Source organism: Chromobacterium sp., from assembly GCF_041912965.1.
Classification (GTDB): domain Bacteria; phylum Pseudomonadota; class Gammaproteobacteria; order Burkholderiales; family Chromobacteriaceae; genus Chromobacterium; species Chromobacterium aquaticum.
Genome location: NZ_JAYSGF010000007.1, coordinates 54488 through 140116 on the forward strand (window position 1 = coordinate 54488; position 85629 = coordinate 140116).

Below are 85629 nucleotides of genomic sequence, written 5' to 3' on the forward strand. Positions count from 1 at the left end.
AGCGCGGAGCTGCGGCCGATGCTGGATGTGTTCAACGGCGAGCATGTGCGCGCCTGGGTGCATGGCCTGGGCATAGAAACCTTCATCGGCAGTTCCGGCAAGGTATTCCCCAAGGAGATGAAGGCGGCGCCGCTGCTGCGCTGCTGGCTGGCGCGACTGCGCGAGGCCGGGGTGAGTTTTCACGTGCGTCACCGCTTCCTGGGCTGGGACGAGCGCGGCCGGCTGCGCTTGTCGGCGCCGGACGGCGAGCGTGTCGCCGAAGCCGACGCGGTGGTGCTGGCCATGGGCGGCGGCAGCTGGCGCAAGCTGGGTTCGGACGGCAGCTGGGCGGCGATGCTGCGCGACCGCGGCGTGGAAGTGACCCGGCTGCAGCCGTCCAACTGCGGTTTCGACGCCGGCTGGAGCGAGCACTTCGCCGACAAGTTCGCCGGCGCGCCGCTGAAGTCGGTGACCTTGCAGTTCCACCCGGCCGCCGGCCATCCGTTCAGCCGTCGTGGCGAATTCGTCATCACCTCGGGCGGGGTGGAGGGCAATCTGATCTATGCCTGCTCCGGCGCCATCCGCGATGAAATCGCGCGCAGCGGCGCGGCGCTGTGCCATTTGGACTTGATGCCGGATTGGAGCGCGCAGCGCATTCTGGGCGAAGTGGCGCGGCCGCGCGGCTCGCGCTCGCTGTCCAGCCATTTGCAAAGCCGGCTGGGCCTAAAGGGCGTGCGCATGGGCCTGCTGCGCGAATGCCTGGACAAGGACGCGTTCAATGATCCGGTCAAGCTGGCCGAGGGCATCAAGGCCTTGCCGCTGCGGCTGCTGGCGCCGCGGCCGCTGGACGAAGCGATCAGCACCGCCGGCGGCGTGACATTCGGCTCGCTGGATGACAATCTGATGCTGCAGGCGATGCCTGGGGTGTTCTGCGCCGGCGAGATGCTGGACTGGGAGGCGCCCACCGGCGGCTATCTGCTGACCGCTTGCTTCTCCACTGGGCGCGCCGCCGCCGGCGGCGTGTTGCGCTGGATGGGGCGGCGCTGAGCGCCGGCGACGGCTATTGGCTTGCGGGCTTGGTTCAAGGCTTGCGCGTTTCGGCGGACCTGTTTGGACAAGGGTATTGAAACCCGCGTCGAAACGCCGATGTCCTTTGTCTATTCCGCTTTCTCCGCCGCAATGCCCCGGCTTGCCCAGGATGATGAGGTCGTGAACGGGCGTTGAGGCGCGAGTGTGCGAAAAAGCCGCAATCGGCGGGTGGAGCGGGGATGTTTTCGCCTGTCCTTGCCTGCATTTTTTTTGCAAGCCTCTATACTGAAAAGGCCGCGCCGGTTAAGGACGCGGAGAGTCGTTATCGAAAAGCCGCCCACTGCATAGACAGTCGTGATGCCAAGGCGAAGGCCTGAGGAGAACAGCGCTATGAAGCTTGACGATTTCAACCAGGTGGCCGATCTGATCGGCCTGAAAAAACGTTCGCGCGAAGCGGTATGGCTGATGGAAGTGGAGGGCATGACCGGCTACTTCGCCGCGCAGCAGATGGATATCAGCGAATCCACGGTGTCGCGCGCGCACAGCCGCTTCCGCCGCGCGCTGCAAAAAATCAACGCGCTGGCAGCTCATCTGCCCTTGTAAGGCCCGCCATCGCGGCAGCGACGAAGCCCGGTCCTTGGCCGGGCTTCGTCGCATTCGAGCCATCCCTTGTGCCGGGGCGCATCGGCGGCGCTGCCGCTAGCGACGACATCTGGATATACTGACGCGCAGTCTTCCTTTCCAAGGAGCGCTTCATGGCTTTGCGTCACGGCATCGATTTCGGCAAGGCACAAGCCTTGCACCAACAGGAACTGGCCTTGTTTTCCGAGCGGCGACCGCGTTCGCGGCAGCTGTCCGCCGCCGGCGGCGAGCATTTGCTTTTTGGCGCGCCGCTGCACTGGATGGCGGACTGGTCCACCCCGTTCAATCTCTACGTGGAAGAAGCCCGGGGCGCGCGGCTGCGCGACGTGGACGGCCATGAATACCTGGACTTTTGCCTGGGCGACACCGGCGCGATGTTCGGTCATTCGCCGGCGCCGGTGGCGCGCGCGATAGCCGAGCAGGCGGCGCGCGGCCTGACCGCCATGCTGCCGTCGCCGGACGCGGTGTGGGTGGCCGAGGAACTGGCGCGGCGCTTCGGCCTGTCGCACTGGCAGTTCGCCATCAGCGCCAGCGACGCCAATCGCTTCGCGCTGCGCTGGCTGCGCGCCGCCAGCGGCCGCGGCCAGATCGTCGTGTTCAACGGCTGTTACCACGGCACGGTGGACGATGTGTTCGTTGATCTGATCGATGGCCAGCCGCGGCGCCGCGCCAGCCTGCTGGGCCAGGTGCATGATCTGGCCGCGCATACCCGGGTGGTGGAGTTCAACGATCTGGAGGCGCTGGAACTCGCCTTGCGCGACGAGCAGGTGGCTTGCGTGCTGGCCGAGCCGGTGATGACCAATATCGGCATGGTGATGCCGGAGCCCGGTTTCTGGCGCGCGGCGCAGGATTTGATCCGTCGCTACGGCAGCTATCTGCTGCTGGATGAAACCCACACCATCAGCAGCGGGCCAGGCGGCTATGGCGCGGCTTACGGCTTGAAGCCGGACGCGCTGGTGCTGGGCAAGCCGCTGGGCGGCGGCCTGCCGTGCGCGGTGTACGGCTTCAGCGCCGAGTTGGCGGAGCGGGCGCAGCGCGCCAAGCGCGCGGCCGCGCCCGGGCATTCCGGCATCGGCACTACCTTGAGCGGCAATATGCTGGCTTCGGCGGCGATGCGCGCCAATCTGGCCGAGGTGATGAGCGACGCCGCGTATCAGCGGATGTTCGCGCTGGCCCAGCATCTGGCGGACGGCTTGCTGGACTGGATAGAGCGCTGGCGGCTGCCGTGGTGCGTGAGCCGCGTCGGCGCGCGCTGCGAGTTCCAGTTTTCCCCGCGCCCGCCGCGCAACGGCGGCGAGGCCGGCGCGATGCAGGATGATGAGTTGGAGCGCATCATCCACCTGTATCTGCTTAACCGTGGCTTCCTGATCACCCCCTTCCACAATATGTTGCTGCTGTGTCCAGAGACCGAGTTCGCCGATGTCGATCGGCTGTTGGCGGCGCTGGACGGCTTCGCCGGCGAGGTGATTTAGCGCTAGCTCACGATCTCGCGGGCTGCTGGCGTATGGCCAGCAAGGCCTGATTGCGCAAGGTCTTCAGCAAGCTGAGCTGTTCCGGCGCGATCGCCAGCGATCCCGCCAGGCGGCGGTCGCCGTAGAGTATGCCCAGTTTGCGCTTGTCCAAGGACAGCGGCAGCAGCACGAAGGTACGGGCGACGCTCATCTGGCGATACCAGGCCGGGATGTGCTGGGCGATGGCCGGCGCGTCGATATCGTCTATCAGCATGTCGGCGTTGCGTTCCAACGCCTTGCGGAACAGGCTGTCGCCGCTGTCGATGTCGGCGCGTAGCGCCGGCAGCAGCAACTCCACTTTTTCGCCGAAACCGAAGCGCGCCTGCAGCGGCAGATCGGCCCCGCTGCGCGCGCAGATCAGCGCGTGGTCGAAGCCCAGGCCGCGGTACATGGTTTCCAGAATGATGCGCAGCAAGTCGTTGAGCTTGTAATCGCCCAATAGGGTGTTGGTGATGTCCTGCACGCCGGCGGACAGCACGGCGATCCGGCCGGCGGAGCCCGCGGTGGCTTGCAGCCGGGTGGGGTCCGGCGCTGGCGGTGGCGGCGCGGCGGGGCTGGGCGGTGGCGCGCTCTTGTTCAGCCTGGCCAGGCGCAAGGCCTGTGAGCGCGGTCCTTGGCCGGCTTCTGGCCCCAGTTCCGTCAGGTAGGCGGCGAGCAGGGTTTGCGCCTGTGCCAGTTCCCGCTCCAACGGCGCCCACTCCAGCGCCAGCGCCCGGCTGTAGCGTTGCAGCAGCTTGCGGCTGGCGTCGGCCTGGTCGATGCCGCTCTGGGTCAGCTGGCAGACCAGTTCGCGGCACAGCGAGCTTAGCGCCTTCATCCGCATCTCGCCGGTTTGCGGCTGGCGCACCGCGCCGGCCGGCATCGGCTCCATGCCGGTCAGAATCCGTTCCGGGAAGCGCCACAGCGCGGCGGTGGCGGCGCCGAGGTCGGCGTAGTAAGTGCCCAGCGTCTGGTGCGCGGCCTGGTCGACACTGGCGCCGGCGGCGATCAGCGCCTGGATCTGCCGGTATTCGTCGCGGAAATAGTTGACGCACAATAGTTCGCCCAGGTTTTGCAGCATGCCGCAGATCAAGGCTTCTTCCGCCTCGCGCACGCCGCAGGCCGGCGCCAGCGAGCGCGCCAGCAGGCCGGTGAACAGGGTCTTGATCGCCACGTCGCGGATCTCGTCGGCGTGGGCGCGGTTGTGCAGGTGCTCGAACAGCAGCAGGCTGAGCGCCAGATTGCGTATGGTGTCGAAGCCGAGGATCACGATGGCGCGCGAGATGGTGCTGACCGCGCCGCCGTACTGGCTGAAATTGGCGGAATTCACCACCTTCAGCAGCTTATTGGTCAGCGACACATCCTTGAGAATGGCGCTGGACAGCGCTTGCAGACGCTCGCTGTCGGCGTTGTTGCTCTTGTTGATGGCGGCTATGGCCTGGGACAGCGCCGGAAAGTCCGGCGCGTGGCGCATGCGTTGCAGCAAGTGGTCCAGCGCGGCGCGGCCGCCTTCCTGGCGGTTGAAGCGCTGATGCCGGGCCAGCCAGTCTTGCAGGCCGGCCAGCGCGCGGCGGCAGGCGCCGGCGTCGGCCGCCGGATCGCGCAGCGCGTCCAGCCATTGTTCCAATTCCGGTTCGCCGTCGCGGTTGGTTGCGCCGGCGCTGATCAGCCAGCGCAGCAGTTGTTCGGTCTGCGACAGCTCTTGGCGCAGTCGCTCCGGGCTCAGCGCCTGGCAGGCGTGTTCTCCCAGCAGCGCGACGCGCTGGTGGATGTCGGCCAACACGGTTTCGGGATAGAGCCGGCCCAGGCATTTGCCGCTGGCGTGCAGATGAACCAGCGCTTCGAGAATGTCGCAGGCCAGGCCTATCCGCTCGGCCAAGGGCAGCGCGGGCAGCGCCTTCAGACGCAAGGGCTGCAGCGTATCCTGCCGGTAGACGGCATAGTGTTTGCCGTCCAGGCGGGCCTGGCCTTGCCAGGCTTGCAGCAGGGGGTGGCGGAAGGCAGGCCGCGGCGGCGTGTCCGGCAGCTCGGACACAGACTCCACCAGCGCCAGCGCCGCGCCGTCGCGGCTGGCCAGCAGCACCGACAGGCCGTCCGGGCAGCGCAGCGTGGCGACGATTTGGTATTCCGGCTCTGCGGCGGGGCTCATCGCTGTCTCCGTGCGGCTTGCGTATTTGTACTAATGTAGACAGTTATTGCGGCATGGGCCGAAGATTCGCGGTGTTCGCTTTGGCGTTCTTATTGCCCTTTGGACTAATTGTTGATTTGCTAAGAGCATATTGATATAACCCATCGGTTTTGATGCGCCGATGGGCTTTCGGTAGATTTGAGCGCATCTACAGGATGGGCAGGAAGCATGGACATCGGTCAAGAGAGGCTGACTCACCTCAAGCAATTGGAAGCGGAGTCTATCCACATCATTCGCGAAGTGGCCGCGGAATTCGAAAACCCGGTGATGCTGTATTCGATAGGCAAGGATTCGGCGGTGATGCTGCACCTGGCCAAGAAGGCGTTCGCGCCGGGCAAGCCACCGTTTCCCTTGATGCACGTGGACACTACCTGGAAGTTCAAGGAAATGATCGCGCTGCGCGACAAGCAGGCGCGCGAGTACGGCTGGGACCTGATCGTTCACGTCAACCAGGAGGGCGTGGACGCCGGCATCAACCCGTTCACCGCCGGCAGCGCCAAGCACACCGACGTGATGAAGACCGAGGGTCTGAAGCAGGCCTTGAACAAATATGGTTTCGACGCCGCCTTTGGCGGCGCGCGCCGCGACGAGGAAAAAAGCCGCGCCAAGGAGCGGGTGTATTCCTTCCGCGACCGCAACCACCGCTGGGACCCGAAGAACCAGCGGCCCGAGCTCTGGAACATCTACAACAGCAAGATAGACAAGGGCGAGAGCATACGGGTGTTTCCGCTGTCCAATTGGACCGAGCTGGACATCTGGCAATACATCTTCCTGGAAAACATCGAGATCGTGCCGCTGTACTTCGCCGCCGAACGGCCGGTGATAGCGCGCGACGGCACGCTGATCATGATAGACGACGAGCGGATACTGGATTATCTGAGCCCGGCGGAGAAGGCGAGCATTGAAACCCGCCGCGTCCGCTTCCGCACCCTGGGCTGTTATCCGCTGACCGGCGCGGTGGAGTCACAGGCAGCCACGCTGCCGGACATCATTCAGGAGATGTTGCTGACCCGCACCTCCGAGCGTCAGGGCCGGGTGATAGATCACGACAGCGCCGGCTCGATGGAAAAGAAAAAGATGGAAGGATATTTCTGATGACCCACCAATCCGATCTGATCGCCGGCGACATCCTGGAATACCTGCGCCAGCACGAAAACAAGGATCTGCTGCGCTTCATCACCTGTGGCAATGTCGACGACGGCAAGTCCACCTTGATCGGCCGGCTGCTGCACGATTCCAAGCTGATCTTCGAGGATCAACTGGCGGCGATAGAGCGTGACTCCAAGAAGTACAACACCACCGATCAGGAGATAGACCTGGCCTTGCTGGTGGACGGCTTGCAGGCCGAGCGCGAGCAGGGCATCACCATCGATGTCGCCTACCGCTATTTCAGCACCGACAAGCGCAAGTTCATCATCGCCGATTGCCCGGGCCATGAGCAGTACACCCGCAATATGGCCACCGGCGCGTCCACCAGCAATCTGGCCATCATCCTGATCGACGCGCGGCGCGGGGTGCAGACCCAGACCCGCCGCCACAGCTTCATCGTCAGCCTGCTGGGCATCCGCCACGTGATCGTGGCGGTGAACAAGATGGACCTGGTGGATTACGACCCGGCGGTGTTCGAGCGCATCCGCGACGAGTACCTGGCCTTCGCCGAGGGCCTAGCGATTCCGGACATCCGCTTCGTGCCGATCTCCGCGTTGCGCGGCGACAATGTGGTCAGCCGCGGCGAGGGCGCGCCCTGGTATCAGGGGCCGACGCTGATGCAGCTGCTGGAAACGGTGGAAGTGCGCAGCGACGCGGCGCTGGAGGCTTTCCGTCTGCCGGTGCAGTACGTGAACCGGCCCAATCTGGACTTCCGCGGCTTTTGCGGCACCATCGCCGCCGGCGAGATCCGCCCCGGCGACGAGGTGCTGGCGCTGCCGTCCGGCCGCCGCAGCAAGGTCAAGGCCGTGGTGGCTTACGAGGGCGAACTGGCCGCGGCCGGCGCCGGCGAGGCGATCACATTGACGCTGGAGGAGGAGATCGACGTGTCGCGCGGCGATATGCTGGTGCGCGCCGACCAGCCGCCGCCGGCGGTGACGTCCAGCCTGGACGCGCACCTGGTGTGGATGCAGGACGCGCCCTTGCGCGCCGGCAAGGAGTACGGCTTCAAGTTGGCCGGCAAATTCGTCACCGGCCGGGTGGAGGCCATCCTGCACCAGGTGGATGTCAACACGCTGGAGCAGAAGCCGGCGGAAGCGCTGCACCTGAACGAGATCGCGCTGTGCCGCATCAGCCTGAACGCGCCGGCGGTGATAGACGCTTACGCCGCCTGTCGCGGCACCGGCAGCTTCATCGTGATAGACCGGCTGAGCAATGCCACCGCCGGCGCCGGCATGATCACGGCGGCCAGGACGGAGCAGGCGGCCGCGCCGCAGGACGAATTGCAGCGCTTGCGCGCCTTCGAACTGGAGTTGAACGCGCTGGTGCGCAAATACTTCCCGCACTGGGAGGCCAAGGACATCGGCCAGCTGTTCCCGCGCTGAGCGGGGGCTGAGCGTTGCCGATGGCCCGTGGTCCTGGTTTTCAGAGCCTGTTCATAGTCTAGCGAGCCAGAGCGGGACAAGGTGCCGCGGCTGAGAGAGCGGAATGTACATAAGGTACATGAGCATTTCGAAGCGGTACTCACCGTGTCACGTTTCACGACGCGCAGCAGATCGTAAACAGGTTCTTACGGCGGGCTGTCTGTTTTTCGACCTGTTGTTGCAGGATTCGGCCACGCCGGTTTACAGCCGGCGGCGGGCTGCCTACAATCCGGCAGCTTCAATTGGCGCGTTGTATCCGCTGCGGTTCGCAGCGGCGTGGTTCTGTTTCGTCCCGTCTGCCTCGGCAGCCGCGGTCCACTCGGTTTCCCCCTCCGTCTTTCGCTTGAAGCGCCGGCAACGCCGTCCGCGGCGCTGTCGCATCGCCTGTAATCCACATAGAAAAGATAAAACATGACGTTTGCGCTGAAACACATCGCAGGCGCAACCGCTGCCATCTTGCTGGCAGGCCCGGTTGCAGCCAAGGATTTCACTGTCGCCGTGATCTACGATCAGGCCGGCAAGTTCGACAAGAGCTTCAATGAAGCGGCATTCAACGGCGCCGAACGTTTCAAGAAAGAATTCCACATCAACTACCGCGAAGGCCAGGTCAGCAACGACGCTCAGAAAGAGCAGATGCTGCGCAATATGGCGCGCAAGGGCGCCGACCTGGTGGTGGCGGTGGGCTTCGCCTACACCCAGTCCATCGAGACCGTGGCCAAGGAATTCCCCAAGGTGAAGTTCACCCTGGTGGATTCGGTGGCCAAGGGTCCGAATGTGCAGAGCATCGCCTTCAAGGAACAGGAAGGCTCCTTCTTGGTGGGCATGGCCGCCGCGCTCAAGTCCAAGAGCGGCAAGGTGGGCTATCTGGGTGGCATGGACGTGCCGCTGATCCGCGCCTTCGGCTGCGGTTACGCCCAGGGCGCCAAGTACGCCAATCCCAAGGCGGTGGTGATGCAGAACATGATAGGCACCACCCACGCCGCCTTCAACGACCCGGCGCGCGGCGGCGAATTGGCCAAGAGCCAGTTCGATCGCGGCGTGGACGTGGTGTTCGCCGCGGCGGCGCTGTCCAATATGGGCGTGATCCAGTCGGCCAAGGGCGCCAAGAAGTTCTACATCGGCGTGGACAGCAATCAGAACTATCTGCAGCCGGGCGTGGTGCTGACCTCCATGGTCAAGCGCGTGGACAACGCGGTGTACGAAACCATGCGCGACGCCAAGAACGGTGCGTGGAAGCCGGACGTCAAGCTGATGGGCCTGAAGGAAAACGGCGTGGATTGGGCGCTGGACCAGTACAACCGTTCGCTGATCACGCCTGAGATGGAGAAGAAGATCCTGCAGGCGCGCAAGGACATCGTCAGCGGCAAGATCAAGGTGGTGGATTACCGCGCCGCCAATCGCTGCCCGGTGAACTGATCCGCCGGAGCCGCGCCGGGCTTGGCGCGGCGATGTGACAACGGGCAAGACCAATGGTCTTGCCCGTTTTTGTTTGCGGATCGTGAATCGGTGCTCAGATCCCCAGCGTCGCGCCGCCGTCCACGTACAGATTATGCAGCGTGATGTGGCGCGCCTGATCCGACAGCAGGAACAGCGCTGCATTGGCCACATCCTGCGGCGCGGCGATGCGTTGCAGCGGGATGCCGGTGCGGTACTGCTCCAGCGAGCCTTGCAGGATGGCCGGCGGGATGGCGTCGTCGCTCCACAGCTGGCGCTGCATCGCGGTATCGGTGGAGCCGGGCGACACGATGTTGCAACGCACGCCGAATTCGGCCAGCTCCAGGCCCAGGCACTTGCTGAACTGGGTGGTGGCGGCCTTGGACGCGGCGTAGGCCGCCATCTGGGTGCGCGGCACTTCGGCGGCGTTGGAGCCGACGGTGACGATGCCGCCCTGGCGGCGCGCCTGCATGCGCCGCGCCACCGCGCGGCTGAGGAAGAACACGCCGTGGGTGTTGACGGCGAAACTCTGCAGCCAGTCCTCGTCGCTGAGCTGTTCCACCGTGCCCAGGCGCAGCACGCCGGCGACATTGGCCAGCATGTCGATGGCGCCGATCTCGTCTTCGATGCGCGCCACCGCTTGCTCCACCGCCGCACCGTCGCGGATGTCCAGCGGCAGCGGGATGATGCGGCCGTCGGCGTGGGCCGGCGTGTGCAGCGCCAGCTGCTGCAGGCCGTCGGCGCGCAGGTCCAGCGCCGCCACGCGGCAGCCCTGGTCCGCCAGCGAGCGCGCCAGCGCCGCGCCTATGCCCTGGGCCGCGCCGCTGACCACGGCCAGCCGGCCGTGGAATTCCGGGTAGCTGGCGCTCATGCGGCGGCTCCGTCCAGCTGGCGCGCCAGCAGCGCCTGCCAGGCGTTGACGGTGGGTTGTTGCGCCAGTTCGATGAAGTCGATTTCCGCGCCCAGCGCGCGCCATTGTTCCAGCAAGCTCATCAGGCGGATGGAGTCCAGGCCCCAGTCCAGCAGATTGTCGTCCAGGCCGATGTCGCTGGCCGGCTGCTGCAGCAGTTCGGCGATGGCGGCGCGCAGCGCTTCCGCGCTGGGCGCGGCGCTGGCGGGGGCGGCCAATTGGCCCAGCAGGCGCTGGCTGTCCAGGGTCACGCCGCAGCGCTGGGCCACGTATTCCAGCGCCATCGCGTGGCGATCGGCGGAGAAGTCGGCCAGGCCGTCGGCGACGAAGAAGGGCTGGATGTCGTACATGAAGGCGTCCAGCGCGGTGCTCATGCAGCCGATGTGGGCGTAGATGCCGCAGATGATCAGCTGGTCGCGGCCTTGCTGGCGCAGCAGGTTGAGGAAGGGCGAGCGCTGGAAGGCGCTGTAGCGCCACTTGGTCAGCACGGTGTCGTCGGCGGCCGGGCTCAGGCTGGCGACGATGGGGTGGCGTTCCGGACGCGCCGGCAGGCCGGGGCCCCACATATCGTTGAGCAGGCCACGGTCGCTGTCGGCCTGTTCCGCCGGCTGGGCGGTGTAGAACACCGGGATGTTCAGCTCGCGGCAGCGCGCGCGGATGGCGGCGATATTGCGCAGCGCGGTGGCCACCGGCTCGGCGTCGCGGTCATAGAAATCCAGGAAGTATTCCTGCATGTCGTGGATTAGCAGCGCGGCGCGCTGCGGCGCCACCGTCCAGTTGACGCGGTTGTCCGGCAGTTGCGACGGGATGGCGTAGGGGGCGATGCGGGGAATGCTCATGCTTGTGACCTTTGGGTGGGCTGCGCGGCCAGTTTCTGTTCCAGCATCTGGCGCAGGGTTTTCTTGCTGACCTTGCCGACGCTGGTTTGCGGCAGGGTGTCGACCAGCTCCAGCCGGTCCGGAATCTTGTAGGCGGCGAGGCCGCGCTCGCGCAGGAAGGCGGCCACCTGGGGCAGGCGGATTGCCTGTTGCTCGCGCGGGATGATGAAGGCGCAGGAGCGTTCGCCCAGATAGGGGTCGCTCATCGCCACGATGGCGACATCGCGCACCAGCGGGTGGGCGAGCAGATGGTTTTCCACTTCCTCGGCCGAGATTTTCTCGCCGCCGCGGTTGATCTGGTCCTTGGCGCGGCCTTCCACCGTCAGATAGCCGTCGGCGTTCATGCTCACCAGATCGCCGGTGCGGTAGAAGCCGTCGGCGGTGAAGGCGCGCTGATTGTGGTCGGCGGCGCGCCAGTAGCCGCGGATGGTGTAAGGGCCGCGCGTCAGCAGATGGCCGACTTCGCCCGGCGCCACCGGCTGGTCCTCGTCGTCGACGATGCGCACTTCGTCGTCGGCGCTGATCGGCCGGCCCTGGGTGTGCAGCACCCGTTCCGGGCCGTCGTCCAGCCGGGTGTAGTTGACCAGGCCTTCGGCCATGCCGAACACCTGCTGCAGCTTGCAGCCGAGCGCGGGTTCGACGCGGGCGGCGAGCTCGGGGCCGAACTTGGCGCCGCCCACTTGCAGCAGGCGCAGGCTGGCCAGCTTGCCCGGCTGCTTGGCGGCGGCGTCCAGCCACAGCGGCACCAGCGGCGGCACCAGCGCGGCGATGGTGACGGCCTCGGCCTCGATCAGGGCAAATGATTCGTCGACGCTGGGGCCGGAGGCCAGCACCACGGTGCCGCCGGCGTGGAACACGCCGAAGCTGCCGGGCGAGCTCATCGGGAAGTTGTGGCCGGCCGGCAGCACGCACAGATAGACGCTGTCGCGGCTCAGGCCGCAGATCTCGGCGCTGGCGGCGAAGCTGTACAGATAGTCGTCATGGGTGCGCGGAATCAGCTTGGGCACGCCGGTGCTGCCGCCGGAGAGCTGGAAGAAGGCCAGGCCGCTGGGGTCCGGCTCCGCCGGCAAGGGCTGGTCCATCAGATAGAGGCTGTTGAGCGGGGTGTGGTCGCCGGCGTCGCCGGCCACGATCACCTGCTGCAGCGAGGGGGCCAGCGGCAGCAGTTCGGCCGCCAGCGTTCGGTAGTCGAAGCCGGCGTGCTGATCGGCGCAGATATAGACCGCGGCATCGGTGTGCTGGCAGAAGTAGGACACTTCGGCGCGGCGGTGCGCCGGCAAAGCGAACACCGGCAGCATGCCGAGGCGGAACAGCGCGAAGGCGACGATGAAGAACTCGGCGCAATTGGGCAGCTGCACCACGGCGCGCTGGCCGGGGCGCAGGCCGCGCGCGTACAGGCCGGCGGCCAGGCGTTCGGCGTAGAGCTTGAGTTCGCGGTAGTTCAGCCGCTGCTTGCCGGCCACCAGCGCCAGTTTTTCCGGCTGCTGCTCGGCCTGGGCCGCCAGCATGGAAAACAGGGTCTGGCCTTGCCAATAGCCGGCCTCGCGGTAGCGGCGGGCGAAGTCTTCAGGCCACGGCGTCCAGTCCAGTCGTTGCTCGCTCATGCCGCCTCCGCCAGGTCGGCCAGGCCCATCGCGCGCAGCATGGTGCGGAATTTGGCTGCGGTTTCGGCCAGCTCGCTTTCCGGCAGCGAGCCGGTGACGATGCCGGCGCCGGCGAACAGGCGCAGCTTGCGTTCGGCGATTTCGGCGCAGCGGATGGTGACCGCCCATTCGCCGTCACCGTTGCCGTCGCACCAGCCCACCATGCCGGTGAAGAAGCCGCGGTCGAAGGGTTCGATCTCGCGGATCAGGCTGCGAGCGGGGTCCGCCGGGAAACCGCACACCGCCGGAGTGGGGTGCAGCGCGCGAGCCAGTTCGAAGGAGCCCACCGCCGGGTCGATCAGTTCGCCGCTGATGCGGGTGGACAGATGCCACATGGTGGCGGTGGACACCAGGGACGGACCGGCCGGCACTTGCAGATTGCGGCAGTACGGCGCCAGCGCCTCGACCACGGCGTCGATCACCAGCTTGTGCTCGAACAAGTCCTTGCCGGATTCCAGCAGCGCGTCGGCGCGGCGGCGGTCTTCCGCCGGGTCCGGGCTGCGCGCGGCGGAGCCGGCCAAGGGATTGGTGATCACTTGCCGGCCGTAGCGCGCCAGCAGTAGTTCCGGGCTGGCGCCCATCAGCGCGCGGCGCGGCGCGCCATCCGCGCTCAGCTGTACGGCGAAGGTGTAGCCGTGCTGGTTCTGGCTGGCCAGATTGAGCAGCAATTGACGCTGGTCTATGGCCTGCTCGGCGGAAAGCTCTAAGGTGCGCGACAGCACCACTTTATCCAGCGCGCCGCTGCCGATGCGGGCCAGCGCGTCGCTGACGCCCTGGCAGTAGGCGGCCGGCGCCGGCTGCGGCGTCAATTGGCAATCGGCTTGCAGCGGCTGGCGCAGCGCGCTGCGCTGTTCCTGACGCAGCGCGTCGGCGCGGCGCACTTGCCGCGGCACGAACAGCCACGGCTGTTGTTCCGGCATGAAGGGGATGGCGCCGACCACCACGGCCTGGGCCGGGTCCGGCTGGGCGGCCAGCGCGGCGGCGATGGCGGCGCTGGGGTCGGTGTCGGTGATCACTTGCTGGATGCCCTCGGCCAGCAGGGTGTGGCATGGCGAGGCGAAGAAGAAGGCGGAATCGGCCTGGTAGGCGGCCAACAGATTGTGTTCGCCGCGATAGGCGGGGTCGAGTGAGGTTTGGTTCATCGCTATTCCTGGGTCCACTGTGTCGGTGGGAGGGGCTCGGTTTGAGCGTCGAGGCCGAATATAAATGATAATCGTTATCTATTGCAATACGGTGATATTGCATTCAGATGATATTGATTCCACATTTTTGGCCTGAAACGACGCGCCGCCCGCTGGCGAGGGGCTGCTTGGCAGTGGCTCAAAGCCGGCAGCGCGTGCGGAGAACCGGCTCAGAATGTTCAGCCGCCGACCTGCTCCGCAGGTGCTGGTTTCGCCTTGGCGCGCGAGGCTGGGGGCGGGCTCATTATGCGGAGCGGTTTGGGTGTTTTCATTAAAATGCAATTGACAATCATTCTCAATAAAAATATCGTAACCGCAAATTGAAGCGCCCGCATGGCGGGTCGGGACGGAGAATGACGATGTATTCGGAAAGCAGCGGCAGTATGGACGATGCACCCAATGGTACGCAGGCGATGGAGCCGGCTGGTTTGCGGCGTTTGCCCTCGCCGCGGGAGTTGATGGCCGACGCGGCGCCGGACCAGGAGGCGCGCGGCGTGGTGGCGCGCGGCCGCCGGCTGGCGCAGACGGCGGTGAACGGAGCGGGCGGGCAGCGCTTGTTGCTGCTGCGCCTGCCTTTGAACGCCTTGCTGGAGCAGGCGCAGCGGTTGGGCGCCTGGTTGGCGCGGGAAAGCGGCTGGGGCGTGCTGGCGCAAGCCTGGGCCGAGCCGGCGCCGGCCTGGGGTCGGCAGGCCTTGCTGGAGCGGCGGCGCGCCTATCTGCACTGCCTGGCGGCGGGCGTGCCGGTGGCGCATGAATTGGTGCAGCCCAATGCGATGGCTTATCTGGGCGATCTGGTCAGCGCCGCGTGCTTGCCGCCGACGGTGATAGAGAGCCAGATCCATCGTGAGCTGGCCTCGGCGCTGCCGTGCCCGGTGCTGTTGGAGTTGGGCGGCGACAAGCGCCAGATCGGGCGCGATGCGCGCCAGGCGGTAGCCGCCAGCCATCGCTTCCCCATGTTGCTCGGCGACGGGCGGGTGGGCTTGGTGGAAAGCGCGGGCAATCCGGATGGCGCCTTGCTGCTGGCGCCGGGCATGGCGGGGGACGAAGCGCCGCATCTGCTGGTGCTGGACGAGACGGCGGGCGGCGCCGACGCTTGGCATCCGGCCTGCGGCGGCCTGGTGCTGACGGCAAGCAGCGTGGCGGCGGCGCAGCAGCGCTTTGAGCGCTGGCGCGAGGCGGAGCGGCTGGACGCGATCGCCTGAGCCGCCTGCCGCTTAAACCGTGCTGCTCAGGCAATCGCGCCCGCTGCCCTTGGCATGATAGAGGGCTTCGTCCGCCCGCGCGTAGCAGGCGGCGATATCGTCGTCCCGGCGCAGCGTGGTGAGACCGATGGAACAGCTGTAGCCCAGCTCCGGCTTGGCGGCCAGCGGCCGATCGGCGCGTACTGCGGCCAGCACTCGGCCGCAGCGCGCCTCGGCGTCGGCCAGCATGGTGTGCGGCAGCAGAATCATGAATTCCTCGCCGCCCAGCCGGCCGAAACCGTCACGCTGGCGCAGCAGGCCGCGCACGGTGTGGACGAAGCTGCGGATGACCTGATCGCCGGCCGGGTGGCCTTCCTGATCGTTGATGCGCTTGAAGTGGTCCAGGTCCAGGATGGCGAGGCAAGCCGGCGCGTGCTGGCCGCGCTGGCGTTGCAGCAGCAGTTCCAGCAATTGCATCAGATGGGTGCGGTTGCTGATGCCCGTCATCGGGTCGGTCTGGGCGGCGCGCAGCGCGACATCACGCTCCTGGCGCAGCGCGCGCCGGTCGGCGCGCAATTCGGTGATCTCGCTGGCCTGGCACAGCATCCAGCCGTTCGCGCTCATGGTTTCACTCATCCACATCCAGCGGCCATCGCGCAAATCGGCTTCGAAAGCGCGATAGGGCAGCTTGCCGCGGCGTGAACAAGCGGAGCGCAGCCAGGTTTCGATATCGTCGGTTTCAATGCGCGCGCCTTGCCCGCGCAGGTGGTTGCGCCGCATCAGTTCGCTCCAGCTCAGGCTTTCCGTCGGTGTAAGGTCGAAGGCATGGCGGAAGGCCGGGTTGGCGTAGCGCAGTACATCATGCTGGTCGAACAGCGCGACCAGGGTCGCGCTGTCGTGCAATAAGGCAAGCATGGAAGGAAAGATGTCGTCCGTCATGGCGCTGGCCGATTCCGCCGAGTTTCTTGTCAGTATCGTATCCGGCGGCCGCGCTTGCCAAGCTCGGCCGCCGTTTTCAACGCCGCGTCGCCGACGCGTGGAGGCTTCTCACAGCAGGGCGAAGGCCGCGATGCCGACCAGCGCGCCGGTGGTGCCGAGTATGGTTTCCATCAATGACCAGGTTTTCAGTGTCTGAGCCTCGTTGGCGCCGGTGAATTTGCCAAACAGCCAGAAGCCGGAATCGTTGACGTGGCTGAGCACGATGGAGCCGCCGGCGATGCAGATGGATAGCGCCGCCAATTGCGCGCCGGACAGGCCCATGGTCTCGATGGCCGGCAGCACCAGGCCCACCGTGGTCAGGCAGGCGACGGTGGCCGAGCCCTGTATCACCCGCACCGCGGCCGCCAGCGCGAAGCAGGCGACGGCGATGGGCAGGCCGGCGCCGATCAGCGCGCCGCCCAGCGCCGGCCCCACGCCGGAATCCACCAGCACCTGCTTGAACACGCCGCCGGCGCCGGTCACCAATAGGATGATGCCGGCCGGCTGCAGGGCTGCGTTGCAAATCTGCATGATCTGGTCCTTGCTCATGCCGCGCGGCAGCGCCAGTCCGTAGATCGCGATCAGGCAGGCGGCGAGGATGGCGCTAAAGGGGTGGCCGATGAATTGCAGCCAGTGCTGGGCGGCGGAGCCGGGCGCGGCCAGGTGGCTGCCCAGGGTCTTGCAGGCGACCATGGCCAGCGGAAACAGCACCAGCGCCAGGCTGAAGCCGAAGGAGGGCATGCGCGCCGGGTCCAGCGTCGGGCGGCTGATTTCCTCCGGCAGGGTCAGCGACACGTGGCGGCTGATGAAGCCGCCGAACAGCGGGCCGGCCAGCAGCATGCCGGGAATCGCCGCCGCCAGCCCTATGAGGATCATCCAGCCGAAATCCGCCTGCATCTGCGAAGCCAGCAGCATAGGGGTGGGTCCAGGCAGCAGGAAGGCCGCCGCCGCCGCCACGCCGGCGAACAAGGGCACGGCCAGCTTGACCACATTGTCGCCGGTGCGGCGCGCCACCGCGAACACCACGCCGATCAGCAGCACGATGGCGACGTCGAAGAACAGCGGCAGCGCGCAGATCAGGCCGGCCACGCCCAGCGCGTAATGCGCGCGCCGTTCGCCGAAGCGGTTCAGCAGCCGGTCGGCGATCTGGTCCAGCGCGCCGGTTTCATGCAGGATCTTGCCGAACATCGCACCCAGCGCCACCACCACGGCGAGAAAGCCCAGCGTGCCGGCCATGCCCTTTTGCATGGTGTCGGCGATTTTCTCCACCGGCATGCCGGAGGCCAGGCCGGCGCCTATCGACACCAGCATCAGCGCGACGAAGGCATGCATGCGCGCCTTCATCACCAGCAACAGCAGTAAGCAGACCGAGCCTAGCGCGGTCAATACCAGCAGCAAGGTCTGCATATCAGTTGTCCTGTCGAGATTGGATCCATTGGACGGCGCTGGCGGCCACCTCGTCCAGCGGCCGGCTGATGTCCAGCGCATGGACATCGCCTTCGTCTGAGCCGGGTTCTTCCAGCGCGGCGAACTGGGACGCCAGCATGTCGGCTTTCTGGAAATGTCCTTGCCGCGTCCGCAGTCTTTGCAGAATCAGTTCGAAATCGCCTTTCAGATACAGAAAGGACAGCTGCGGATTGCCGGCGCGCAGCTGGTCGCGGTACTGCCGCTTCAGCGCGGAGCAGACGATGATGGACAGCGGGTTGCTGCGCTGCATGGCGTAGGCGGCGTCGCTGAGCGCGGCCAGCCAGGGATGGCGGTCGGCGTCATCCAGCGGCACGCCGGCGGCCATCTTGTCGATATTGGCGCGCGGGTGCAGGAAATCGCCGTCCAGCACGGCGCATGGCAGGCAATGCGCCAGCCGCGCGGCCAGCGCGGACTTGCCGCAGCCGGAAACGCCCATCAAAACATAAACACGATGTGGAATGGAACTCATGACGCCGCTCCAGGTTTGTTGCTGTGTTGAGGATTATCTATTTGTTACCGGTAACATCTAGCGTGCTGACAATATGTAGGCTTTCGCTGCGGCGGGCAAGCGTTTTGATGCCCGGCCTTGATCCAGCGCCGGGCTGTCGTTTTAAGTCATTGATGGAGTGGACGGTTTTGGCCGGCGCGGCTGTTGCATTCCGGCCCGCGCCTAGATGCTGCCGCCCTGGCGCAGCGTGTAGCCCAGGTCCACTACCGCATCGGCGTAACGCTGGCCGTGGATGCGGCCGAGCAGGCGCTGCGCGGCCAGCCGGCCTATGGCTTCGCGCGGGGTGACCACGCTGGCGAGCACGGGGTGCAGCGCGTCGCCGATGTCCAGCGCGTTGAAGCCGGCCACCGCCAGCCGTTGCGGCACGGCCAGCTGCATCGCCTGGGCCGCCAGCAGCGCGCCGGCGGCGATGTCGTCATTGGTGCAGAACACGCCATCCAGGTCCGGCGCCTGTTCCAGCGCCTGGCGCAGCATCTCGCCCCCCAACTGGAAGCTGGAATGCTGCTCGGTCTGGATCTCCAGCGGCTCCAGGCCAGCCTGCTCCATCGCCGCGCGATAGCCAGCCGCGCGCAAGCGGGTGCGGCGGTCCAGGCGGGCGGCAAGATAGGCGATGCGTCGCTTGCCGCGCTCTATCATCAGCCGCGTCATGTCCTCCGCCGCGGCCTGGTGGTCCAGGCCCACCGCCAGGTCCACCGGCGTTGCCGGCAATTCCATCACCTCCACCACCGGGATCGCGGCCACTTGCAGCATGCGCAAGGTGCGTTCCGAATGAAGGGTCTCGCACAGGATCAGCCCGTCCACCTGGAAGGACAGCAGTTGCTCCACCTGTCGGGTTTCCTGCTCGATGTCGTAGCAGTAATGGCCGTACAGGGTGTGGTAGTCGGCGTCGCGCGTCACCGCTTCTATGCCGTGGACCAGGCTGGAAAACACCTGGTTGGACATGGATGGCAGCAGCACGCCAATGGCGCGGCTCTTGGCGCGGGCCAGCAGATCGGGCACCCGGTTGGGGATGTAGCCCAATTGCTCCATCGCGTGGGCGATGCGCTGGCCGGTGGCGTCGGAGACTTGATTGGCGTCGCGCAGATAGCGGCTGACCGTCATCTTGGAGGTGCCGACCTTGTCGGCTATGTCCTGCAACGACGGGCGGCGCGGCTTATCGCTCATGGCGCGGGCCGGTGGTTTCCGGGGGCGGGATCAAACGGTTCATGCTGGCATCGGCTCCTGTGGCGGCGTTGCAAGGCAATCCGCGATTGTAGACCGATTTTCGCCGAGACAGCTATGGCCAGAGGATGGGAATAGCGACACAATCCAGTTTTTTGGCATAAAACGGCGAGCGGCCGCGTCGTCGCCCGCCATTCATGCCTGACTTGGCCGCGCTTAATCGGCGGCAAGGCCCAGCAGCCGACGTAGATTGTCCATCACTTGCAGGCGCCTGGCGTGCTCCTGCTGGTAGTCGCGCTCGGCGGCGGCGATATCGGCCGCGCAGTGCGGACAACAGGTCTCGTCCGGGTGGATGTATTGTTGGCACTGTCGGCACAGCGCCAGCTTGGCCGGCGGCCGGCCCTCGCGCGGCGCGGTCTTGCCCTTGTTTTTCCAGGTCAGCGCAATGACCTGGCCGCTGCGGCTGATGCGGCTGACTTCCTGGCCGCTGGCGATGTCCTCGGTGATCAGGTCGAAGCGGCCGACGGCGAAGGAGGCCGGCGCCGCGTCCTGCAGCTTGACGATGCGCTCGCGCAAGCCCTGTTTTTCCAATTCCAGCGCGCGGTAGTGGCAGTAGGGGTTGTTGCCGGGCTTGCCCAGCAGCGAATGCGAGGTCCAGGTGCAGCCGCCGCGGCAGATATCGTTGTAATAGCAGCCGCGGCAATAGCCCCACAAATCGTCCACCGAGCGCAGCCGGCCAAAGTGGATGCCCTCGCTGTGATGCCAGATATCGTCCAGGCTCATGTCGCGTACATTGCCGCCGGCAAAGCCGACGGTGGCCAGCGACGGACAGCCCTTGACGGTGCCGTCGGCCTCCAGCGCCAGCACGGTCTGGCCGGCGGCGCAGCCGCTCCAGTGCACGCGCTCGTCGCCGAAGCCGCGCCACAGCCGCTCGTACGGGCCGTAGTAGCCGATATTATTGCCCACATTCATCAGCAGGCCGCGATCCACGCCTTCGCGGTACAGCCGCGCCAGCAAGGGCATCAGTTCCAGCAATTGGTAGGGCTGCAGCAGCAATTCATCGTGATCCACTGCATTGCCCATCGCCACCGTCAGCTGGATCTGCCAATGGGTGGCGCCCAGCTCGATGATCTGATCCATCAGCGCCGGCAGGTCCGGCATGGTGGCGGCGCCGATCTGGGTGTTGACGCTGACGGCGAGGCCGGCGGCCTTGGCGCGGCGCAAGGCGTCCACCGCCTTGTCGAAGGCGCCCGGCACATTGCGCACCTTGTCGTGCAAGGGCGCTAGCCCGTCCAGCGACACGCCTACGCCGTTGAGGCCGGCGTCTATCGCCTGCTGCAGCCGGGCAGGGTTCAGGTTGCGGCCTCCGGTCTGGATCGCGCAATACATGCCGTGGCCGCGGATGGCGCGGATCAACTGGGTCCAGTCCTTGCGCAGATAGGCTTCACCGCCGATCAGGGTGATCTCGCGGGTGCCCAGCGCCGCCAGCGCGTCTATCACCTGCAGGCATTCGGCGGTGGACAGCTCATTGGGGCGGCGGTGGCCGGCGCGCGAGCCGCAATGCAGGCATTTCAGGTCACAGGCCAGCGTGATTTCCCAAACCACGTGCACCGGGACATAGCGCTTGAAGTCTTCGTCGTCCAGATAGCGGGCCGGGCGGACGGCGGGGCTGTCGTCTAGCATGAGCGGGTCCTTGAGAAAGGGCGAGGAGCGTCCGCTGGACGCCCCTGGACTTAGCGTGCGACGCCGTTCAATGCCGGCCTTCGAGGCGGGCGATTTCGGCATGCAGCTGTTTCAGCGCGGCTTCGATATTGTCGTGCTGCTTCAACTGCTCTTCCGCCTGGCCGGCCAGCGACTTCATCTGCGCCAGATTGTCGCTGCTGCGCGACTGCTGCAGCGCGGCGGCGTATAGCGGGATGGGATGGGGGTAGGGCTTGCTGCCGGAACGCGGCTCCGGATGCACGGCTGGCGCCTCGGTGACGATGGCGTGAGCGACGGTGTGCCAGGCATCCTGATAGAAGAAGCGATAGCTGGCGTTGCCGTCTTGCCAGTCCTGATCGAGTATCCCTTGCAGATGGAAGGTTTCCGCGATCTGGCTATTGGGCGAGCTGGGGCTGCCGTCCAGCGACAGCACGATGTGATGCTCGGCGGACGGGTCCAGCTTGGCCTGGCTGTAATGGCCCCAGACATTGGCCTGGAACTGCAAGGGCGGGCTGACGCTCTGGGTGATGCTGGCGTGGCCGCTGACCTTTTTCTGCGGCGTGTCGACCAGCAAATCCAGGGTCAGGACCGGCGCGCCCAGCACCGGTTGGGAAACGATGTAACGGACATGGAACAATCCTGTTGCTGACATGGAGCACTCCTTGACGAATGGAAACGAATCGGCGCGCGCGCCTGCTTATTTGCGGTCCAGCTTGGCGATTTCAGCCTTCAGCGCATCCAGCTCCTTGCGCAGTTGCGGCTGGGCGTCCAGTTGCTGTCTGGCGTAAGCGGCCAGCGTTTTCATGTGGGCCAGATCGCCGCTGGCGATGGCGCTTTGGATGGGCACGCCATACAAGGCCATGATGGGTGGGTTGGGCAGAATCACCGGGCCGGGTTCCAGCGGCAGCGGGAAATAGCGCGATTTCAGTTCTGGATTGAGTTTGGCGGGCACATTGTCCACCTCCACCCACGCGGAGCCGTTGAAATAGCTGTAATTGGCGATGCCTTGCTTCCAGTCGTGGTTCAGCACCAGGTGCAGCTTGAAGTTGGGCGTATTGCCGCTGTGCCCTTGGGCGGTGATCAGGATGCGGCCCTCGCTGGGCGGCATCACGGTCAGATAGGTGTAATCGCCGTGGACGTGGGAGTGCACGTTCAGCGCTGGATGAGTGCTGTGATTGACGATGTGGGCGCTGCCGGTCACCGAGTGCTTGGGCGGCGCCACCAGCAGGTTCAAGAGCAGCGTCGGAGCACCTTCCAGATTGGTGCCGATGAGGTAGCTGACGGGGAACAATCCGATTTCAGTCTGCGTATTGCCTGACATAAGACCTCCAAGACAAGAATGAGGGATGCCTCGGGCGGCGCGGCGCTCAGCGCCGTTCCAGACGAGTGATTTCCAGCTTCAGTTGTTCGACTGCTGCGTGCAGATCGCCGTATTGGTGCAAATGCTGCTCGCCTTGCTCCAGCAAGGTTTTCATCTGCGCCAGATTGCCTTCGGCGATCGCTTGATGGATGGCCACGCCATAGGGCAGCGTTTGATGCGTGGGAAGATGGCTCATGGTGTTCACTTCCTTGCGCTGAGTGGGTTGGGGAGGGCGGGCGGCCAGGGGCGGCCATCCGCGGCAGCGGCTGCCGGCGGCGCGGCAGTGCTTATCGGTGTAGCAGTTGGGGGTGGGGGTGTGCTGGCCTAAATGGTGGTTTTTATGAAAAACAAATACTTAAGTGGAAATGCTGAGCCGGGTTGAATGGTGTTGGGAGCCGGGCTTGAAAAGCGAAATGCCCATGCGCAGCATGGGCATTCTGAAGTAGCGCATTACCATGCCGCGCCTGACACGCGGCGGAGCGTAAACATGTTCTCAGAAGCGGGAGGAAGCCCTGGCCAGATAAAACCACTCCTGGCCGGCCGGCGCCTTGGGATTGGGGAACACGATGCGTCCGTCGTCCAGCGCCGTCACCGGGCTGCCATCGGCACGCCAGCCTATCAGTTCGTCCTTGCTCACCGCGTCGAAGCTGGCCCAGTCGCGGGCGAAGCGGTCGGCCTCGTCCAGCTTGTCCACCACCTCGTACAGGCTGAGCGCCTCCAGAGGCCCGGCCGCGGGCGGCGGCGCGTCCAGCATGCCCAGATGGGCCAGGGTGTTGACGATGGCCTGGTAGGCGACGAGCGGCGCGGCCGGGTCGTCGTGCTGGCCGCATTCCAGCGTCAGCGCCCAGCCACCTTGCTGACGCATGTATTCGGTGGTGCCCACGCCGTAGCGGGGGTCGTCGTCCGGCACCGGCTGCCGCGCGTCGCCGGCCGGGCGCCGGCGGCGCCGCTCCACGCCCAGCGCGTAAGTGGACAGCCAGCCGTCCGCCGCGCGGCCCACGCCCAGCCGCTGCGCCAGCGCCTCTTCCTCTGCCGAGTGCGCGAACGGTTCCAACTCGCCGGCATTGTCGCGCGGGCCGAGAAATACGAAGGGCTGGCCCTGGGACTGGAAAGAGTGTAGATCCAGCAGCACCTCATGCTCGGACAGCAAGGGGCATAGCCAGTTGGCGACATGGTCCTCGAAATCGGCAGGCTTGGCGCAGGGCGCGAGCTTGCGGTTCAGATTGCGCTCGCCGCCGCGCTGCTTCAGCCGGAAAGCCAGCGGGTTGCTCACCGGGACCAGGGTCAGTCGGCCGGAGCGCAAGGCCAGCGCGCCTTGTTCCAGCTCTGCCATCACGCGGCGGATCGCCAGCGTGCCGCAGTGCTCATTACCGTGCACTGCGCCGGTGACGATCAGGCTCGGGCCGGGGCGCGGCGCCTGATAGCGGTGGCTGGCGAAGCATTGTGGCCAGCTAGGGTCTATTTCAGCCATACGTTCTCGAAGTCGAAAGAGCCGTTGGGATTCATCACGAAATCTTGCACATTATTGCGCAGCGGGATGTAGATGCGCGAATGCGCCATGGTGATCCATGGCCGTTCGCGCTTGAAGATTTCCTGCGCCTGCAGATAATACTGCGCGCGCCGGCTCTGTTCGCTGGTTTGGCGGCCAAGCTGCAGCAGCTTGTCGAATTCCGGATTGCAGAAACGCTGGCCGCCCTTGCTGACGCTGCAGGACAGCGTGTTCCACAGGAAATCGTCGGGATCGCCGGAATTGCTGGTCAGACCGGACATATAGACATCGTGTTCGCCGGCGGCGGCGCGTTTCAGGTATTCGCCCCATTCATAGCTCTGGATATTCGCCTTGACGCCTATCCTGGCCCAATCCTGCTGGATCATCTGCGCCATCAGCTTGCCGTTGGGATTGGTCGGGCGCTGCACCGGCAGCGCCCACAGATTGACGGTGAAGCCTTGGGGGTAGCCGGCCTGGGCCAGCAGCGCCTTGGCCTTGGCCGGGTTGTATTCGTTGTGGGTCTTGGGGTTCCAGCTCCAGGTGGACGGCGGATAGGGGTTGACCGCCTGGGTGGCGCCGCCCTTGGGGAATAGCGCCTTGAACAGAGCGTCGCGGTTGATGGCGATGTCCAGCGCCACCCTCACTTCGCGCTTGGCGAATTGCGGCCGTTTCAGGTTGTAGGCCAGGTAAGAGATATTGCTGGCGCCGGTGGAGGCGATCCGGATGTTCTTGTCGGCGCTCAAGCTGTCCAGATCGGCCTCGCGCACCGCGGCGGCCACTTGGCACTCATTGGCTTTCAATTTCTGGGTGCGCACTTGCGGATCGGTGACGATGGCGAAAATCAGGCTGCGGGTTTTCTGCGGCGCGCCCCAGTACTGAGGGTTGGCCTCGTAGCGCACGGTCGAGTCCTTGGCGTAGCTCTTGAAGCGGTAGGGGCCGGTGCCGATGGGCAGCAGATTGATCTGCTGCGGCTTGCCAGAGTTGAGCAGTTGCTGGGCGTATTCCGCCGATTGCATGCCGGCGAAACCCATCGCGAAGAAGGTCAGGAAGGTGGCGTTGCGCTCCTTGAGCCGGATCTTGACGCCATGCGCGTCCAGTTTTTGCACCGAGACGATCAATTTGCTCAGGCCATAGCCGTCCGGCCCGGTCAGAGGCGTCTTGAAGGCCTGGTTGAACGGCGCGTCGGGGCGGATCCAGCGCTCTACGGTGAAGACCACGTCATCGGCGGAGAAGTCGCGGCTGGGCTTGAAGTAATCGGTGCTATGGAATTTGACGCCGCGGCGCAGCTTGAAGGTGTACTCCAATCCGTCGGCGGAAACGCTCCAGCTTTCCGCCAGCCCCGGCCGCAACGCCACGCCGCCGCGCTTGAATTCGGTCAGGCCCTGGAAGATGGGCTTGGCGATATTGTAAGTGGACGCGGTATCCCACATTGCCGGGTCGAAGCCTTCCGGCGCCGCCTCGGCGCAGAACACCAGCGGCTTGGCCGCCTGCGCGGCGGCGGGCAAGGCTAAGGCCAACAACAGGGAGAGGGGGAGGCTTGAACTTGTCATTTACGCTATCCTGAGTTCTTGTTCGCGGCGAGTGAATTGTCCGTCAGTTGCGCTTGCCGGTCCATGGGCTAGGCCGCCTGGCCGGTTTGCACGAGACGCGACGACCGGTGGCGGCGCGAGAGGATGGGGCATGAACGGGGATAGAGTACTGATCATAGGCGGCGGCGTGATCGGCTTGTGCGGCGCGTGGCGGCTGGCGCGCGCCGGCTGGCCGGTGACCTTGCTGGAGCGCCATGATCAGGTGGCGGCCGGGGCCAGTCACGCCAACGGCGGTCAACTGAGCTATAGCTATGTCGCGCCGCTGGCCGACGCCGGGGTGCCGGCCAAGGCCTTGGCCTGGCTATGGGATCGGGACGCGCCGATGCGTTTGCGCCTGCGTTGCGATCCGGCGCAATGGCTGTGGCTGTGGCGCTTCCTGCTGGCTTGCAGCGACCGCGCCAACCGCGCCGGCACCGCTAGCCTATGGCGCTTGGCGCAAGCAAGTCACCTGGCGCTGGACGCGCTGCGCGCCGATGGGCTGGATGGCTTCGCCTGGCGGCGCAATGGCAAGCTGGTGTTGTTTCGCAGCGCCGCGGCGTTGGAGCGCGCGCGCAGTGGCGTGGAGCGTCTGCGCGCCTTGGGCGCGCGCCAGCAGTTGCTGGATGCGCACGCCTGCCTGGCGCTGGAGCCCGCCTTGGCCGGCTTCGACGGCGCGCTGGCCGGCGGCGTGCATACTCCGGATGAGGAAGTGGCGGATTGCCGCCTGTTTTGCCAGGCCATGCAGCGGCGGATACGCGAGGAGGGCTTGGATGTAGAGTTTCGCTTTGGCCAGGAGGTCTGCGGCTTCGAGCTGGCCCAGGGGCGGATAAGCCGGGTTTTATTGTCCGGCGAGGCGTTGTCTTGCCGGCATCTGGTGTTGGCCGCCGGTATCGGCGGCGCGGGGCTGGCGCGCAAACTGGGCCTGCGGCTGCCGCTGTATCCATTGAAGGGCTATAGCTTGGACATGCCGGCGGGCGCGGCGCAGCCCAGTCTCAGCGTCACCGATTTCGAGCGCAAGACACTGTACGCGCCGATAGGCGGACGCTTGCGGGTGGCTGCCATCGCGGACTTGGTTGGCTACGAGGAGCGTCCGGACCCGGTGCGCTTGGCTGGCTTGCGGCGGCAGTTGGCGCGCGATTGGCCGCAAGCGGGGAGACTGGAACAGGCGGAGGAGTGGGCGGGGCTGCGGCCGGCAACGCCGGACGGCCTGCCCTTGATTGGCCGCGCACGCGGCGGTCCGGCCAATCTTTGGCTGAACCTGGGTCACGGCGCACTGGGTTTTACGCTGGCGCTGGGCAGCGCTGAACAACTGGCCCAGGCCATGGCGGCGAGAGAAGGCGGAGGAGAGTGATGATGAGCGCGGTAATCCGCATGGAAGAGTTGGCGGCGCATCCGGAGTATCTGTCGATAGCCGATATCGACGGCGTGCGGCTGGATTTGCGCTATGCCTGCGCCAACAATTTCGTTGGGCGCAATCTGTACGGCGACGCGGCGCCGGCCTTGCTGCACCGTCGCGCCGCCGAGCAACTGTCCCAGGCGGCGCGGGCGCTGAGCCTGCAGCGGCCGGGGTACCGGCTGCGGGTGTTCGACGCGCTACGCCCGGGGCGGGTGCAGCGGGTGCTGTGGGATATCGTCAAGGACACGCCGCAGCGCATTTATGTGGCCGATCCGGCGCGCGGCTCGATTCACAGCTTCGGCATGGCGGTGGACCTGAGCGTGGAGGACGCGGAGGGGCGCGAGCTGGACATGGGCACCGGGTTCGACGACTTCACCGAACTGGCCCAGCCGCAGCGCGAGCCGGAGCTGACGCGGACCGGGCGGCTGAGCGCGGCGCAGCTGGACAATCGCCTGTTGCTGCGCGGCTGCATGCTGGAGGCCGGCTTTTACGGCATCGCCACCGAGTGGTGGCATTTCGAGGCGGCGGAGCGCAACTGGGTGCGCGCCCATATGCTGCTGATCGAGTAGACGGATCCGCGCTAATGCCGCCGCGCTGGCGGCTTTATACCCGGCAGGCATTTAGCAAACCGCGAATTTTCAGGCAATATGGCCGTTGGCCTTATCCTTAGCGCCTGTTCACGATCTCGCGAGCTAAGGCGAGACAAGGCCATGCGGCTGAGAAAGCGGAGTGTACACATGGTACATGAGCATTTCGAGGACGGCTTCAACGCCGTATCGCCGACGCGCAGCAGATCGTGAACAGGTTCTTCGAAGCACCCGCAGAGAAACATCAATGGCATCCGACAATACCGAACAAGCCTGTTGGCACCCGGAAACCCAGGCAATCCGCGGCGGCCGTGAAATCAGCGAATATCGCGAACACAGCCAAAGCCTGCATCTGACTTCCAGCTTCACTTATGATTCGGCGGAACAGGCCGCCGCCATGTTCCTGGGCGAACTGGACGGTTACACCTATTCCCGTTTCACCAATCCCACCGTTGCCGCCTTTCAGCAGCGGCTGGCGCTGATGGAGGACGGCGAGCGCGCGATCGCCACCGCCACCGGCATGGCGGCGATACAAGCCATCATGATGAGCTTGCTCAAGGCCGGCGATCACATCCTGTCCTCGCAAAGCCTGTTCGGTTCCACCACCAATCTATTCGCCGGCCTGTTGGCCAAGTTCGGGGTGGAAACCACCTTTGTCGACGCCACCGATCTGCAAGCCTGGCGCGATGCGTTGCGGCCGAGTACCCGGCTGTTGTTCCTGGAGACACCGTCCAATCCGCTGACCGAAATCGCGGACATCGCCGCCATTGCCGACATTGCCCATCAACACGGCGCCTTGCTGGTGGTGGACAACAGCTTCTGTTCCCCGGCCTTGCAGCGGCCGCTGCGCCTGGGCGCCGATCTGGTAATGCATTCGGCCACCAAATACCTGGACGGCCACGGCCGGGTAATGGGCGGCGCGGTGGTGGGCAGCGACGCGCTGATCGAACAGATCTATTTGCATGTGCGCACCGCTGGGCCGACGCTGGCGCCGTTCAATGCCTGGACCCTGCTCTCCGGCATGGAAACCCTGCATCTGCGGATGGAAAAGCACAGCGCCAACGCGCTGGAGTTGGCGCGCTGGTTGGAGGCGCAGCCGGCGGTGGAGCGGGTGTTCTACCCGGGTCTGGCCAGTCATCCGCAGCATGAGCTGGCGCTGCGCCAGCAAAGCGGCGGCGGCGCGGTGGTGTCCTTCGTGGTCAAGGGGGGCAGGGCCGAGGCTTGGCGCGTGGTGGATCGGGTGCAGCTGATTTCGCGCACCGCCAACCTGGGCGACGTCAAGTCCACCATTACGCATCCCGCGTCCACCACCCACGCCCGCATCACGCCGGAAGCCAGGTCCAAGGCTGGCATCGTCGAAGGCCTGTTGCGGGTGGCGGTGGGCCTGGAGCATGTCGAGGATCTGAAGCGGGATTTGGCGCGCGGCCTTGACTAAAAGCTTTCAACATGTGTTTCATTCAAACGGCAGTCTAAAATACGGACTGCCGCTTTTGTTGCCGCCCTGAGAGTTTGGCCCGAGCGCCGTCGAGACATGTCTTGACATTCGTCAAATTAAAACGTAAGTTTGAAACGCTTGTTCGAAAGCTGAAATGAGCAAGACCATAAAACCAGCAAATACAAAAAAGGCACTGGAGAACATGGAAGCAAGCCGCCCCGATACCTCCACCCGCATTCTTGACGTTGCAGAACGCTTGTTTGTGGAGCACGGTTTCGAAGCGACCTCGCTGCGCATGATCACCCAGCAAGCCGAGGTAAACCTGGCCGCGGTGAATTATCACTTCGGCTCCAAGGACGCGTTGTTCGAGTCCGTGTTCATGCGCAGGCTGGCACCGCTGATTGCGGACTGCCTGGCGGAACTGGACAAGCTGGAGGCGGAGGCCTCGGAGGAGAAACTAGCAGTGGAAGGCCTGGTGCTGTCGTTCATACGGCCCTGTCTGTCACTGTCCAAGGACCCGTCGCGCGGCGGGGCGATGTTCGTGCGCCTGTTGTCGCGCACACTGGTGGAAAACCACCGCCTGTTGCGCGAAACCATCTCCCAGCAGTACAGCGTGTTCGTCCAGCGGTATAGCCGCGCGTTTCAGCGCGCCTTGCCTATGCTGGACACGGAGCAACTGGCCTGGAGAATGCATCTTGCATTCAGCGTCATGTTCAACGCCTTCGCCGGCAATGATGTGCTGAAGATTTTCACGCGCAGTCAGATCGTCAGCGCGCGCGATCCGGACATGATAGTCAAATACCTCGTGCCCTTTGTGATGGCTGGCTTGGTCGCGCCCATGGAAGGCTGATTCCGGAGCGCAGGGCAGGGCGGGGCAATCATCGCCGCGTCCCTTGCTGTTGCCGCCGGAACGGAAGGGTCAACACGAGGGTAAAACAAAATGATATCTGCCGTTGTTCTGGTCGTGCTGCTGGGCGCGCTGGCGTATTTCCGCGCGCCTGTTCTGGGCTGGACCGTGGGGCTGGCCGCCTGGCTAGCCGCGCTCCAGTTCGCCTTCCATTGCCCGCTGCCGCCGGCTGCTTGGGTTGTTTTTGCGGTGATCGCCGCCGTTCTCAATCTTCCGCCGCTGCGCCGCGCCGTGTTCACCGGCCCAGTATTCGGCGTGTTCAAGAAAATCACGCCGGCGATGTCCCAGACCGAGCAGGAGGCCATCAACGCCGGCACGGTATGGTGGGATCGCGACCTGTTCTCCGGCAAACCGGACTGGAACCGACTGCTGTCCTTTCCCGATCCCAAGCTGACGCCGGAGGAACAGGCCTTCATCGACGGTCCCACCGAGCAGCTGTGCGCGATGATTGACGATTGGAAGATCACCCACGAGCTGAAGGATCTGCCGCCGGAAGTGTGGCAGTTCATCAAGGACAACGGCTTCCTGGGCATGATCGTCAAGAAGCAGTACGGCGGCCTGGAATTCTCCAACTATGCTCACGCCAAGGTGGTGACCAAGATCGCCACCCGCGGCGGCACCGCCGCGGTATCGGTGATGGTGCCCAATTCCCTGGGCCCGGGCGAATTGCTGCAGCATTACGGCACCGAGGCGCAGAAGGATTATTATCTGCCGCGCCTGGCCAAGGGTCAGGAGATCCCGTGCTTCGCGCTGACCAGCCCCTACGCGGGCTCGGACGCCGGCAGCATTCCCGACTACGGCATCGTCTGCCGCGGTTCCTACACCCATCCGCGCACCGGCGAGCGTTTCGACGACGTGCTCGGCCTGCGCGTCAGCTGGGAAAAGCGCTGGATCACGCTGGCCCCGGTGGCCACCATCCTGGGCCTGGCGTTCAAGATGTACGACCCCGAGCATCTGCTGGGCGATAAAGAGGACCTGGGCATCACCTGCGCGCTGGTGCCAACCGAGCACGAAGGCGTGGCCATCGGCCGTCGCCATTTCCCGGGCGGCGCCGCCTTCATGAACGGCCCGACCTGGGGCAAGGACGTGTTCATTCCGCTGGACTGGATCATCGGCGGCCGCGAATTCGCCGGCCAGGGCTGGCGCATGTTGGTCGAATGCCTGTCGGTGGGCCGTTGCATCTCCCTGCCGGCGATGTCGGTGGCTTCCGGCAAGATGAGCACCTTCGTCACCGGCGCCTATGCGCGCATCCGCGATCAGTTTGGTCTGCCCATCGGCAAGTTCGAGGGCGTGGACGAGGCGATGGCGCGCATCGGCGGCTACACCTATCAGATGGAAGCGTCGCAAGACCTGGCGCTGACCGGTCTCGACAATGGTGAAAAACCGTCGGTGCTGTCCGCCATCCTCAAGTACCACAATACCGAGCGCATGCGCAAAGCCATCAACGACGCGATGGACATCCATGGCGGCAAGGCGGTGGTGCTGGGTCCGCGCAACTATCTGGCTCGCGCCTATCAGGCGATTCCGATCGGCATCACCGTGGAAGGCGCCAACATCCTGACCCGTTCGATGATCATCTACGGTCAGGGCGCGATCCGCTGCCATCCCTTCGTGCTGCGCGAGATGAAGGCGGCGATGACCAATGACGGCAAGGAATTCGACGCCGCCATCACCGGCCACATCAACTTCGTGATCAGCAATGTGGTGCGTTCGCTGTGGCTGGGCCTGAGCGGCGCCCGTTTCGTCGGCGCGCCGCGCGGCGGCGAGGTGGGTGTCTACTATCGCCGGCTGACCCGTTTCTCCAGCGCCTTCGCCTTGCTGTCCGATATGGCGATGTTCAGCCTGGGCGGCAGCCTGAAATTCCGCGAGAAGCTGTCCGCGCGTCTGGGCGACATGCTGTCCGGCCTCTATATCGCCTCGGCTTGCCTGAAGCGCTTCGAGCGCGACGGCGCGCCCAAGGAAGACCTGGCGCTGTTGCAATGGTCGGTGGAAAACGCCTTGTACGATGTGCAGCAGGCGATGGACGGCTTCCTGGCCAACCTGCCCAGCCGCATGCTGGCGGCAGTGCTGCGCAAGCTGATCTTCCCGTGGGGCCTGACGCTGAAGCCGGCGTCCGACCGTGTCGGCACCAAGATCGCCCGCGCGATGATGGAGCCCGGCGCCACCCGCGAGCGGCTGACCCGCGGCATGTATCTGCCCAAGGAGGAAAGCGATGCGGTGGGCGTGCTGGCGCACGCGTTGGAAGCGGTGTTGGCGACCGAGCCGCTGGAGCAGAAGTTGCGCAAACTGGCGCGCGACGGCCAATTCAAGACCGTGACCGCGCGCGAGCGTCTGGCGGAAGCCTTGCAGGGCGGCGTGTTGAGCCAGGCCGAATTCGACGCCGTCAGCCGCGCGCGCAAGCTCAAGCGCGACGTGATCATGGTGGACGATTTCGACAAGATGCTGGAACAGCACGACGATAAGCTGTTGCAACGCTTGATCTTCTGAGCCTAGAGGGTAAGATTTGCCGGGAGCGATCCCGGCATTTCAGCCAAGCGGCCGTTGCGGCGGCCGCTTGGCTGAAATGCCGCCAAGTCGCAGGCGCCGAGCGGCGCATAATAACAAAGGAGCAAGCATGGACCGCCCTGAAGTCCGGATCCCGACGCTGCGCGTGCGCGCGCTGCCCACCAGCACCAATGCTTACGGCCGGGTCCAGGCCGGCTGGCTGATGAACCAGATCGACATGGCCGGCAGCCTGGATGCCGAACGCCTGTCTCGCGGGCCGGTGACCACGGTGGCGGTGAACACCTTCCAGTTCGCCGCGCCCATCCTGCTGGGCGATGTGGTGGATCTTTATGTCGAGAGGCTGAGGATAGGCCAGAAATCCATCACCCTGAAAATCACGGTCGAGGCGGAGCGCATCGATGGCTCGCACGAGGCGATCACCGAGGTGGTGGCCACCTATGTGGCCGTTGATTGCGATGGAAAATCGCGACTTTTGGGCGATATTTAGCGCATTTCAGTGCTTTTTTGCGTGCTTGTTGCAGAAATGTCTCATTAAACGTTTGTTTGGAACAAACACTCCAAAACCTTGGTGGAATTGCTCTAATTCTCTGGTAGCATCAAATATGACCAGTGCGTGCCATTGGTCATCTAAATCATAAAACGCTACAGCAATACAAAGAGAGAGGGAGAACATGAAACTCAAGCACCTCAGCCTGTCCGTGATGGTCATGGGCGCAACATTCGGTCTAATGTCCACCCAGGCCGTGGCCTCGGGTTATCAGTTTGGTTCGCAGAGCGTGTCCGGTCAGGGCACCGCGCATGCCAACGGCGCCGAAGCCAACGATCCTTCCACCATCTTCGCCAACCCGGCCGGCCTGTCGCGGTTGGACGGCACCCAGATTTCCGGCGGCGCGACACTGGTCGTGCCGCATTCCGAATATACCGACAACGGCTCTACCCGGGCCGTGTTGATCCCTGGCGCCACAGCCCAGCCGGCTGGCGGCGGCAATGGCGGTTCTTTCGCGCCCAAGGCGGTGGCCGCGCCCAATTTCTACCTGTCGCACAAAGTGAACGACAAGATCAATGTGGGGGTCGGCGTGTTCGTGCCCTATGGCGCCAAGCTGGATTATGGTTTTGACTGGGCTGGCCGTTATGCGTTGAAAAGCGTGAACCTGCAGTCGTTCAACATCAACCCGTCGATGTCCTTCAAGCTGGACGATCGCCATTCCTTTGGTTTCGGTATTTCCGCCCAGTATATGAATGCGTCGCTGGACCAAATGGCCGATGCCTCTACTGGTGTGAACGCTCGTATTTTTCAGACGGCCTATGCGGCGGCGCTGCAAGGTGGTGCTTCGCCGGCGGTGGCGCTGGCCCAGGCGCGCGGCGCGGTTGGCGCGGCGGCGGTGAATGGCGATGGCCTGGCCCATGTCGAAGGCGACGACTGGGGCTTTGGCTGGAATATCGGTTATATGTTCCAACTGAACGAAAACACCCGTTTTGGTCTGGCTTATCGCTCCAGCATCAAGCAGTCGCTGAGCGGGTCGTCCACCTGGACATTCAACAATGTCACCAATAACGCCATCCCAGGCCTGCCGCAGGGCGGCGCGGCTGCGATGGCCAAGGGCAAGCACCCGGATGCTTCGGTCAAGGTGGATGTCACCACGCCGGAAACCGCTTCCGCCAACTTCTTCCATCAGTTGAATCCGAAATGGGCGCTGATGGGCGATGTGACCTGGGTGGCCAACTCGCAGATGAAGAATATCGCCATCCAACAGTCCACGGTGAATGGCACAGCGCAGGGCGATATGGTGATTCACCAGAACTGGCGCGACACCTGGCGCGTGTCCCTGGGCGCCAACTACCAGTACAATGACACCTGGCTGTTCCGTGGCGGCGTGGCCTGGGAGCAGTCGCCGCTGCAGTCCGACAGCGACCGTCACCCGGCGCTGCCGGATAGCGACCGCCTATGGCTGTCGCTGGGCGCCAACTACAAGATCAATAAGCAAAGCTCGGTGGATGTCGCCTACAGCTTCATCAACTTCACCAATACTAATGTGAACTATACCGACGGTTGCAGCCCGGCCGGCACCAGTCCGACGACCGGCGCCGCGTGTACCGGCAACGGCGGCACGGTCAAAGGTAGCTACAAGACCTATCTGCAGTTGATCGGCCTGCAGTACAACTATCGCTTCTGATTTTGATCCGGCCGGCGGGTCCGGCTGAGTGGAGGGGCGGGCGCTTGCGCTCGCCCCTGCTTGCGTTGTTGGCCGACCTGGCTGGCTGCTTTTTGCCCTGATTTTTCATCGAACACCCCCTGTTTTTTTGCCCAAATTGGGTTAGACTTATTCGAGAGAAAAGCGAGTGTTTGATATTTTTCAATACAGACTTTTCCTGACTGCGCTTGGCGGTGTTTGCTATGGCTGCCAAGCCGGTTTTTCAGTAGATTGATGGCTATCCGCCATGGCATGGGAAAGCATTCCCATCCGGGCAAGAGAGCCGGGCTGGCCGGGTATTACACAAGCACTTCCGACCAGCCGAGTAGTGCCGGCTGTAGCGGCGGCGCGCCGCCGACTCAGCGCAAGGACGAACAACGCCCGTCCTTGAAGCAGGCTGAGCAGGCGAGAGGGGCCTGTCTCATGTTGTGTTTCAACAAAACGAGGAAACCATGTCTCAAACCAAGTTCAACGTACGCAAGGTCGCCGTGCTAGGCGCTGGCGTGATGGGCGCTCAAATCGCCGCCCATCTGGTGAATGCCAAAGTTCCGACCATCCTGTTCGATCTGCCGGCCAAGGAAGGCGACAAGAACGGCATCGTGCTCAAGGCGCTGGAAGGCCTGAAAAAGCAGAAGCCGGCGCCCTTGGCCAACAAGGATGCCGTCAACCACATTCAGCCGGCCAATTACGACGACCATCTGCACCTCTTGAAGGATTGCGACCTGGTGATCGAGGCCATCGCCGAGCGCATGGACTGGAAAGTGGACCTGTATCACAAAGTGGCGCCGCATCTGGGCGAGCACACCATTTTCGCCACCAATACTTCCGGCCTGTCGATCAACACCCTGGCGCAGGGCTGCCCGGACAGCGTGCGCCCGCGTTTCTGCGGCGTGCATTTCTTCAATCCGCCGCGCTATATGCACCTGGTGGAAATCATTCCCTGCCTGACCTCGGACGCTCACATCCTGGATAATCTGGAGCGCTTCCTGGTGTCCAGCCTGGGCAAGGGCGTGGTGCGCGCCAAGGATACGCCCAACTTCGTCGCCAACCGCATCGGCGTGTTTTCGATGCTGGCCACCATCGCCAACGCCGCCAAGTTTGGCATCCGCTTCGATGTGGTGGACGATCTGACCGGCCCGCGCCTGGGCCGCCCCAAGTCCGCCACTTTCCGTACCGCCGACGTGGTGGGCCTGGACACCTTCGCCCACGTGGTCAAGACCATGCAGGACACCCTGCCGCAAGATCCGTGGCATGGCCTGTTCCAGACCCCGGAGTGGATGCAGAAGCTGATCGCCGCCGGCGCGCTGGGCGCCAAGACCAAGGCCGGCATCTATAAGAAAGACGGCAAGCGCATGTTGGTGCTGGACCCGGCCAAGGGCGAGTATGTCGGCGCCGGCGAGAAGGGCGACGACGCGGTCAAGGACATCCTGAAGATCGCCAATCCGGCGGAAAAATTCCAGAAACTGCGCGAGAGCAGCCACCCGCAGGCGCAATTCCTGTGGGCATGTTTCCGCGATGTGTTCCATTACATTTCCCACCATCTGGCCGATATCGCCAACTGCGCGCGCGATGTCGACTTCGCCATCCGCTGGGGCTTCGGCTGGAGCGTGGGTCCGTTCGAAACCTGGCAGGCCGCCGGTTGGCAGCAAGTGGCCAAGTGGCTGGACGAAGACGTGAAAGCCGGCAAGGCGCTGAGCGCCGCCGCGCTGCCGGCCTGGGTGCTGCAGGGCGACCGCGCCGGCGTGCACTTCGCCGAAGGTTCCTTCGATCCGGCCGGCAACAAGCTGGTGGGCCGTTCCACGCTGGACGTGTACCAGCGCCAGCTGGCGCCGGCCAAGGTGCTGGGCGAGGCGGCGGCGCCGCTGGGCGAAACCGTGTTCGAGAACGAGGGCGTGCGCGCCTTCACCACCGGCGACGAAGTATTGGTGGTGTCGTTCAAGAGCAAGGCGCACGCGATCGGCCCGGCCGTGATCGAGGGCTTGAACAAGGCCATCGACATCGCCGAAGACCGCTTCAAGGGCTTGGTGATCTGGCAGACCGAGGAGCCGTTCTCCGTTGGCGCCGATCTGCAGTCTATGATGCCGGCCTTCATGATGGGCGACTGGGACGCGATCGACGCGACGGTGCGCCGCTTCCAGGAAACCTCGATGCGCCTGCGCTATTGCCAGGTACCGACGGTGGCGGCGACCCAGGGCTATGTGTTCGGCGGCGGCTGCGAATTCGCGATGCACTGCGACAAGACCGTGGCGGCGCTGGAATCCTATGTCGGCCTGGTGGAAGTGGGCGTTGGCCTGCTGCCGGGCGGCGGCGGTTGCAAGGAGTTCGCGCTGCGCGCCGCTCAGGAGGCGCGCGGCGATGTGCTGGCCGCGCTGAAGGACTACTTCATGGCCATCGCCACCGCCAAAGTGGCCACCAGCGGCTTCGAGGCGCAGGAAATCGGCTTCTTCCGCAACGGCGACCCGGTGGTGTTCAACGCCTACGAGCTGCTGCACGTGGCCAAACAGCAGGCGATCGCGCTGGCCGAGGCCGGCTATCGTCCGCCGCTCAAGGTCAAGGGCTTCCCGGTGGCCGGCCGCAGCGGCGCCGCGTCGATCAAGGGCCAGTTGGTGAACATGCTGGAAGGCAACTTCATTTCCAAGCATGACTTCTTCATCGCCGGCCTGATCGCCGACGTGATGACCGGCGGCGACATCGAAGCCGGCACCCTGGTCAATGAGCAGTGGATTCTGGACCTGGAGCGCAAGGCCTTCATGACCTTGCTGAAGAACTCCAAGACCCAGGATCGCATTGCCAATATGTTGACCACCGGCAAGCCGCTGCGCAACTAAGTGCTTGGGGATGATTCTGCTGCGCGCGCCGATATCGAATGCTGCGATGCTCGCCGTACCGCATGTACGGCTGCGCTTCTCGCTTCGATCTCGGCCCGCTCGCGACGAATCCTCCCGCAAGCACGGCCAATAGCCAGATGAAAGGCCGCCTGATCGCCGTAGCGCGGATCAGGCCGCCGACAGGAGAATCAAAAATGAGCAAACAAGTACAAGAAGCCTACATCGTCGCCGCCACCCGCACGCCGGTGGGCAAGGCGCCGCGCGGCATGATGCGCAATGTGCGTCCGGACGACATGCTGGCGCATGTGATCACCGGCGCGCTGGCCCAGGTGCCGAACCTGGACCCCAAGCTGATTTCCGATTGCGTGGTGGGTTGCGCGTTTCCGGAAGCGGAGCAGGGTCTGAACATGGCGCGCATCGGCGTGCTGCTGGCCGGTCTGCCCGACACCGTGGGCGGCATCACCATCAACCGTTACTGCTCGTCCGGCATCAACGCGGTGCAGATGGCCGCCGACCGCATCCGCCTGGGCGAGGCCGACGTGGTGATCGCCGCGGGTTCCGAGTCGATGTCCCTGGTGCCGATGATGGGCAACAAGGTGTCGCTGAATCCGGAAATCTTCAGCAAAGATGAGAACTACGGCATCGCTTACGGCATGGGCCTGACCGCCGAGAAAGTGGCGCAGCAATGGGGCGTGTCGCGTGAAGATCAGGACGCGTTCGCGGTGGAGTCGCATCGCCGCGCGCTGGCCGCGATCGACGGCGGCAAGTTCAAGAGCGAGATCACGCCGCTGGAAGCGATCTACCGCACGCCTAATCTGGAAACCGGCGAAGTGCTGGTCAAGAAGCGGGTGCTGGACACCGATGAAGGCCCGCGTCGCGAAACCACGCTGGAAGGCCTGGCCAAGCTGAAGACGGTATTCGACGCCAAGGGTTCGGTGACCGCCGGCAACTCCTCGCAGATGTCCGATGGCGCCGGCGCGGTGATTCTGGTGTCCGAGCGCGTGCTCAAGGAGTTCAACCTGACGCCGCTGGGTCGTTATGTGACTTTCGCGGTCAAGGGCGTGCCGCCGGAAATCATGGGCATCGGCCCGAAAGAGGCGATCCCGGCCGCGCTGAAGCAAGCAGGCCTGCAGCAGGACGATCTGAAGTGGATCGAACTGAACGAGGCGTTTGCGGCTCAGGCGCTGGCGGTGATCCGCGATCTGAACCTGGACACTTCCAAGGTCAACCCGCATGGCGGCGCGATCGCCCTGGGTCACCCGCTGGGCGCCACCGGCGCCATCCGCACCGCCACCCTGGTGCACGGCATGCGCGACGCCGGCCAGAAGGGTTACGGCATGGTGACCATGTGCATCGGCACTGGCATGGGCGCAGCCGGCATCATCGAAGTGCTGTAAGACGCGTTTTTTCGACGCAAAAAAACCGGCTCGCGATGGTGAGCCGGTTTTTTATTGCGCCTCAGTCGACTTTGGACAGGGTGTCGAAGTCGCTGTGGCTGCAATCCTCGTACTCATGCTGCGGCGTCTTGAGGCGGATCTGGTAGGACTTGCCCTGCGCCGCCAGTACCAGTTGCTTGTCCGGCTGGGTCAAGGCCTTGGGCATCAAGAAGCAGCGCTGGCCCTTGCGCGAATTGGGCTGGGTGATGTAGATCGCGGTGGACGGCGGCGACTCCGGGCGCTCCGGGTCCAGCAGCGATACGCCGACCGGGCTTTGACCGAGGATCTCGATGCCGACCTTGGTGCCGTTGCTCTGGCGCAGTATCCGGCGGATCACGCCCAGCAATAGCGGGTGATTCTCCGCCTTGACCAGGATGACGCGGCCGATGGCCAGCTGTTCCACCGCTTTGCCGATGAAGGTGAGGCCCATGCCGGTGGCGCTGATGTCATTGATGCGCCAGTCGCTGGCCCGCTCGGAATCGTGCTCCTGCACATCCTGAACCTTGACCTGGTAAGCGACGCGTTCGAAGCCGATATTGACCAGCGCATTGGATGCATGCAGGGAGCGCTCCGACTTGCGCAGCGACTTGCCGCCGTCGGTAGACCAGCGGATGGCCAGCTTTTCGCATAGAATGGCCCATTCCTCGCGTTCCAGATTGCCGTCCATGGCGGCGAGGGCGGGCGGAATGCGGCGGTCCAGGTCGAACATCAGATCAGCCAATCGGCTGGTGATGACATAGGCGGACCAATAGCGGTGCCATTTTCCGGCCATGCCGCGCAGCATCGCCTGCGGCGGCTCGGGCATCGACAGATTGTAGACAAAGATGGGCCCTTCCACCGGCGGTTGCTTGTCCAGCGGTATGCCCTGGCTCAACATCATCAGCAACTGATCAACGGCGACGATTTCCCGGTGCAGCATATTGTCGGTCTGCGCCAGAAACAGCATGCCGGCCTGGATCAGCAATTGCTCGCAGCTGAATTCTTCCGGACTATTCAGATACAGTTTGACCGGATGGCGCGCGAAACCGCTTTCCTCCGCCTGACTGTAAAAGCGGAAGCCGTTCTGCCAGGCCGAGCCTTCCGGCTTCAGGTAGCGCAGCGAATTCCAGGCGATCAGGCGCATCTGGTGGTGCAGGCCGCGGGTGGTGATGATGCGGATCTCGTCGTCGGGCACCGCGTTGGGATGGCTTTTGTAGAGCCTCAGACAGATCTGGTAGGCGGAGGACAGCTCATGCCAGTAGGCGAGGATGGTGGGCAGATAGCCCTTGCTGCCGCCCTTGGACTGCAGATAATCCTGGCACAGCTGGCGGTGGATGTTATTGGCCTTGTCATCAACATAGACTAAGGTCTTGACACGTTCCTTGAGCGATATCTCGGTGTCGGTATTGATTTTTGCGACGGCCTTGATGATTTCGACCAGGGCGCCGAAATACTCGGCCTGCGGCAAATCGCGCACTAATAGCGTCGCTGACTGCGCCACTTCGGACGCCGTCGTGTTTTTGTTCAGAAGGGAACTGACTAGTGATTTGAAGTCAAACATTTAGCCCGGCTTTATAGGAAATTATGTTTTCATTAGCATATCGCTATATCTTACGCCACGCGCAGGCGCGGGTGAAACGGTAATTCTCATTATTTACCCATATGCTTACAAATAACAATCACGGGAATCGGCGGCAGCGGCTGCTGGGCTTGATCTTGGCCGGTGTTTTGGCGCAGACGGCCTGGGCCGGCGCTGAAGCCGCGGTCGACTCCTATCCGCCGCAAGGCGTGGGTCTGGTGCTGGGAGGCGGCGGCGCGCGGGGTTTTGCCCATTTGGGGGTGCTCAAGGAATTGGAGCGTTTGCGGGTGCCTATCGCCTGCATCGCCGGCACCAGCGCCGGCGCCTTGATTGGTGGTATTTATGCAAATGGCTTGCCGCTGGAGCAGATGGAGCGCGAATTCGATGGCGCCGACTGGGAGGCCTTGCTGTCCGGCAAGCCGGTGCGCGCCGATGTGCCCTATGACCGCAAGCGCGATGATTACAAGAACTATCTGGACATTACCTTCGGCCTGAAGAAAGACGGCCTGGGCGTGCCGCGCAGCGCGATCAACTCCCAGGAAATCGAGCTTTACATCCACAAGCTGACCCGCGATCGGGTGGTGGGCAATTTCGATCAATTGCCGATTCCGTTCCGCGCCATCGCCACCGATCTGGCCACCGGCGAACCGGTGGTGTTCTCCCAGGGCTCGCTGGCGCGCGCGCTGCGCGCCAGCATGGCGGTGCCGGGGCTGTTCGACTTGATCGAGGACGATGAGGGGCGCTTGCTGGTGGATGGCGGCCTGGCGCGCAACCTGCCTATCCAGGACGTCAAGGGCCGCTGCGCGGATCATGTGATCGTGGTCGATGTGTCCACGCCGCTGATGAAGGCGGGGGAAATCCATTCGCTGTTCGACGTGGTGGCGCAGACCTCCAATCTGATGGTCAGCCGCAACGCCAAGGAGCAGATGCGCAAGCTGGACAAGAGCGACATCGTGATCAAGCCGGATCTGAACGGCTACACCTCGGCCTCCTTCAATGAGCACCAGGCCATTACCCAGCGCGGCGAGGCAGCCGCCAAGGCGCTGGCCAAGCAGCTGGAAGCCTATTCGGTGTCGGAGGAGGAGTACGCCGCGTGGCGGCGCCGGCTGGCGCGGCCGCATTTCCCGCTGATAGACAAGATCCAGGTGGAGGGTAAACCCGGCCAGTTCACCAAGCCGGAGCAATTGGCCAAGTCGCTGGCCTTCTCCTCGGTGGTTGAGCCGGTCAGCAGCGCCCAATCCAGGCTGCGCGGCGTGTTCGCCGGCGGCGATTACGACCGGTTGACCTATCGCGTCGACAATGTGTCCGGCCGTAATGTGATGACGGTGCTGCCGCTGGAGCGCAGCATCGGTCCTAATTTCATGCGTTTTGGCCTGAATCTGAGCAGCGCGACGCCGGGGGAGAGCAACTTCAATTTCTTGGCCTCGCATGAATGGCGCAACGCCAATAGCGCCGGCGGCGCCTGGCGCAACGATGTGTCCATAGGCCAGAACAAGCTGATCAAGACCGAGTGGTATCAGCCGCTGTACGAAGGCAGCCCGGTGTTCACCGCCGCCTCGCTGGGCTATCGCCAGGACTTCCTGCCGGTTTACAACTCGGACCACACGCTGAATCTGGAGTGGAATAATAATGTCGGTAGCGTGCGCCTGGATGGCGGCCTGGCCTTGGGGCGCTATGGCGAGTGGCGGATAGGCGCGTACCGGGACGACAACCATTTCAGCTCGCGGGTGTCATGGCTTCCCGGCGTGGTGCCGCCGAACTACCGAGATACCGGCATTGCCAGCAGCCTGGTGGTCGATCAGTTCGACAACCCGAAATGGCCGCGCGCCGGCTATTTCTTCAGCGGCCGCGTCACCAAGAGCATTCCGTCCTGGGGCAGCGATGTCAATCTGACGAGTTACGACACCGTGCTGGAGTACGCCAAGACCCTGGGCAGCGTGACGATGCGGCTCAGCGCCAAGAACAAGGGAGCGTTGAACCGCGGCAACGACGAAGCTTTCCTGGTGGTGCCCAGATCGCTGGGCGGCTTCCTGAACCTGAGCGGCTATCAGGATTCCGAGTTGATCGGCGAGCGCTCATCCTTGTTCCGTTCCATGCTGTACTGGCGCGCATCCAGCCTGCCGGCGGCTTTGGGGTCCGGTGTTTATGCCGGTATTTCTATGGAATTGGGCAAAATCTGGGGCAGGGTAGGGACCAACGATTGGTCGCAGAGCAATAGCGACTGGATTCCCGCCGGCTCGGTGTTCCTGGCCGCCGACACCATCATCGGTCCGTTCTTCGTCGGCATGGGGACGGCAAGAGGCGGCAAGCCGACTGCCTATCTCTATCTGGGTACCGACTATTGAACTGATCTCGGTTTATCCGCTGTTGGGAAAACCAAAAACGCTATATGGCGCAAGCCATATAGCGTTTTGTTTTTACTGGGGATTAGTGGGCGCTAGCGGTGGCCAGGCGTTGTTGTTGATCTTTTGGACGGTTGAATTTTAAGTTCATGTATTTTCTGTTGTTGATATGTTACGTAAAAATACAAACGTTTGAATAATTCTGGTGTTTTTTCCGGCTTTCCCCTATCAACAGTCGTGGGCCTAAAAACCAGAGTAAATACTCAGCCCGCATTTCATCGACTAGAGGAGAAACACCATGAAGAAGTTGCTACACGGAGTACTGCTGTGCCTGGGTTTGCTGCTGCCCTTGACCGCCGCCCATGCCGCGGCCGGCTACACCCAGACCCGCTACCCCATCGTGCTGGTCCACGGCTTGTTCGGTTTCGGCCAATTACTGGGGGTGGATTATTTCTACCAGGTGCCGGCAGCCTTGCGCGGCGACGGCGCCCAGGTGTTCATCGCCGAGGTGTCGGCGCTCAATAGCAATGAAGCGCGCGGCGAGCAGTTGCTGCAGCAGGTGCAAAAAATCATCGCCATCACCGGCGCGGCCAAGGTCAATCTGATCGGGCATAGCCAGGGCGCGCCCACCGCGCGCTACGTGGCCGGCGTGCGGCCGGACCTGGTGGCGTCGGTGACGTCGGTGGGCGGGGTCAACAAGGGCTCGGTGGTGGCCGATATCGCGCGCGGCGTCGCACCCCCGGGATCGGTGTCGGAAGCGGTGGCCGCCGCGGTGGCCAAGGCGCTGAGCACGGTGATCCAGTTCTTCGCCGGCACTTCCGGCCAGCCGCAATACCCGGCAGGGGCGCTGGACTCGCTGACCACCGCCGGCTCCGCCGCCTTCAGCGCCAAGTTTCCGCAAGGGGTGCCGAGCAGCGCCTGCGGCGAGGGCGACTACCAGGTGAACGGCATCCGCTATTACTCATGGACCGGTTCGGCCACGGTCACCAATGTGCTGGATCCCTTGTCCGCGCCCATGGGCGTGCTGGGCCTGGCTTTCGGCTCCACGCCCACCGATGGCCTGGTCGGCGCGTGCTCCGCGCATTTGGGGCAGGTGATTCGCGATAATTACCGGATGAATCACATGAATGAGATCAATCAGAGCTTTGGTCTGGTCAGCCTGTTCGAAGTGAGCCCGGTGAGCTTGTACCGGCAGCAGGCCAACCGTTTGAAGAACGCGGGGCTGTGATGCGGCGGGCCTGGATGGCTTGGGGCTGCGCGCTGCTCTTGGGCGTGTTGGCCTGGCTGGGCTGGCCCGCCGCCGATGACGCTGCGGCGCAGGCTGGCGGCACGGCCCCGCTGGCGGCGGCGCCATCGCAGCGCGGCACCCAGGCCGATGGCCGGGCCGGCGTGGAGGCGGGCGGCGCCTTGCGGGTGGACGCCGAGCTGCGGCGCTTGTTCGACTACCAACTGGCGGCGCTGGGGGAGCGGGATTTATCCGCGGTGCGCAAGGCGGTGCAACAAGCGTTGCAGTCTCAGCTGAGCGGCGCGGCCCTGCGGCAGGCCTTGGAATTGTTCGACCGCTACGTCGCCTACCGGCGGGCCTTGAGCGAGACCAAGCTGGCGGGGGGAAGCGCGGCCGAGGGTTTGCAGCGGATGAGAGCGCTGCGTCTGCAATTCCTCTCCGCCCAAGAGGTGACCGGCCTGTTCGGCAGCGAAGACGTCTACGACGATTTCACCGTCAAGCGCTTGCGCATCATGGCCGACGCTGGCCTGAGCGCCGCGCAGCGGGCGGCGCAACTGAAGGCGCTGGAAGCCGGCTTGCCGGCCGAATTGCGCGCGGCGCGCCAAGAGCCGATCAAGCACCTGGTTTTGGCCGAGGCGGAAGAGGCGCTGAAGAAGCAGGGCGGCGGCGAGCAGGAACTGTACGCCTTGCGCGCCGGCATGGTGGGCCAGGCCGCCGCCGATCGCTTGTCGCAACTGGACCGCGAGCAGGCGCAGTGGCAGTCACGCGTCGACGCTTACCGGCGGGACGCGCAGCGCGTGCAGGCCACGCCCGGCCTGGACGCCGCGCGGCGGGATCAGGCGCTGGCCGACTTGCGCGCCAGGCGCTTCAATGCGCGGGAGCAATTGCGGCTGGAGGCGTTCATCCCGCCGCAATAGCCGACCGTTTAGTGGTGTTCTTGGTTCTGAAATAGCCGGGAGAGTCCTTCTCCCGGTTCTTTTTCGCGCATGAAGGCTTCGCCCACCAGGAAGGTGTGCACCTCATGGCTGCGCATCAGCCGCACGTCGTCGATGGTGGCGATGCCGCTTTCGGTGATGGCGATGCGGCCGTTCTCGATTTGTGGCAGCAGCTTCAGCGTGGTGGCCAGGCTGACCTCGAAGCTGCGCAGATTGCGGTTGTTGACGCCGATCAGCTCGGTGCGCAGTTGCAGCGCCTGTTCCAGTTCCTCGGCGTTGTGCACCTCGGCCAGCACCGCCATGCCCAGTTCCATCGCCAGCGCTTCCAGCTCGCGCATCAGCGGCAGCTCCAGCGCGGCGGCGATCAGCAGAATGCAGTCGGCCCCCATCGCGCGGGCTTCGTATACCTGGTAGGGGTCGACAATGAAATCCTTGCGCAGCACCGGCAGCCGGCAGGCGGCGCGGGCGGCCTGCAGATAGGCGGCGTCGCCCTGGAAATACTGGCGGTCGGTCAGCACCGACAGGCAGGCGGCGCCGTGCTCGGCATAGCTGGCGGCGATCTCGGCCGGACGGAAGTCCTCGCGGATCACGCCCTTGCTCGGACTGGCCTTCTTGATCTCGGCGATCACCGCGGCCTGGCCCAGCGCGTGTTTGGCGCGCAGCGCGGCGACGAAATCGCGGCGGTCGCCGCTGCCTTGCTCCGCGGCGGCGCGCACCGCGCTCAGCGGCTGCTGGCGCAAGGCGGCGGCGATTTCCTCGCGCTTGGTGGCGATGATGGTGTTGAGTATGTCTGACATGCTTGAGTCTGCGATCCAGGCGAAGCGAAAGAAACGACCATCATGCAGGAACTGCCGTGGCCTTGACAAGCCGTGGCGCCGTTCCGGCTAGAGCGGGTCCGAGGGGTCTTGGCGGCGCGGCACCGCGACGAGGCGCGGCGCATGGCCGGTCAAGTCCAGGAAGCGCAGCAGTTCTTCCATCGGCAGCGCCAGCGTGCTGGTATTCACCAGCGGGTGACAGAGGATGGCGTGCTGACGGCTCAGCTCCTGGTCAATCACCACGGCGACCTGGCGCTCGCTGTCATTGAGCGCGGCCAGCAGCGTCACCGCGCCCGGCGTCAGGCCCAGATAGCGTTGCAGGCGTTCCGGCGAGGCGAAGCGCAGGCCTTTGAGCTCCAGCAGCTCGCCCAGGGCCTTGATGTCGACGCCGGCGGCGGCGGGCACCGCCAGCAGCACGTGCTGGCGGCCCTTGGCATCGCATAGAAACAGGTTCTTGCATTCCGCGCCGGGCAGGCCTGGCGTCAGGCGCGCGGCCTCTTCGCAGGTATAGACCGGCGGATGGTCGAAGCGTTGATGGCGGATCTGGTGCCGCTCTAGAAAGCGGTATAGGGCGTGTTCCATTCCCGCAGGCTAGCATGGCGCCAGCAGGCAGCTCAATGGTCGCGCCAGCGGTCCTCGAACACCAATTGCTCCAGCGGTTGGCGGCTGGCCCATTTTTCCTGTTCCAGCATCGGTTGGGGATAGAACTCGGCGACATGGCCGAGGCACAGCACGGCGATGGGCTTGGCGCCTTCCGGCATGCCCAGCAACGCGGCCAGCGCGGCCGGGTCGAACAAGGACACCCAGCCCAGGCCCAGTCCTTCGGCGCGCGCCGCCAGCCACAGGTTCTGGATGGCGCAGGCCACCGAGGCCAGGTCCATTTCCGGCAGGGTGCGGCGGCCGAACACATGGCGCTCGCGGCCGTCCATCAGGGCGGCCACCAGCACCTCGCCGCAGTCGCGGATGCCTTCCACTTTCAGGCGCAGGAACTCGGCCTGGCGCTCGCCCAATTGCTCGGCGGTGCGCAGCCGCTCCGCGTCCACCAGTTTGCCGATGTTCTCGCGCAAGTCGCGGTCGACGATGCGGATGAAGCGCCACGGCTGCATATAGCCGACGCTGGGCGCGTGATGAGCGGCTTCGAGCAGGCGCCGCAGCAGCGCCGGGTCCACCGGGTCCGGCAGGAAGTGGCGCATGTCGCGGCGCTGCTCTATCACCCGGTAAATGGCGGCGATGTCTTGATCGGGATAGCGGTGCATGGCGGGCCTTTCTTTAGATGCTGTCCAAAGTCTGCTAGGCAGGGTGAGACTTTGTGCGGCGAGAGCGATTTTCCCATGCGGATGCGCCATTAGTCCAAAGCCGCTTGCTTCACCGTTTTGCCTTGTCTCGCCCCGGCTCGCGGGCCTTGGAGCAGGCGGTGGCGAACAGACGGGGGGCGACTTTCCAGTGTCGGAGGATAGCGGCTTTGTTACAGCTGGCAAATAGCATGGCGACGCCCCGTGACCGGCGCATGACTTCGGTCAAGCGATTCAGCGCATTAGACGCTTTTGGCATGAGTTTCCCACATGACGCCGCGCATGCGACCGTGATAAAGTCGACAGTCTGAATTTCCGCGTTGCCGCTTTTGCGCGGCGCGTTGGGCCATGGCAGTGGCCGCCATGGCGAATCGATGATTTAGAGGAATCTCCGTGACCCAAATTGCAGAACTGGAACCAAAAGTCGTCTGGGAGCATTTCCAGACCCTGTGCGAAATCCCGCGTCCGTCCAAGCATGAACAGCAGCTGCGCGACTATCTGAAAGGCTGGGCGGAACTGCGCGGCCTGAGCACCGTGGTGGACGAGGTCGGCAACCTGATCATCCGCAAGCCGGCGACAGCGGGCTATGAAAACCGTGTCGGCGTGGTGCTGCAGGGCCATCTGGACATGGTGTGCCAGGCCAATGCCGGCACCGAGCACGACTTTTTCAAGGATCCTATCCGTCCGGTGCTGCAAGACGGCTGGCTGGTGGCGGAAAACACCACCCTGGGCGCGGACAACGGCATAGGCGTGGCGCTGGGCATGGCGGTGCTCAATAGCGAGGAGGTGCCGCACGGCCCGATCGAGGTGCTGCTGACCCTGGACGAGGAAGCCGGCATGGGTGGCGCGCTGGGCCTGGGCACCGGCCTGCTGCAGGGCCAGTACCTGATCAATATCGATACCGAGGAGTGGGGCGAGTTCTACATGGGCTGCGCCGGCGGCGTCGACGTCAATGTCAGCCGCGCTTACGCGAGCGAAGCGCTGCCGGCAGGCTACCAGGCCGCCAGCCTGGTGATCAAGGGCCTGCGCGGCGGTCATTCCGGCGCCGACATCCATCTGGGCCGCGGCAACGCCAACAAGATCCTGATCCGCCTGATCCGCGAACTGGAAGCGGAAACCGATCTGCGCGTGTCCTCCTTCAAGGGCGGCACCGCGCGCAATGCCTTGTCGCGCGAGGCTTTCGCCGCCGTGGCCTTCCCGGCCGCCGACGCGGCCAAGGTGGCGGCCAAGCTGGACGCGTTCCAGAGCCTGCTGCGCTTCGAGCTGGCCGGCGTCGATGAGGGCGTCACCGTGGTGCAGGAGCAGATCGCGCTGGACAGCGTGCTGGCGCGCGCCGATCAGAGCGCGATCTTCGCCGCGCTGCACGCGGCGCCGCATGGCGTCAAGCGCATGAGCCAGCGCGTCGAGGGCGTGGTGGAAACCTCCAACAATCTGGGCGTGGTGCTGCTGGAGCAGGGCAAGCTGTTCGCCAATCTGATGGTGCGTTCCTTGCTGGATTCCGGCACCTGGATGCTGGCGCGCGAGGTGGAAAGCCTGTTCCTACTGGCCGGTTGCCAGGTGGGCATGGAAGGCGGCTATCCGGGCTGGGCGCCGAATCCGCAATCCAAGCTGCTGGCCTTGTTCCAGCAGGTCTATGCCAAGGAATTCGGCGGCGAGGCCCAGGTGCAGGTGATCCACGCCGGCCTGGAATGCGGCATCCTGGGTTCCAAGTACCCGGGCATGGACATGGTGTCCTTCGGCCCGAACATCCGCGGCGCGCATGCGCCGGGTGAGCGCGTGGAAGTGGAATCGGTGGGCAAGGCCTGGCATTTGCTGAAGGCGGTGCTGGCGGCGGTGCCCGCGCGTTAAGCCTCGTCGACCAGCGGTTCGAGACGATACCCGGCCAGCGCCAGCGCTGGCCGGTTTTGTTTTTGCCGCCCTGGTTTTGCCCTATGATCACAACTGATCACCACTGCCTCGCCGCTGTGGTTTCGCATGGAGACAGTCAATGAACGATTCCATCAAACGCCTGCTGCGGGCTGGCGGTCTGATCGTGTCGCTGGCCATGGGCATACGCCATGGCTTCGGTTTTTTCATGCCGCCGATGACCCAGGCCTTCGGCTGGAGCCGGGAGGCCTTTGCGCTGGCGCTGGGCTTGCAGAACCTGGTGTGGGGCCTGGCCCAGCCATTCGCCGGCGCGCTGGCGGATAGGCACGGCTCCGGCAAGGTGTTGCTGGGCGGCGCGCTGCTATACGTCGCCGGCCTGGGCCTGATGACGGTGTCCGGCACGCCGCTGCTGTTTTCGCTGTCCGCCGGCCTGCTGCTCGGCCTGGCCTTGTCCTGTGTCACCTATAGCGTGATTTTCGGCGTGGTGGCGCGCAATGTGCCGCCGGCCTACCGTTCGCGCGCGATGGGCATCGTCGCGGCGGCCGGTTCCTTCGGCCAGTTCGCGATGATTCCGGTGGAACAGGGGCTGATCGATGGCCTGGGCTGGCTGCCGGCGCTGCTGATCCTGGCCGGCTGCGCGGCCTTGATGCTGCCCTTGTCCCGCTGGCTGGCGCGCGAGGACCGGCAGGCGCCGCCGGCCGCGGCCACGCATCTGCTGCGCGGCATGGCGGCCACATTCGCCACCGCCTGGAGCGAGCGTGGCTTCCGCCTGCTGATGGCCGGTTATTTCGTCTGCGGTTTCCAGGTGGTGTTCATCGGTGTGCACCTGCCGGCCTATCTGCGCGACCATGGCCTGGGCGGCCATACCGCCAGCCTGGCGCTGGCGCTGATCGGCCTGTTCAATATCTTCGGCACCATGGCGTTCGGCGAGCTGGGCAGCCGCTGGTCCAAGCCCGGCCTGCTCAGCTTCATCTACCTAGCGCGCAGCGTGGTGATCGCCATCTTCCTGCTGTTGCCGCTCAGCGGCGCGTCGGTGACGGTGTTCGCCGCGGCGATGGGCTTTTTGTGGCTGTCCACGGTGCCGCTGACCAATGGCGTGATCGCCGGCATGTTTGGCGTGCGCCATCTGGGCATGTTGTCCGGCGCGGTGTTTTTCTCGCATCAGCTGGGCAGCTTTCTCGGCGTGTGGCTGGGCGGCGTGATCTATGATCTGCGCGGCAATTACGATCTGGTATGGCTGCTGGCGATAGCGCTGGGCCTGCTGGCCGCGGCCGCCAATCTGCCGGTGCGGGAAACGCCGTCGGCCAGCTTCGCCAAGGAGAGCGCGTGAAGTCGGTGCTGCTCGCCGCTGGCGCGGCGGCGCTGCTGGCGGTGCTGACCGGCATGTATTTGCGCGCCGATTTCGTCGTCGACCTGGCCAACCGGGTGTGGACCTGTTTTGGCTGATCACGGAAGGCTAGGTTTGAGCCGGAGCGGGTTTTCTCGCGGCAAAGGCTTGCGAGCGCTGCGCATCTCGCGGAAACTGGACGTTTCGAGAACCGAGCGCCCTAGTCCGGGCGCGCGCGCCTCCACCGGATGTGTGCAATAGAGAAAGACTGGAAGCCGTGTCGGAACATCTACTTAAACAGCATCGCGACGCCATCGACAATATCGATGTCGAAATCCTCAATCTGCTGAACCAGCGCGCCAGTCACGCGCGCGAGATCGGCGAGATCAAGGGCGGCGGCATCATCTATCGGCCCGAGCGCGAGGCGCAAGTGTTGCGCCGCGTCAAGGCGCTGAATCCGGGGCCGCTGCCGGGCGAATCGGTGGCGCGCCTGTTCCGCGAGGTGATGTCCGAATGCCTGGCGCTGGAAAAACCCTTGTCCATCGCCTACCTGGGGCCGGAAGGCACGTTCAGCCAGCTGGCCACGCTCAAGCACTTCGGCCATGCCGCGCGCACCGTGGCCTGTAGCTCGATAGACGAGGCCTTCCGCCTGGTGGAGTCGCGCGGCCTGGATTACGTGGTGGCGCCGGTGGAAAACTCCACCGAAGGCGCGGTGGGCCGCACGTTGGATCTGATGGTGACCAGCCCCTTGAAGATCTGCGGCGAAGTGGTGCTGCGCATTCATCACCATCTGCTGCGCAAAACCGAAGGCATGGACGGCATCCGCCGCGTGTACGCGCATGCGCAGGCGCTGGCGCAGTGCCACGAATGGCTGAACAAGAATTTGCCGGAAGCGGTGGAGCGGGTATCGGTGGCCAGCAATGCCGAGGCGGCGCGACTGGCGGCCGAGGACGAGGGCGCGGCGGCGATCGCCGGCCAGGCCGCGGCCGAGCGCTACGCCTTGCTGAAGCTGGCGTCCAATATCGAGGACGAGCCGAACAACACCACCCGTTTCCTGGTGCTGGGCTTGCAGGATGTGGGCGCCACCGGCCAGGACCGGACCTCGGTGGTGGTGTCGGCGCCGAACCGGCCGGGGGCGGTGCACCACTTGCTGGCGCCCATCGCCGGCAACGGGGTGTCGATGAGCAAGTTCGAATCGCGGCCGTCGCGCGCCGGGCTGTGGGACTACGTGTTCTTCATCGACATGGAAGGGCATCGCGACGACGCCAATGTGCAGCAGGCGCTGGCCGGTCTGGCCGAGTGCACGTCCTTCGTCAAGGTGCTGGGGTCCTATCCGCAGGCGGTGCTCTGAGAACCTGTTCAAAGTCTGCTGCGCTTCAGCGATACGGCGTTAAAAACGAGCTCAAAATGCTCATGTACCAATTGTACATTCCGCTTTTTCGCTCGTTTTCGCCTTGTCTCGCTCTTGCTCACGAGATCGTAAATACGTTCTGAGAACCTGTTCGCGAGACTTTGAGCAGGCTCTGAGCACTGTTGACGGTCTCTGCGCGCCGTCAGGCGAGCATGGTGGGTAGCGAGGAATGAGGTTCAGGCGGGCCGCGCAGCGGCCCGCTGTGTTTTTGAAACTGATTTTTTGGGGAAACAAGAATGAAAGCGATCTGTCTGTTTTGCGGTTCCAACAAGGGCGCCAAGCCGGAGTACGAAGCGGCCGCGCGCGAGTTTGGCCGCACGCTGGCCGAGCAGGGCATCACCCTGGTTTACGGCGCAGGCAAGGTGGGGCTGATGGGCGTGGCGGCGGATGCGGCGTTGGCGGCCGGCGGCAAGGTCATCGGCGTGATCCCGGAATTTCTCAAGGCCAAGGAAGTGGCGCATACCGGGCTGACGGAAATCCATGTCACCGAAACCATGCATCAGCGCAAGGCGTTGATGGCCGAGCTGTCCGACGGCTTCGTCGCCTTGCCGGGCGGTTTCGGCACTTTCGACGAATTGTTCGAGATCCTGACCTGGGGCCAACTGTCCTTGCATGGCAAGCCGGTGGGCCTGCTGGACGCGGCCGGCTATTACCAGCCCTTGCACCGGATGATGGAGCACGCGGTGGCCGAGGGCTTCGCCCGTCCCGGCAATATGGATTTGTTCCGCATCAGCGAAGACCTGCCCACGCTGCTGGCGCAGATGCGCGCTTACCAGCCGCAAGAGGTGGCCAAATGGCTGGACCTGGCCAAGGCCTGAGCTGACGTTGAAGCTGAGATGACGAGAGAAGCGGCGGCGCAGGGCTGGCGTCGATTGAAACGGGCGCTGACCTGGCCGCTGGCCTTGCTGGCGGCCTTGATCATCCTGTTCGAGGAATACGCGTGGGACGAGCTGTCCGCGGCCTTGGGGCGGCTGGCCGCCTGGCCACCGCTGGCGGCGCTGGAGCGGCGTATCGCCAATTTGCCGCCATGGGCCGCGTTGGCGATGTTCGCGCTGCCGGCCGCCTTGTTGCTGCCGGTGAAGCTGGCGGCGCTATTCCTGATCGGGCGTGGCCACGCGCTGCTGGGCTTGCTGATCATCCTGCTGGCCAAGCTGGGCGGCACCGCGCTGGCGGCGCGGCTGTTCACGCTGACCCGGCCGGCGTTGATGCGGGTGGCCTGGTTTGTGCGGCTGTATAATGGTTTCGTTTACTGGCGCGGGCGTATTTTCGAACGCTTGCATGCTTCGGCGCCGTGGCGGCTGGCGCATGCGCTTGCCGGTTTTTTCCGGCGTGGCGCGCAACGCTCGTCATTCTGGTCGCGCATAGGCCGGCGCTTGGCTCGGCGCTGGCGCGGACGGCGATGAAGGACTTTGAACAGGATAGTGGATGATCATCATCATGAACCGGCTGGCGCCGGAAAGCGAAGTGACGGCGGTGGTGGACAAGATTCGCGCCGCGGGTCTCAGCGAGCATGTATCGCGCGGCGCGGAGCGCACCATCATCGGCGCGGTGGGCGATGAGCGCAGCCTGTCGCCGGAGATGTTCGAATCCATGCCCGGCGTGGAGCGGGCGATGCGGGTGGTGCGCGAATACCGTATCGTGTCGCGGGAAACCCATCCGCAGGACAGCGTGGTGCAGGTGCGCGGCCTGGCCTTCGGTGGCCCGGCCTGGCAGGTGATCGCCGGCCCGTCGGCGGTGGAGTCCGGCGCCCAGGTCGCCGCCGCCGCCCGGGCCGCGCGCGAAGCCGGTTGCCGCCTGCTGCATGGCGGGGTGTTCAAGCAGCATCCCAGTCCCTACGGCTTTCAGGGCCTGGGGGTCGAAGGCATCGAGCAATTGATCGCCGCCGGTCGCGCCGAAGGCCTGCCGGTGGTGTCCGAACTGGCCGATGTGCGCATGCTGGATGTATTCCTGGAGCAGGGCGTGGACGTGATCCAGATCGGTTCGCGCAGCATGCAGAATGTCGAGCTGCTGAAGGAGGTGGGGCGCTTGAACAAGCCGGTCATCCTCAAGCGCGGCGTCGCCGCGACCTTGGGCGATTGGCTGATGGCGGCCGAGTACATCGCCGCCGGCGGCAACCACAACATCGTGTTCTGCGAGCGCGGCATCCGCAGCTTTGAACCAGCCTACCGCGCCACGCTGGACGTGAGCGCGATTCCCTTGCTCAAGCGCGAGACCCATTTGCCGGTGATCGTCGATCCCAGCCATGCCGCCGGCAAGGCCTGGCTGGTGCCTGCCTTGGCCAAGGCGGCGCTGGCGGCTGGCGCCGACGGCTTGCTGCTGGACATGCATCCGCAGCCGGAGGCCGCTTTGTGCGAGGCGGATCAGGCCTTGACGCCGGCCGGGCTGGCCGCGCTGATGGCGGAGTTGCGGCCCTTGGCGCAGGCCTTGGGGCGCAGACTGTAATCTGCTTCGACGCGTCGATGCATGAAAAAAGCCGCGGACACGCGGCTTTGCTTTTTTCTGCGCCTAGCGCTCAAACCTTGTGGCGTTCGCACAGCGCGCGGAAGGCGCCCATGTATTCGTCCTGTACATAGGGTTTGAGCAGGGCCAGCACTTGCAGCACGCCGCGATGGCCGGATTCCTCGGTGATCGGCGCTTTCGGGCGCGCGGTCTGCTCGAAGGCGAACCAGAACTTCACCACTAGCCAGATATTGATGCTGACCGGCTCGATGTCCTCTTCATCCATCTGCAGCAGGCCCAGACGGATGAATTCGCGGAAGTGCTCGGCCAGGATGTTCTTCAGCTCGGTATTGACGAATTGGTGGTACTCCGACTGCATCTGCGGATTGCGCGCCAGCATGCCCGGCAGGTCATAGAACATGAAGCGGAACTGCCACATCGCCAGGAAGGCGGTGTCCAGGTAGTTGACTAGGTCGTCCACCGTCATTTCGCGGTTTTCCGGCACCGCCAGGCGCTGATTGATGAACTCGCGGTACATCAGGAATATCTGGTAGACGATCTCTTCCTTGTTGCGGAAGTGGTAGTACAGATTGCCTGGGCTGATGCCCAGGTGGGCGGCGATGTGATTGGTGGTGATGCTGCGCTCGCCCTGTTCGTTGAACAGCTTGAGGCTCTCCTGGATGATGCGGTCGTAGGTTTTGATTCGGTTTTTGCTCATGATGCGCTTGGACTGCTCAATGACATTCGCGATTCGCCATTCTAACGCATATTTGGAGTTCTTGCTCTAATTTTTTGAGCATGAAACGCCCGTCGCTTCAGGCTAGGGCGCGCTATCCTGTTCCGGGAAGCACTGCGCCAGGAAGCTGTGCAGAATGGTCTGTTCGATACGATGCCGGTCCCGCGCCGGAATCGCGATGCGCAAGATCAACTGATAGCGTTTTTCGTCCACCGGCTGCAGCGCGATGCGCGGTTCCACTGACGGAATGTCCACCAGATTGCGCTTGGCCATGTCTTCCATGTGCTGGCGCGCCACTTCCAGATGCGGCTGGCAGGATTCCAGCGCCGCCGTCATCAGCAGCCGCTCGGCGCGGATGGGCGATACGGTGTAGGCCATCGGCACATTGACGATGTGCATCACGTAATCGCCCATATAGTTTTCGCGTATCACCGGCGTGGATAGCAGCAGGCTGTTGGGAAAGGTCAGCGCCCGCCCGGTCATCTGGTGCGAGCTGTGATTGGGGCCGATTTCCATCACCGTGGTGGACAGCAGGCCGATGTCCACCACTCGGCCGCGCACGGTACCCACCTCGATGTGATCGCCCAGGCTGTAGCTGTTGGAGGTCTGGCGCACCAGTCCGCCGGACAGGCACATGATCAGCTCCTTGGTGGCCAGGATCAGCGCGGCGGCGAAGGCCAGCATCGACACCGCGATGGTTTGCAGCTCGCTGGCCCAGATCAGGCCGATGCCGGCCAGGCCGGAGACGAACAGCACATTGCGGGTGTTGACCGACCAGCGCCGCTTGGACTCGATCGCGATGCTGCTATTGGCCGCCAGCAGCCGGTCCACCACCAGGCGGATGATCAGCAGGGTGGCGACCAGGATCAGCGAGCGCGCGATCTCGTGCGAGTAGTTGTCGCGCAGATAGTTGATCAAGTCGAACAAGGTGGCTTTGGGCTCCATGGTGCGGTTTCAGTGTCAGTCGTTGAGTTTGACCGCGTGCTCCCTGGTTTCGTGGAACACGATGTCCGGCCAGCGTTCCTGGGTCAGTTGCAGATTGACGCGGTTGGGCGCCAGGTAGGCGAGGTTGCCGCCGGCGTCGGTGGCGATGTTGATTTGCAGCGCCTTGACGAATTCGTCCAGCTTCTTGCGGTCGTCGCAGCTGAACCAGCGCGCGGACCAGATGCTGGCGGATTCGAACACCGCGTCGACGCCGTATTCGGCGGCCAGGCGCGAGGCCACCACTTCGAACTGCAGCACGCCCACCGCGCCCAGGATCAGGTCGCCGCCGCTATGCGGCTTGAACACCTGCACCGCGCCTTCCTCGCCCAACTGCTGCAAGCCCTTTTGCAACTGCTTCAGCTTCAAGGGGTTTTTGATGCGCACGCCGCGGAACAGTTCCGGCGCGAAGAAGGGAATGCCGGTGAAGGTCAGTTCCTCGCCCTCGGAAAAGCTGTCGCCGATCTGGATATTGCCGTGGTTGGGGATGCCGATGATGTCGCCGGCGAACGCTTCTTCCACGATCTCGCGGTCATGCGACATGAAGGTCACCACGCTGGAGGCGGCGATGTCGCGGTTCAGGCGCAGGTGCTTCATCTTCATGCCGCGCTCGAACTTGCCGGAACACACGCGCAGGAAGGCGATGCGGTCGCGGTGCTTGGGATCCATATTGGCCTGGATCTTGAACACGAAGCCGGAGAACTTGCTCTCGGTGGGCGCGACTTCGCGCACGGTGGCGTCGCGCAGCTGCGGCGCCGGCGCCCAGTTGATCAGCGCGTCCAGGATCTCGCGCACGCCGAAGTTGTTGATGGCGGAGCCGAAGAACACCGGGGTCAGTTCGCCGGCCAGGAATTGCTCCAGGTTCCACTCATTGGACGCGCCCTTGACCAGTTCGATCTCCATGCGCAGCTGTTCCATTTCCAGCGGGAACAGTTGATCCAGACGCGGATTGTCTATGCCCTTGATCACTTCCACATCGGTGATCAGCTTTTCCGCGCCCGGCTCGAACAGGATCACCTCGTCGTTCAGCAGGCTGTAGACGCCGCGGAAGGCCTTGCCCATGCCGATGGGCCAGGTGATCGGCGCGCAGCGTATCTTCAGTACATTCTCCACTTCGTCCAGCAGTTCCAGGCTGTCGCGCACTTCGCGGTCGTACTTGTTCATGAAGGTGACGATGGGCGTGTCGCGCAGCCGGCAGACGTTCAACAGCTTGATGGTCTGTTCTTCCACGCCCTTGGCGGCGTCTATCACCATCAGCGCGCTGTCCACCGCGGTCAGCACGCGGTAGGTGTCTTCGGAGAAGTCCTGGTGGCCGGGGGTGTCCAGCAGGTTGACGGTGTGCTCGCGGTATTCGAACTGCATCACCGAGGACGCCACCGAGATGCCGCGCTGCTTCTCGATTTCCATCCAGTCTGAGGTGGCGAACTTGCCGCCTTTCTTGCCCTTGACGGTGCCGGCCATCTGAATCGCGCCGGAGAACAGCAGCAGCTTCTCGGTCAGCGTGGTTTTACCGGCGTCGGGGTGGGAGATGATGGCGAAGGTGCGGCGGTGCGACACTTCTTCGGCGATGTTGGCGAGTTCGGCGGACATGTGGATGCGTGTTGGGAATTCAATAAAGCCGGGTATTTTACCGGACTTGCCTTAAGGTGGAAGTTTTATGTTAATATTGAGAATGATTATCATTAATAAAACAAAACCGTGATGCCTTGCTCTCGCTTTTCTCTGCCTTGCCCCAATCCTATTTCCCTCGTTCAACATCCGCCGCGTTTCCGTCCCAAGGTCCTGGTCTTGAGCCTGGCCTGCCTGGCCACGCCCGCCGCCTGGGCGGAGGAGGCCGCCGGAAGGCTGGACACGGTGCACGTCAGCGCCGACGCGCCGCCCGCGCGGGTGGGCAGCAATAAGCTGAACCGCGAGGAGATCGAGCGGCCGCAGGCTCGCTCCCTGGCCGAGGTGCTGGACGCATTGCCCGGCGTCAATGCCGGCGGCTCGCCGCGCCCCGGCGGTCAGACCATCAATGTCTGGGGCTTCGATGCGGTTGAGCATGTCCCGGTTACATTGGATGGCACCGCTCAGAATTTTGATAAATACCAACAGGGCACATCATTTGTGGATCCTGAACTGTTGGGTTCGGTAGAGGTGTTGAAAGGCGGGCATTCTCCGTTCTATGGCAACGGCGCGTTTGGTGGCGTGGTCAAGGCGGAAACCAAAACAGTAAGCGAGTTGCTGTTGCCGGGTAAGTCGGTGGGTGGCTTCGCCAAGCTGTCTTATCAAGATAACGGCCATCGTTTTGGCCAGTCTTTGGCCGCTTATGCCGGCGGCGCCGGCAAGCCGCTGGATTTATTGGCTTACATCACGCACAGCCGTGGCGGCGATGGCGAGCAGGCTAATGGCCGCACCTATCATTTCTCGGGAGGCTCCCAACGTTCCGGGATGCTGAAGTTGACATGGCGGCCGGCGACTGGGCACCAGTTCAAGCTGGGCTTTGTGCAGCAAAGCGAGCAACTGAGAACGCCATGGGCGGCCCGTGGAGGCGACATCCCTGCGCCTACCGAATGGGAAATCCAAAAGCTGGGCTTGGAAGAGGCCTGGCTGAAGAAAACGGTATGGCGTGAGCAGGATGTTGACTCTGTGAGCGCCGAGTGGCGCTATGCCAGCCCGGACGTGTCGTGGCTGGATTGGCAACTGACTTATAGCCAATCCCGGCGTTTCCAGCATGATCGCCGTCCGGAAAGTGCGTGGAAGGTTGATTTTCGTAACTCTTACGGCCAGGACAGTTGGGTGACGCAACGCGACAAGACGCTGGAATTTCGTAACGTCGCCAATATAGGGGAAGGCTGGGCAAGTCAAACGATTACCACGGGGGTAAGTTGGTCGCAGAAAGATTGGGATCCCTTGTCCTATCTGGCGCCTCTGGCCAAAAACGCGGACTACAACTACGGTTGGATCAATCCATATGGCGCCTCCAAGGGCAAGGAAACCATGCGTTCCGCGTACTGGGTGCATGAGTGGCGACCACTGGAGGGGCTGAAGGTCGTGCCGTCGCTGCGTTATGACCACGTAGAACTGCAAGGGCGCCCCAATCTTGCTCCCATTTATAACGACGCATCGGCTGGGCATGACTACCGGCCAGTGAGTTATGCCGGATGGTCGCCGCGTCTGGCATTGGCTTGGCAGTTCGCGCCCGGTTGGACGATGGATGCGGCTTATGCCCATACTTGGCGAGCGCCTAATGTGGATGAGGTCTACCACGTTCAGACCTGGCGCTCCCAGCTGTCAGGCACCAGCCGTCAACTGAAGCCCGAAACTCTGAATGCTTTGCGCTTTGGGGTAAGTTTTGATGGGGAGGGCGTGCTGGCGGGAGGGGACCGGCTGTCTGCCTCTTTGGCTTGGTTCCAGCAAAACGTGCATGACAATATCTGGATGCGTCTGGGCAATAAGCGAACGGGTGATGCACCGGGTGTAGAGCCGCCGAAAGGCACGGGTTTCTACCGGAACCTACCTGGCTATGTGATTCAGGGGTTTGAACTGGATAGCCACTATCAGTGGAGTGGCTGGTTTGGCAGCCTCTCCTTGTCGGCCATGACGGGTCAGCATGCGCATAGCCTACGGGACCCCTGGGGTAAGTCCGAGCCTATGGTACAAATCCCTCCGCGCAAGGCGGTGCTGACGTTGGGGCATACCTTCCGTCAACTGGGGCTCACGGTGGGCGGGCAGGGCAAGTTTGTTCGGGCACAAGATAGGGTCCCGCAAGCGGTCAATCCTGAGGTGCTGTATGGCTTCGCCCCACAGCATGGCTATGCCTTGGCAGGGTTGTTCGCTAGCTGGCAGCCGACAGGCCGGCTTAAGGGCGTGGAGGTGAGGGCTGCGGTGGATAACCTGTTTAATCGGGAGTACACCCCCTACCTGACCGAGGGTGCCGAGGGCATGGGGCGGGCGATACGCACCAGCGTGTCCTGGCGCTTCTGATTGCTGGGAAAGGCTTGAGTCCGATTTGAGACCAGGAGGGGCCGCGCGCCCCTCCTTGCGTTACAATGGCGCTCCGAATCCCTAGCAAAGGAGCGCCTTCGTGTTCACCGGTATTGTCCAAGGCATGGCGGAAGTGGTCGCCATCACGGAGAAGCAGGACTTCCGTACTCATACGCTGCGCCTGCCGGCGGCCTTGCTGCCCGGCCTGGAGCTGGGCGCCTCGGTGGCTCATAACGGCTGCTGCCTCACCGTCACCGCCATCAACGGCGATCAAGTTTCCTTCGACCTGATGCGCGAAACCCTGCGCGTCACCAATCTGGGCCTGCTGCAAGTGGGCGACCGCGTCAATATCGAGCGCGCCGCGCGTTTCGGCGACGAAATCGGCGGCCACGCGATGTCCGGCCACATCATCTGCCTGGCCAAGGTGCTCAAGGTCATCGACCAGCCCGACAATCGCAGCGTCTGGTTCGAGCTGCCGTCCGAATACGGCAAATTCGTGTTCACCAAGGGCTATATCGGTATAGACGGCATCAGCCTGACCATAGGCGAGGTGGCGGACAACCGTTTCTGCGTGCACCTGATTCCGGAAACGCTGGAGCGCACCATCATCAAGTCGCGCAAGGTGGGCGATCTGATCAATATCGAAGTCGATCCGCAGACCCAGGCCATCGTGGAAACGGTGGAACGGGTGCTGGCCCAGCGCGGGACCGCGGCGTGAGCATGGCCGGCCGGCGCGTGCTGGCCTCCTGGAGCGGCGGCAAGGATTCCTGTCTGGCGCTGTGGCGCGCGGTGAGCGCCGGCGCCAGCCCGCAGGGCTTGCTGACCATGATGGACGAACACGGCCAGCGCTCGCGTTCGCACGGCGTGCGGCCGGAAGTGCTGGCTTTGCAGGCGGCGGCCCTGGGCCTGCCCTTGCGCGTGGGACGCGCGAGCTGGGACGGCTATGAAGCCGAGTTCATCGCCCGGCTTGGCGAGGCGCGCGCCGACGGCTGCGAGGCCGTGGTGTTCGGCGACATCGACCTGGACGCCCACCGCGAGTGGGAGGAAAAAGTCTGCGCCGCCGCCGGCGTGCAAGCCTGGCTGCCCTTGTGGCAGCAGCCGCGCGCCCAATTGGTGCGAGAATTCATCGATGCCGGCTTCAGCGCCCGCATCGTGGTGGTGAACACCCGGCTGGCGGACGCGCAATGGCTGGGCTGCGAGTTGAGCCACGAAGTGGTGGAGCGGATGCTGGCGGCGGGGTTGGACCCCTGTGCCGAAGCCGGCGAGTTTCATACCCTGGCGACGGCCGGGCCCTTGTTCGCGCGGCCATTGCGCTTGCGCGACGGCGAGATCCATCGCCATGGAGATTATGTCAGCCTGGACCTGTTGCCAGGCTGACAGCGAATTCACCGCGGGCGCCGGCCCGCGCTAAAAACAAGTGCTTACGAAGGAAAATGGAATGGCTATTTCCCCGATTCAGGACATTATCGCCGACATCAAGGCCGGCAAGATGGTGGTGCTGGTGGATGCCGAGGACCGCGAGAACGAAGGCGATCTGGTGATGGCGGCAGAGTTCGTCACCCCGGAGGCGATCAACTTCATGGCCAAGCACGGCCGCGGGCTGATCTGCCTGACGCTGACCGAAGAGCGCTGCCAGCAGTTGAACCTGCCGCTGATGGTCAGCAATAACGGCACTCCGTACAGCACCAACTTCACCGTCTCCATCGAAGCCGCCACCGGTGTGACCACCGGCATTTCCGCGGCGGATCGCGCCCGCACCGTGCAAGCGGCGGTGGCGCGGCTGGCCAAGCCGGCGGACCTGGTGCAGCCGGGTCACATCTTCCCGCTGAAGGCGCAAAAGGGCGGCGTGCTGATCCGCGCCGGCCATACCGAGGCCGGTTGCGACCTGGCGATGCTGGCCGGACTGGAGCCGGCCGGCGTGATCTGCGAGATCATGAACGACGATGGCACCATGGCGCGCTTGCCGGAGCTGCAGGCATTCGCGCGCGAGCATGATCTGAAAGTGGGCACCATCGCCGATCTGATCCAATACCGCAGCCGTACCGAGTCGCTGGTGGAAAAAGTGGGCCAGCGTCCGGTGGAAACCCCGTTCGGCTCCTTCGCGCTGCATGTGTTCCGCGACATCACCACCGGCGCCACCCATCTGGCCCTGGTCAAGGGCGAGATCCAGGCTCAGCGCGAAACCCTGGTGCGGGTGCATGAGCCCTTGTCGGTGATCGACGTGCTGGCGCCCTTGTGCAGCCAGCATTCCTGGACCGTGCCCAATGCGCTGGAAATGATAGAGGAGGCCGGCCACGGCGTGGTGGTGCTGCTGTATCGCGACGAAACCGGCGAGGCGCTGGCGCAGCGCGCGCTGGGCCTGGAGCAACAGAAACAGCGTTGGGACAGCAAGACCTTCGGCATCGGCGCGCAAATGCTCAAGGCGCTGGGCGTCGGCAAGATGAAGCTGATGACCTCGCCGGTCAGCCTGCCATCCATGACCGGTTTCGACCTGGAAGTCACCGGCTTCTGCCAGCCGGGCGCCTTCCACGTCGACGTGGAATGACCGGCCGCGCCATGGCTAAGCCCCGGGGATTGAGGTACAATCTCCGGTTTTCCGTAGTGATTCCGCCGCGAGGAACAAGATGCTTCAAGCTATCCAGCGTATAGAACCCGATCTGACGGGCAAGGGCCTGAAAATCGGTATTGTGATGGCGCGTTTCAACACCCCGGTTTGCGAAGGCCTGCGCGACGCCTGCCTGGGCGAGCTGGCCCGGCTGGGCGTGGACGCTCAAGACGTGACCCTGGCCACGGTGCCGGGCGCGCTGGAAGCGCCGCTGGTATTGCAGACCATGGCCAAGAGCGGCCGCTTCGACGCCTTGGTGGCGCTGGGAGCGGTGATCCGCGGCGAAACCTACCATTTCGAACTGGTGTCGAATGAATCCGGCGCGGGCGTGACCCGGGTCGGCCTGGACTTCGACATCCCGATCGCCAACGCGATTCTGACCACCGAAACCGATGAGCAGGCCGAAGTGCGCATGCTGGAGAAGGGTGGCGACGCCGCCCGCGTCGCGGTGGAGATGGCGAATCTGCGCAAGCGCATTTTGCGCGGCTGATCGGCTCCCGCCAAGATACCGGAGCCGGGCTTGCCCGGCTCACCGCTCTTTACAAGGAATACCGCTATGAAAACCGCCCGCCGCCGCGCTCGCGAATTTGCCATTCAGGGCATTTATGAGTGGGAGCTGAACCCGGATCGTCCGGCCTCCCTGATCGAAAAGCATCTGCGCGAGAACGAATACTTCGCCAAGGCCGATGAAGCCTTGTTCCGCGAAATCCTGTACGGCGTGCTGAAGGACGTGGGCGCGCTGTCCAAGCAGATCGGCCACTATTACGAACGCGCCGAGGACGAAGTCAGCCCGGTGGAGCGCGCGGTGCTGCTGATGGCCGCGCTGGAACTGACCCAGCATCCGGAAACCCCGTATCCGGTGATCATCAATGAAGCCATCGAGATCACCAAGACCTTCGGCGGCACCGACGGCCATAAATTCGTCAACGGCGTGCTGGACAAGCTGGCTGCCGAAGTCCGCGCCGACGAAGTGGCGTCGCAGAAGGCCCGTCGCCAGAACTGAGGCAGCGCAGCAGACGCGCTATCTGGTTAAAACACACCCGCGGCAGCGGGTGTTTTTGCATCGGACGCGCAGAAAGACCGCAATGAATGAATTTGAACTGATCCGCCGTTATTTCACCCGCCCGGCGCAGCGCGCGGTGCTGGGCGTGGGCGACGACGCCGCCATCCTGCGGCCGGCGGCGGACTGCGATCTGCATGTGTCGGTGGACATGTTGGTGCAAGACCGGCATTTCTTCGCCGACGTCGCGCCGCGGGCCTTGGGCCACAAGACGCTGGCGGTGAACTTGTCCGACATGGCGGCCATGGGCGCCGCGCCGCGCTGGGTGGTGCTGTCGCTGGCGCTGCCGGCGGCGGACGAGGCCTGGATCGCCGGTTTCGCCCAAGGTTTTTTCGAACTGGCCGAGCGCTACGGCGTGGACGTGGTCGGCGGCGATACCACGCGCGGCCCGTTGACGCTGTCGGTCACCGTCGGCGGCGAGACGCCGCGCGGCCAGGCTTTGCGCCGCGCGGCCGCGCGGCCGGGCGACGATATCTGGGTCAGCGGCGAGCTGGGCCTGGGGGCGATGGCGGTGCGCAGCCGGCTGGGCAAGATCGCGCCCTTGCCGGACGGCCTGCGCGAAGCGGCCTGGCGCAAGCTGGAATATCCGGAGCCGCGCATTGCGCTGGGCCAGGTGCTGCTGCCGCTGGCGCATGCCGCCGCCGACGTGTCGGACGGCTTGTTGTCGGACCTGGGGCACATCGCCGCCGCCTCGCAAGTGGCGGCGGAGGTTTGGGCCGACGCGCTGCCCTCGCATCCACAGGCGGAGGCGGCGCGCGGGCAATGGCTGGATTGCCTGGCCGCCGGCGGCGACGATTACGAACTGGTGTTCACCGCGCCGGCCGAGCGCCGCGCGCAGATCGAGGCCTGCGCCGCAACGGCCGGTTGCCGTCTCAGCCGCATCGGCCGCGTTGTCGCGGGTCAGGGCGTCAGCCTGCTGGACGGCGCTGGCACCATCACCAAACTGGGGAGCATCGGCTATGACCACTTCAACTGAGCGGGAAACGCTGAAACTGCAGCCGGACTGGCGTTTCGTGCTCAGCCATCCGGCCCATTTCCTGGCCTTCGGCTTCGGCAGCGGCCTGGCGCGCAAGGCGCCGGGCACTTGGGGCACGCTGGCCGCTTATCCCTTGTTCTTTGTGCTGAACGCGCTGGGGGTGCAAGGCCTGGCTTTGGCCGTGCTGTGTCTGCCCTTGTTCGTCGCCGGCATCTGGATCTGCGGCTACACCGGCAAGGCGCTGGGCGTGCACGACTACGGCGGCATCGTCTGGGACGAGATCGTCGCCATGCTGTTGGTGCTGGCGTTTACGCCGGCCACGCCGCTGGGCTGGCTGTTGGCTTTTGCGCTGTTCCGCCTGTTCGACATTCTCAAGCCCTGGCCGATACGCTGGCTGGATCGCCGCGTCGGCGGCGGCTTCGGCGTGATGGTGGACGACCTGCTCGCCGCGGCGTTCGCGCTGGCGGCGATGTGGCTGCTGCTGCGTGGCTGGCCGCTGTAGCGGGCAGCGCGGCGTGATGGAGAAAAAGGGGCGATAGCCCCTTTTTTTGCGACCGGCGGCGGGGTCCGGCTAGGCGATGTCAATGCGAGCGCGTACCATGTCAGGCTTTTTCATGCTCATGTTCTTGCCGCCGCGGCGGGGCATGGGACGGTATGGATTGAGTTTTGGAGGCCGTGCATGCGTTGGGATGGGAACCGGGAAAGCGATAATGTGGAAGATCGCCGTGGCGAAAGCGGCGGCGGGAGTGGCGGGGCGTTCGGCGTCGGCGCGGTCTTGATCGGCCTGGTGGCCTGGTTGGTGTTCGATGTCAACCCGCTGACGGTGATCAATCTGCTCAGTGAAATGGAACCGTCGGCCCAGCAGCAAGCCCCGGCCAGAGCGAGTGCGCCGGACGACCGCGACGCCAAGTTCATCCGCGTGATGCTGGCGGATACTGAGGACGTGTGGCGGCCCTTGTTCCAGGCGCAAGGTCAGCGTTACCAGCCACCCAAGCTGGTGATGTTCACAGCGGCGACACCGACGGCCTGCGGCCGCGGCGACGCGGCCATCGGTCCGTTCTACTGTCCCGGCGACGAGAAAATCTATATCGACCTGTCCTTCTTCCATACCCTGGGCCGGGAGTTGGGCGCGCCGGGCGAGTTCGCCCAGGCTTATGTGATCGCGCACGAGGTGGGGCATCATGTGCAGCATCAGCTCGGCATTTCCGCCAAGGTGGACGAGGAAATGGCGCGCAGCGGCAAGAGCCGCGCCAATGCCTTGTCGGTGCGGCTGGAGTTGCAGGCGGACTGTCTGGCCGGGGTATGGGGGCATCATGCCGATCAGGCGCGGCAAATCCTGGAGCAGGGCGACTTGGAGCAGGCGATGAACGCGGCGGCCAAGATTGGCGACGATGCCTTGCAGCGTTCGGCTGGGCGCGAGGTGGTGCCGGATTCCTTTACCCACGGCAGCGGCGAGCAGCGCGTGCGCTGGTTCCGCCGCGGCTTCGACAGCGGCGACATGGCGCAGTGCGATACCTTCCGCGCGCGGCGGCTGTAACAAGGAAATGAAAAAAGGGGCCGTTGGCCCCTTTTGTCATGCTTGTCGCCGAACTAGCGCACCACCACGGTGCAGGTGGTGCCCGCCACCAGCAGCTGTCCGGCCGGCAAGGCGTCCAGCTCGATGCGCACCGGCACTCGCTGCGCCAGGCGCACCCAGTTGAAAGTGGGATTGACGTCGGCCAGCAGTTCGCGGCCGGTGCCGGCGTCGCGGTCGGTGATGCCGCGGGCGATGCTGGCGACGTGGCCGCGCAGCGTGGGACCGCCGCTGAGCAGGGTGATGTCCACCTTGGCGCCGGGCTTGAGCAGCGGCAGCTTGGTTTCCTCGAAATAGCCTTCCACGCGGTAGGAATTGCGGTCTATCAGCGCCAGCTTGGGCGCCCCGACGGCGGCGAAGTCGCCGACGTGGACATTGAGATTAGTGACGAAGCCATCCACCGGCGCGCGCACCACGGTGCGTTCCAGATTGAGTTGGGCCAGATCGCGCGCGGCCAGCGCCGCCTGGTATTGGGAACCGGCGGCGGCGGCGGCGTAGGCCGCGGTTTCGCGGTTTTCCGCCGAGACCACCGCGCTATCCAGGCCGTTGCGGCGCGCGGCCTCCTGGCCACGGCGATTCTTCTCGGTGCGCTGGCCGGCCAGCGCGGCCTCGGCCTGGGTCAGCGCCGCGGCGTAGCGGGCGCGGTCCACCACGAAGAGCACATCGCCCTTGCGCACCGGCTGGTTGTCCTTGACCGCCACCTGGGTGACCAGGCCGGCGACGTCGGCGGACAGGGTGATCACGTCGGCGCGCACGCGGCCGTCGCGGGTCCATGGCGAGTGCATGTAATGATCCCATAGCGCCTTGCCCAGCCAGATGGCGAGCGCCAGCAGCAGCAAGGTGATCAGGTAGCGGATGAGGGTGTTTATTCGCATATTGATTATCCGGTTTGGTATTTCAGGGTGGGCCGGAGGCGCACTCAATAAAGCAGCAAGGCCAGGCTGCTGAACACGCAGATCAGCAGGCTGAGGCGGAACAAGGCCGGGTGCCAGACCCGGCGGTAGAGTCCGGCCCGGCCCAGCAGCCAGTCCAGCCCGGCCTGGCACAGCAGGCTGAACAGGAACAAGGGCAGCAGGGTGGGGATCAGGATGCCGAACACGGCGATTTCACGAGTCATGGTCGTTTCCTTCCGCGGCTTGTTCGGCCACGTCCAGCAATGAGGTATGGATCAGGTGCAGATCGGCCAGCGCGCGCTGAATCCGCGTGGCGCGGTCGGCGTCGGCCAGCGCCAGGTGGACGCGCAACACCGGTCCGGCCGCGCGCATGGTGGCGATGGCCTGCTGCAGCCGCTCCGGCGACGGCGCGGCGAAATAGCGCGCCAGCTGCGCCACCGTGTGCTCCAGATCGGCGCGCAACTGCGGCGATGGCGATTCCGCGGTCAGGGTGCGCAGATTGATCACCGCCAGGCCCAGTTCCAGCAGGGTGATGGCCTGGGCGGTGATGGTCTGTTTCAACTCGGTCTGGGCCGGGCTCAGCGTGTTCAGCAGATTGAGCAGGTCGCGGATGCGGTTCTCGTAACGCTGCTTCAGGTGCGGCAGCTTGGCGTCGCAGGCGCGGCGCGCCTCGCGCCACAGCGCCGCCGCGATGTGGCGCGGCGAGCCCATGGTGTGTTCGGGCAGCACCAGCTGAAAGAAAGCCGCCGCCAGCGCCAGCCCCAGGATGCGGGAGATGCTGTTGTTGAGGAAGGCGACGATGTCGTAATTCATCTGGTTCTGCGGATTGATCGCATTGGCCAGCACGATGGTCATGCCGGCGCCGATGCCGGCGTATTTGGGCAGGCATTTCAGATAACTGCCCAGCGCCAGAAAGGGCAGCAGGCCCAGCACCAGCATCGGGAAGCCATTGCCCTGGCTCAGCAGCCAGAACAGGCTGATATAGGCCAGCGGCGTGCCCAGCGCGAAGCCGGTCAGGAATTGCTTGACCATCAGCACCGGCCGCGGCGAGGAGGCGGCCAGGCCGCAGAGCACCGTGGCCAACAGCACCGCTTCCAGCGCGCTGGGCCAGGCCAGCCAATACCAGGCGATGGACAGGGTGCCCAGCGTCAGCGCCGCGCGCACGCCGCCGGCTATGGCCACCGGCAGCGGCGTGCCCGGCACATAGGCGGCCAGCGCGCTGATCTGCTGCGGCGTCTTGCTGGCGAAGCCGTGGTAGACGCCGACGAAGGCGTGCATTTCCTCGATGAAGCGGGTCAGCAGTTCGGTGGCGGTGTCGAAGTCTATGCGCCAGTGTTCCGCCTGTTCGCCGCCAGGCAGCTTTTCGCGCGCGGCGTCGATGCGGCGCGGCCAGTCAGCGCGCAGCCGGCCCAGCTGGACCACGGTGTCCTGCGCCTCGGCGGCGTTGCGCGCCGGGCCGTCGGCGTCGCTGAGCACGGCGGCCACCTCGGCGAACAGCGGCAGCAGCAGGCCGGGCAAGGGCGAATCCGTATCTCGGCGCAGCCGCTCCATTTGCCGGTGCAGGGTGTGGAAGGTGGTCAGCGCGGCCATGAAGGTGGCGTTGAAGGCGTGCAGCTGATTGCTGCGCGAACGCACATTGCCGGCCTCGAAGAAGGCGGTGGCGCGGCCGGCTTCCAGCGCGGCGATGTCGGCGGCGAACTTGAGCTGGGCCTGTTCCATGTCGCGGGCGTGCAGCTTCTGCGCCAGCGCGTCCTGGCACAGCAGGATGAAGCGCAGATAGCGGCCGCGCACATTGCTGACCACCTGCTCGGCCTGATAGCGCGGAAACACGATGTCGTAGACCACCGCGCTGCAGATCAGGCCCAGCGAGATTTCCGAGGCCCGGGTCACCGCCAGGTCGAACACCGCCAGCGGGCGATCTATCGCCGGCAACGCGATGATGCAGGCGGTGTAGCCGGCCAGCACGAAACCGTAGGAGCGCGAGTTGCGGTACAGGGTGGCGCAGCCGGCGCACAGTCCTATCCATAGCGACAGCGCCGCCAGCAGCAAGACCGGCTGCGAGGCCAGCATGCCGACCAGGATCAAGGCCGCCGCGCAGCCGGCCAGCGTGCCGAGCAGCCGGTAAAATCCTTTCTCCAGCACCAGGCCGCTTTGCGGCGAGCTGACGATGAGCACGGTGAGCAGCGCGGTGCCTGGCGAGTCGAAGCCCAGGCGGAAGGCCAGCCACAGCGCGGCGAAGCCGGCCAGCAGCGTCTTGAGGACAAAGATCCAGCGCTCGCCCTCCAGCCGCAGCCAATCACGGCTGGCGCCGCGCAGCGCCTGGCCCAGCAGCCGATGCCAGGCGGCGAGGCTAGCTGTGTTCATCGCTAGGCTCCGCCCGGTTCAGATTGCTGAGCTGGCGCAGGTAGTACTGCTCCTGCTGCTGCATCTCCTCGGCGCTGAAGCCGTCGAAGGTATTGCGCAGATTGCCCCAGACATCGGGCAGCAGCCGGCGTATGCATTCGCGTCCGGCGTCGTTGAGCGTCACCGTCACCGCGCGGCGATCGTCGCTGAGGCTGCCGCGGCGGATCAGGCCCTGCTTCTCCAGATCGTTGCAGATACGGGTCATATTGGCCGGTTTCTGCGAACAGGTTTCCGCCAGCGTGCCCGGCGTCATGGTTTCCTGTTCCGAGCCGTAGAGCACCGCCAGCACCAGATAGCTGCTTTCGGTCAGGCCATGCTTGCGCAGCGCGGCATTGGTCAGGTCCTGTATCCGTTTTTGCACATGGTAGTTCAGCCGTGTCAGCGTCAGCAGTTGCAGCGGGAATTCCGGGATTCTGGCCTTGACGCGCTGCAGGCGCTTGCTGGTTTCTTCGAAACGACTCATTGCGTGGCTCCGTTTTCGCTTGGGCTCAGGGTTTCAATGCCGCCGCCCAGCGCCGCCATCAGCGCGGCGTAACCATCCAGCCGCTGCGCCTGGGCCTGCGCTTGCTTCTGCCGCGCGGACAGTTGGCTCAGCCGCAGTTGCCGCACCGGGCTTTGGTCGCTGAGGCCGGCGCGATAGCTTTGCTCCGCCAGCGCCAGTTCGCGGTTGGCGGCGGCTAGCGCGCGATCGGCCTGTTCGGCCTGCTTGACCGTGGACTGGACATGGGCGATGGCGCTGGCGGTTTCGCTCAAGGCGTTGATCAATGTGGCGTTATAGCTTTCCACCGCCTGATCGTAGGCGGCGGTCTGGGCGCGCAGCTGGCCGCGCAGGCGGCCGCCTTCGAAGATAGGCAGGCTGATCGCCGGCGCGAAGCCGCGCAGCGCGGTGGCGGGGGAGATCAGATTGGCGAAGCCGATTCCCTGGTAGCCGGCGAAGGCGCTCAGATTGATATTGGGGTAGAAGGCGGCGCGGGCGACCTTGATGCGAGCGGCCTCGGCCTCCACCCGCCAGCGCTGCGCGCTCAGGTCCGGGCGCCGGCCCAGCAACTGGGCAGGAATGGTGGCCAGCGAGCTCAGCGGCTGTGCCAGGCTCAGCGTCGGGCGGCGCAGCCGGCCGGCGGCCTCCGGCGGCTGGCCGCTGAGAGCGGCCAACTGATTGCCCAGCGTGGCGATGCGTTCGTCTATCTGTTCGACTTGGGTGCGGCTGGGCGGTAGTCGGCCTTGCTGCTGCACCACTTCCGGTTCCGCCGCCAGCCCGGCGGCCTTGCGGCGCCGGCTGAGCTCCAGCAACGCCTGTTGCTGTTGCAGCGCGGCCGCGGCCAAGTCTTTTTGCTGGTATTGCTCGGCCAGTTGCAGATAGCCGCGCACGATCGCGGTTTCCAGGTTCAAGGCGCTGATCCTGGCGTCGGCCGCCGCCACCTGGGCATCGTTGAGCGAGGCGGTCAGCGCTTCGCGCTCACGCCCCCACAGGTCCAGGTCGTAGCTGACGCTGACCGTGGCGCGGGTCTGCCAGTCGTAGTTGCCATTGCCGATAGGCGATACCAGATTGTCCTCGGCGTGCAGCTGCCGTGTGCTCTGTCCTTGCGCGTTGACCTGGGGCAGCGTCGCGGCGGCGCTGACGTCGCTCAGCGCTTGCGCCTGGCGCAGCCGCGCGGCGGCGCCGCGCAGACCCGGATTGTCGCGCAAAGCCTGGCGGATCAGCGCTTCCAGTTGTGGGTCCCGCCACTGCCGCCACCACTCGGCGGCGGGCACGCCCGCCCATTCGGCAGGCGGAGCGGCGTGCAGTAGCGTGGATTGCGGCGCAACGGCATCCATGCCGGCGCAAGCGCTGAGCATGAGTGTCGCGGCCAGGGCGGCTACGGGGGCGGGAGCTAAGAACTTCATCTGGGGCTTTCTGGTATCACATCCGGTATATTTTATTTGTTGATATTACATTTGTAAAATACTATCCGCGCTTTGAAACAGCTCTATGACGAAGGAATTCTTGCTTCATCGCTGGCTGATCCAAATCAAGCGCATGTCATTAAGAATGGTCAACTAGATAATGACGAGTGTATTATTTGCTATTTGCTTATAAACACGGCAGACAAAACCGGATTCCGCCGCGCGGCGGAAGCGGCCTGCCTAGTCCTTGCGTCGATATTTTTGGAGACATCATGCCAGCCGGTCTTTCCTTGAAGCAGCGTCTGCTGTTCTTGATTTGTAGCGTGATTGCGCTGACTTGCCTATTGGGTGGCCTGGTGCTGCGCAGCATGCACCAACAGATGATGACGGATCGTCAGGAACTGATCCGCGGACAAGTGGAGAACGCGCTCAGCCTGGTGGCCAGCTACGAGGAGCGGGCGGCCGCCGGCGCGCTGCCGGAGGCGGAGGCACAGCGCCAGGCGTTGCTGGCGCTGACCCGGCTGCGTTTCGCCGGCAAGGAGTACTTCTTTACTCTGAACAAGGATCTGGTCTGGCTCGCGCACGGCGTCAATCCCAAGCTGATAGGCAAGGATATGCACGCGGTGAAGGATTCCGACGGCAACAGCCTGGGCGCTACTTTCGACCGCACGCTGCGCGATGGGCGCGGCCGCGGCTTCGCCGAGTTCGTCTGGGATAAGCCGGGCTCGGCCGAACCGCAGCCCAAGCTGGCTTACCTGCAAGCCAGCCCGCGTTGGGGCTGGGTGGTGGGCACCGGCCTGTACATGGACGATGTGTGGGCGGCCTTGCGCGGGCAGTTGCTGAGCGTGGCGGCCCAAGTGCTGCTGATCGCCGCGGTATGCGGCGGGCTGGGCTGGTGGTTGTTCCGCAGCGTGACGCGGCAGCTGGGCGCCGAACCGGCGCGCGCGGCCGAAGTGGTGCGCCAGATCGCCGGTGGCCGGCTGGACGCGGCGGTGCCGGTCAGCGCTGGCGACGAGGACAGCCTGATGGCCAATATCGCGCATATGCAGCGGGCGCTGCGGCAGATGATAGCCGACATCGTGGCCAGCGCCGGCGAACTGGGGCGCTTGAGCGGGGAAGTGGTGGCCGGCGCGCAGGCGGTGGCGGACAACTCGCACCAGCAAAGCGAGAGCGCCACGTCGATGGCGGCGTCTATCGAGGAACTGACGGTCAGCATCAACCATATTTCCCAATACGCCCAGGACGCGCGCGAGGTATCGCAGCGCTCCGGCAGCCTGTCCGACCAGGGCGGCGAGGTGATCGCCAAGGCCGTGGCCGAGATGAAGGGCATCAGCGATACCGTGGATCTGACCGCCGGCGCGATTTCCGCGCTGGCGGACAAGACCGCCACCATTTCCAGCATCATGCAGGTGATCAAGGACATCGCCGATCAGACCAATCTGCTGGCCTTGAACGCGGCGATCGAGGCGGCGCGCGCCGGCGAGACCGGGCGCGGCTTCGCGGTGGTGGCCGACGAGGTGCGCAAGCTGTCCGAGCGCACCGCGCAAGCCACCGAGGAAATCGCCGGCATGATAGACGAGATCCAGCTCAGCTCCGATCAGTCGCGCGCCAATATGAGCCAGACCGTGGAGCGGGTGCGCACCGGCTTGGCGCTGGCGGAACAGGGCGGCGAAATGATCCAGCAGATACGCGGCAGCGCCGGCCAGGTGGTGCAAGTGGTGCGCGATATCTCCCATGCGCTGCAGGAGCAGGGCGTGGCCAGTCAGGACATCGCCCGTCACGTGGAGCAGATCGCCCAGGTGGCGGCCGGCAACGCCACCGCGGCGACCCAGGCGTCCAGCGGCATCCAGAGCATGGACGAAGTGACTGGTGGCCTGCGGCAGACGGTGGCCGGTTTTCAGGTATAGGCGTCGCTGCTTTCAATGTCCTTTTCCATGCATCCCGCCGACGCGCGGCAGACTTTGAACAGGTTTTTAGAAGAACTCGTCCAGTAGTTGGTAGAAGGCGATGCGACTCGGGTCCGGCTGGATGCCGTAACGCAGCAGGAAGGGCGAGACCCAGCGCGGGCCGAGTTCAGTGGCGATGTCGCGCGCAGCCAGCGCCAGGTCCTGGTGGCGGTCGGCCACGCCCAGGCGGCCGCAGTCGATGAAGCCGCTGAAGCGGCCGTCCTCGGCCAGCAGATTCGGCAGGCAGGCGTCGCCGTGAGTGAGGACCAGATCCTCGCGCTGCGGGCGGCTGGCCAGTAATTGCGCGAATACCGCCGCCGGCGTCTGGCCCAGCCGTTCTTCGTCGAAGTCCTCGGCGTCGACGCAGCCGGCCTCCAGTCGTTGCCGGGCCGCAGCGATGCGCGCGTCGGCGCGATGGTCGAAGGGGCAGCCGGCGACGGGTAGGCGGTGCAGGCTCAGCAGCGCGTCGGCGATGATGCGCACCGTCGCCTCCGGCTCCAGCCCGCAATCCAGCAGATTCTTGCCCGGCACCGCGCTCAGCAGCGCCCAGTCACGGCCGGCGCAGCGCGTCGCGTCCAGCACTTGCGGGCAGGGCAGGCCGTTGTCGGCCAGCCAGCGCAGCCGGGCGATCTCGCCGTCCAGCTCCGCCAGCGGCCCGGCCGCTTCGGTTTTGGCGAATAGCGCGGGTTGGCCCGGCGCTTGCAGCCGGAACACCGCGGCATTGGAGTCGCCGTCGTTCTGCCGGGTCCAGGCGTAGCCGTCCAGCCGCTCCCGCCAGGCGGCGGGAGGGCTCAGAGTGTTGTCCTGTTGTGTCATCGTGTTCCTGTCGGGCGATGGCCCGGTTTTTTTTAACGGAAGTGTGCGCGCGGCGATAGGGGCGAACCCGGTTTGCCGCTACAATACCGCCTCGTTGAATAGACACCAACCCGTACTGGAATTCAAGATGTTGCGCATTACCGAATTGAAACTGCCGCTGGACCACGCTCCGGAGGCTTTGAACACCGCGATCGCCGCCTACCTGGGCGTGGCGGAGTCGCAGATCCGCGAAGTCTTGGTCTTCAAGCGCAGCTACGACGCGCGCAAGGGCATGATGAATCTGGCCTATATCGTCGATATCGACGTGGCCGACGAGGCCAGGCTGTTGACGCGCTTCAAGTCCGATCCGCATGTGATGGAGACTCCGGACACCAATTACCATTTCGTCGGTCAGGCGCCGGAAAACCTGGAGCGCCGCCCGGTGGTGGTCGGTTTCGGTCCCTGTGGCATCTTCGCCGCGCTGCTGCTGGCGCAGATGGGCTTCAAGCCCATCGTGCTGGAGCGCGGCAAGAAAGTGCGCGAGCGCACCAAGGACACCTGGGGCCTGTGGCGCAAGAATGTGCTGAACCCGGAGTCCAATGTGCAGTTCGGCGAAGGCGGCGCCGGCACCTTCTCCGACGGCAAGCTGTACAGCCAGATCAAGGATCCGCGTCATCTCGGCCGCAAAGTGCTGACCGAGTTCGTCAAGGCCGGCGCGCCGGAGGAAATCCTCTATGTCGCCAAGCCGCATATCGGCACTTTCCGCCTGGTGAGCATGGTGGAGAAAATGCGTGCCGAGATCGAGGCGCTGGGCGGCGAGATCCGTTTCCAGCAGCGCGTTGTCGACATTCATCTTGAAGACGGGCCGGACGGCCGCAAGGTGGCGCGCGGCCTGACCCTGGCCGGCGGTGAGCAGATCCGCGCCGACCATATCGTGCTGGCGCTGGGCCACAGCGCGCGCGACACCTTTGAAATGCTGCACGGCCACGGCGTGTTCATGGAGGCCAAGCCGTTCTCGGTGGGCTTCCGCATCGAGCACCCGCAAACGCTGATCGACAAGGCGCGCTGGGGCAAGTACGCCGGCCATCCGCTATTGGGCGCGGCGGATTACAAGCTGGTGCACCACGCCGCCAACGGCCGCGCGGTATACAGCTTCTGCATGTGCCCGGGCGGCCAGGTGGTGGCCGCCACCTCGGAAGAAGGCCGGGTGGTGACCAATGGCATGAGCCAGTATTCGCGCGCCGAGCGCAATGCCAACTCCGGCCTGGTGGTCAGCATCAATCCGAACGACTACCCAGGCGGCCCGCTGGCCGGCATCGCTTTCCAGCGTGAGTTGGAAAGCCGCGCCTATGTGCTGGGCGGCGGCACTTACGAAGCGCCGGCGCAACTGGTCGGCGATTTCCTGGCCGGCAAGCCGTCAAGCGGGGTCGGTTCGGTGGAACCGTCCTATCAGCCTGGCGTGCATTGGACCGACCTGGCGGCGGCCTTGCCGGATTATTGCATCGAGGCGATGCGCGAGGCCTTGCCGGCCTTCGGCAAGAAAATACGCGGCTACGATATGCACGACGCGGTGCTGACCGGGGTGGAAACCCGCACCAGCGCGCCATTGCGCATCACTCGCGGCGAGGATTGCCAGAGTCTGAACGTGCGTGGCCTGTATCCGGCCGGCGAAGGCGCCGGCTATGCCGGCGGGATCCTGTCCGCCGGCGTCGACGGCATCAAGGTGGCGGAAGCGGTGGCGCAGGCGGTGCAGGCCGAGCGCCATAAAGCCTGAGTTAGTCCAGGATCATCCCGCGCGCAGCTAGCTCATTAATGCGCGCGAACGGCCCGCTTGCGCGGGCCGTTGCTTTATGTGGCGATGGAGAAGAAAGCGCGCTCAGGCATTTTGAGCGGACCGGGCCGGCCGTCTGGGCCAGGACCATAAGGGCGGAGCGCCTTCCGGCCGACGCCGCTCCAGCAGCAGCCACAGGCTTATCGCCGCCATCAAGGGCAGATGGCCGCCACCGCCGAGCAGCGGCGGCAGCATCCAGGCCCAGCAAGCGCCGACGCACCAGACGCCGCCGGCGAGGCCGCTACGCAGCGCGGACCAGGCGGCCGGCCAACCGAACGGGGATAGCCGCGGTTGGCGGTGGCAGGCCCGCAGGCTGTAGAGCCGCGGCGGCGCAGCCTGCCAGAGCCAGGCGATGGCGCAGGCGGCGGCGAAGGCCTGCCACGGCGCGACGCTGAAGGTCAGCAGCGCCAGGCCCAGCAAGTGCAGCGGCAGGCCGGCGGCGAGCCAGGGCAGCAGATAGCCGCAGCAATACAGCGCCAGCGCCAGCGCGCGCTTGCGCGCCAGGCTGCGCAGCCACAGCTGCCGCAGCGGATCGGCCAGCAGCGGCGCCATCATCGCCAGCAGCATCAGCAGCCAGGACGGCAGCCATTGCATCGGCGGATTGAGCCACAGCGTGGCCAGCAGCGCGTCCCAGCCGCCGCCGGGGCGCTCCAGGACCCAGGCGCCGCAATAGCCCGGCGCGGCCAGCCGCCGCTCCAGCGCGAGCAGGCCGAGCCAGCCCAGCAGGCTGGCGCACAGCAGCGGCCAGGGCGTGTCGCGCAGCGCGGCGAGCAGGGTCTTGAGCGGCATCGGGCGTCAAGCGCTATTGGCCATGGCGGTAGACGCTGATGCGGCCTATCGTCACCTCGTCGTCGTCCTCGATATCGGACACCGGCACCAGTTGCACTTCCATCGGCGCCGTGTCCAGCGTCTGGCTCTGGCACATGCGATCGACGATGTCGGTGATCTCCAGCACCTGGCTGACGCCATTGCCGCCATGTTCGGCCTGCGAAGCCTTGCGCGCGCCGAACAGGGCGATGGTGCCGGCCAGGTTCTGCGGGTATTGCGCCGGATCGGCGCCCGGGGGCAGGCCGACGTAGACGTTGAAGGTGCCGCCGTCCACCTTGCAGCGGATGTTTTCCAGGCTGAGGAAGACCCGGTCCGGCTCTTGCGGCGGCGCGGCGTTCTGCGGCGCCTGCAGCTGGCGGGTGGCGGCCTGGCTGGCCTGGAAGCTGCTCAGCACCTTGTTCTTGGCGCCGCTGTCCAACTGCATCTGCGCGTGGACGGTGTTGTTGCTCAGCTTGATCGCCGCGGTGTTGGCACCCAGCAGCTCGGTTTTCGGATTGTTCGCCATGGTGCTTGCCGCCGCGATATCGGGATGGACCGCCGCCAGCGTCTGCATGCGCTGCGCGACGCGGCTGGCGCCGCCAAGGGGGTCAGATACGTCCTGATAAACGTAGTTCAGATTCGGCGCCTGGGTGTTGAGCACATCCTTGGCGACGAAGGTGTAGCCGCTGCCGCTGGGACGCGGCATCGCGAACTTGCGGTTGACCGGGCCTTCCAGCCAATTATCGCTGCCGGGGTTCTGATGGCCGGGGTTGCGGTTCAGCCATACCTGCCATAGCCGGTCGATATTGGAGTGATGGATCCAGAACACCGGGTCCAGGCCGGCCAGGTCCGGGTCCGACATCAGGCCGTTGCGGCCGCCGATATTGGTGTGCACCGGATTGTGCGGCAGGTTTTCCAGGCCGCCGCTATTGCCGCCGCCATGCCAGAACGGCGTTTGCGGCCCGCCGTAGCCCGGCGGGATGCCGTTGGCGGTGCCGATGAATTGCGCGTCCTTCAAGGCGGTGAGCTGCACGGTTTCCGGGCGCAGCGTGATGTGGTTGGGCTGATTGTTCCAGCCATAGCGCTGCGCCAGCCATAATGGATTGGCGCTGCCGTCCGGCAAGGTCTTGGACTGGAAACAGGTGGGTAGGTCGCGCGCCTTGGCATTGGCGCTGTCGCTGTAGTTCCAGTAGGGCAAGGCCCAGTCGGCGGGGCCGCCGAGCTTGACGATTTCGGCCTGCACGATGGCCTCGAAGGCGGCCAGATAGCCTCGGTGCCAAGGCATGAAATACCAACTCTGGTGCTGGCATTGCCGCCAATAGGTGTTTTGATCTGCCGGGCTGGGCAGCGCTTCGCCGGCTTGCAAATAGCCGTGCTGCTGCCAAAGCTGGGAGTCGAAGCCGTGGATGGCGGCCAGATAGCGCCAGCTGGTCGGATCCTTGATCGGCCGTTTCTGCATTTCCCTGACCGCGCGCGCGTACCACAGCACGATGGGATCCCAGGGATTGCTCATTTTCAAGATGTCTTTGCGAACGCGAACCATGTCGCTCTCCTCGATGCGGACGCCGTTCGGGGCGGTCATGGCGGGAGTGGCATGGCCGGAGCGGAGGCGGTGTATTCGGATTAGCAAAGCATGGCTGGTTCGAACTGTCCTAAAGTACGGTTTTTGCCTGGTGGGAACTACTTATTGAAAGTGTTTTATTTTGAATTATAGCGATTAGTTTGAGTGATGAATTTAAAGTCCTCGCCGGACGCGCGCGCGGCGGGCTGGTATCCTTGCCGGGTTTGGATGGAAAGCGCAGACATGAAGCGATGGCATTTTCTCTGGTGCGGCTGGCTGGCCTTGTGGCTGGTCTTGCCGGCGCTGGCGGCGCCGGCCTATGGGCCCTTGTACTCTTTCAGCAAGCAGGGCCGCGTGCATTATCTGTACGGCACCATGCACGTGGGTCGAGCCGGCACGGACACGCCGGACTGGGGGCTGAGCCAGGCGATGGCGCGGAGCGAGGCCTTGGTGCTGGAACTGGATGTCGACGCGCCGGGAGCGCCGGCCGAGGTGTTGGCGCTGGCGCGGCAAGGCGCGGCCAGACAGTGGCGGCAGCTGGGTCCGGACAGTCGGCGTTTGCTGCTGGCTCAGTTGCAGCGCACCGGTGTCGAGCCTGATCAGGCGCGGAGCCTGGCTCCGGCGATGTGGCTGATGCAGTTGACGCTGAACGAGTACCAGCGGCTGGGTCAGGCGACGCAGGAGGGTAGCGAGACGATGTTGCTGCAGATGGCGCGCCGAGAGCAGCGCCCCTTGCTGGCGTTGGAGACGACCGGCGAGCAGGGGCGCATGCTGTTCGAGATGCCGGCGGCGGCTCTGCGTGAATGGGTGCGGCAGACCGCAGAATGGCAGGATAAGCCGGAGGCGGAGCGGTATTATCGCGACTTGATCGCCGCCTGGGAGCGCGGAGACCTGCCTGCCTTGCAGTCCATGGTGGCCTTGCCCGGCTATCCGCGGCTCAGCGCCTGGACCCAGCGCGAGATGCTGGACCGCCGCAACCAGGCGATGGCGCGCCGCATCGACGAGATGGCGGCGTCGCGGCGCTTGCTGGTGGCGGTGGGAGCGCTACACCTGGCCGGGCCTCAGGGCCTGGTCAAGCTGCTGCGGCAGCGCGGCTACCAGGTGACAGTGGCGCCGCGCGCGCCGTGAGCGTGCGCTAGAACCTGTTCAAAGTCTGCTGCGCTTCGGCGATACGGCGTTGAAAACAACTTCGAAATGCTCATGTACCGCTTGTACATTCCGCTTTCTCAGCCGTTTTCGCCTTGTCTCGCTCTTGCTCGCTAGAGCTTGAACGGGCTCTTAGCTCGCGTCCTTGAGATTCTTGGGCCCGAAAGCGCCTGGCAGCAGCACGTTCAGCGTGGTGTCTATGCTGTCCTCGCCGTCACAGATCGCGCGCACATGCATGCCGGGGCCGAACTCGTTCAGCACCTGGCGGCAGGCGCCGCACGGCGGCGTGGGCGTGGCGGTGGGGGTGTAGATGCACACCGCCAGCACCTCCTGGATGCCGTGGTTGGCGCGCGCGGCGTAGACCGCGGTGCGCTCGGCGCAGTTGGTCAGACCGTAGGAGGCATTCTCCACATTGCAGCCGATGTGGATCTTGCCGGCGCCGTCGAGGATGGCGGCGCCGACGGCGAATTTGCTGTAAGGGACATAGGCTTGGCGCGCGGCCAGGCGGGCGGCCATTTCCAACTCGGCCCACTGCTCGTTATTGGGGGTGTTGCCGGTCATATTGCCTCCATTGCGGTTGGCGTGGCATGTTGCGCCGCGCGCGGGGCGGCTGTCAATATGCGGCCGCGCGCTCTTCAGTACAGCAGACGACGGCCGCGTGGCGCAAGCCGCGCCGACTGATCATTGCCGCAGGTGTTGCCGGCAATGCCGCTGCATCGCGTCGGCCAGCGCCTGCGACAATTCGGATTCCACCCGCCAGTGGTGCCAGTACAGCGGGATATCCAGGTGCTGCTGCGGGAACAGGTCGATCAGCCGGCCGGCGGTCATGTCGTCTTCCAGCATCAGCTCCGGCAGCAGGCTGTAAGCCAGGCCCTGGCGCGTCACTTCGACAAAGCCCTGCGGCGTGGGCACGGTCAGGTAGGGAAAGCTGCCGTGGTAGGCGGCGGTGTGCTGCAGGAACTGGCGATGAACGTCATCCTTGCGGCTGTACAAAATGGTGGGCGCGGCGGCCAGCGCCGCCTCGCTGATGCCGGCCGGAAAATAGCGCTGGGCGAAGCCGCGGGTGGCGACGCACAGATAGCGCATTTGGCCCAGGAACAGGCTGTCCCCGCCCTGTATCGGCTGCGGTCGGGTGCTGACGCAACCTATCACATGGCCGGAACGCATCAGTTCATGGGTGTAATCCTGATCGTCCACCATGATGTCCAGCAATACCGGCTGGCTGTCCAGTACCGGCTGCACCGCCTGCAGAAACCAGGTGGCTAGGCTGTCGGCGTTGACGGCGATGGCCAAGGTGGTGAACTCCGGCCGCGGCCCGCTGGGCAGCAGGGTGTTCATCAGTTGGTTTTCCATCAGGCTGATCTGGCGGAAGTATTGCAGCAACTGACGGCCGGCCTCGGTGGGCTCGGCCGGAATGGTCCGGGTCAGCACCGGCTGGCCCAGTTGTTCTTCCAGTTGGCGGATGCGCTGGGAGATCGCGGATTGGGTGAGAAACAGCTTTTTGGCGGCTTTGTCGAAGCCGCCGGTTTCGGCGACGGCCGATAAGGTTTCCAGTTGTTTCGGATCAAGCATGTTTTTACGTCCTTACCGTGATAATTCCACGGTGTTTCTTGCCTTATCGGCGCCACCTATGGCATGTTGTGCTGCTTCGTCCGAACACGGACGGTGGCAAAGGATTGCCTGCACGCGGTGGCGGCATAAAAATAATTAGAGCGGCTGGCTGCGACGGTTCTGACCGGTCTGGCGCTGGCGGCTCATGGCCAAAGACAGGCATGTTGAAGATGCAAGCAGATAATAAGGCACTATTGGATGGCATGTGCCGTTTTATCGGGGTCCGGGCGGATCATATGGCGCGGCTGAGCGTCCATGCTCCGCTGCTGTTGTCGCGCAAGGAGGCGCTGGGCAAGGAGTTCTACTGGTATGCGCTGAAATGTCCGGACACGCTGGCGCTGCTGAGCGAGCGCCTGCCGGGCGGCATCGATTCGCTGGTGGATGCCTTGCTGCAGTATTGCGAACGGATGCTGACCCGTCCGGTGAATGAGCGCGCCGCCTGGCGCGTGGTGGAACAGGGACGCTTGATGCGCCAGTTGGGCGTGGGCCTGATGTGGGTGGTGGGCGCTTACGAGCGCTGCCAGGCGCATTTCCTGGCGCGGCTGGCCGAGGCCGGCCTGGAGCTGGCCGAGCTCGCCGCGCTGTCGCGGCTGCTGCGCAAGCGTATCTTGCTGGATCAGATGCTGCAGCTGCACGGCCATCAGCAGTCCTTGCAGGAGGCGGTAGACAGCAAGCACCGCCATTTGCAGACCATGTCCGGACTGTACGCCACCCTCAGCGGCGTCAGCATGGCCTTGGTGCGCTGTTCCGAGCGCCGCGAACTGTTCCAGTCGATCTGCGATGTCTGCGTGCGCGAAGGCGATTTCTCCCATGCCTGGGTGGGTTTGCTGGACGCCGATTCCCAATTCATCCGTCCGGCGGCGATGGCCGGTGCGCTGGCCGAGGCCTTCATTCCACGCCTGGAAGTGTCGGCGCAGCCGGACAAGCAGCATGGCCGCGGGCCCAGCGGCCGGGCGATCCGCGGCTTGACGGTGCAAGTGGTCAACGATTGCGGCGAAGATCCGTCGATGCAGCCATGGATGCGGGTGTTGACCGCCAGGAATGTGCGCAGCGCCTTGGTGGCGCCGCTGACGCTGCGCGAGCAGGTGATAGGCACTTTGTCCTTGTATTCAGGGCAGCCAGGCTTCTTCGATGACACCAAGGTTGAGCTGGTGGACACCATGGCGCGCGAGATCAGCCGCGCGCTGGAGCGCCAGGACGCGCTGGAACGCAGCCACCGGGCCGAATCCGAGCTGGCTTTCCTGTCTTTCCACGATCCGCTGACCGGCCTGCCCAACCGCCACCTGATGAAGGAACACATCGACAAGCAATTGCAGATCCGCCGCGCCAACGCGCAACTGGCGGTGCTGGTGCTGTCCATCGAGGGTTTCCATGAAATCAACGCTCGCCTCGGGCACGAGGGCGGCGACGCGGTGCTGTGCGAAGTGGCCAACCGGCTGCGGCGCTGCATCTATCCCTATGGTTATGTCGGCCGCGTGGGCGCATCGCGCTTTGTCGCCTGCAGCGATCGTCACGAGCAGCTGGACCAACTGGTGGACAGTCTGATGAGCAGTCTGCAGCAGCCGGTGGATTGCATGGGAGTGGTGATCCACACCCGTTGCAGCATGGGCATCGTGGTGGAACCGGTGAACGGCCGCAGCGACGCCGCGGCGTTGCTGCGCCGCGGTGAACTGGCGCTGAGCCGCGCCAAGGACGCCGGCGGCGGCCATTGTCGCTATTACCATGTGACCATGGATGAGGAAATCCAGCACATGCACGCGGTGCGCAACGCTTTCGCGCTCGCCATCGCCCGCGACGAACTGGCCTTGTTTTACCAACCCAAGATCAATCTGCGCAACAACCGCATCGAAGGAGTGGAAGCGCTGGTGCGCTGGCGCCGCAACGGCCGGCTGGAAATGCCGGGCGCCTTCTTCCCGGCGATAGAGAACACCGACCTGATGCGGGAGCTGGACTGGTGGGTGTTGCGCGAAGCCTTGCGCCAGTCCGGCGAATGGCTGGCGGAAGGCCGCCATATCCCGGTCAGCGTCAATCTGTCCGCCATCACGCTGAAGCACGAGGGTTTCGTGCCCGGCATTCAGGCGCTGCTGCAAGCCTATCCGCTGCCGGCGGGCTATCTCGAGCTGGAAGTGCTGGAGAGCGTGACCCAGCAGGAGGCGGAGCAGATCACCGCCAAGCTGGAGCATTGCCGCGATCTGGGGCTGTCCATCGCGCTGGATGACTTCGGCACCGGCGCGTCCTCGCTGGTGCATCTGCAGCAGCTACCCTTCGACACCATCAAGATAGACCAGCGCTTCGTGCGCCTGCTGCTGGACACGCCGGGCAACGAGGCCATCATCCGCAGCATGGTGTCCTTCGCCCACTACACCGGCCGCAAGCTGGTGGTGGAAGGCGTGGAGAGCCGGGCGATCTGGGACCGCCTGCTGGAGATAGGCTGCCTGGACGGCCAGGGCTACGAGATTTCGCCGCCGGTGGACCCGCAGCACTTGCCGGAGTGGATCGCCGATTGGGAGCGGCGTTCGAAAATAAGTTCTGCTTATATCTGATAATTTTTATTAGTTTTACTTAGCGGCGCCGCTGCCTTAGTCTGTGTGAAAACTTTCCGGGAGCGGTACTTGTTCAACTTCAGCGTTTATCTGTCTGCCCTTGGGCTATCCATCGGGCAGATCGTCGGCATTGGGCCGCAGAATGCCTTCGTGCTGCGGCAGGGCATAGGCCGCAGCCACATCCTGCCCATCGTCGCGATCTGCATCGTCGCCGATGTGTTCCTGATCGCCTGCGGCGTGATGGGCGTGGGCAAGCTGCTCAATGCGATTCCCGGCTTCATCGTCACCGTTACCTGGCTGGGCGCGGGCTTCATCCTGTGGTTGGGCTACAAGGCTTTCCGCTCCGCGCTGACGCCGGGAGCGATGTCGCTGGCCGGCGGCGTGGAGCGCGACCGCAAGCGCGCGATCCGCACCGTGCTGGCGGTGACCCTGCTCAATCCCTATACCTGGCTGGACACGGTGGTGTTGATCGGCGGCGTGTCCGCGATTTACGGCGAAAGCGCCGCGCCATCCTTTCTGTTGGGCAGCCTCAGCGCCTCGGTGCTGTGGTTCGGCGGCATCGGCTGCTTCGCCGGCAAGTTGGCGCCGCTATTCCAGCGGCCGCAAAGCTGGCGGGTGCTGGATTGTGTGATCGGCCTGGTGATGCTGTTCACCGCCTTCATGTTGTTGCGCAATTATGGTTTCGAGGCGATGGCCTGAGTAGACGAGGCCCGACGGGCGTGTATCTTTGAGAGTGACGGCTTGCTTTCGGCAACCCGTCACTTTTTCATGTACGGCTTGTCGTGACAAGGTAATTTTTCACTGTCTTTTTATTCATATGGAATTGCAAAATAACTTTGTAAATCCAAAATCATTTACCATAACTAAATCTCCGTTGTGAACAACATAAGGAGAGTTAGTCATGAGAAGTCTGATCCAAGCCAGTCTAGTCGGGGTTTCCATGCTGGCCAGCCTGTCGTCCCCGGCGGTGGCAGCCCCGGTGAACAATAGCTACATCCAGTCCAGCGCCAATGAGATCCGTGGCTTCCTCGGCGGTTACGCGCGGCCGACGGTTTACGTCAACCAATACGCCTGCCGCGAACCCCAGCTCAGCGCGATGGCGTGCGGACCGTACACCATCAGCGTCGGCACCGGCTTCCTGCAGCAGCAGGAAAACAGCTACGGCAATTACGTGGCCAAATTCATCCTGGCGCACGAATGGGGCCACTCCATCCAGTTCACCAACAATATCTACCGCCAGGCGCCGATGCAGGAACTGCAGGCCGACTGCGTGGGGGGCACCTTCGCCAAATACGCCGAAACCAATCTGCGTTATCCCAGCTTTATCGAAAACGCGGTGGCTTCGGCGCGCAACGCGGCCGATTACGGCGAGCACGGCACGCCGTCGCAGCGCGATTATTATTCGCGCTATGGTCACGCCAACGGCCTCAACGCTTGCCTGAACTCGATCTGATCGACGATGGGCAAGCGCTTATGGGCGGCGGCCGGCGGGCTGGCGCTGCTGGGGCTGGCCTGGGCCAATCTGCCTGAGCCGGTGCGCGCCCAGCTAGGCCTGGACGAGCCGGCGCCGGCGACAAGGCGCGCCGGCCAGGCTGAGGCGCCCGCGGTCAGCAGCGCGGCGCCTGCCGCTTCCTACCAAGGGCTGAGTTTCGCGGTGGGAGATGGTCCGGCGCCGGCTGCTGCGGCACTGGCGCCGCCACAGGAAAGCCAGGCCGAGCGCCAGCGCAAGCAGCAGCTGCGCCAGCTGGGCTACGCCATCGACGAGCGCTTGTACCGGCTGCCGCTGGCGGAGCTACGCAAGCTGGCCGCCGCCGGCAATGTGCAGGCCTTGACCCATCTGGCCGAGCGCTATCTGTTCGAACTGGACGGCAAGCCGCAGCGGCCGGACTTCGAGCCGGGCACGCGCTACCGCGAAGAGGCGCGCGCCGCCTTGCAGCAGGCCTACCAGCTGGGCAACCGTCACGCGGCGGCGATGATCTCGGAGAGCTATCTGCTGGAGAAGCAGCCCCTGGAGGCGGCGGCCTGGAACCTGGTGGCGCGGCGCGCCGGCGACACGCTCAGCGCGGACTGGTTTCTGACCACCAAGGACTACCGGCAGCTGGACGCCGGGCAGAAAGCCGCGGCGGCGGCGCGCGCCGAGCAGATCTGGCGCGATTTGCAGCCGGGCAAGGGCGCGGCCAAAGGCTAGCGGCGGCAAAAAACCGGCGGCCCCTCGCGGGCGCCGCTGGTTTTTCTTATCTCACGAATCCTGCCTGCCGGGTGAAACCGGCGGTTTAGAGCCTGTTCAAAGTCTCGCGAGCAAGAGCGAGACAAGGCGTTGCGGCTGAGAAAGCGGAATGTACACACGGTACATGAGCATTTTGAAGTCGTTTTCAACGCCGTATCGCCGAAGCACAGCAGACTATGAACAGGTTCTTAGAACCTGTTTACGATCTCCGGAGCAATAGAGCCAGGAAAGC

At 64.7% G+C, this 85629-nt stretch carries 74 protein-coding genes (1 of these 74 running past the window's edge); 41 read left to right on the forward strand and 33 right to left on the reverse strand.

Features of this window, described 5'->3' with window-relative positions; translation table 11 throughout:
- The 3 genes from ACE3QM_RS05495 to ACE3QM_RS05505 all read left to right on the forward strand — a co-directional run.
- Window positions 1-1026: the 3' portion of a TIGR03862 family flavoprotein gene (locus ACE3QM_RS05495; protein ID WP_048410638.1), read on the forward strand. The gene continues 213 nt to the left of window position 1, outside the view; only the last 1026 of its 1239 coding nucleotides appear in the window; the start codon falls outside the window, past its left edge; it ends in the stop codon at window positions 1024-1026.
- Window positions 1027-1398: 372 nt separating this feature from the next.
- A complete protein-coding gene (locus tag ACE3QM_RS05500) occupies window positions 1399-1611 on the forward strand; it encodes a sigma factor-like helix-turn-helix DNA-binding protein (RefSeq protein ID WP_048410637.1) in 213 nt (70 codons plus the stop codon).
- Window positions 1612-1763: 152 nt separating this feature from the next.
- Window positions 1764-3122, forward strand: a complete 1359-nt coding sequence (locus ACE3QM_RS05505; RefSeq protein ID WP_374420797.1) for an aspartate aminotransferase family protein — start codon at window positions 1764-1766, stop codon at window positions 3120-3122.
- A 7-nt stretch (window positions 3123-3129) separates the two neighbouring features.
- Here ACE3QM_RS05505 and ACE3QM_RS05510 read toward each other — a convergent pair whose 3' ends face one another.
- Complete coding sequence (locus ACE3QM_RS05510; RefSeq protein ID WP_374420799.1) at window positions 3130-5289, reverse strand: HDOD domain-containing protein; 2160 nt, start codon at window positions 5287-5289, stop codon at window positions 3130-3132.
- Between the two features lie 207 nt (window positions 5290-5496).
- On the opposite strand from ACE3QM_RS05510, the gene cysD reads away from it, so the two are divergent.
- From cysD to ACE3QM_RS05525, 3 genes are all read left to right on the forward strand, one after another.
- Window positions 5497-6423, forward strand: a complete 927-nt coding sequence (gene cysD / locus ACE3QM_RS05515) for a sulfate adenylyltransferase subunit CysD (protein ID WP_048410635.1) — start codon at window positions 5497-5499, stop codon at window positions 6421-6423.
- Window positions 6423-7859, forward strand: coding sequence for a sulfate adenylyltransferase subunit CysN (gene cysN / locus ACE3QM_RS05520; protein ID WP_374420801.1), 1437 nt, complete (start codon window positions 6423-6425; stop codon window positions 7857-7859). Before cysD ends, cysN begins: the two co-directional genes overlap by 1 nt.
- A gap of 450 nt (window positions 7860-8309) precedes the next feature.
- Window positions 8310-9314, forward strand: a complete 1005-nt coding sequence (locus tag ACE3QM_RS05525) for a BMP family protein (protein WP_374420803.1) — start codon at window positions 8310-8312, stop codon at window positions 9312-9314.
- A 94-nt stretch (window positions 9315-9408) separates the two neighbouring features.
- On the opposite strand, the gene ACE3QM_RS05530 is transcribed toward ACE3QM_RS05525, so the two are convergent.
- From ACE3QM_RS05530 to dhbC, 4 genes are read right to left on the reverse strand one after another with little or no spacing between them, the layout of a single operon-like run.
- The gene (locus tag ACE3QM_RS05530) at window positions 9409-10203 is read right to left on the reverse strand and encodes a 2,3-dihydro-2,3-dihydroxybenzoate dehydrogenase (protein ID WP_166451735.1); all 795 of its coding nucleotides are present in this window, start codon (window positions 10201-10203) and stop codon (window positions 9409-9411) included.
- A complete protein-coding gene (locus ACE3QM_RS05535) occupies window positions 10200-11081 on the reverse strand; it encodes an isochorismatase family protein (RefSeq protein ID WP_048410631.1) in 882 nt (293 codons plus the stop codon). Before ACE3QM_RS05535 ends, ACE3QM_RS05530 begins: the two co-directional genes overlap by 4 nt.
- Window positions 11078-12724, reverse strand: coding sequence for a (2,3-dihydroxybenzoyl)adenylate synthase (locus tag ACE3QM_RS05540; RefSeq protein ID WP_374420805.1), 1647 nt, complete (start codon window positions 12722-12724; stop codon window positions 11078-11080). The genes ACE3QM_RS05535 and ACE3QM_RS05540 overlap by 4 nt, the downstream gene beginning before the upstream one ends.
- Window positions 12721-13905 (reverse strand): isochorismate synthase DhbC, encoded by a 1185-nt coding sequence (gene dhbC, locus ACE3QM_RS05545; RefSeq protein WP_374420807.1) that lies wholly within the window; start codon window positions 13903-13905, stop codon window positions 12721-12723. The genes ACE3QM_RS05540 and dhbC overlap by 4 nt, the downstream gene beginning before the upstream one ends.
- A 422-nt stretch (window positions 13906-14327) precedes the next feature.
- On the opposite strand from dhbC, the gene ACE3QM_RS05550 reads away from it, so the two are divergent.
- Window positions 14328-15146 (forward strand): hypothetical protein, encoded by an 819-nt coding sequence (locus ACE3QM_RS05550; protein ID WP_374420809.1) that lies wholly within the window; start codon window positions 14328-14330, stop codon window positions 15144-15146.
- A 12-nt stretch (window positions 15147-15158) separates the two neighbouring features.
- On the opposite strand, the gene ACE3QM_RS05555 is transcribed toward ACE3QM_RS05550, so the two are convergent.
- The 10 genes from ACE3QM_RS05555 to ACE3QM_RS05600 all read right to left on the reverse strand — a co-directional run bounded on the left by ACE3QM_RS05555 (window position 15159) and on the right by ACE3QM_RS05600 (window position 25339).
- The gene (locus ACE3QM_RS05555; protein ID WP_048410678.1) at window positions 15159-16040 is read right to left on the reverse strand and encodes a GGDEF domain-containing protein; all 882 of its coding nucleotides are present in this window, start codon (window positions 16038-16040) and stop codon (window positions 15159-15161) included.
- Between the two features lie 132 nt (window positions 16041-16172).
- Window positions 16173-17510: a gluconate transporter gene (gene gntU, locus ACE3QM_RS05560; RefSeq protein ID WP_231462320.1), complete on the reverse strand. Its 1338-nt coding sequence runs from the start codon at window positions 17508-17510 to the stop codon at window positions 16173-16175.
- Window position 17511: 1 nt separating this feature from the next.
- Window positions 17512-18039, reverse strand: coding sequence for a gluconokinase (gene gntK, locus ACE3QM_RS05565; RefSeq protein WP_048410626.1), 528 nt, complete (start codon window positions 18037-18039; stop codon window positions 17512-17514).
- Window positions 18040-18240: 201 nt separating this feature from the next.
- Window positions 18241-19242, reverse strand: a complete 1002-nt coding sequence (locus ACE3QM_RS05570) for a substrate-binding domain-containing protein (protein ID WP_048410625.1) — start codon at window positions 19240-19242, stop codon at window positions 18241-18243.
- A 213-nt stretch (window positions 19243-19455) separates the two neighbouring features.
- Entirely contained in the window at window positions 19456-20922 is a 1467-nt protein-coding gene (locus ACE3QM_RS05575; protein ID WP_231462325.1) for a GDL motif peptide-associated radical SAM/SPASM maturase, read from the reverse strand.
- A 67-nt stretch (window positions 20923-20989) separates the two neighbouring features.
- The gene (locus tag ACE3QM_RS05580; protein ID WP_048410623.1) at window positions 20990-21592 is read right to left on the reverse strand and encodes a DUF1842 domain-containing protein; all 603 of its coding nucleotides are present in this window, start codon (window positions 21590-21592) and stop codon (window positions 20990-20992) included.
- A 45-nt stretch (window positions 21593-21637) separates the two neighbouring features.
- Window positions 21638-22261 (reverse strand): DUF1842 domain-containing protein, encoded by a 624-nt coding sequence (locus ACE3QM_RS05585; RefSeq protein ID WP_048410622.1) that lies wholly within the window; start codon window positions 22259-22261, stop codon window positions 21638-21640.
- 46 nt (window positions 22262-22307) lie between these two features.
- Window positions 22308-22496 carry a DUF1843 domain-containing protein gene (locus ACE3QM_RS05590; protein ID WP_048410621.1) on the reverse strand — a complete coding sequence of 63 codons (189 nt, stop codon included), beginning with the start codon at window positions 22494-22496 and terminating at the stop codon, window positions 22308-22310.
- A 297-nt stretch (window positions 22497-22793) separates the two neighbouring features.
- Window positions 22794-23771, reverse strand: coding sequence for a succinylglutamate desuccinylase/aspartoacylase family protein (locus tag ACE3QM_RS05595; protein WP_374420814.1), 978 nt, complete (start codon window positions 23769-23771; stop codon window positions 22794-22796).
- The gene (locus tag ACE3QM_RS05600; RefSeq protein ID WP_374420816.1) at window positions 23759-25339 is read right to left on the reverse strand and encodes an ABC transporter substrate-binding protein; all 1581 of its coding nucleotides are present in this window, start codon (window positions 25337-25339) and stop codon (window positions 23759-23761) included. Before ACE3QM_RS05600 ends, ACE3QM_RS05595 begins: the two co-directional genes overlap by 13 nt.
- A gap of 130 nt (window positions 25340-25469) precedes the next feature.
- On the opposite strand from ACE3QM_RS05600, the gene ACE3QM_RS05605 reads away from it, so the two are divergent.
- From ACE3QM_RS05605 to ACE3QM_RS05635, 7 genes are all read left to right on the forward strand, one after another.
- Window positions 25470-26708, forward strand: a complete 1239-nt coding sequence (locus ACE3QM_RS05605) for a D-amino acid dehydrogenase (protein ID WP_374420818.1) — start codon at window positions 25470-25472, stop codon at window positions 26706-26708.
- Window positions 26709-26710: 2 nt separating this feature from the next.
- Entirely contained in the window at window positions 26711-27322 is a 612-nt protein-coding gene (locus ACE3QM_RS05610) for a M15 family metallopeptidase (RefSeq protein WP_048410618.1), read from the forward strand.
- Window positions 27323-27587: 265 nt separating this feature from the next.
- A complete protein-coding gene (locus ACE3QM_RS05615; RefSeq protein WP_048410617.1) occupies window positions 27588-28775 on the forward strand; it encodes an O-succinylhomoserine sulfhydrylase in 1188 nt (395 codons plus the stop codon).
- Between the two features lie 202 nt (window positions 28776-28977).
- Window positions 28978-29625: a TetR/AcrR family transcriptional regulator gene (locus ACE3QM_RS05620; RefSeq protein ID WP_048410616.1), complete on the forward strand. Its 648-nt coding sequence runs from the start codon at window positions 28978-28980 to the stop codon at window positions 29623-29625.
- Window positions 29626-29715: 90 nt separating this feature from the next.
- Window positions 29716-32169 (forward strand): acyl-CoA dehydrogenase, encoded by a 2454-nt coding sequence (locus tag ACE3QM_RS05625; protein ID WP_374420821.1) that lies wholly within the window; start codon window positions 29716-29718, stop codon window positions 32167-32169.
- Between the two features lie 127 nt (window positions 32170-32296).
- Entirely contained in the window at window positions 32297-32674 is a 378-nt protein-coding gene (locus ACE3QM_RS05630; RefSeq protein WP_019102937.1) for an acyl-CoA thioesterase, read from the forward strand.
- Between the two features lie 184 nt (window positions 32675-32858).
- Window positions 32859-34361, forward strand: coding sequence for an OmpP1/FadL family transporter (locus ACE3QM_RS05635; RefSeq protein WP_374420824.1), 1503 nt, complete (start codon window positions 32859-32861; stop codon window positions 34359-34361).
- Here ACE3QM_RS05635 and ACE3QM_RS05640 read toward each other — a convergent pair.
- On the reverse strand, window positions 34349-34633 hold the full coding sequence (locus ACE3QM_RS05640; RefSeq protein ID WP_231462337.1) for a hypothetical protein: 285 nt from the start codon (window positions 34631-34633) through the stop codon (window positions 34349-34351). The two genes, ACE3QM_RS05635 and ACE3QM_RS05640, sit on opposite strands and share 13 nt — an antisense overlap.
- Before the next feature lie 198 nt (window positions 34634-34831).
- Between ACE3QM_RS05640 and ACE3QM_RS05645 the strand changes: the two genes are divergently transcribed.
- Both ACE3QM_RS05645 and ACE3QM_RS05650 read left to right on the forward strand, forming a co-directional pair.
- Complete coding sequence (locus ACE3QM_RS05645) at window positions 34832-37207, forward strand: 3-hydroxyacyl-CoA dehydrogenase/enoyl-CoA hydratase family protein (RefSeq protein ID WP_048411499.1); 2376 nt, start codon at window positions 34832-34834, stop codon at window positions 37205-37207.
- Window positions 37208-37401: 194 nt separating this feature from the next.
- The gene (locus tag ACE3QM_RS05650; protein ID WP_048411500.1) at window positions 37402-38604 is read left to right on the forward strand and encodes an acetyl-CoA C-acyltransferase; all 1203 of its coding nucleotides are present in this window, start codon (window positions 37402-37404) and stop codon (window positions 38602-38604) included.
- A 61-nt stretch (window positions 38605-38665) separates the two neighbouring features.
- On the opposite strand, the gene ACE3QM_RS05655 is transcribed toward ACE3QM_RS05650, so the two are convergent.
- Window positions 38666-40123 (reverse strand): PilZ domain-containing protein, encoded by a 1458-nt coding sequence (locus tag ACE3QM_RS05655; protein ID WP_374420827.1) that lies wholly within the window; start codon window positions 40121-40123, stop codon window positions 38666-38668.
- A gap of 215 nt (window positions 40124-40338) precedes the next feature.
- On the opposite strand from ACE3QM_RS05655, the gene ACE3QM_RS05660 reads away from it, so the two are divergent.
- The 3 genes from ACE3QM_RS05660 (at window position 40339) to ACE3QM_RS05670 (ending at window position 44685) form a co-directional block, all read left to right on the forward strand.
- Window positions 40339-42546, forward strand: a complete 2208-nt coding sequence (locus ACE3QM_RS05660; RefSeq protein WP_374420829.1) for a patatin-like phospholipase family protein — start codon at window positions 40339-40341, stop codon at window positions 42544-42546.
- A gap of 295 nt (window positions 42547-42841) precedes the next feature.
- Complete coding sequence (locus tag ACE3QM_RS05665; protein WP_048411503.1) at window positions 42842-43771, forward strand: triacylglycerol lipase; 930 nt, start codon at window positions 42842-42844, stop codon at window positions 43769-43771.
- 14 nt (window positions 43772-43785) lie between these two features.
- On the forward strand, window positions 43786-44685 hold the full coding sequence (locus ACE3QM_RS05670) for a lipase secretion chaperone (RefSeq protein WP_374420831.1): 900 nt from the start codon (window positions 43786-43788) through the stop codon (window positions 44683-44685).
- A gap of 8 nt (window positions 44686-44693) precedes the next feature.
- Here the strand turns inward: ACE3QM_RS05670 and trpC are convergent, their stop codons facing one another.
- The 3 genes from trpC to bluB all read right to left on the reverse strand — a co-directional run bounded on the left by trpC (window position 44694) and on the right by bluB (window position 46774).
- A complete protein-coding gene (gene trpC, locus ACE3QM_RS05675; RefSeq protein ID WP_374420833.1) occupies window positions 44694-45500 on the reverse strand; it encodes an indole-3-glycerol phosphate synthase TrpC in 807 nt (268 codons plus the stop codon).
- Between the two features lie 87 nt (window positions 45501-45587).
- The gene (locus ACE3QM_RS05680) at window positions 45588-46100 is read right to left on the reverse strand and encodes a prolyl-tRNA synthetase associated domain-containing protein (RefSeq protein WP_374420835.1); all 513 of its coding nucleotides are present in this window, start codon (window positions 46098-46100) and stop codon (window positions 45588-45590) included.
- Window positions 46101-46132: 32 nt separating this feature from the next.
- A complete protein-coding gene (gene bluB, locus ACE3QM_RS05685; protein ID WP_231464563.1) occupies window positions 46133-46774 on the reverse strand; it encodes a 5,6-dimethylbenzimidazole synthase in 642 nt (213 codons plus the stop codon).
- 429 nt (window positions 46775-47203) lie between these two features.
- Here bluB and ACE3QM_RS05690 point away from each other — a divergent pair, with 429 nt between their 5' ends.
- From ACE3QM_RS05690 to aroF, 6 genes are all read left to right on the forward strand, one after another.
- Window positions 47204-48658, forward strand: a complete 1455-nt coding sequence (locus ACE3QM_RS05690) for an aminoacyl-histidine dipeptidase (protein ID WP_374420837.1) — start codon at window positions 47204-47206, stop codon at window positions 48656-48658.
- 139 nt (window positions 48659-48797) lie between these two features.
- A complete protein-coding gene (locus ACE3QM_RS05695; protein WP_374420839.1) occupies window positions 48798-50006 on the forward strand; it encodes an MFS transporter in 1209 nt (402 codons plus the stop codon).
- A 274-nt stretch (window positions 50007-50280) separates the two neighbouring features.
- Complete coding sequence (gene pheA, locus ACE3QM_RS05700) at window positions 50281-51354, forward strand: prephenate dehydratase (RefSeq protein ID WP_374420841.1); 1074 nt, start codon at window positions 50281-50283, stop codon at window positions 51352-51354.
- A 296-nt stretch (window positions 51355-51650) separates the two neighbouring features.
- Window positions 51651-52232 carry a TIGR00730 family Rossman fold protein gene (locus ACE3QM_RS05705; RefSeq protein WP_048411511.1) on the forward strand — a complete coding sequence of 194 codons (582 nt, stop codon included), beginning with the start codon at window positions 51651-51653 and terminating at the stop codon, window positions 52230-52232.
- Between the two features lie 18 nt (window positions 52233-52250).
- On the forward strand, window positions 52251-52817 hold the full coding sequence (locus ACE3QM_RS05710; RefSeq protein ID WP_048411512.1) for a hypothetical protein: 567 nt from the start codon (window positions 52251-52253) through the stop codon (window positions 52815-52817).
- 22 nt (window positions 52818-52839) lie between these two features.
- Window positions 52840-53856, forward strand: a complete 1017-nt coding sequence (gene aroF, locus ACE3QM_RS05715; protein ID WP_374420844.1) for a 3-deoxy-7-phosphoheptulonate synthase — start codon at window positions 52840-52842, stop codon at window positions 53854-53856.
- Window positions 53857-53926: 70 nt separating this feature from the next.
- Here the strand turns inward: aroF and ACE3QM_RS05720 are convergent, their stop codons facing one another.
- The 3 genes from ACE3QM_RS05720 to ACE3QM_RS05730 all read right to left on the reverse strand — a co-directional run bounded on the left by ACE3QM_RS05720 (window position 53927) and on the right by ACE3QM_RS05730 (window position 57160).
- On the reverse strand, window positions 53927-54571 hold the full coding sequence (locus ACE3QM_RS05720) for a TetR/AcrR family transcriptional regulator (RefSeq protein WP_048411514.1): 645 nt from the start codon (window positions 54569-54571) through the stop codon (window positions 53927-53929).
- 102 nt (window positions 54572-54673) lie between these two features.
- Entirely contained in the window at window positions 54674-55534 is an 861-nt protein-coding gene (locus ACE3QM_RS05725; protein WP_374420846.1) for a mechanosensitive ion channel domain-containing protein, read from the reverse strand.
- 15 nt (window positions 55535-55549) lie between these two features.
- Window positions 55550-57160 (reverse strand): peptide chain release factor 3, encoded by a 1611-nt coding sequence (locus ACE3QM_RS05730; RefSeq protein ID WP_374420847.1) that lies wholly within the window; start codon window positions 57158-57160, stop codon window positions 55550-55552.
- 198 nt (window positions 57161-57358) lie between these two features.
- Between ACE3QM_RS05730 and ACE3QM_RS05735 the strand changes: the two genes are divergently transcribed.
- The 9 genes from ACE3QM_RS05735 (at window position 57359) to ACE3QM_RS05775 (ending at window position 65714) form a co-directional block, all read left to right on the forward strand.
- Window positions 57359-59536, forward strand: a complete 2178-nt coding sequence (locus tag ACE3QM_RS05735; RefSeq protein WP_374420849.1) for a TonB-dependent hemoglobin/transferrin/lactoferrin family receptor — start codon at window positions 57359-57361, stop codon at window positions 59534-59536.
- A gap of 100 nt (window positions 59537-59636) precedes the next feature.
- Window positions 59637-60254 carry a riboflavin synthase gene (locus tag ACE3QM_RS05740; protein WP_048411516.1) on the forward strand — a complete coding sequence of 206 codons (618 nt, stop codon included), beginning with the start codon at window positions 59637-59639 and terminating at the stop codon, window positions 60252-60254.
- Window positions 60255-60256: 2 nt separating this feature from the next.
- Window positions 60257-60913, forward strand: a complete 657-nt coding sequence (locus ACE3QM_RS05745; protein ID WP_374420888.1) for a diphthine--ammonia ligase — start codon at window positions 60257-60259, stop codon at window positions 60911-60913.
- A 61-nt stretch (window positions 60914-60974) separates the two neighbouring features.
- Entirely contained in the window at window positions 60975-62081 is a 1107-nt protein-coding gene (ribBA, locus tag ACE3QM_RS05750; RefSeq protein ID WP_048411518.1) for a bifunctional 3,4-dihydroxy-2-butanone-4-phosphate synthase/GTP cyclohydrolase II, read from the forward strand.
- Between the two features lie 79 nt (window positions 62082-62160).
- Window positions 62161-62631, forward strand: a complete 471-nt coding sequence (gene ribH / locus ACE3QM_RS05755; RefSeq protein WP_048411519.1) for a 6,7-dimethyl-8-ribityllumazine synthase — start codon at window positions 62161-62163, stop codon at window positions 62629-62631.
- Window positions 62632-62697: 66 nt separating this feature from the next.
- Window positions 62698-63144 (forward strand): transcription antitermination factor NusB, encoded by a 447-nt coding sequence (gene nusB / locus ACE3QM_RS05760; RefSeq protein WP_081547192.1) that lies wholly within the window; start codon window positions 62698-62700, stop codon window positions 63142-63144.
- Window positions 63145-63226: 82 nt separating this feature from the next.
- Window positions 63227-64177 (forward strand): thiamine-phosphate kinase, encoded by a 951-nt coding sequence (gene thiL, locus ACE3QM_RS05765; protein ID WP_374420852.1) that lies wholly within the window; start codon window positions 63227-63229, stop codon window positions 64175-64177.
- Window positions 64161-64679, forward strand: a complete 519-nt coding sequence (locus ACE3QM_RS05770; RefSeq protein ID WP_231465617.1) for a phosphatidylglycerophosphatase A — start codon at window positions 64161-64163, stop codon at window positions 64677-64679. Before thiL ends, ACE3QM_RS05770 begins: the two co-directional genes overlap by 17 nt.
- A gap of 177 nt (window positions 64680-64856) precedes the next feature.
- Window positions 64857-65714, forward strand: coding sequence for a neutral zinc metallopeptidase (locus ACE3QM_RS05775; protein WP_374420854.1), 858 nt, complete (start codon window positions 64857-64859; stop codon window positions 65712-65714).
- A gap of 53 nt (window positions 65715-65767) precedes the next feature.
- On the opposite strand, the gene ACE3QM_RS05780 is transcribed toward ACE3QM_RS05775, so the two are convergent.
- Genes ACE3QM_RS05780 through ACE3QM_RS05800 form a run of 5 tightly spaced genes read right to left on the reverse strand, consistent with a single transcriptional unit; the run spans window position 65768 to window position 70882 of the window.
- A complete protein-coding gene (locus ACE3QM_RS05780; protein ID WP_048411524.1) occupies window positions 65768-66625 on the reverse strand; it encodes an efflux RND transporter periplasmic adaptor subunit in 858 nt (285 codons plus the stop codon).
- Window positions 66626-66669: 44 nt separating this feature from the next.
- Entirely contained in the window at window positions 66670-66867 is a 198-nt protein-coding gene (locus ACE3QM_RS05785) for a DUF1656 domain-containing protein (RefSeq protein WP_048411525.1), read from the reverse strand.
- Window positions 66857-69007, reverse strand: coding sequence for an FUSC family protein (locus ACE3QM_RS05790; RefSeq protein ID WP_374420857.1), 2151 nt, complete (start codon window positions 69005-69007; stop codon window positions 66857-66859). The genes ACE3QM_RS05785 and ACE3QM_RS05790 overlap by 11 nt, the downstream gene beginning before the upstream one ends.
- Window positions 68994-69509 carry a MarR family winged helix-turn-helix transcriptional regulator gene (locus ACE3QM_RS05795; protein ID WP_048411526.1) on the reverse strand — a complete coding sequence of 172 codons (516 nt, stop codon included), beginning with the start codon at window positions 69507-69509 and terminating at the stop codon, window positions 68994-68996. Before ACE3QM_RS05795 ends, ACE3QM_RS05790 begins: the two co-directional genes overlap by 14 nt.
- Window positions 69506-70882: an efflux transporter outer membrane subunit gene (locus ACE3QM_RS05800; RefSeq protein ID WP_374420860.1), complete on the reverse strand. Its 1377-nt coding sequence runs from the start codon at window positions 70880-70882 to the stop codon at window positions 69506-69508. The genes ACE3QM_RS05795 and ACE3QM_RS05800 overlap by 4 nt, the downstream gene beginning before the upstream one ends.
- A 320-nt stretch (window positions 70883-71202) precedes the next feature.
- Here ACE3QM_RS05800 and ACE3QM_RS05805 point away from each other — a divergent pair, with 320 nt between their 5' ends.
- The gene (locus tag ACE3QM_RS05805; protein WP_374420862.1) at window positions 71203-72837 is read left to right on the forward strand and encodes a methyl-accepting chemotaxis protein; all 1635 of its coding nucleotides are present in this window, start codon (window positions 71203-71205) and stop codon (window positions 72835-72837) included.
- 66 nt (window positions 72838-72903) lie between these two features.
- Here the strand turns inward: ACE3QM_RS05805 and ACE3QM_RS05810 are convergent, their stop codons facing one another.
- Window positions 72904-73692: an APH(3')-II family aminoglycoside O-phosphotransferase gene (locus ACE3QM_RS05810; protein ID WP_374420865.1), complete on the reverse strand. Its 789-nt coding sequence runs from the start codon at window positions 73690-73692 to the stop codon at window positions 72904-72906.
- 127 nt (window positions 73693-73819) lie between these two features.
- On the opposite strand from ACE3QM_RS05810, the gene ACE3QM_RS05815 reads away from it, so the two are divergent.
- Window positions 73820-75445, forward strand: coding sequence for an NAD(P)/FAD-dependent oxidoreductase (locus ACE3QM_RS05815; protein ID WP_374420867.1), 1626 nt, complete (start codon window positions 73820-73822; stop codon window positions 75443-75445).
- A 102-nt stretch (window positions 75446-75547) separates the two neighbouring features.
- Here the strand turns inward: ACE3QM_RS05815 and ACE3QM_RS05820 are convergent, their stop codons facing one another.
- Both ACE3QM_RS05820 and ACE3QM_RS05825 read right to left on the reverse strand, forming a co-directional pair.
- Window positions 75548-76291, reverse strand: coding sequence for a DUF2182 domain-containing protein (locus ACE3QM_RS05820; protein ID WP_374420869.1), 744 nt, complete (start codon window positions 76289-76291; stop codon window positions 75548-75550).
- A 13-nt stretch (window positions 76292-76304) separates the two neighbouring features.
- On the reverse strand, window positions 76305-77852 hold the full coding sequence (locus ACE3QM_RS05825) for a tyrosinase family protein (protein ID WP_374420871.1): 1548 nt from the start codon (window positions 77850-77852) through the stop codon (window positions 76305-76307).
- Window positions 77853-78113: 261 nt separating this feature from the next.
- Between ACE3QM_RS05825 and ACE3QM_RS05830 the strand changes: the two genes are divergently transcribed.
- A complete protein-coding gene (locus ACE3QM_RS05830; RefSeq protein ID WP_374420874.1) occupies window positions 78114-78998 on the forward strand; it encodes a TraB/GumN family protein in 885 nt (294 codons plus the stop codon).
- 150 nt (window positions 78999-79148) lie between these two features.
- Here the strand turns inward: ACE3QM_RS05830 and ACE3QM_RS05835 are convergent, their stop codons facing one another.
- Window positions 79149-79577 (reverse strand): cytidine deaminase, encoded by a 429-nt coding sequence (locus ACE3QM_RS05835; RefSeq protein WP_231460938.1) that lies wholly within the window; start codon window positions 79575-79577, stop codon window positions 79149-79151.
- A 120-nt stretch (window positions 79578-79697) separates the two neighbouring features.
- On the reverse strand, window positions 79698-80588 hold the full coding sequence (locus ACE3QM_RS05840; RefSeq protein ID WP_048411535.1) for a LysR family transcriptional regulator ArgP: 891 nt from the start codon (window positions 80586-80588) through the stop codon (window positions 79698-79700).
- A gap of 209 nt (window positions 80589-80797) precedes the next feature.
- Between ACE3QM_RS05840 and ACE3QM_RS05845 the strand changes: the two genes are divergently transcribed.
- From ACE3QM_RS05845 to ACE3QM_RS05860, 4 genes are all read left to right on the forward strand, one after another.
- The gene (locus ACE3QM_RS05845) at window positions 80798-83170 is read left to right on the forward strand and encodes an EAL domain-containing protein (protein WP_374420878.1); all 2373 of its coding nucleotides are present in this window, start codon (window positions 80798-80800) and stop codon (window positions 83168-83170) included.
- 69 nt (window positions 83171-83239) lie between these two features.
- Window positions 83240-83869, forward strand: coding sequence for a LysE/ArgO family amino acid transporter (locus ACE3QM_RS05850; protein ID WP_048411536.1), 630 nt, complete (start codon window positions 83240-83242; stop codon window positions 83867-83869).
- A gap of 202 nt (window positions 83870-84071) precedes the next feature.
- Window positions 84072-84623 carry a hypothetical protein gene (locus tag ACE3QM_RS05855; protein WP_374420880.1) on the forward strand — a complete coding sequence of 184 codons (552 nt, stop codon included), beginning with the start codon at window positions 84072-84074 and terminating at the stop codon, window positions 84621-84623.
- Window positions 84624-84629: 6 nt separating this feature from the next.
- Entirely contained in the window at window positions 84630-85358 is a 729-nt protein-coding gene (locus ACE3QM_RS05860) for a hypothetical protein (protein WP_374420882.1), read from the forward strand.
- Window positions 85359-85629 lie beyond the last annotated feature (271 nt).

Bases quoted from the DNA above. Each gene is read 5' to 3' on its own strand.
- ACE3QM_RS05590 (WP_048410621.1), bottom strand. From the start codon at position 22,496: ATGAGCCATCTTCCCACGCATCAAACGCTGCCCTATGGCGTGGCCATC.
- ACE3QM_RS05650 (WP_048411500.1), top strand. From the start codon at position 37,402: ATGAGCAAACAAGTACAAGAAGCCTACATCGTCGCCGCCACCCGCACG.
- ACE3QM_RS05625 (WP_374420821.1), top strand. From the start codon at position 29,716: ATGATATCTGCCGTTGTTCTGGTCGTGCTGCTGGGCGCGCTGGCGTAT.
- ACE3QM_RS05635 (WP_374420824.1), top strand. From the start codon at position 32,859: ATGAAACTCAAGCACCTCAGCCTGTCCGTGATGGTCATGGGCGCAACA.
- ACE3QM_RS05860 (WP_374420882.1), top strand. From the start codon at position 84,630: ATGGGCAAGCGCTTATGGGCGGCGGCCGGCGGGCTGGCGCTGCTGGGG.
- ACE3QM_RS05585 (WP_048410622.1), bottom strand. From the start codon at position 22,261: ATGTCAGGCAATACGCAGACTGAAATCGGATTGTTCCCCGTCAGCTAC.
- ACE3QM_RS05665 (WP_048411503.1), top strand. From the start codon at position 42,842: ATGAAGAAGTTGCTACACGGAGTACTGCTGTGCCTGGGTTTGCTGCTG.
- ACE3QM_RS05725 (WP_374420846.1), bottom strand. From the start codon at position 55,534: ATGGAGCCCAAAGCCACCTTGTTCGACTTGATCAACTATCTGCGCGAC.
- ACE3QM_RS05775 (WP_374420854.1), top strand. From the start codon at position 64,857: ATGCGTTGGGATGGGAACCGGGAAAGCGATAATGTGGAAGATCGCCGT.
- ACE3QM_RS05810 (WP_374420865.1), bottom strand. From the start codon at position 73,692: ATGACACAACAGGACAACACTCTGAGCCCTCCCGCCGCCTGGCGGGAG.
- ACE3QM_RS05785 (WP_048411525.1), bottom strand. From the start codon at position 66,867: ATGACTCGTGAAATCGCCGTGTTCGGCATCCTGATCCCCACCCTGCTG.
- ACE3QM_RS05680 (WP_374420835.1), bottom strand. From the start codon at position 46,100: ATGGAACACGCCCTATACCGCTTTCTAGAGCGGCACCAGATCCGCCAT.
- ACE3QM_RS05790 (WP_374420857.1), bottom strand. From the start codon at position 69,007: ATGAACACAGCTAGCCTCGCCGCCTGGCATCGGCTGCTGGGCCAGGCG.
- ACE3QM_RS05745 (WP_374420888.1), top strand. From the start codon at position 60,257: ATGGCCGGCCGGCGCGTGCTGGCCTCCTGGAGCGGCGGCAAGGATTCC.
- ACE3QM_RS05600 (WP_374420816.1), bottom strand. From the start codon at position 25,339: ATGACAAGTTCAAGCCTCCCCCTCTCCCTGTTGTTGGCCTTAGCCTTG.
- ACE3QM_RS05500 (WP_048410637.1), top strand. From the start codon at position 1,399: ATGAAGCTTGACGATTTCAACCAGGTGGCCGATCTGATCGGCCTGAAA.
- cysN (WP_374420801.1), top strand. From the start codon at position 6,423: ATGACCCACCAATCCGATCTGATCGCCGGCGACATCCTGGAATACCTG.
- ACE3QM_RS05620 (WP_048410616.1), top strand. From the start codon at position 28,978: ATGGAAGCAAGCCGCCCCGATACCTCCACCCGCATTCTTGACGTTGCA.
- ACE3QM_RS05730 (WP_374420847.1), bottom strand. From the start codon at position 57,160: ATGTCCGCCGAACTCGCCAACATCGCCGAAGAAGTGTCGCACCGCCGC.
- ACE3QM_RS05510 (WP_374420799.1), bottom strand. From the start codon at position 5,289: ATGAGCCCCGCCGCAGAGCCGGAATACCAAATCGTCGCCACGCTGCGC.
- aroF (WP_374420844.1), top strand. From the start codon at position 52,840: ATGATCATCATCATGAACCGGCTGGCGCCGGAAAGCGAAGTGACGGCG.
- ACE3QM_RS05720 (WP_048411514.1), bottom strand. From the start codon at position 54,571: ATGAGCAAAAACCGAATCAAAACCTACGACCGCATCATCCAGGAGAGC.
- ribH (WP_048411519.1), top strand. From the start codon at position 62,161: ATGCTTCAAGCTATCCAGCGTATAGAACCCGATCTGACGGGCAAGGGC.
- ACE3QM_RS05535 (WP_048410631.1), bottom strand. From the start codon at position 11,081: ATGAGCATTCCCCGCATCGCCCCCTACGCCATCCCGTCGCAACTGCCG.
- ACE3QM_RS05840 (WP_048411535.1), bottom strand. From the start codon at position 80,588: ATGCTTGATCCGAAACAACTGGAAACCTTATCGGCCGTCGCCGAAACC.
- ACE3QM_RS05570 (WP_048410625.1), bottom strand. From the start codon at position 19,242: ATGAGCGATAAGCCGCGCCGCCCGTCGTTGCAGGACATAGCCGACAAG.
- ACE3QM_RS05505 (WP_374420797.1), top strand. From the start codon at position 1,764: ATGGCTTTGCGTCACGGCATCGATTTCGGCAAGGCACAAGCCTTGCAC.
- ACE3QM_RS05670 (WP_374420831.1), top strand. From the start codon at position 43,786: ATGGCTTGGGGCTGCGCGCTGCTCTTGGGCGTGTTGGCCTGGCTGGGC.
- ACE3QM_RS05855 (WP_374420880.1), top strand. From the start codon at position 84,072: ATGAGAAGTCTGATCCAAGCCAGTCTAGTCGGGGTTTCCATGCTGGCC.
- ribBA (WP_048411518.1), top strand. From the start codon at position 60,975: ATGGCTATTTCCCCGATTCAGGACATTATCGCCGACATCAAGGCCGGC.
- ACE3QM_RS05550 (WP_374420809.1), top strand. From the start codon at position 14,328: ATGGACGATGCACCCAATGGTACGCAGGCGATGGAGCCGGCTGGTTTG.
- ACE3QM_RS05640 (WP_231462337.1), bottom strand. From the start codon at position 34,633: ATGCCATGGCGGATAGCCATCAATCTACTGAAAAACCGGCTTGGCAGC.
- ACE3QM_RS05580 (WP_048410623.1), bottom strand. From the start codon at position 21,592: ATGTCAGCAACAGGATTGTTCCATGTCCGTTACATCGTTTCCCAACCG.
- ACE3QM_RS05610 (WP_048410618.1), top strand. From the start codon at position 26,711: ATGAGCGCGGTAATCCGCATGGAAGAGTTGGCGGCGCATCCGGAGTAT.
- ACE3QM_RS05530 (WP_166451735.1), bottom strand. From the start codon at position 10,203: ATGAGCGCCAGCTACCCGGAATTCCACGGCCGGCTGGCCGTGGTCAGC.
- ACE3QM_RS05555 (WP_048410678.1), bottom strand. From the start codon at position 16,040: ATGCTTGCCTTATTGCACGACAGCGCGACCCTGGTCGCGCTGTTCGAC.
- ACE3QM_RS05845 (WP_374420878.1), top strand. From the start codon at position 80,798: ATGCAAGCAGATAATAAGGCACTATTGGATGGCATGTGCCGTTTTATC.
- bluB (WP_231464563.1), bottom strand. From the start codon at position 46,774: ATGCACCGCTATCCCGATCAAGACATCGCCGCCATTTACCGGGTGATA.
- ACE3QM_RS05820 (WP_374420869.1), bottom strand. From the start codon at position 76,291: ATGCCGCTCAAGACCCTGCTCGCCGCGCTGCGCGACACGCCCTGGCCG.
- ACE3QM_RS05605 (WP_374420818.1), top strand. From the start codon at position 25,470: ATGAACGGGGATAGAGTACTGATCATAGGCGGCGGCGTGATCGGCTTG.
- ACE3QM_RS05630 (WP_019102937.1), top strand. From the start codon at position 32,297: ATGGACCGCCCTGAAGTCCGGATCCCGACGCTGCGCGTGCGCGCGCTG.
- ACE3QM_RS05710 (WP_048411512.1), top strand. From the start codon at position 52,251: ATGACGAGAGAAGCGGCGGCGCAGGGCTGGCGTCGATTGAAACGGGCG.
- ACE3QM_RS05595 (WP_374420814.1), bottom strand. From the start codon at position 23,771: ATGGCTGAAATAGACCCTAGCTGGCCACAATGCTTCGCCAGCCACCGC.
- ACE3QM_RS05705 (WP_048411511.1), top strand. From the start codon at position 51,651: ATGAAAGCGATCTGTCTGTTTTGCGGTTCCAACAAGGGCGCCAAGCCG.
- ACE3QM_RS05835 (WP_231460938.1), bottom strand. From the start codon at position 79,577: ATGACCGGCAACACCCCCAATAACGAGCAGTGGGCCGAGTTGGAAATG.
- ACE3QM_RS05770 (WP_231465617.1), top strand. From the start codon at position 64,161: ATGACCACTTCAACTGAGCGGGAAACGCTGAAACTGCAGCCGGACTGG.
- ACE3QM_RS05525 (WP_374420803.1), top strand. From the start codon at position 8,310: ATGACGTTTGCGCTGAAACACATCGCAGGCGCAACCGCTGCCATCTTG.
- ACE3QM_RS05615 (WP_048410617.1), top strand. From the start codon at position 27,588: ATGGCATCCGACAATACCGAACAAGCCTGTTGGCACCCGGAAACCCAG.
- ACE3QM_RS05780 (WP_048411524.1), bottom strand. From the start codon at position 66,625: ATGCGAATAAACACCCTCATCCGCTACCTGATCACCTTGCTGCTGCTG.
- ACE3QM_RS05795 (WP_048411526.1), bottom strand. From the start codon at position 69,509: ATGAGTCGTTTCGAAGAAACCAGCAAGCGCCTGCAGCGCGTCAAGGCC.
- ACE3QM_RS05695 (WP_374420839.1), top strand. From the start codon at position 48,798: ATGAACGATTCCATCAAACGCCTGCTGCGGGCTGGCGGTCTGATCGTG.
- ACE3QM_RS05815 (WP_374420867.1), top strand. From the start codon at position 73,820: ATGTTGCGCATTACCGAATTGAAACTGCCGCTGGACCACGCTCCGGAG.
- ACE3QM_RS05540 (WP_374420805.1), bottom strand. From the start codon at position 12,724: ATGAGCGAGCAACGACTGGACTGGACGCCGTGGCCTGAAGACTTCGCC.
- nusB (WP_081547192.1), top strand. From the start codon at position 62,698: ATGAAAACCGCCCGCCGCCGCGCTCGCGAATTTGCCATTCAGGGCATT.
- gntK (WP_048410626.1), bottom strand. From the start codon at position 18,039: ATGAGTTCCATTCCACATCGTGTTTATGTTTTGATGGGCGTTTCCGGC.
- thiL (WP_374420852.1), top strand. From the start codon at position 63,227: ATGAATGAATTTGAACTGATCCGCCGTTATTTCACCCGCCCGGCGCAG.
- ACE3QM_RS05805 (WP_374420862.1), top strand. From the start codon at position 71,203: ATGCCAGCCGGTCTTTCCTTGAAGCAGCGTCTGCTGTTCTTGATTTGT.
- ACE3QM_RS05575 (WP_231462325.1), bottom strand. From the start codon at position 20,922: ATGCTAGACGACAGCCCCGCCGTCCGCCCGGCCCGCTATCTGGACGAC.
- ACE3QM_RS05800 (WP_374420860.1), bottom strand. From the start codon at position 70,882: ATGCTCAGCGCTTGCGCCGGCATGGATGCCGTTGCGCCGCAATCCACG.
- cysD (WP_048410635.1), top strand. From the start codon at position 5,497: ATGGACATCGGTCAAGAGAGGCTGACTCACCTCAAGCAATTGGAAGCG.
- ACE3QM_RS05825 (WP_374420871.1), bottom strand. From the start codon at position 77,852: ATGGTTCGCGTTCGCAAAGACATCTTGAAAATGAGCAATCCCTGGGAT.
- ACE3QM_RS05830 (WP_374420874.1), top strand. From the start codon at position 78,114: ATGAAGCGATGGCATTTTCTCTGGTGCGGCTGGCTGGCCTTGTGGCTG.
- gntU (WP_231462320.1), bottom strand. From the start codon at position 17,510: ATGCAGACCTTGCTGCTGGTATTGACCGCGCTAGGCTCGGTCTGCTTA.
- trpC (WP_374420833.1), bottom strand. From the start codon at position 45,500: ATGTCAGACATACTCAACACCATCATCGCCACCAAGCGCGAGGAAATC.
- ACE3QM_RS05645 (WP_048411499.1), top strand. From the start codon at position 34,832: ATGTCTCAAACCAAGTTCAACGTACGCAAGGTCGCCGTGCTAGGCGCT.
- dhbC (WP_374420807.1), bottom strand. From the start codon at position 13,905: ATGAACCAAACCTCACTCGACCCCGCCTATCGCGGCGAACACAATCTG.